Origin of the sequence: Leifsonia sp. 2TAF2 (assembly GCF_052115085.1) — a bacterium.
In the GTDB taxonomy this organism is placed as follows: Bacteria; Actinomycetota; Actinomycetes; order Actinomycetales; family Microbacteriaceae; genus Leifsonia.
In genome coordinates this window covers 791,855-904,728 of sequence record NZ_JBFRFY010000002.1, presented here as the reverse complement: position 1 = coordinate 904,728, position 112,874 = coordinate 791,855, and the positions used below count along the sequence as shown (strand labels likewise).

General features: G+C 69.2%; 103 protein-coding genes, 2 tRNA genes and 1 riboswitch (2 of these 106 running past the window's edge). Of the genes, 37 read left to right on the top strand and 68 right to left on the bottom strand.

Features of this window, described 5'->3' with window-relative positions; genetic code table 11:
• Window positions 1–537: the 3' portion of a glycosyltransferase family 4 protein gene (locus tag AB4Z18_RS16515; RefSeq protein WP_441783824.1), read on the top strand. The gene continues 612 nt to the left of window position 1, outside the view; 537 of the gene's 1,149 nt are visible here — the last part of the coding sequence; the start codon falls outside the window, past its left edge; the stop codon is at window positions 535–537.
• Here the strand turns inward: AB4Z18_RS16515 and AB4Z18_RS16510 are convergent.
• Window positions 522–1,769 (bottom strand): acyltransferase family protein, encoded by a 1,248-nt coding sequence (locus AB4Z18_RS16510; RefSeq protein ID WP_441783823.1) that lies wholly within the window; start codon window positions 1,767–1,769, stop codon window positions 522–524. The two genes, AB4Z18_RS16515 and AB4Z18_RS16510, sit on opposite strands and share 16 nt — an antisense overlap.
• Before the next feature lie 182 nt (window positions 1,770–1,951).
• Between AB4Z18_RS16510 and purE the strand changes: the two genes are divergently transcribed.
• Together purE and AB4Z18_RS16500 are read left to right on the top strand one after the other, a co-directional pair.
• Window positions 1,952–2,455 (top strand): 5-(carboxyamino)imidazole ribonucleotide mutase, encoded by a 504-nt coding sequence (purE, locus tag AB4Z18_RS16505; RefSeq protein WP_441783822.1) that lies wholly within the window; start codon window positions 1,952–1,954, stop codon window positions 2,453–2,455.
• 10 nt (window positions 2,456–2,465) lie between these two features.
• On the top strand, window positions 2,466–3,824 hold the full coding sequence (locus AB4Z18_RS16500; RefSeq protein ID WP_441783821.1) for an LCP family protein: 1,359 nt from the start codon (window positions 2,466–2,468) through the stop codon (window positions 3,822–3,824).
• An 8-nt stretch (window positions 3,825–3,832) separates the two neighbouring features.
• Here the strand turns inward: AB4Z18_RS16500 and AB4Z18_RS16495 are convergent, their stop codons facing one another.
• Entirely contained in the window at window positions 3,833–4,975 is a 1,143-nt protein-coding gene (locus AB4Z18_RS16495; RefSeq protein ID WP_441783820.1) for a 5-(carboxyamino)imidazole ribonucleotide synthase, read from the bottom strand.
• Window positions 4,976–5,094: 119 nt separating this feature from the next.
• On the opposite strand from AB4Z18_RS16495, the gene AB4Z18_RS16490 reads away from it, so the two are divergent.
• Entirely contained in the window at window positions 5,095–5,676 is a 582-nt protein-coding gene (locus tag AB4Z18_RS16490; protein ID WP_441783819.1) for a GtrA family protein, read from the top strand.
• On the opposite strand, the gene AB4Z18_RS16485 is transcribed toward AB4Z18_RS16490, so the two are convergent.
• Window positions 5,638–6,195, bottom strand: a complete 558-nt coding sequence (locus AB4Z18_RS16485) for a PH domain-containing protein (protein ID WP_441783818.1) — start codon at window positions 6,193–6,195, stop codon at window positions 5,638–5,640. The genes AB4Z18_RS16490 and AB4Z18_RS16485 overlap by 39 nt on opposite strands.
• 6 nt (window positions 6,196–6,201) lie before the next feature.
• Window positions 6,202–6,981, bottom strand: coding sequence for a biotin--[acetyl-CoA-carboxylase] ligase (locus AB4Z18_RS16480; RefSeq protein ID WP_441783817.1), 780 nt, complete (start codon window positions 6,979–6,981; stop codon window positions 6,202–6,204).
• A 52-nt stretch (window positions 6,982–7,033) separates the two neighbouring features.
• On the opposite strand from AB4Z18_RS16480, the gene AB4Z18_RS16475 reads away from it, so the two are divergent.
• Both AB4Z18_RS16475 and AB4Z18_RS16470 read left to right on the top strand, forming a co-directional pair.
• Window positions 7,034–8,680 carry an acyl-CoA carboxylase subunit beta gene (locus tag AB4Z18_RS16475; RefSeq protein ID WP_441783816.1) on the top strand — a complete coding sequence of 549 codons (1,647 nt, stop codon included), beginning with the start codon at window positions 7,034–7,036 and terminating at the stop codon, window positions 8,678–8,680.
• A complete protein-coding gene (locus tag AB4Z18_RS16470; protein WP_441783815.1) occupies window positions 8,677–8,925 on the top strand; it encodes an acyl-CoA carboxylase epsilon subunit in 249 nt (82 codons plus the stop codon). The genes AB4Z18_RS16475 and AB4Z18_RS16470 overlap by 4 nt, the downstream gene beginning before the upstream one ends.
• Before the next feature lie 414 nt (window positions 8,926–9,339).
• Here the strand turns inward: AB4Z18_RS16470 and AB4Z18_RS16465 are convergent, their stop codons facing one another.
• The 4 genes from AB4Z18_RS16465 to AB4Z18_RS16450 are packed head-to-tail and all read right to left on the bottom strand — an operon-like array spanning window position 9,340 to window position 13,753.
• A complete protein-coding gene (locus tag AB4Z18_RS16465; protein ID WP_441783814.1) occupies window positions 9,340–10,359 on the bottom strand; it encodes a hypothetical protein in 1,020 nt (339 codons plus the stop codon).
• Complete coding sequence (locus AB4Z18_RS16460) at window positions 10,356–11,666, bottom strand: ATP-binding protein (RefSeq protein ID WP_441783813.1); 1,311 nt, start codon at window positions 11,664–11,666, stop codon at window positions 10,356–10,358. Before AB4Z18_RS16460 ends, AB4Z18_RS16465 begins: the two co-directional genes overlap by 4 nt.
• Window positions 11,653–12,312: a response regulator transcription factor gene (locus AB4Z18_RS16455; RefSeq protein ID WP_441783812.1), complete on the bottom strand. Its 660-nt coding sequence runs from the start codon at window positions 12,310–12,312 to the stop codon at window positions 11,653–11,655. Before AB4Z18_RS16455 ends, AB4Z18_RS16460 begins: the two co-directional genes overlap by 14 nt.
• Before the next feature lie 46 nt (window positions 12,313–12,358).
• Complete coding sequence (locus tag AB4Z18_RS16450; protein ID WP_441783811.1) at window positions 12,359–13,753, bottom strand: class I SAM-dependent RNA methyltransferase; 1,395 nt, start codon at window positions 13,751–13,753, stop codon at window positions 12,359–12,361.
• 24 nt (window positions 13,754–13,777) lie between these two features.
• On the opposite strand from AB4Z18_RS16450, the gene AB4Z18_RS16445 reads away from it, so the two are divergent.
• On the top strand, window positions 13,778–14,416 hold the full coding sequence (locus AB4Z18_RS16445; RefSeq protein WP_441784021.1) for a Maf family protein: 639 nt from the start codon (window positions 13,778–13,780) through the stop codon (window positions 14,414–14,416).
• Between the two features lie 94 nt (window positions 14,417–14,510).
• Window positions 14,511–16,274, top strand: a complete 1,764-nt coding sequence (locus tag AB4Z18_RS16440) for an acetyl/propionyl/methylcrotonyl-CoA carboxylase subunit alpha (protein WP_441783810.1) — start codon at window positions 14,511–14,513, stop codon at window positions 16,272–16,274.
• Here AB4Z18_RS16440 and AB4Z18_RS16435 read toward each other — a convergent pair.
• From AB4Z18_RS16435 to AB4Z18_RS16425, 3 genes are all read right to left on the bottom strand, one after another.
• A complete protein-coding gene (locus tag AB4Z18_RS16435) occupies window positions 16,271–17,116 on the bottom strand; it encodes a DUF559 domain-containing protein (protein ID WP_441783809.1) in 846 nt (281 codons plus the stop codon). The two genes, AB4Z18_RS16440 and AB4Z18_RS16435, sit on opposite strands and share 4 nt — an antisense overlap.
• A gap of 336 nt (window positions 17,117–17,452) precedes the next feature.
• Complete coding sequence (locus tag AB4Z18_RS16430) at window positions 17,453–19,339, bottom strand: cation:proton antiporter (RefSeq protein WP_441783808.1); 1,887 nt, start codon at window positions 19,337–19,339, stop codon at window positions 17,453–17,455.
• 13 nt (window positions 19,340–19,352) lie between these two features.
• A complete protein-coding gene (locus AB4Z18_RS16425) occupies window positions 19,353–20,789 on the bottom strand; it encodes an NAD(P)H-quinone dehydrogenase (RefSeq protein WP_441783807.1) in 1,437 nt (478 codons plus the stop codon).
• Between the two features lie 83 nt (window positions 20,790–20,872).
• On the opposite strand from AB4Z18_RS16425, the gene AB4Z18_RS16420 reads away from it, so the two are divergent.
• From AB4Z18_RS16420 to AB4Z18_RS16410, 3 genes are all read left to right on the top strand, one after another.
• Window positions 20,873–21,706 (top strand): purine-nucleoside phosphorylase, encoded by an 834-nt coding sequence (locus AB4Z18_RS16420; protein ID WP_441783806.1) that lies wholly within the window; start codon window positions 20,873–20,875, stop codon window positions 21,704–21,706.
• Entirely contained in the window at window positions 21,703–23,406 is a 1,704-nt protein-coding gene (locus AB4Z18_RS16415; RefSeq protein ID WP_441783805.1) for a phospho-sugar mutase, read from the top strand. Before AB4Z18_RS16420 ends, AB4Z18_RS16415 begins: the two co-directional genes overlap by 4 nt.
• A 102-nt stretch (window positions 23,407–23,508) precedes the next feature.
• The gene (locus AB4Z18_RS16410) at window positions 23,509–24,687 is read left to right on the top strand and encodes a Fic family protein (protein WP_441783804.1); all 1,179 of its coding nucleotides are present in this window, start codon (window positions 23,509–23,511) and stop codon (window positions 24,685–24,687) included.
• Between the two features lie 4 nt (window positions 24,688–24,691).
• On the opposite strand, the gene AB4Z18_RS16405 is transcribed toward AB4Z18_RS16410, so the two are convergent.
• The 11 genes from AB4Z18_RS16405 to AB4Z18_RS16355 all read right to left on the bottom strand — a co-directional run bounded on the left by AB4Z18_RS16405 (window position 24,692) and on the right by AB4Z18_RS16355 (window position 36,264).
• Window positions 24,692–24,964 (bottom strand): PTS sugar transporter subunit IIB, encoded by a 273-nt coding sequence (locus AB4Z18_RS16405; RefSeq protein WP_441783803.1) that lies wholly within the window; start codon window positions 24,962–24,964, stop codon window positions 24,692–24,694.
• A gap of 13 nt (window positions 24,965–24,977) precedes the next feature.
• Window positions 24,978–25,436: a PTS sugar transporter subunit IIA gene (locus tag AB4Z18_RS16400; protein WP_441783802.1), complete on the bottom strand. Its 459-nt coding sequence runs from the start codon at window positions 25,434–25,436 to the stop codon at window positions 24,978–24,980.
• A 24-nt stretch (window positions 25,437–25,460) separates the two neighbouring features.
• Window positions 25,461–26,579, bottom strand: coding sequence for an adenosine deaminase (locus AB4Z18_RS16395; RefSeq protein WP_441783801.1), 1,119 nt, complete (start codon window positions 26,577–26,579; stop codon window positions 25,461–25,463).
• Between the two features lie 10 nt (window positions 26,580–26,589).
• The gene (locus AB4Z18_RS16390) at window positions 26,590–27,897 is read right to left on the bottom strand and encodes a thymidine phosphorylase (protein WP_441783800.1); all 1,308 of its coding nucleotides are present in this window, start codon (window positions 27,895–27,897) and stop codon (window positions 26,590–26,592) included.
• 13 nt (window positions 27,898–27,910) lie between these two features.
• Complete coding sequence (locus AB4Z18_RS16385) at window positions 27,911–28,330, bottom strand: cytidine deaminase (RefSeq protein WP_441783799.1); 420 nt, start codon at window positions 28,328–28,330, stop codon at window positions 27,911–27,913.
• Entirely contained in the window at window positions 28,327–29,619 is a 1,293-nt protein-coding gene (locus tag AB4Z18_RS16380; protein ID WP_441783798.1) for an ABC transporter permease, read from the bottom strand. The genes AB4Z18_RS16385 and AB4Z18_RS16380 overlap by 4 nt, the downstream gene beginning before the upstream one ends.
• Complete coding sequence (locus AB4Z18_RS16375) at window positions 29,616–30,902, bottom strand: ABC transporter permease (protein ID WP_441783797.1); 1,287 nt, start codon at window positions 30,900–30,902, stop codon at window positions 29,616–29,618. The genes AB4Z18_RS16380 and AB4Z18_RS16375 overlap by 4 nt, the downstream gene beginning before the upstream one ends.
• The gene (locus AB4Z18_RS16370) at window positions 30,899–32,419 is read right to left on the bottom strand and encodes an ABC transporter ATP-binding protein (RefSeq protein ID WP_441783796.1); all 1,521 of its coding nucleotides are present in this window, start codon (window positions 32,417–32,419) and stop codon (window positions 30,899–30,901) included. Before AB4Z18_RS16370 ends, AB4Z18_RS16375 begins: the two co-directional genes overlap by 4 nt.
• Before the next feature lie 213 nt (window positions 32,420–32,632).
• Window positions 32,633–33,715, bottom strand: a complete 1,083-nt coding sequence (locus tag AB4Z18_RS16365; protein WP_441783795.1) for a BMP family lipoprotein — start codon at window positions 33,713–33,715, stop codon at window positions 32,633–32,635.
• Between the two features lie 177 nt (window positions 33,716–33,892).
• Window positions 33,893–35,020, bottom strand: coding sequence for a magnesium and cobalt transport protein CorA (locus tag AB4Z18_RS16360; RefSeq protein ID WP_441783794.1), 1,128 nt, complete (start codon window positions 35,018–35,020; stop codon window positions 33,893–33,895).
• Window positions 35,021–35,085: 65 nt separating this feature from the next.
• The gene (locus AB4Z18_RS16355; RefSeq protein ID WP_441783793.1) at window positions 35,086–36,264 is read right to left on the bottom strand and encodes a glycosyltransferase family 4 protein; all 1,179 of its coding nucleotides are present in this window, start codon (window positions 36,262–36,264) and stop codon (window positions 35,086–35,088) included.
• A 74-nt stretch (window positions 36,265–36,338) separates the two neighbouring features.
• Between AB4Z18_RS16355 and AB4Z18_RS16350 the strand changes: the two genes are divergently transcribed.
• A complete protein-coding gene (locus AB4Z18_RS16350; RefSeq protein ID WP_441783792.1) occupies window positions 36,339–37,478 on the top strand; it encodes a mannose-1-phosphate guanylyltransferase in 1,140 nt (379 codons plus the stop codon).
• Between the two features lie 15 nt (window positions 37,479–37,493).
• Here the strand turns inward: AB4Z18_RS16350 and AB4Z18_RS16345 are convergent, their stop codons facing one another.
• Window positions 37,494–37,718: a hypothetical protein gene (locus tag AB4Z18_RS16345; protein WP_441783791.1), complete on the bottom strand. Its 225-nt coding sequence runs from the start codon at window positions 37,716–37,718 to the stop codon at window positions 37,494–37,496.
• 189 nt (window positions 37,719–37,907) lie between these two features.
• Here AB4Z18_RS16345 and sdhC point away from each other — a divergent pair, with 189 nt between their 5' ends.
• From sdhC to AB4Z18_RS16300, 9 genes are all read left to right on the top strand, one after another.
• Entirely contained in the window at window positions 37,908–38,300 is a 393-nt protein-coding gene (gene sdhC / locus AB4Z18_RS16340; RefSeq protein ID WP_441784020.1) for a succinate dehydrogenase, cytochrome b556 subunit, read from the top strand.
• A 1-nt stretch (window position 38,301) separates the two neighbouring features.
• The gene (locus AB4Z18_RS16335; RefSeq protein ID WP_441783790.1) at window positions 38,302–38,745 is read left to right on the top strand and encodes a succinate dehydrogenase hydrophobic membrane anchor subunit; all 444 of its coding nucleotides are present in this window, start codon (window positions 38,302–38,304) and stop codon (window positions 38,743–38,745) included.
• A 45-nt stretch (window positions 38,746–38,790) separates the two neighbouring features.
• Window positions 38,791–40,593, top strand: coding sequence for a succinate dehydrogenase flavoprotein subunit (gene sdhA, locus AB4Z18_RS16330; protein WP_441783789.1), 1,803 nt, complete (start codon window positions 38,791–38,793; stop codon window positions 40,591–40,593).
• On the top strand, window positions 40,593–41,354 hold the full coding sequence (locus tag AB4Z18_RS16325) for a succinate dehydrogenase iron-sulfur subunit (RefSeq protein ID WP_441783788.1): 762 nt from the start codon (window positions 40,593–40,595) through the stop codon (window positions 41,352–41,354). Before sdhA ends, AB4Z18_RS16325 begins: the two co-directional genes overlap by 1 nt.
• Before the next feature lie 94 nt (window positions 41,355–41,448).
• A complete protein-coding gene (locus tag AB4Z18_RS16320; protein ID WP_441783787.1) occupies window positions 41,449–42,690 on the top strand; it encodes a YihY/virulence factor BrkB family protein in 1,242 nt (413 codons plus the stop codon).
• A gap of 9 nt (window positions 42,691–42,699) precedes the next feature.
• Window positions 42,700–43,536, top strand: coding sequence for an exodeoxyribonuclease III (locus AB4Z18_RS16315; protein ID WP_441783786.1), 837 nt, complete (start codon window positions 42,700–42,702; stop codon window positions 43,534–43,536).
• Between the two features lie 44 nt (window positions 43,537–43,580).
• Window positions 43,581–44,591, top strand: coding sequence for a tryptophan--tRNA ligase (gene trpS, locus AB4Z18_RS16310; protein ID WP_441783785.1), 1,011 nt, complete (start codon window positions 43,581–43,583; stop codon window positions 44,589–44,591).
• The gene (locus tag AB4Z18_RS16305; protein WP_441783784.1) at window positions 44,591–45,184 is read left to right on the top strand and encodes a GNAT family N-acetyltransferase; all 594 of its coding nucleotides are present in this window, start codon (window positions 44,591–44,593) and stop codon (window positions 45,182–45,184) included. The genes trpS and AB4Z18_RS16305 overlap by 1 nt, the downstream gene beginning before the upstream one ends.
• Window positions 45,181–45,918, top strand: a complete 738-nt coding sequence (locus tag AB4Z18_RS16300) for an HAD family hydrolase (protein ID WP_441783783.1) — start codon at window positions 45,181–45,183, stop codon at window positions 45,916–45,918. The genes AB4Z18_RS16305 and AB4Z18_RS16300 overlap by 4 nt, the downstream gene beginning before the upstream one ends.
• Window positions 45,919–46,038: 120 nt before the next feature.
• Here AB4Z18_RS16300 and glpK read toward each other — a convergent pair whose 3' ends face one another.
• The 3 genes from glpK to AB4Z18_RS16285 form a co-directional block, all read right to left on the bottom strand.
• Window positions 46,039–47,559: a glycerol kinase GlpK gene (gene glpK / locus AB4Z18_RS16295; protein ID WP_441783782.1), complete on the bottom strand. Its 1,521-nt coding sequence runs from the start codon at window positions 47,557–47,559 to the stop codon at window positions 46,039–46,041.
• A gap of 68 nt (window positions 47,560–47,627) precedes the next feature.
• Complete coding sequence (locus AB4Z18_RS16290; protein ID WP_441784019.1) at window positions 47,628–48,356, bottom strand: MIP/aquaporin family protein; 729 nt, start codon at window positions 48,354–48,356, stop codon at window positions 47,628–47,630.
• A 180-nt stretch (window positions 48,357–48,536) separates the two neighbouring features.
• Complete coding sequence (locus tag AB4Z18_RS16285; protein ID WP_441783781.1) at window positions 48,537–50,276, bottom strand: FAD-dependent oxidoreductase; 1,740 nt, start codon at window positions 50,274–50,276, stop codon at window positions 48,537–48,539.
• Window positions 50,277–50,431: 155 nt separating this feature from the next.
• Here AB4Z18_RS16285 and AB4Z18_RS16280 point away from each other — a divergent pair, with 155 nt between their 5' ends.
• The 5 genes from AB4Z18_RS16280 to ribH all read left to right on the top strand — a co-directional run bounded on the left by AB4Z18_RS16280 (window position 50,432) and on the right by ribH (window position 55,264).
• Window positions 50,432–51,481 carry a sugar-binding transcriptional regulator gene (locus AB4Z18_RS16280; RefSeq protein ID WP_441783780.1) on the top strand — a complete coding sequence of 350 codons (1,050 nt, stop codon included), beginning with the start codon at window positions 50,432–50,434 and terminating at the stop codon, window positions 51,479–51,481.
• A 67-nt stretch (window positions 51,482–51,548) separates the two neighbouring features.
• Window positions 51,549–51,701: riboswitch (FMN riboswitch) on the top strand.
• 74 nt (window positions 51,702–51,775) lie between these two features.
• Entirely contained in the window at window positions 51,776–52,861 is a 1,086-nt protein-coding gene (ribD, locus tag AB4Z18_RS16275; protein WP_441783779.1) for a bifunctional diaminohydroxyphosphoribosylaminopyrimidine deaminase/5-amino-6-(5-phosphoribosylamino)uracil reductase RibD, read from the top strand.
• A 5-nt stretch (window positions 52,862–52,866) separates the two neighbouring features.
• Window positions 52,867–53,496 (top strand): riboflavin synthase, encoded by a 630-nt coding sequence (locus tag AB4Z18_RS16270; protein WP_441783778.1) that lies wholly within the window; start codon window positions 52,867–52,869, stop codon window positions 53,494–53,496.
• Window positions 53,493–54,791 (top strand): GTP cyclohydrolase II, encoded by a 1,299-nt coding sequence (gene ribA, locus AB4Z18_RS16265; protein WP_441783777.1) that lies wholly within the window; start codon window positions 53,493–53,495, stop codon window positions 54,789–54,791. The genes AB4Z18_RS16270 and ribA overlap by 4 nt, the downstream gene beginning before the upstream one ends.
• On the top strand, window positions 54,788–55,264 hold the full coding sequence (gene ribH / locus AB4Z18_RS16260; protein WP_441783776.1) for a 6,7-dimethyl-8-ribityllumazine synthase: 477 nt from the start codon (window positions 54,788–54,790) through the stop codon (window positions 55,262–55,264). The genes ribA and ribH overlap by 4 nt, the downstream gene beginning before the upstream one ends.
• Here the strand turns inward: ribH and AB4Z18_RS16255 are convergent.
• Both AB4Z18_RS16255 and AB4Z18_RS16250 read right to left on the bottom strand, forming a co-directional pair.
• On the bottom strand, window positions 55,261–55,680 hold the full coding sequence (locus tag AB4Z18_RS16255) for a VOC family protein (protein WP_441783775.1): 420 nt from the start codon (window positions 55,678–55,680) through the stop codon (window positions 55,261–55,263). The two genes, ribH and AB4Z18_RS16255, sit on opposite strands and share 4 nt — an antisense overlap.
• A gap of 36 nt (window positions 55,681–55,716) precedes the next feature.
• Complete coding sequence (locus AB4Z18_RS16250) at window positions 55,717–56,145, bottom strand: DUF2269 family protein (protein ID WP_441783774.1); 429 nt, start codon at window positions 56,143–56,145, stop codon at window positions 55,717–55,719.
• 163 nt (window positions 56,146–56,308) lie between these two features.
• On the opposite strand from AB4Z18_RS16250, the gene AB4Z18_RS16245 reads away from it, so the two are divergent.
• A complete protein-coding gene (locus AB4Z18_RS16245) occupies window positions 56,309–57,703 on the top strand; it encodes an MFS transporter (RefSeq protein WP_441783773.1) in 1,395 nt (464 codons plus the stop codon).
• A gap of 18 nt (window positions 57,704–57,721) precedes the next feature.
• Here AB4Z18_RS16245 and AB4Z18_RS16240 read toward each other — a convergent pair whose 3' ends face one another.
• The 3 genes from AB4Z18_RS16240 to AB4Z18_RS16230 are packed head-to-tail and all read right to left on the bottom strand — an operon-like array spanning window position 57,722 to window position 60,356.
• Entirely contained in the window at window positions 57,722–58,510 is a 789-nt protein-coding gene (locus AB4Z18_RS16240) for an ABC transporter permease (protein WP_441784018.1), read from the bottom strand.
• 38 nt (window positions 58,511–58,548) lie between these two features.
• On the bottom strand, window positions 58,549–59,433 hold the full coding sequence (locus AB4Z18_RS16235; protein ID WP_441783772.1) for an ABC transporter permease: 885 nt from the start codon (window positions 59,431–59,433) through the stop codon (window positions 58,549–58,551).
• The gene (locus AB4Z18_RS16230; protein WP_441783771.1) at window positions 59,430–60,356 is read right to left on the bottom strand and encodes an ABC transporter ATP-binding protein; all 927 of its coding nucleotides are present in this window, start codon (window positions 60,354–60,356) and stop codon (window positions 59,430–59,432) included. Before AB4Z18_RS16230 ends, AB4Z18_RS16235 begins: the two co-directional genes overlap by 4 nt.
• A 93-nt stretch (window positions 60,357–60,449) precedes the next feature.
• On the opposite strand from AB4Z18_RS16230, the gene AB4Z18_RS16225 reads away from it, so the two are divergent.
• Together AB4Z18_RS16225 and AB4Z18_RS16220 are read left to right on the top strand one after the other, a co-directional pair.
• Window positions 60,450–60,665, top strand: coding sequence for a hypothetical protein (locus AB4Z18_RS16225; RefSeq protein WP_441783770.1), 216 nt, complete (start codon window positions 60,450–60,452; stop codon window positions 60,663–60,665).
• Window positions 60,666–60,713: 48 nt separating this feature from the next.
• Window positions 60,714–62,696 (top strand): ABC transporter ATP-binding protein, encoded by a 1,983-nt coding sequence (locus AB4Z18_RS16220; RefSeq protein ID WP_441783769.1) that lies wholly within the window; start codon window positions 60,714–60,716, stop codon window positions 62,694–62,696.
• A 114-nt stretch (window positions 62,697–62,810) separates the two neighbouring features.
• On the opposite strand, the gene AB4Z18_RS16215 is transcribed toward AB4Z18_RS16220, so the two are convergent.
• Window positions 62,811–64,643 carry a phosphoenolpyruvate carboxykinase (GTP) gene (locus AB4Z18_RS16215; protein ID WP_441783768.1) on the bottom strand — a complete coding sequence of 611 codons (1,833 nt, stop codon included), beginning with the start codon at window positions 64,641–64,643 and terminating at the stop codon, window positions 62,811–62,813.
• A gap of 115 nt (window positions 64,644–64,758) precedes the next feature.
• Between AB4Z18_RS16215 and AB4Z18_RS16210 the strand changes: the two genes are divergently transcribed.
• Window positions 64,759–66,213 (top strand): helix-turn-helix domain-containing protein, encoded by a 1,455-nt coding sequence (locus AB4Z18_RS16210; protein WP_441783767.1) that lies wholly within the window; start codon window positions 64,759–64,761, stop codon window positions 66,211–66,213.
• Between the two features lie 61 nt (window positions 66,214–66,274).
• Here the strand turns inward: AB4Z18_RS16210 and AB4Z18_RS16205 are convergent, their stop codons facing one another.
• The 10 genes from AB4Z18_RS16205 to AB4Z18_RS16160 all read right to left on the bottom strand — a co-directional run bounded on the left by AB4Z18_RS16205 (window position 66,275) and on the right by AB4Z18_RS16160 (window position 78,975).
• Window positions 66,275–67,036, bottom strand: a complete 762-nt coding sequence (locus AB4Z18_RS16205) for a 3-hydroxyacyl-CoA dehydrogenase (RefSeq protein WP_441783766.1) — start codon at window positions 67,034–67,036, stop codon at window positions 66,275–66,277.
• 78 nt (window positions 67,037–67,114) lie between these two features.
• Entirely contained in the window at window positions 67,115–68,305 is a 1,191-nt protein-coding gene (locus AB4Z18_RS16200; RefSeq protein WP_441783765.1) for a thiolase family protein, read from the bottom strand.
• A gap of 1 nt (window position 68,306) precedes the next feature.
• Window positions 68,307–69,770, bottom strand: coding sequence for an NAD-dependent succinate-semialdehyde dehydrogenase (locus tag AB4Z18_RS16195; protein WP_441783764.1), 1,464 nt, complete (start codon window positions 69,768–69,770; stop codon window positions 68,307–68,309).
• Window positions 69,770–70,273: an Lrp/AsnC family transcriptional regulator gene (locus tag AB4Z18_RS16190; RefSeq protein WP_441783763.1), complete on the bottom strand. Its 504-nt coding sequence runs from the start codon at window positions 70,271–70,273 to the stop codon at window positions 69,770–69,772. Before AB4Z18_RS16190 ends, AB4Z18_RS16195 begins: the two co-directional genes overlap by 1 nt.
• Before the next feature lie 46 nt (window positions 70,274–70,319).
• Complete coding sequence (locus AB4Z18_RS16185; RefSeq protein ID WP_441783762.1) at window positions 70,320–71,048, bottom strand: alpha/beta fold hydrolase; 729 nt, start codon at window positions 71,046–71,048, stop codon at window positions 70,320–70,322.
• Between the two features lie 5 nt (window positions 71,049–71,053).
• Window positions 71,054–71,815: a thiamine pyrophosphate-dependent enzyme gene (locus AB4Z18_RS16180; protein ID WP_441783761.1), complete on the bottom strand. Its 762-nt coding sequence runs from the start codon at window positions 71,813–71,815 to the stop codon at window positions 71,054–71,056.
• A 67-nt stretch (window positions 71,816–71,882) separates the two neighbouring features.
• On the bottom strand, window positions 71,883–74,084 hold the full coding sequence (locus AB4Z18_RS16175) for an MMPL family transporter (protein WP_441783760.1): 2,202 nt from the start codon (window positions 74,082–74,084) through the stop codon (window positions 71,883–71,885).
• Between the two features lie 92 nt (window positions 74,085–74,176).
• A complete protein-coding gene (locus AB4Z18_RS16170; protein WP_441783759.1) occupies window positions 74,177–74,752 on the bottom strand; it encodes an isochorismatase family protein in 576 nt (191 codons plus the stop codon).
• A 36-nt stretch (window positions 74,753–74,788) separates the two neighbouring features.
• Window positions 74,789–76,369, bottom strand: a complete 1,581-nt coding sequence (locus AB4Z18_RS16165) for a D-alanyl-D-alanine carboxypeptidase/D-alanyl-D-alanine-endopeptidase (RefSeq protein ID WP_441783758.1) — start codon at window positions 76,367–76,369, stop codon at window positions 74,789–74,791.
• Between the two features lie 47 nt (window positions 76,370–76,416).
• On the bottom strand, window positions 76,417–78,975 hold the full coding sequence (locus AB4Z18_RS16160) for a PKD domain-containing protein (protein ID WP_441783757.1): 2,559 nt from the start codon (window positions 78,973–78,975) through the stop codon (window positions 76,417–76,419).
• Window positions 78,976–79,371: 396 nt separating this feature from the next.
• Here AB4Z18_RS16160 and AB4Z18_RS16155 point away from each other — a divergent pair, with 396 nt between their 5' ends.
• Together AB4Z18_RS16155 and AB4Z18_RS16150 are read left to right on the top strand one after the other, a co-directional pair.
• Complete coding sequence (locus AB4Z18_RS16155) at window positions 79,372–79,977, top strand: RNA polymerase sigma factor (protein ID WP_441783756.1); 606 nt, start codon at window positions 79,372–79,374, stop codon at window positions 79,975–79,977.
• Window positions 79,974–81,575: an outer membrane protein assembly factor BamB family protein gene (locus AB4Z18_RS16150; protein WP_441783755.1), complete on the top strand. Its 1,602-nt coding sequence runs from the start codon at window positions 79,974–79,976 to the stop codon at window positions 81,573–81,575. The genes AB4Z18_RS16155 and AB4Z18_RS16150 overlap by 4 nt, the downstream gene beginning before the upstream one ends.
• A gap of 124 nt (window positions 81,576–81,699) precedes the next feature.
• On the opposite strand, the gene AB4Z18_RS16145 is transcribed toward AB4Z18_RS16150, so the two are convergent.
• The 7 genes from AB4Z18_RS16145 to topA all read right to left on the bottom strand — a co-directional run bounded on the left by AB4Z18_RS16145 (window position 81,700) and on the right by topA (window position 88,943).
• The gene (locus tag AB4Z18_RS16145; RefSeq protein ID WP_441784017.1) at window positions 81,700–81,873 is read right to left on the bottom strand and encodes a DUF2945 domain-containing protein; all 174 of its coding nucleotides are present in this window, start codon (window positions 81,871–81,873) and stop codon (window positions 81,700–81,702) included.
• A gap of 4 nt (window positions 81,874–81,877) precedes the next feature.
• Window positions 81,878–81,953 (bottom strand) — tRNA-Thr (locus AB4Z18_RS16140).
• An 81-nt stretch (window positions 81,954–82,034) separates the two neighbouring features.
• On the bottom strand, window positions 82,035–82,727 hold the full coding sequence (locus AB4Z18_RS16135; protein WP_441783754.1) for a TetR family transcriptional regulator: 693 nt from the start codon (window positions 82,725–82,727) through the stop codon (window positions 82,035–82,037).
• A gap of 51 nt (window positions 82,728–82,778) precedes the next feature.
• On the bottom strand, window positions 82,779–84,335 hold the full coding sequence (locus AB4Z18_RS16130; RefSeq protein WP_441783753.1) for an alpha/beta hydrolase: 1,557 nt from the start codon (window positions 84,333–84,335) through the stop codon (window positions 82,779–82,781).
• Window positions 84,332–85,522: a DNA polymerase III subunit delta' gene (locus AB4Z18_RS16125; RefSeq protein ID WP_441783752.1), complete on the bottom strand. Its 1,191-nt coding sequence runs from the start codon at window positions 85,520–85,522 to the stop codon at window positions 84,332–84,334. The genes AB4Z18_RS16130 and AB4Z18_RS16125 overlap by 4 nt, the downstream gene beginning before the upstream one ends.
• A 44-nt stretch (window positions 85,523–85,566) precedes the next feature.
• Window positions 85,567–86,187: a dTMP kinase gene (gene tmk, locus AB4Z18_RS16120; RefSeq protein ID WP_441783751.1), complete on the bottom strand. Its 621-nt coding sequence runs from the start codon at window positions 86,185–86,187 to the stop codon at window positions 85,567–85,569.
• Window positions 86,184–88,943, bottom strand: coding sequence for a type I DNA topoisomerase (gene topA, locus AB4Z18_RS16115; RefSeq protein ID WP_441783750.1), 2,760 nt, complete (start codon window positions 88,941–88,943; stop codon window positions 86,184–86,186). The genes tmk and topA overlap by 4 nt, the downstream gene beginning before the upstream one ends.
• 283 nt (window positions 88,944–89,226) lie before the next feature.
• Between topA and AB4Z18_RS16110 the strand changes: the two genes are divergently transcribed.
• Window positions 89,227–89,472 (top strand): hypothetical protein, encoded by a 246-nt coding sequence (locus AB4Z18_RS16110; RefSeq protein ID WP_441783749.1) that lies wholly within the window; start codon window positions 89,227–89,229, stop codon window positions 89,470–89,472.
• A gap of 18 nt (window positions 89,473–89,490) precedes the next feature.
• Here the strand turns inward: AB4Z18_RS16110 and AB4Z18_RS16105 are convergent, their stop codons facing one another.
• The 5 genes from AB4Z18_RS16105 to AB4Z18_RS16085 all read right to left on the bottom strand — a co-directional run bounded on the left by AB4Z18_RS16105 (window position 89,491) and on the right by AB4Z18_RS16085 (window position 92,482).
• Entirely contained in the window at window positions 89,491–89,883 is a 393-nt protein-coding gene (locus AB4Z18_RS16105; protein WP_441783748.1) for an Rv3654c family TadE-like protein, read from the bottom strand.
• Window positions 89,880–90,233 carry a hypothetical protein gene (locus AB4Z18_RS16100; RefSeq protein WP_441783747.1) on the bottom strand — a complete coding sequence of 118 codons (354 nt, stop codon included), beginning with the start codon at window positions 90,231–90,233 and terminating at the stop codon, window positions 89,880–89,882. The genes AB4Z18_RS16105 and AB4Z18_RS16100 overlap by 4 nt, the downstream gene beginning before the upstream one ends.
• A 7-nt stretch (window positions 90,234–90,240) precedes the next feature.
• Complete coding sequence (locus tag AB4Z18_RS16095; protein ID WP_441783746.1) at window positions 90,241–90,435, bottom strand: DUF4244 domain-containing protein; 195 nt, start codon at window positions 90,433–90,435, stop codon at window positions 90,241–90,243.
• Between the two features lie 87 nt (window positions 90,436–90,522).
• Complete coding sequence (locus tag AB4Z18_RS16090) at window positions 90,523–91,449, bottom strand: type II secretion system F family protein (RefSeq protein ID WP_441783745.1); 927 nt, start codon at window positions 91,447–91,449, stop codon at window positions 90,523–90,525.
• A gap of 43 nt (window positions 91,450–91,492) precedes the next feature.
• On the bottom strand, window positions 91,493–92,482 hold the full coding sequence (locus AB4Z18_RS16085) for a TadA family conjugal transfer-associated ATPase (RefSeq protein WP_441783744.1): 990 nt from the start codon (window positions 92,480–92,482) through the stop codon (window positions 91,493–91,495).
• A gap of 372 nt (window positions 92,483–92,854) precedes the next feature.
• On the opposite strand from AB4Z18_RS16085, the gene acs reads away from it, so the two are divergent.
• Window positions 92,855–94,804: an acetate--CoA ligase gene (acs, locus tag AB4Z18_RS16080; protein WP_441783743.1), complete on the top strand. Its 1,950-nt coding sequence runs from the start codon at window positions 92,855–92,857 to the stop codon at window positions 94,802–94,804.
• A gap of 69 nt (window positions 94,805–94,873) precedes the next feature.
• Here acs and AB4Z18_RS16075 read toward each other — a convergent pair whose 3' ends face one another.
• Entirely contained in the window at window positions 94,874–95,344 is a 471-nt protein-coding gene (locus tag AB4Z18_RS16075) for a RidA family protein (RefSeq protein WP_441783742.1), read from the bottom strand.
• The gene (locus AB4Z18_RS16070) at window positions 95,344–95,511 is read right to left on the bottom strand and encodes a DUF4177 domain-containing protein (RefSeq protein WP_441783741.1); all 168 of its coding nucleotides are present in this window, start codon (window positions 95,509–95,511) and stop codon (window positions 95,344–95,346) included. Before AB4Z18_RS16070 ends, AB4Z18_RS16075 begins: the two co-directional genes overlap by 1 nt.
• Before the next feature lie 81 nt (window positions 95,512–95,592).
• On the opposite strand from AB4Z18_RS16070, the gene AB4Z18_RS16065 reads away from it, so the two are divergent.
• From AB4Z18_RS16065 to AB4Z18_RS16055, 3 genes are all read left to right on the top strand, one after another.
• Window positions 95,593–98,124 carry a transglycosylase domain-containing protein gene (locus AB4Z18_RS16065; RefSeq protein WP_441783740.1) on the top strand — a complete coding sequence of 844 codons (2,532 nt, stop codon included), beginning with the start codon at window positions 95,593–95,595 and terminating at the stop codon, window positions 98,122–98,124.
• Window positions 98,124–99,104, top strand: a complete 981-nt coding sequence (locus tag AB4Z18_RS16060; protein WP_441783739.1) for a metallophosphoesterase — start codon at window positions 98,124–98,126, stop codon at window positions 99,102–99,104. Before AB4Z18_RS16065 ends, AB4Z18_RS16060 begins: the two co-directional genes overlap by 1 nt.
• Window positions 99,105–99,168: 64 nt before the next feature.
• Window positions 99,169–99,242: transfer RNA gene (locus AB4Z18_RS16055), tRNA-Pro, on the top strand.
• 227 nt (window positions 99,243–99,469) lie between these two features.
• Here the strand turns inward: AB4Z18_RS16055 and msuE are convergent.
• The 12 genes from msuE to AB4Z18_RS15995 all read right to left on the bottom strand — a co-directional run.
• Window positions 99,470–100,060 (bottom strand): FMN reductase, encoded by a 591-nt coding sequence (msuE, locus tag AB4Z18_RS16050; protein WP_441783738.1) that lies wholly within the window; start codon window positions 100,058–100,060, stop codon window positions 99,470–99,472.
• Window positions 100,061–100,147: 87 nt separating this feature from the next.
• Window positions 100,148–101,164: an LLM class flavin-dependent oxidoreductase gene (locus AB4Z18_RS16045; RefSeq protein WP_441783737.1), complete on the bottom strand. Its 1,017-nt coding sequence runs from the start codon at window positions 101,162–101,164 to the stop codon at window positions 100,148–100,150.
• A 78-nt stretch (window positions 101,165–101,242) separates the two neighbouring features.
• The gene (locus AB4Z18_RS16040; protein WP_441783736.1) at window positions 101,243–101,800 is read right to left on the bottom strand and encodes a hypothetical protein; all 558 of its coding nucleotides are present in this window, start codon (window positions 101,798–101,800) and stop codon (window positions 101,243–101,245) included.
• Window positions 101,801–101,856: 56 nt separating this feature from the next.
• Entirely contained in the window at window positions 101,857–103,749 is a 1,893-nt protein-coding gene (locus tag AB4Z18_RS16035) for a DUF4012 domain-containing protein (RefSeq protein ID WP_441783735.1), read from the bottom strand.
• A gap of 85 nt (window positions 103,750–103,834) precedes the next feature.
• Window positions 103,835–105,142 (bottom strand): UDP-glucose dehydrogenase family protein, encoded by a 1,308-nt coding sequence (locus AB4Z18_RS16030; protein ID WP_441783734.1) that lies wholly within the window; start codon window positions 105,140–105,142, stop codon window positions 103,835–103,837.
• Between the two features lie 81 nt (window positions 105,143–105,223).
• On the bottom strand, window positions 105,224–105,898 hold the full coding sequence (locus AB4Z18_RS16025) for a thymidine kinase (protein WP_441783733.1): 675 nt from the start codon (window positions 105,896–105,898) through the stop codon (window positions 105,224–105,226).
• 58 nt (window positions 105,899–105,956) lie between these two features.
• The gene (locus tag AB4Z18_RS16020) at window positions 105,957–106,670 is read right to left on the bottom strand and encodes a response regulator transcription factor (RefSeq protein ID WP_441783732.1); all 714 of its coding nucleotides are present in this window, start codon (window positions 106,668–106,670) and stop codon (window positions 105,957–105,959) included.
• Complete coding sequence (locus AB4Z18_RS16015; RefSeq protein ID WP_441783731.1) at window positions 106,667–107,911, bottom strand: hypothetical protein; 1,245 nt, start codon at window positions 107,909–107,911, stop codon at window positions 106,667–106,669. The genes AB4Z18_RS16020 and AB4Z18_RS16015 overlap by 4 nt, the downstream gene beginning before the upstream one ends.
• Window positions 107,908–109,128 carry a sensor histidine kinase gene (locus tag AB4Z18_RS16010; RefSeq protein ID WP_441783730.1) on the bottom strand — a complete coding sequence of 407 codons (1,221 nt, stop codon included), beginning with the start codon at window positions 109,126–109,128 and terminating at the stop codon, window positions 107,908–107,910. The genes AB4Z18_RS16015 and AB4Z18_RS16010 overlap by 4 nt, the downstream gene beginning before the upstream one ends.
• Window positions 109,129–109,232: 104 nt before the next feature.
• On the bottom strand, window positions 109,233–110,423 hold the full coding sequence (locus AB4Z18_RS16005) for an Rv2578c family radical SAM protein (protein ID WP_441783729.1): 1,191 nt from the start codon (window positions 110,421–110,423) through the stop codon (window positions 109,233–109,235).
• Window positions 110,424–110,450: 27 nt separating this feature from the next.
• Window positions 110,451–112,064 carry an ABC-F family ATP-binding cassette domain-containing protein gene (locus tag AB4Z18_RS16000; RefSeq protein ID WP_441783728.1) on the bottom strand — a complete coding sequence of 538 codons (1,614 nt, stop codon included), beginning with the start codon at window positions 112,062–112,064 and terminating at the stop codon, window positions 110,451–110,453.
• Window positions 112,065–112,279: 215 nt separating this feature from the next.
• Window positions 112,280–112,874 carry the 3' end of a malate:quinone oxidoreductase gene (locus AB4Z18_RS15995; RefSeq protein WP_441783727.1) on the bottom strand. The gene runs 881 nt beyond the window's last position, so 595 of the gene's 1,476 nt are visible here — the last part of the coding sequence; its start codon lies beyond the right edge, outside the window; its stop codon occupies window positions 112,280–112,282.

Genomic DNA, 112,874 nt, shown 5'->3' with positions numbered 1-112,874 from the left:
ACCGTTGGCACGATCGAGCCGCGGAAGGGTCTTGCGCCGCTGATCCGCGCGATCGCGCGACCCGAAGCCCAGAGCATCCCGCTGCTGATCGCGGGTGTCGACCGTGTCGGGGAGCGCTCGGCCACCGGGGTCGCGGCCGCCGCGGGCCTGCCGGAGGACCGCGTGCGCGCCCTCGGCCGGCTCGACGACGCCGACCTCGCCGTGGCGCTCGACCGTGCGACGCTCTTCGTCTACCCGAGTTCCGGGGAAGGCTTCGGCCTGCCGATCGTCGAGGCGTTCAAATTCGGGCTTCCCGTGATCCACTCCGACGACCCGGCGCTCGTCGAGGTGGCGGCGGGCGCGAGCCTGGTGGTGGAACGTCCGGGCGCGGCCGAGGGCGACGACGCGTTCGCGGAGCGGCTCGCGGCCGCCATCGGGCGTGTGCTCACGGACCCCGAACTCAGCGCACGGCTGGGCGTGCTGGCCTCAGACCGCGCTCGTGCGTTCAGCTGGCGCGACTCCGCCGAGCGGGTCTGGCAGCTTCACGCCGACCTCTGAGCGGGCTCCTGCGCGCGGTCACCGACGTCGCGGCGCTCCGCCGAGTCCTTTTCCGCCTCGTCCTCGCGCCCGAACCACGTGCGGTAACGGTCGGACGCCCACTGGCCGGCGGCTTTCGACCAACCGTGGCTGCGCTTCTCGATCAGCCAGGTGAAGGCCACGGCGACGACCACAGCGAGCGGGATGCCGAATAGCGGTCCCACGTACCAGGGCTGATCCGCGAACAGGTATGTGCTGAAGATCAGGATCGGCACGTGCACGAGGTACAGGCTGAACGAGATGGTCCCCCAGAACTGGATGGGCCGAGTCTCGAGTACCGCCCGGAGAGGCTTCCAGCCGAGGGCGCTGACGACGAGCCCGGCAGCGGCCAGCGGCACCAGTCCCTTCAGCGCCGGCTCCAGCTCGGGGATCTCGCCGACATTCGGTCCGACGAGCCACGGGGCGATGAGCAGCAGGAGGCTGCCGACGGTGAGGGCCGCCCACAGGGGGTGGCGGTACCAGTGCGTGTTGATGCGTTCGGCGACGTTGCGCACCGCCTCCAGGCGCACCGCGATGACGGCCCCGACGAAGAACGCCGGCAGGTACGTCATGGCGCCGGAGTCGGCGTGGACGCCCAGGTAGGTGAGCGCGCAGGCCGCGGCCAGGCCGCCGATCCACCACTTGCGCACCGCCAGCGCGGCCACGGCGAAGACGGGCAGGGCGAGCGAGAAGATCAGCTCCCAGCGCAGTGACCACAGCGGGTTGTTGATCTGGCCGTCGCCACCGAGTAGGTCCCAGGCCTTGAGGATGTACTCCCACCCGAAGTTCGGCGTGGAGGAGTTGCTCAGCCAAGTGCCGTCGGGCTGCGTCGAGCGCTGCGGGATGGCCATCACCCACACCGCTGCGAGTACCACCGACGCCATCACCGGCACCAGCAGCCGCACCGCACGCCGCGGGAAGTAGGCGACCCAGTCGAAGCCGCGGTGCCGGATGACGGGGAGCGTGACGACGAGACCGGACAGCACGAAGAACACCACGACGGACTCCACGCCGGCCGTGAACAGCTTCAGCGGCGTGTAGCTGATCCACCACATCGCGGACCCCGCTGGCGCCGAGCCGCTGCCGGGCGCACCGGGAAAATCGGGGTTCGTGTACATGGCGTGGTGGAGCAGGACGACCACCGCGGCGATGCCGCGCAGGCCGTCCAGCGCGGCCAGCCGGCCGCCTGTCGCCTGTTTCGTCTTGTCTGCCACACGTCCACCTGTACCCGTCATAAGGGGGCGACGGTACCCAGGGGGCCTGAACAGTTCCTGTGACCTGTTCAGGGGACAGCTGGATGCACTGGCGCGCATCGCGTGTCGACGATGAGGCCGCGCGGCCGCGGCGCGGCGTGGCGGGCCTGGCCTCGCGCAGGCCTCGATCTAGCATGTGCGTTATGCCCGCAATAACGTCGCCGCTCGTCTCCGTCGTCATGGGCTCCGACTCCGACTGGTCGGTCATGGAGGACGCCTCGCGGCTCCTGACCGAGTTCGGAGTCGCGCACGAAGTCGAGGTCGTCTCGGCGCACCGCACTCCCGAGAAGATGATCGCCTTCGGCAAGGAGGCCGCCGATCGCGGCATCCGCGTGATCATCGCCGGCGCGGGAGGCGCCGCGCACCTCCCCGGAATGCTCGCTGCGGTCACCACCCTCCCGGTCGTCGGTGTGCCCGTCCCACTCGCGCGGCTCGACGGGCTCGACTCACTGCTGTCCATCGTCCAGATGCCGGCCGGCGTGCCCGTCGCCACGGTCTCCATCGGGGGCGCCCGCAACGCCGGACTCCTGGCCGTCAAGATCCTGGCGACCTCCGACGAGTCGCTCACCGCGGCGCTCGCCCGTTTCGCCGCGGACCTCGAGGCGAGCGTCGAGCAGAAGAACCAGGCCCTGCAAGCCCGACTGTGAGAGCCGCGCCATGACGATCGCCACGCCGCTGCGTCAGCCCGACGCCACCTCTCGGCACACCATGACCAAGCGCGGCTGGTGGCTGGTAACCATGAACGTGCTGCTGCCCGGCTCGGCGCAGGTCGTCGCGGGCAACCGCATCCTGGGCCGGGTCGGAGTGCTGGCGACCCTACTGCTCTGGCTGCTCGCGCTCGTCACGCTCGTCGTCTATCTGGTGGCGCCCTCCGCTATCTACACGCTCTTCACCCAGACCGGCAGCCTGACCCTCGTCCAGACCCTGCTGATCGCCTACGCGGTGCTCTGGGTCGTCCTCACTCTCGACACCCTGCGGCTGGTGCGGCTCGTGCGCACCGCACCGCGTTCGCGCGGCTGGATCGCCGCGTTCGCGGTCCTGGTGCTGGTCGGCGTCACGGGCACGGCAGGCTACGCGTCGATGGTCGCTGGCTCTGCCCGCGGGGCGCTCGGCGACATCTTCTCAGCCGGCCCCTCCCAGCCTCCCGTCGATGGGCGGTACAACATCATGCTGCTCGGCGGCGACGCCGGACCCGACCGCGACGGCCTGCGCCCGGACAGCATGTCGATCGTCAGCGTGGACGCGAACACCGGCCAGGCCGTCACGATCGGTCTGCCACGCGACCTCGACCCGGTGCCCTTCCCCGCCTCCTCGCCGCTGCACAAGGAGTACCCGGACGGGTACGGCTACGACGACCGCTGCGACGTCGACGTCTGCCAGCTGAACTCGATCTACACCGAGGTGGAGCTGTACAAGCCGGACCTCTACCCGAACGCGAAGAAGGACAGGAGCGAGCCGGGCATCGAGGCGATGCGGGACGCCCTCGAGGGCGCGACGGGGCTGAAGATCCAGTACTACGTGCTCATCGACATGCAGGGCTTCGCCGACCTGGTGGATGCGCTCGGCGGCGTCGAGATCACGGTGAAGGACCGCATCCCGATCGGCGGCGACGAGAACCTCAACGGCGTCGTGGAGTGGATCGAGCCGGGCAAGCAGCACCTCGACGGGTATCACGCCCAGTGGTACGCCCGGGCGCGGCACGGCTCGAGTGACTACGACCGGATGGCACGACAGCGCGAGCTGCAGGACGCCATCCTGAAGCAGGTGAACCCGGTGAACGTCGTGTCGAAGTTCCAGGGAATCGCGTCGGCCGGCGCTCAGGTCATGAAGACGGACATCCCGCAGTCGATGCTCGGCTACTTCGTCGACCTCGGGATGAAGACTCGGAAGCTGCCCGTGCAGCAGCTGGAACTCGTGCCGCCGACCATCGACCCGGAGAACCCCGACTACGCGCAGATCCAGGAGCTCGTCCGCCAGGCCGTGCACCCCGCGACGGCGAAGCCCAAGGGCTCCTAGCCCCGCGCTTACCCCTCGAAGAACGCGGCGGCCGCCCGGGCGCGGTACACCACGTCGTCGAGGTCCTCGCCGCCGACGACCGTCACGTGCCCGACCTTCCGGCCCGGCCGCGGCTGCTTGCCGTAGCCGTGGAACTTGGCCTCGGGATGCGCGGCGAGCGCCGCCGGGTAGCGGTCCTGAAGACTGCCCTCGGAGGGACCGCCCAGGATGTTCACCATCACCGACCAGTCGGCGCGCGGCTCGGTCGACCCGAGCGGCAGGTCGAGCACGGCGCGCAGGTGCTGCTCGAACTGGCTCGTGACGGCGCCCTCGATCGACCAGTGCCCGCTGTTGTGCGGCCGCATGGCCAGCTCGTTCACCAGCACGCGGCCATCCGTCGTCTCGAACAGTTCGACGGCGAGGACGCCCGTGACACCGAGTCCCTCGGCCACGCGTCGCGCGATCTCCTCGGCGACCTCCGCCACACGGCCCGACGAGCCAGGGGCCGGCGCGAGCACCTCGGCGCAGACGCCGTCGCGCTGGACGGTCTCGACGACCGGCCACGCCGCCATCCCGCCGGAGGGCCGGCGCGCGATCAGCTGAGCGAGTTCGCGGCGGAACGGCACCAGCTCCTCCACGAGCAGAGCACCGCCGCGGCCGTCCTCGGCGAGCGCCAGGAACCAGTCGTCCGCGCCGCTCGCGTCCGTCACCACGCGCACGCCCTTGCCGTCGTATCCCCCGCGGGCCGTCTTCACGACAGCGCGGCCGCCGTGGTCGGCGAGGAACACACCAAGTTCGTCGGCCGACTCCACCGCCGCCCAGTCCGGCACCGGCAGCCCCAGCTCGGTGAGCTTGGAGCGCATCTGCAGCTTGTCCTGCGCGTACAGCAGGGCGTCAGGACCCGGGTGCACCGGGATGCCGCGCGAGACGAGCTCGCGCAGGATCGCCTGGGGCACATGCTCGTGGTCGAAGGTGATGACGTCGACCGTCTCGGCGAACGCGAGGACGGTGTCCAGGTCGCGGTAGTCGCCGACTCCTGTCGCGGCGAGGTCGGCGCTCATGGCCGGCGCCTCTTCCAGCACGCGGATCTCGATGCCCAGCTCGAGGGCCGGGGGGATCATCATCCGGGCCAGCTGACCGCCGCCGATCACTCCGATGATTCTGCTCGCCATGGGCAATCCGCTCCTCTGATACTTTTCATGCTTGCCGGGGGGACTCACAGCAACGCGAAACCTGATCCGCGTACTGTAACGAAGGCACTGACCATCTTTCCGCATCTCCAGGCAGGGGCATGACGACCGACACCCGAACGCCGGCGCACAAAGCGCGGCTCCTCCCGCAGCTGATCAAGTTCGGCGCGGTCGGAGCTGTGGGCTTCGTGGTCAATCTGCTGGTCTTCAATGCCCTGATGCTGCTGGTGCTGGTGAACGTGCCGCACAAGACGCTGTTCTCGACGGCGATCGCCACCCTCGTCGCCATCGGCACCAACTGGGTCGGCAACCGCTACTGGGCCTTCTCGGGCAACCGCAACGAGAACGCCACGCGCGAGGGCCTCGAGTTCCTCATCGTCAGCCTCGCCGGGATGGCGATCCCCCTGCTCTGCGTCTGGGTGTCGCACTACCTGCTCGGCTACCAGAGCCTCCTGGCCGACAACATCTCCAACAATGTGGTGGGCCTGGCGCTCGGCACGGTCTTCCGGTTCGCGTTCTACCGCTGGTGGGTCTTCTCCCCCGAGCGGACTGCTGCCCGCGCCGCGCGTCGCGGCGCGATCTCCCCTGGTGCGCACGTCCCAGCGCGAACCACCCGCGAGAAGGCGCCGATCAGCGGTGCGCCCCTAGCGGGTGCCCCAGACCGTGGTCTCGTCGGAGACTGACTCCGACTGCTGCCGGCGCACCGCCACCACCGTCTGGGAGTGGTCCATGAGCTCGGAGAGCGCGCGCTGCACCTGATCGGCCTTCGGCACGTCCTTCAGCACGACGGGATGATCGAGCCCCGAGTTGATCAACACGTCGCCGGAGCGGAAGAGGCTCTGCAGCCAGGTGCGCCGGATCGCCACGTCGTAGCCGCGGCTGTGCAGCAGCTCCTGCCGCACCCGCACGAAGAAGCCGTGGCGGATGATCAGGCGCCTGTTCGTGATCACGTAGCGCCGGCTCAACCACGCGGTCAGCGGCAGCAGGAAGAGCAGCAGGACGACAGCAGCCGCGGAGGACCACAGCAGCACGACCTCCCACACCTGCGAGACGCGGCCGACGAAGAAGCCGACGGCGCCCGAGACCGCGATGAGCACCAGGCTCGGCCAGAACAGCCGGCGAGCGTGGGAGCGCAGTCGAGCGATCACGCGCTCGGGTGGCTGGGCGGGCTGAGCGGAAGTCCCGTCCATGGTGCTGCTCATGCTCAATTAATACCGCAGGTGCGTCACGTCGCCTGCCGCCACCGCGGTGCGGCCGGTTTCCGACTCCACGATCAGCCGGCCGTCCTCGTCGATGCCCACCGCCGTGCCGAGCAGGTCCTCGCCCGACGGCAGCTGGACGCGGACCGAGCGGCCGATCGTGTGGCAGGCCTCCGCGACCTCGTCGCGCAGAGCGCTGCGCAGCGGGTCGCCGCCTGCGGTCAGGAAGTCGCGGTACAGCGTGGTGAGCTGGATGAGGTACGCCGAGAGCACCGCATCCGGGTCGATACCGTGTGCGCCGGCCAGGGCGAGCGACGTGGAGGTGTCGGTCGGAAGCTCCTCGCGAGTCTGCGCGAGGTTCACTCCCGCCCCGATCACCAGCCCCGACATCCCGGGGAGCAGTTCGGCGAGGATGCCGCACACCTTGTCCCCCTCGATCAGGACGTCATTGGGCCACTTCACCTGCACCCCGCCCGGCACGAAGCGCCCGAGCGCCCGGCTCATGGCGAGCCCCGCGAGGAGGGGGAACCAGCCGAACGAGGCAGGCGGGAGTCCGACGGGTTTGAGCAGCACGGAGATCGCCAGTGCCGTGCCAGGAGGGGTGACCCACTGGCGTCCCAGCCGTCCGCGTCCACCCGTCTGGTTGTCGGTCACGAGCACCGCGAGGTCCGGGAGGTCGCCCGCACGGGCGCTCAGGACGTCGTTCGTCGATCCCGCCTCGGGGAGCACCTCGAGGACGGGGACGATGGAGCGGCTGCGTCGGAAGTCCGTGGGGTCAGTCTCGTGCACTGGCCCAGTCTGCCAGCCGGAGGGGTCGGATTTGTAGGGTTTCGTCAACGGCATGGCCGTTCGGCTGGCCGGTAGAGTGAACGGCGTGACCGACACCGAACCCCGTCAGAGCGACCAGCTCCCCGACCTGACCACCACCGCCGGCAAGCTGGCCGACCTGAAGGAACGGTTCCACGAGGCCGTCACAGCGAGCGGTGAGGCGGCGATCGAGAAGCAGCACGCCAAGGGCAAGCTGACCGCCCGTGAGCGCATCGAGCTGCTCCTCGACCACGGCTCCTTCGTCGAGCTCGACGAGTTCGTGCGCCACCGCACGCACGCCTTCGGGATGGAGGCCAAGCGCCCGTACGGTGACGCAGTGGTCACCGGCGTCGGCACCATCCACGGCCGCAACGTCGCGGTGTTCAGCCAGGACTTCACCATCTTCGGCGGATCGCTCGGCGAGGTCGCCGGCGAGAAGATCATCAAGGTCATGGACCACGCCCTGAAGACCGGCGTCCCCATGATCGGCATCCTCGACTCGGGCGGCGCGCGCATCCAGGAGGGCGTGGTCGCCCTGGGCAAGTACGGCGAGATCTTCCGCCGCAACACGGCCGCCTCCGGCGTCATCCCGCAGATCTCGATCGTCATGGGTCCAGCGGCCGGTGGAGCCGTCTACTCCCCCGCGCTCACCGACTTCGTGATCATGGTCGACAAGAAGAGCCACATGTTCGTGACCGGCCCGGACGTCATCAAGACGGTCACCGGAGAGGACGTCGGCTTCGAGGAGCTCGGCGGAGCGCTCACCCACAACAAGGTCTCCGGCGTCGCGCACTACCTCGCCAGCGACGAGGAGGACGCGCTCGACTACGCGCGCACGCTGCTCAGCTACCTCCCGCAGAACAACCTCGCCGAGTTGCCGACCTTCCAGGCGGAGCCGGAGCTGGAGATCACCGACGCAGACCGCCGTCTCAACACCCTCATCCCGGACTCCCCGAACCAGCCGTACGACGTGAAGACGGTCATCGAGGGGATCGTCGACGACGGCGAGTTCCTCGAGATCCAGCCCCTGTTCGCACCGAACATCGTGATCGGCTTCGCCCGCGTCGAGGGACGCTCGGTGGGCATCGTCGCCAATCAGCCGAGCGCGATGGCCGGCACGCTCAACATCGACGCCGGCGAGAAGGCGTCGCGGTTCGTTCGCTTCTGCGACGCGTTCAGCATCCCCATCCTCACCCTCGTGGATGTGCCCGGGTACCTCCCCGGGACCGACCAGGAGTGGACGGGCGTCATCCGGCGCGGCGCCAAGCTGCTGTATGCGTACGCGGAGGCGACCGTCCCTCTCGTGACGATCATCACGCGCAAGGCCTACGGCGGCGCCTACATCGTCATGGGCTCGAAGCAGCTCGGTGCCGACATCAACCTGGCCTGGCCGACCGCGGAGATCGCGGTGATGGGCGGGCAGGGTGCGGTCAACATCCTGTACCGCGGCGAGATCAAGCGTGCCGAGGAGGCCGGCGAGGATGTCGCCGCCGTCCGCACGAAGCTCGCGAACGAGTACACGTACAACGTCGCCAGCCCCTTCCTCGCCGCGGAGCGCGGCGAGCTCGACGGCGTGATCGAGCCCGCGGCGACCCGCGTCTCGGTCATCAAGGCGCTGCGGGCGCTGCGCACCAAGCGTGCGTCCCTGCCGCCGAAGAAGCACGGGAACATCCCCCTGTGAGCGACGGCGCCCAGGGGACGAGCGGGCCGCTCGACCCGTCCCAGCTGCGGTTCGTGACGCGCGGCGTCACCCCGGAGGAGATCGCCGCGGTCACCGCGGTGCTCACGGCCGCTGCAGCCGAGCAGGCCGCCGCGGCCAGGGAGGCGCGGACGGAGCAGGGGCCGGACGGATGGGCGCGGACCCAGCGTTCGCTGCGTGGCGAGCTGCGTCCCGGGCCCGGGGCCTGGCGCTCGTTCTCCGGCTGAACATCGCGTCACGAGGACCACTCAGGGGGCATGTACCCCGATTGGGGAGTCCCCCGACTGCGGGACACGCGTAAACTCGTGAATGCACCTCAAAAGGGGGTCGTTACATGTCCCCCAGGTGTCCTCCAAAATGACGACTATGTATTTACTGGGAGCCCCGCCAATATGGTTATTGCTAGGTGTCTCTCCTCGTGAGTCACACCGCCAATCACTCGCCGACTAGGGTAAGCGGGCGAGTGCTTTGGGGGCGAGTCAGGGCGATATTCGGGTTGTCGCCCTGACTCGGGGTTTGAAAAGGGGCCGACAATTCGGGTGTCGGCCCCTTTCCCCTTTTAACGCGTGTGCAGGCGCGGGATTCGGCACGAATGTGCCGTTTGGGCGGCGTGAAGCCACGATTCGGCACGAATGCGCGACTCAGACGGGTCGCGGGATCTCCAGCCAGAGATCGACCTCGTCGTCCTCCGACTCGGCGCCGAGCGCATTCGCCGCGCCGTCATCCGACATGCGAAGGCCCACCACCGTCACAGCCGTCTTCGACGATCGCGGCACCGTTCGCACGATCAGCTTGTCGGTGGTCGTCCCACGGATCGCCTCCGCCAGCCGGTGCAGCACCGCCTCCAGCCCTCGCTGGTCCAGGTCGTCGATGCCGCCCTCATCGAGGAGGCTGACGACGACGCCACGGCGGCGCGCATCCATCACCTCGCGCCTCACATCGTCGTTGAGCAACCGACGGCCGCGGATCTCGTCGCGGATCGCGCCCTCGAGGTAGCGGCACTCCCGGCGCTCAGCCTCGGTCAGGTCACCCCCGCGGCGCACGATCTCGGCGAGCATCGGCGCCGCCACGCGGTACGTCTGACGGAGGCGCAGCTGCCGCTCCATGACGTGGGCCTCCTGCGCCGCCTGCCACTCTGTCGCCTCCCGCTCGGCCCGCGCGAACTGCAGGGCGTCGCGGCCGGCCTTGGCCAGCGAACCGGAGATCACCACGGCGACGCCCACCCAGACCACAGAACCGATGACGCCGATGCCGGCGAGCGCGCCGAGACCGGCCCACACGACCGTCTGAACGGCAAGGAAGCCGACACCGGCCCAGGCGACCACCTGCTGCCGCCGCACGGCGCAGATCGTCATCAGCGTTCCCACCGCCGCGACATACCAGGTGGCGTAGCCGTTGTCCTTGGCGGGATCGAGCTGGCTGGTCACCAGGATCGGGATCACGACACAGACCGCCAGGTCGAACGCGGCAAGCCACAGCGGCATCTTGGTCGGACTGGTCGGCCAGAGACTCGCAACCGTCGCGATCCCGTACAGGACCATGGCGACGATCACCGGACCGGCTGCACTCGGCGTCGACAGCGACGACAGCGCGAGGAACACGTGGTACGCGGAGAACAGCGCACCGAGGCTGAGGAAGAGGACGCGGTTGAGGGTGATCACTCGACGGCCCCCACATCCCGAGGGAACGCCACGCCGGACTCACCGAGGGCGGACCCGGCGGGGGCACCGACGGGGTGCTGCTCCGCCGACGGCCACAGGATCGTGACGGTGGTGCCGTTGCCCGGCTCCGACTCGATGCGGGCACGGCCGCCGACCTTGGCCAGACGGTCCCGGATGCTGATGCGCAATCCCAGGCGCTCCGCGGGGACCTCGGCCTCGGTGAAGCCGCTGCCGTCATCGCTGACGACGATCTCGACGGTCGCCGCGGGGCCCCCGCCGCGGATGGACACGTTCCGGTGCACCTCCGGGCCGCCGGCGTGCTGCATGCTGTTCACCATCGCCTGGACGGTCGCCGAGTACACCGCCTCCGCCACGTTCACCGGAAGGGTGTGCACCTCCACATCCCGCACATCCACACCGAACGGCGACGAGAAGGCGTTGGCGGAGGTCACCAGGCGCTCAGCCAGCCGGTCGAGCCCCACGAGCGTCTGGTCCTCCGGCGTCGCCGCTTCAGCCGCGTGGAGGTGCCCGATCGCGTCCGAGGCCATCGCGGCGGCCAGTTCCTTCTGCTCCGGGCTGCGGGCGGAGGCGGCCGACAGCAGGGTGGTGAGCACGCTGTCGTGGACGATCGCGTCGACCTGCACACGCTCCACCTCGGTGGCGTGCTGGCGCACGGCGTTGGCATAGCGTGCCAGAGCCTGACTCTGGGCGGTGTCCACAGCGCTCGACGCCTGACGCATCATGGCGATGATCGAGAGGATCACACCGCCCAGGATGATGGCGTAGATCGCGTCGAGGGCTCCCAGCTCGAACCCGACGCCCCCGCCGGCCGGAAGGGCGCGGACGATGCCGTAGGCGATCGGTGCGACGAAGGTGTAGGCGACCGCCAGCCACAACGGGTACGCCACGGCTGCGAAGGCGGTGAACACCGAGCACAGGAACCAGACCCACGGCTTGTCCGAGCTGAAGGCGCTTCCGTCCTCCACCAGCAGTGGCCAGGTGATGATCGCAGCGAGGTAGACGACGGAGAGGACGCCCATGGCGATCTTCACCCCGCGCTGGACGACGGCGAGGATGACGGTGAGGGCGAGGCCGCCGAAGACGGCGATCATCCACGCCGCGCCCCACGGCTCGCGGAGGGCGCCGAGCTGGCCGAGCGCCGTAGGAAGGGTCTGGAGTCCGAAGACCAGGCCGAAGGCGGAGACCGTGCGATCGGAGATCCGCTCGATGCGGGCCCGGCTGAGAGGGTTGCGGGGCTTCGCCGCCTCGAGCGGCAACCCCGGGCGAACCCCGCTAGGAGCGCTCATTGCCTGTCTCCGGGTCGAGCCCCGGAAGGATGCCGTCCTCCACCGCACGGCGGAGCAGGTCCACCTTCGTCGGCGCCGGTCGACCGACCTCCACGTACTTCACGCGGATGCGGTCGAGGTATTCGCGAGCCGTGGAGTTCGCGATCCCCAGCTGCGCGGCGACCGCCTTCAACGGCAGGCCGGAGGCGTAGAGGTGGAGCACATCCCGCTCGCGCCGGCCGAGCTGCGCCTTCGCGAAGTCACTGTCCGCGTCGATGGCCGTCGCCCACTCCAGGTTGTTGAGCACGTCGCCGCGCGCGACCGTGGCGATCGCGCTGATCACGGTCGTGGTCGGCGAGGACTTCGGGATGACACCGGCGGCACCTGCGGCGAGCGCCTCGCGGACGCTGGCCACACGGTCGGCGATGCTGTGGACGAGGACGGCCGCGCCGGTCGCCTGCGCCCGCTTGACGTTGTCCGTGACCTTCGAGCCATCGCCGAGCGACAGGTCCAGCACGACGACATCGCATTCCTGCGCGCCCAGCTGGGCGACGAAGTCGTCCACCGTCGGAGCGGTGACGACGACGTCGTAGCCCGCGTCCTGACAGGCGGCCTTCAGCCCAAGACGCACGGACTCGTGATCGTCAACGATTGCCACCCGCACCATGTTGACCATCGTAGGGGGTGAATGCGTCACGGAGGGCCGCCGGCGGTCAGCGCGTCAACGTGGCGACGGCCTCGACGTGGTGGGTGTTCGGGAACAGGTCGAAGGCGCGCATCCCCGTCATCGCGTACCCGTGGCCGGCGAAGAAGGCCAGGTCGCGGGCGAGGGCGACGGGATCGCACGCGACGTAGACGATCTGCGCCGGGGCGAGGGATGCGATCGAGTCGACGACCTCCCGGCCCGCGCCCGAACGCGGCGGGTCGAGGACCACCGTCGCCGCCCGCAGCCGGGCGCGCTCCGCGGCGGAGGCGTCGGCGGCGAGCCGCGCGACGTACCGCTCGACGCGTTCGGTGAGGGCGGACGCGCCGACCCACTCGGACAGGTTCTCAGCGGCGTCATCGGTCGCCGCTTCGTCGCTCTCCACCGAGGTGATCCGGAGGGTCGACCCGAAGCGATCGCCGAGCGCCGCGGCGAGCAGACCGACCCCGCCGTACAGGTCGAGGTTGGCCGCCCGCGGGTCGAACAGTGCCTCATCGACCGCGGCCTGCACCGCCTGGGTCAGTGTCTGCGCCGCCCCGCGGTGCACCTGCCAGAAGCCTCGCGCATCCAGCCGGAACTCGCGGTCGCCGACCCGCTCCCGGATGGGGACCGGCTGTCGGTGCGGCCGTACTGCGCGCGGGGCGTGCGCGTTGCGGTCTCCTCGCCCCCTGCCCTTGCCGGCCCCGCCGCGTGCGCTCGTTCGAGTGCCGGTGCGCGTGCTGGTTGACGCGCCGTTGCGCGGGCCGCCGCCCGCACGAGCGTCGTTGACGAGGACGTGCGCCGTTCCCAGACCCGTGGCCACGATGTCGACGGACTCGGCCCCCGGGAAGAGCTGACCGAAGGGCGTCGCCTCCTGAACGGCTTCGGTCGCCAGGGGCAGGTCCGTCACCGGGATGACCGTGTGGGACCGCGAGGCATAGGGGCCGACTCGGCCTGAGTCGTCGACCTGCAGCCGGACGCGGGTTCGCCATCCGGTCCCGTCGGCGGTCTCCCCCTCCACGGGTTCGACCAGGATGGGGCGTCCGTCGACGCCTGCTCTCGCGATCGCCTCGGCGGGCAGTTTCGCCGTCCGCTGCAGTGCATCCTCGATCACGCGGCGCTTGAGCTCCCGCTGGTGCTCCAGACGGATGTGGCCGAACTCGGCGCCGCCGGCACGCTCCGCGGGCGGACGCTCGATGGCGGCGGCACCCCAGACGTGCGGACGCCGCTCGGGCGATGTCTCGACCACGTCGAGCACCTCGCCGCGCCAGAACCGCTCGTGGCTCGTGTCCGCGATCCGCGCGCGCACTCGCTCGCCGGGCATCGTGTCCGGCACGAAGACCACGCGCCCCTCGTGCCGTGCGACGAACACGCCGCCATGGGCGACGTTGGTAATGTCGAGCTCGACCTCGTCTTTCTGGGGCATCCTTCGAGCATCCCACAGGTGACCATGCGCCTCTACCTCGCCTCAACCTCTCCCGCCCGCCTCGCGCTGCTGCGCGCTGCGGGCGTCGAACCGGTGATCGTGCCGTCGAACGTCGACGAGCCGGCCGCCGTCGCCGCTGCGGAGGCGGAACACGGCCCGCTGGATGCCGCGACGATGGTCCAGCTGCTCGCCCGAGCCAAGGCCGAAGCCGTGCGGGGCGAACTGGATGGCGAGCCGATCGACGGTCTGATCCTGGGCGGCGACTCGGCTTTCGCCATCGATGGCGCCATCCACGGCAAGCCGCACCGCCCTGACGTCGCCCGCGAACGCTGGCTTCAGCAGCGCGGTCGCACCGGAATGCTGCACTCCGGCCACTGGCTCATCGACCACCGCGGTGGACGCGAGAACGCCGCGGTCGGCGCCGCCGCGGTCGCCGCAGTGACGTTCGCCGAAGTGACGGACGAGGAAGTCGACGCGTATGTCGCCAGCGGCGAGCCTCTCGAGGTGGCCGGCGCCTTCACGGTGGACAGCCTGGGCGGCCCGTTCATCACCCGCGTCGACGGCGATCCGAGCACGGTGGTGGGGCTCTCGCTTTCGACCCTTCGCGAGCTGGTGCGTGCCCTCGGTATCCCGTGGACATCGCTCTGGAACCGCAACACCTGAGCCGGACCGTTGTAGGCTGCCGGAGCTTCCGGTCGTCCATTTTTGTGGGGTTCGGCCAAAACTCCTTCGATATCGAGCAATAGGCTAGGGAACTGTGCCACGTATCACCAAGGTTTTGATCGCCAACCGCGGAGAGATCGCCGTCCGTGTCATCCGTGCAGCCAAGGACAGCGGGATCGCCTCCGTCGCCGTGTACGCGGACCAGGATCGCGACGCCCTCCACGTTCGCCTCGCCGACGAGGCGTACGCGCTCGATGGCACGACGAGCGCAGAGACGTACCTCGTCATCGACAAGCTCCTGTCGGTGGCGCGGCGCTCCGGCGCTGATGCGGTGCACCCCGGCTACGGATTCCTCGCGGAGAACGCGGACTTCGCCCGTGCCGTCATCGCCGCAGGTCTCACCTGGATCGGCCCGTCGCCCGAGGCGATCGAGCGGCTCGGCGACAAGGTCTCGGCGCGCCATGTCGCCGAGAAGGTCGGCGCTCCACTGGCCCCCGGCACCCTGAACCCTGTCGCGGACGCGGCCGAGGTGCTCGACTTCGTCGACGTCTACGGGCTCCCCGTGGCGATCAAGGCGGCCTTCGGCGGCGGCGGACGTGGCCTCAAGGTGGCCCGTGCACGCGAGGAGGTGGCGGAACTCTTCGAGTCGGCCACCCGCGAGGCGATCGCTGCCTTCGGCCGCGGCGAGTGCTTCGTCGAGAAGTACCTGGACCAGCCGCGCCACGTCGAGACGCAGTGCCTCGCGGATGCCTATGGCAACGTCGTCGTCGTCTCCACTCGCGACTGCTCGCTGCAGCGACGTCACCAGAAGCTGGTGGAGGAGGCTCCGGCACCGTTCCTCACGCCGGAGCAGACCGAGAAGCTGTACACGTCGTCGAAGGCGATCCTCAAGGAGGTCGGTTACCAGGGCGCCGGCACCTGCGAATTCCTCATCGGCAAGGACGGCACCGTCTCCTTCCTCGAGGTGAACACACGCCTCCAGGTCGAGCATCCTGTCTCCGAGGAGGTCACCGGCATCGACTTGGTGCGGGAGCAGTTCCGCCTCGCCGAGGGTGGCGAGCTGGACTACGACGACCCCGCGCCGCGTGGTCACTCCTTCGAGTTCCGGATCAACGGCGAAGACGCCGGCCGCGGCTTCATCCCCTCCCCCGGGCCGGTTCATGTGTTCAAGGCCGCTGGCGGCCCCGGCGTTCGCGTCGACAGCGGCATCCAGGCGGGCGACGTCATCAGCGGCGCCTTCGACTCCATGCTCGCCAAGCTGATCGTCACCGGAGCCAGCCGCGAGGAGGCGCTCGAGCGCTCCCGCCGGGCCCTCGACGAGTTCGAAGTCGCGGGACTCCCCACCGTGCTCCCGTTCCACCGGGCCATCGTCCGCGACCCGGCCTTCGCGCCGCAGGACGGCGAGCCGTTCTCGGTGTACACGCGCTGGATCGAGACCGAGTGGGTCAACGAGATCGAGCCCTGGTCGGGTGAGCTGAGCGACCAGCCGGCCGCCGACCGCCGCAGCAGTGTCGTAGTCGAAGTCGAGGGAAAGCGCATCGAGGTCTCCCTGCCCGCGAAACTGCTCAGCGGCGGAGCCGGTGAACCGACCGCTTCTCCTGCGCCGCGGCGCCGCGGAGGATCCCACGCGGTCGACACGGCCACCGGCGACTCCGTCACGGCCCCCATGCAGGCGACCATCGTCAAGGTGGCTGTCGCCGACGGCGATCCCGTGGTGAAGGGCGACCTCGTGCTCGTCCTCGAGGCGATGAAGATGGAGCAGCCCCTCACCGCACACAAGGACGGCACCGTTTCCGGCATCAACGCTGCGGTCGGCGAGACGGTCTCGTCGGGCCACCTGCTGCTGAACATCGTCTAGGCCGCTTCTCGCTCGAGTAGAGCATCAATCGTCTCGACGACGACGGGCCACTGCTCGAGCACTTGGCGTGCGGTGAACCGCACCACGGGTGTGCCTCTCAACCGCGCCCGGGAGTCGCGCACCCGATCCCGCTCGAAAGCGTCTTTCGAGCCGTGGGACGCATAACCGTCGAATTCGACGAGCAGTTTGCCGTCGATGCGCATGTCGACCCGACCTATCCCCGGCACTTGGACCTGCTGTTCGACGAAGCGACCGGTGGCTGCGAATCGCTGTCGAGCGAGCGACTCCACGCCGGATTCGGAGCCGGGCTGGGCGGAGCGCGCCAGCCTTCGTGCACGAGCGCCCTCGCTGGCGAGAAGAAGCGAGAGCCGAGGCTTGGTGAGGTGGCCGCCGCCGAGCGCGGTGTCTAGGACCGCGACCGCGGTCTCGTCCGTCTCCCAATGGACGGAAGCGACGAGGCAGTCCTCCAGCGTGTCGCGCCAGCAGTACGGCGAAAGGGTTCCGTCGACCCAGTGCAGCCGCACGGGATCGGACGTGATCGGCGGACGAATTCGGGAGCCGTTCGACGGAACTCGCACGTGCAGTTGAGGAGCGAGCCCGCCCCACAAGCCGTAGCTCCGTGCTGCCGAACTCGCGGTGAGCCGCCCTCCGATGCGGACCGCGGAGACGGCACGGGGGTCGGCATTCACGGCGGCGTAGTGGGCGCGGCGGACGCGGAGGATGCTGCCCTCACGGACAGCGGCCGCAAGGTGATCCGGGGGAGCGCCGCTACCGACGAGCTGCCCGCGAGTGGCGATGCCGCCAAATCGTTCGAGGATTCTGTGGAGGGGTTCCGACTGCATGGTTCAAGTCTTGGTGCGGGCGGACACTGACGTCGGCGAGGCTCTGAATCTGTGGAGAAGCGGGCGCCTCGGGGTGCTGTGAAGATGTCCGCGTGTCCTGTTTTCAGGAGATCTGACCATCGTGGTGCAGCTATGTCCTGAATAAAGGGCATGGCTGCACGTGCCGACTCCCACGTCCTGAAAACAGGTGCCGCGGGATAGCCCACGACGTCCTGAAAACATGACCGGACTCACGGCGCGCTGGAGTCCTGAAAACAGGACCGGGGCGATGGGGAAGGTCCTGAAAACAGGGGCCGGGACGCCGCGACGTGCGGCGAAACCCAGAAGCGCCCCGCGTCAGCCGGTCGCCTCCGTGGGGTCGCCCTTCAGGTCGATGCTGATCTCGTCCGCGTCGAGGTTGCTGAGGGCTCCGGCGAGCACATCCGCGCTGAATGTTCCCTCGTCGCGAGCGTCGAGCAGGGCGGCGCGCTGAGCACGCAGGCGGGCCAGCCGAGCCGACTTGAGCTGGGCGAAGGCTTCCGGCGTGCGCTCGGTCATCTCGGGCTGAGGAACCGACTTGCCGGCCTCGTAGAGCAGCTCCAGAAGCCGGCGGCGCTCGTCCCGCTCGGACTCCGGGTCGGCACCCGACGGCTTGACCGCCTTCAGGACCAGGCCGAGGGTTCCGCCCTGCAGCAGCAGCGATCCGGCCGCGACCAGGAAGGCGATCAGCACGAGAACCGACCGGCCCGGGGTATCCGACGGCAGAGACTGCGCCGCGGCCACCGTGACCGCACCGCGCATCCCGGCCCAGACGACGATAGTGCCCTCACGCCAGCCGAGCGGCGCCCCAGTGAAGTACTCGATGTCGGCCAGCATCCGGCGGAGCCGGGTGCCGAAGCGGGTCAGATTCGCGACCGTAGGGACGCCTCGTCTCACCAGTTGCCTCCGTCGCCGCTCCGCGCGCTTCGGCGAGACCTTCCGGCCGTCGAGCTCCGGGGCGGAGAAGGCACGGTCCGGGAACGCAGGATCCGGAAACACCACGTCTGCGGCCGCAGAATCCGCCTGCGGCACCTCGACCCCGGCCCCCGCGCCGGATTCGTCCGCCTCGCCGTCTGCCTCGCCTCCGGCAGCCAACGCCCGCTGGTCGCCGGTCCCGCCCAACCGCTGCGCGATCCCCCGCTGCACCGCCTCCGGGTCGGTGAGATGCTCCTGCAGCTGCTGCAGCCTCGGCCGCATGCGCTGAGTGCGTCTGCTGCGCCGGGCGAGCAGCGCGAGCAGGGGTGCGACGAAGGCCGCGCGTACGAGGATCGTCAGCAGCAGCGCACCCGCGGCCACCCCGATCGCCGGCGCGACACCGGAATGGTCGGCCTGCACCTTCTGCACGATGCCGAAGAGCTCCAGCCCCATCGTCAGGAAGATCAGGCCTTCGAGGATGAGTTCGACCGTCCGCCAGTTCTGCGCATCAGAGAGCCGGTGCTCGGGTGAGAGCACGCGGGGTGCGCGACTGCCCGTGACGAGTCCGGCGACGACGGCCGCCACCAGGCCGGAGGCGCCGAGCGCCTCGGCGGGGATGGATGCGAGGAACGGCACGGTGAACGAGATCACCGTATTGACCGTCGCGTCCTTCACCCGTGCTCGCACGAGCAGGTTCAGCCAGCCCACGAGCACGCCGAACACGATGGCGATGACCACGGAGTAGATGAACGACAGCGTGACCGCGCCGACGGTGAACGAGGCGGCGGCCGCCGCTACGGCCGCGCGCAGCAGCACCAGGGCGGTCGCGTCATTGAGCAGGCTTTCGCCTTCAAGGATGGCCACGACGCGCGGCGAGACGCCGGCCCGTTTCACGATCCCGGTCGCCACTGCGTCTGTGGGGCTGACAATGGCGCCCAGCGCGATTCCCCAGGCGAGACCCAGCCCGGGGATGATCCAGGCGAAGAAGAGGCCGAGCAGCACCGAACTGACGATGACGAGCACCACGGAGAGCCCGCCGATCGCCCCGAACTCGCGCCGGAAGTTCATGGCGGGCATGGAGACCGAGGCCGAATACAGCAGCGGTGGGAGCACCCCCGCGAGGATCCATTCCGGCTGCAGCACGACTGCCGGGACGAAGGGCAGCAGGCTCACCAGGATGCCGACCGCCACGAGGATCAGCGGCGACGCGATCCCGAACTTCGGACCGATGGTGGTCGCCGCCGCGATGGTGAGCACGGCGAGCACGCCGATGACGAGCCCGACCTCCATCACCGCACCGCCGTCAGACCACGATGTGCATGGCGCGCGCGGCGTCCGTGATGGACCCGGACAGAGAGGGATAGACGGTGAACGCTCGCGCGACCTGATCGACCGTCAGGCGCTGCTCCACGGCGAGCGCCAGCGGGAAGATGAGCTCGGAGGCGCGCGGGGCGACGATGACGCCGCCGATCACGGTGCCTGAGCCGGTGCGGGCGAACAGCTTCACGAAGCCGTCACGGATGCCGAGCATCTTCGCTCGAGGATTCGACTTCAGCGGCAGCTTGTAGATGTCGCCCTGCGCGATCCCCTCTTCGATCTGCTTCTGGCTCCAGCCCACCGTGGCGATCTCGGGCTGCGTGAAGATGTTGGAGCTGACGTTGCGCAGCTCGATCGGGTTCACCGCGTCGCCCATGGCGTGGAACACCGCGGTGCGCCCCTGCATCGACGCGACCGAGGCGAGCGGCAGCGAGTCGGAGCAGTCGCCCGCCGCATAGATGTTGGGGATGGAGGTGCGGGCCACCCGGTTCGTGCGGATGCTGCCGTCGTGCGTCATCTGCACCCCGGCCTCCTCCAGCCCGATACCGGCCGTGTTCGGCACGGATCCGACGGCCATAAGACAGTGCGAGCCCTCGATCGTGCGGCCGTCGGTGAGCGTCGCGACCACGCCGTTCTCCGTGCGGACCACCGACTCCGCACGTGACTTCGACAGCACCTGCATGCCGTTGCGCTTGAACACGTTCTCGATCACGCGGGCCGCGTCGGCATCCTCGCCCGGCAGCACCTGATCGCGCGACGAGATCAGCGTCACCTTCGACCCCAGCGCCGTGTAGGCGGACGCGAACTCCGCACCGGTCACTCCGGAGCCGACCACGATCAGGTGCGACGGCACCGACTGCAGGTCGTACAGCTGGGTCCAGGTGAGGATGCGCTCCCCGTCGGGCACCGCCGACGGCAGGATGCGCGGGCTCGCGCCGACGGCGACGACGATGGTGTCGGCCTCGACCCGGTCGAAGTCGGTACCCGAGTCGCCCGGCGACGTGGAGACGATCACCGCGCTCGGCCCATCGAGCCTTCCCTCACCGGTCACGATCCGGACACCGGACCGCACGAGTTCGGCCCGCATGTCCTCCGACTGCTGTCGTGCCAGGCCGATCAGCCGCTTGTTCACCGCCGCGAGGTTGACGGCGATCTCCGGCCGGACGGGCTTGCCGGTCTCGCCGCGAGAGAAGAACTGGACGCCGAGATCGGTCGCCTCTCCGAGCGAATTGGTCGCCTCGGCCGTGGCGATGAGGCTCTTGGAGGGCACCACGTCGGTGATGACCGCGGATCCGCCGACGCCGGAGCGCTCCACCAGCGTCACATCCGCACCCAGCTGAGCGCCCGCCAGCGCCGCCTCGTAACCGCCGGGGCCGCCGCCGAGGATCGCGATGCGCTGCTTACGCTCGAATTCATACGCCATGTCTCCCATTCTTCCGTATGGGGGTGCACCGATGCGCATCCCATCGTGACCCTGTGGAAAGCCGCCCTCAGTAGAGTTGCCTCATGCTGGAATCCATCACCAATCCGCTCGACGACCCCGCAGCCGACCCCTTCGAGATCGCACGGGAGGCCGCCGGCCAGCTGGCCGAGAAGACCGGCGTCGAGCGCCACGACATCGCGCTCACGCTCGGCAGCGGCTGGGGCAAGGCCGCCGACCTGATCGGCGAGACCGTCGCCACCGTCCCCGCCACCGAGATCGTCGGCTTCAGCAAGCCTGCGCTCGAAGGGCACGTCGGCACGCTCCGCTCGATCCGCCTCGCCAACGGCAAGCACGCGTTGGTCATCGGCGCCCGAACCCACTACTACGAAGGTCACGGCGTCCGCCGTGTCGTCCACAGCGTCCGCACCGCCGCGGCCGCCGGGGCGACCACGATGGTGCTGACCAACGGCGCAGGCGGTATCAAGGACCACTGGAAGCCGGGCACGCCCGTCCTCATCAGCGACCACATCAACCTCACCGCCGACTCCCCGCTCGAGGGCGCGACTTTCATCGACCTGACCGATCTGTACTCGAAGCGTCTGCGCGACCTGGCCCGCACCGTCGAGCCGTCCCTGGACGAGGGCGTGTACACGCAGTTCCGCGGCCCGCACTACGAGACGCCGGCCGAGGTCCAGATGGCGAAGGCCGTCGGCGGCCACATCGTCGGCATGTCCACCGCTCTCGAGGCGATCGCTGCGCGCCAGGCCGGGATGGAGATCCTCGGGATGTCGCTCATCACGAACCTCGCGGCGGGCATCCAGAAGACCCCGCTCAGCCACCAAGAGGTCATCGAGGCCGGCCGCGCCGCGGAGCCGGTGATCAGTGCCCTCCTCGCCCAGATCGTGGAGGCCCTGTGAGCCAGAAGGACACCCCGCAGCTGCTCGCCGAGGCCCGTGCCTGGCTGGCGCAGGACCCCGACCCGGAGACGCGTGACGAGCTGGGTGCGCTGATCGTCGCCGCCGAGGCGGGCTCGGCCGACGCCGTCGCCGACCTGCACTCGCGTTTCGACGAACGCCTGGCGTTCGGCACCGCAGGCCTCCGCGGCGCGATCGCCGCCGGCCCGAACCGCATGAACCGGGTGCTGGTCGCGCAGGCCGCGGCCGGTTTCGCCCGCTGGCTGCTGGAGCACGCCGAGGGCGGCACGCCGTCGGTCGTCATCGGCTACGACGGCCGCAAGAATTCGGACGTCTTCGCCCGCGACACCGCCGAGCTCATGGCCGGCGCGGGCATCCGCGCGATCCTCCTCCCCCGGCTGCTCCCCACGCCCGTCCTCGCCTTCGCCGTCCGGCACCTGGGGGCGAGCGCGGGCGTCATGGTGACCGCCAGCCACAACCCGCCGAACGACAACGGCTACAAGGTGTACCTCGGCGGCGAGGATCACGGCTCGCAGATCGTCCCGCCGGTCGACGCGGAGATCGCTGCGCACATCCTGAAGGTCGCCGACGGCAGCGTCGCCGACCTTGCGCGCTCCGACCGCTACGAGGTCGCGCCCGACGACGTGGAGCAGGCGTACATCGACGCGACGGTGGCCGTCGCCACCACGCAGACGCCGCGGGATGCGGTGTCGTTCGTCTACACCGCTATGCACGGCGTCGGCTGGCGCACCGCGCGCGAGGTCTTCTCTCGAGCGGGATTCGCCACCCCGACCCCGGTCGCCGCTCAGATCGACCCGGACCCGGCGTTCCCGACGGTAGCGTTCCCCAATCCTGAGGAGCCGGGCGCGATGGACCTCTCCTTCGCCACGGCGAGGGATGCCGGCGCAGACCTGATCATCGCCAACGACCCGGACGCCGACCGGCTGGCCGTGGCCATTCCCGACACTACGAGCCCCGATGGCTATCGCCGCCTCTCCGGCAACGAGGTGGGCGCACTGCTCGGCTGGCGTGCCGCCGAACTGGCCAGCGTGCGGGCCGACGAACGCGGCGCCTTCGGGACGCTGGCCTGCTCGGTGGTCTCCTCCCCCGCTCTCGCCGCCGTCGCCCGGGCGTACGGGCTCGACTTCGCGGACACGCTGACCGGTTTCAAGTGGGTCTCCCGGGCGCACGCACTCGTCTACGGCTACGAGGAGGCGCTCGGGTACCTGGTGAACCCGGAGACCGTCCGCGACAAGGACGGTATTTCGGCGGCGGTCGCGTTCCTCGACCTGGCGAACGGGCTCGCGGACGACGGGGTCACCATCGCTCAGCAGCTGGATGCGTTCGCGGAGCGGTTCGGGTTCTTCGCCAGCGACCAGATCTCTCTCCGGGTCACCGACCTGTCGCGCATCGGCGAGATCATGGGCGCGCTCCGGTCGACGCCGCCGAGCCACCTCGGCGAGGTGCGGGTCTCGCAGATCGACGACCTGCGGGACGGATTCGGTGACCTGCCACCGAGCGACGTGCTCCGCATCCTGCTCGAGGACGGCTCCCGCGTGATGGTCCGCCCGAGCGGCACCGAGCCGAAGCTGAAGATCTACATCGACGCATCGAGCGACGAGGGCACGATCAGCGAGCGCCGCGAGACGGCGACCGCCCGGGTGGCCGCCCTCGCCGACGCGATGCGGGCGCTCACCGCCTAAGGGCCGAATCGCCCCATGCCGATAGGGGCGATCGTTTCGAAGCACCCTCGCTTACGAAAGGTTAGACTGCTAACCTTTCGTAAGAGCGGAGGGGATGAAAGGATGTCGATCGAGGTCAGCTACGAGTCTCGTAGTCTGCCTGCGGCTGCGGCACGTGAGTACGCGTCGCGGCGCATGCAGCTGCTGAGGCGGCAACCGTATGAAGCGGCCATCCCCGCGTCGATCAGAGACGCCGAGCTCGGCCTGCATGCCGACGTACTCTCGGAGGCGGATGATGCGACGCGCGAACTCGTCCGCTTCGATGCCGAGCGATCACGCTTCCTTGCTCCGTTCTCCCCGATCCTTCTCCGCACCGAGTCGGCGTCCAGCTCGCAGATCGAGCACCTCACCGCCGGTCCGCGCGCGATCGCCGAAGCGGTCATCGGTGAGCGCACCGAGGGAAATGCGCAGCTGGTGGTCAACAACGTACGCGCGATGGAGGCGGCCCTGGCCCTGGCGGACAGCATCAGCAACGAATCGATCATCGCGATGCACCACGCCCTGTTGACCGAGTCGAATCCGCACATGACGGGCGAGTACCGCCACGAGCAGGTCTGGATAGGTGGTCAGCTGCCGCACTCCGCCGGCTTCGTGCCCCCGCACCACGATCGTGTGCAAGCAGCAATGGACGACCTCATCGCGTTCGCCCGTCGCGTCGACCTGCCGCCACTCGCCCAGGCAGCGATCGCGCACGCCCAATTCGAGACCATTCACCCGTTCCCCGATGGCAACGGCCGTACCGGCCGGGCTCTCGTCCACTCGATGCTGCGGCACAGCGGAGTGCTCCGGCACCTCGCCGTTCCCGTCTCGGCGGGCCTTCTCACGGACATCGAAGGGTACTTCGGCGCCCTCACCGGCTACCGGGGGGGTGACCCCGAGCCGATCGTCCGGATTTTCGCCCAAGCATCCCTCGTCGGTGTGGGAAATTCGGAACAACTCGCCCGCGACATCGACGACGCGCAACGACGGTGGGAGGACAAGCTCTCCGGCGTCCGCGCGGATGCTGTCGCGCGAAGGTTGGCTGAGCTGTCGATCGAATATCCCGTGCTCAATGTCGCCACAGGGCTCACAGTAAGTGGGGCCAGCCGCCCGGCGGTTGCCAACGGCCTGAGCGTGCTGGTCGAACGCGGAATCCTGGCTGCCGGCAGTTCTGCCAGGCGCAATCGCACCTGGATCAATGCCGATGTGCTGGACGCCCTCGCGGCGTTCGCCGAGCGGACTGGACGTCGTCAGCGACCGTGAGCCCTCAGCCGAGAGCCTCGTCGAGCTTGCGCTCGAGCTCCTCCAGGTCGAAGTAGTTCTGTACGACGATCACGTCGGCGTTGGTCCGGCCGATGCGGTCGACCAGCTCCGGCGAGGTCAGGACGACCTGCGCATCCGCTGCTGCATCGGCAATGTGGGCGGCGTCCGACGCGGTGACGTCGGCGTCGATCCCCAGCCGGTCGAGCACGCGCTCGGCGTTGACCTTCAGGATGCCGGACGTGCCGACGCCCACCCCGCAGATGGCGACGATCTTCACCGGTCGGTCCCTCTCATCGAGACGACTCCTCGCTCAGCGTGAGGATGCGCTGGACGTCGGCCACGTCGGCCGCCGCTGCGAGGGCAGGGATGGCCTCCGGGTCATTGAAGACGTTGGCCAATTCGGCCACGCTCGTCACGTGCGCCTCGGGCGTCGAGACGGCGAGACCGAGGACCACCGAGACGGGGTCGTTATGCGGGTGCCCGAAGACGACCGGCTCGTCGAGCGTGACGACGGACAGGCCGTCCGAGTTCACGTCGGGGCCGGGCCGGGCATGCGCCAGGGCGAGGCCCGGAGCGATCACGATGTAGGCGCCGAACTCCTCGATCACCTGGATCATCCGCTGTGCGTAGCCCTGCTCCGTCGCACCGGAACGGGCCAGTGCCTCACCCGCCAATTCCACGGCCTGACGCCAGTCGACGGCGTGCGCGCCGACGGTGATGGCGGAATCAGGCAGCGGTGGCAGTGACATATCTTCAGCGTAGCGCCAGGCGCCTTACGAACCCTCGAAACCTGCTGTGATGATCTCTGCCAGCTCCTCGCGCTCCTCGAGGGGCAGGAAGGCCCCGGCCGCGGCGTTCAGCTGGAAGATCTCCAGATCGGTCCGGTCGTAGGCGAAGGCGTCTGCGAGGATGCTCAGTTCGCGCGTCAGCGTCGTCCCGCTCATCAGGCGGTTGTCGGTGTTCACCGTGACGCGGAAGCCGAGCTGGTACAGCAGGTCGAACGGGTGGTCCAGGATGTCGTTCCCCCAGGCCGCGATGGCCCCGGTCTGCAGGTTCGACGTCGGGCTCGTCTCGAGGGCGATCTCGCGGTCCTTCACCCACTGCGACAGCGTCCCGAGGGTGACGTAGGTGTTCTCGTCGTCCTGACGTTCCACGGTGATGTCTTCGGCGAGACGCACACCGTGGCCGAGGCGCAGCGCGCGGCCGTCGAGGATGGCGCTCCGGATGCTGTCCAGGCCGTCGGCCTCGCCGGCGTGGACGGTCGCGGGGAAGAACTCGGAGGCCAGGTAGTCGAAAGCTGCACGGTGGTTGGAGGCCGGGAAGCCTGCCTCCGGACCGGCGATGTCGAAGCCGACCACCCCTCGGTCGCGGTGCCGCACGGCGAGTTCCGCGATCTCGAGGCCGCGGTCGTTGTGGCGCATTGCGGTCACGAGCTGCCCGACGCGGATGCGGCTACCGGAACCACGCACGTCGTCGATGCCCTGGTCGATGCCCTCCTGAACTGCCTCGACCGTCTCGTCGAGGGTCAGGCCGCCGCCGAGGTGCTGCTCGGGAGCCCAGCGGACCTCGCCGTAGACGACGCCATCCGAGCCGAGGTCCTGAACGAACTCGCGGGCGACGCGGACGAGGCCCTCACGGGTCTGCATCACAGCCGTCGTCAGGTCGAAGGTCTTGAGGTACTCCACGAGCGAGCCGGAGTTCGACTTCGCTGCGAACCAGCGGCCGAGCTCGGTCGCATCCTGTGCGGGCAGTTCCAGGCCGATGGCCTCGCCCAGTTCCAAGACGGTCGCGGGCCGCAGCCCGCCGTCGAGGTGGTCGTGCAGGGAGACCTTCGGCAGCGGCCGGATCTCGGTGCCGTCGGCCAGCGTGTACTCGTTCCAGGCGTCGCTCATGATTCCAACCCTAGGCGATGCGGTCGGCGATCAGCGGGCCGCGCTCGAAGGGGGTCCCCGGCTCCGCGATGCGGTACGCGCCCTCCAGCGCCTCGAACGCGCGCTCGAAGCGGGCGGGCTCGTCGGCGGAGAGGGTGAACAGCGGCTGACCCTTCCGGACCTCGTCCCCGGGCTTCGCGTGCAGGTCGATTCCGGCGGCGTGCTGCACCGGGTCCTGCTTGCGCGCGCGACCGGCTCCGAGGCGCCAAGCGGCGATGCCGAACGGCAGCGCCTGCTGCTCGACCAGGATGCCGTCCTGCTCGGCGACGACGGTGTGCGTCTCCTTCGCGACCGGCAGCGCCGCATCCGGGTCGCCGCCCTGGGCGCGGATGACCTCGCGCCACTTGTCCATCGCCCGGCCGTCCTTCAGCGCGGCCTCGACGTCCTCGTCCGGGCGGCCGGCGAGGGCCAGCATCTCTCGGGCCAGCGCCACGGTCAGCTCGACGATGTCGGCGGGCCCGCCGCCGGCGAGCACCTCGACGGACTCCCGCACCTCGTTCGCGTTTCCGATCGCGAGGCCGAGCGGGACGTTCATGTCGGTGAGCAGCGCGGAGGTCGCGACCCCCGCATCCCGGCCCAGCTCCACCATGGTGCGGGCGAGCTCGCGCGAGCGCTCGATGTCCTTGAGGAACGCGCCGGAGCCGAACTTCACGTCCAGCACCAAGGCGCTCGTCCCCTCCGCGATCTTCTTCGACATGATCGAGGACGCGATGAGCGGAATGGCCTCGACCGTCCCGGTGATGTCGCGCAGCGCGTACAGCTTGCCATCGGCCGGCGCGAGCCCGGAACCGGCGGCGCAGATGACGCCGCCCTCGTTCTGCAGCTGCGCGAACATCTCCGCGTTGCTGAGGTTGGCGCGCCAGCCGGGGATGCTCTCCAGCTTGTCGAGCGTGCCGCCGGTGTGGCCGAGGCCTCGGCCGGAGAGCTGCGGGACGGCGACGCCGAAGGTGGCGACGAGCGGCATCAGCGGGAGGGTGATCTTGTCGCCGACACCGCCGGTGGAGTGCTTGTCGGCGGTCGGCTTGCCCAGTCCCGAGAAGTCCATCCGCTCGCCCGACGCGATCATCGCGAGCGTCAGGTCCTTGATCTCGCGACGCGTCATCCCATTGAGGAAGATCGCCATGGTCATGGCCGACATCTGCTCGTCGCCCACGTAGCCACGCGTGTACGCGTCGATCAGCCAACCGATCTCCGCGGTGCTCAGCTCGCCGCGGTCGCGCTTGGTCCTGATCAGGTCGACGGCGTCGAACGCCTCGACCTCTCCTGCATGATCGGTCACGAGGTGTTCCTGTTCAGTCGTTGTCGTGCTCGGCCGCGTAGGCGGCGAGCTGGCGCGGCCCGAAGGCATCGGGCAGCACCTGGTCGATCGTGCGGATCCCGGAGACGGTCTGCAGCAGCATCCCCTCGGCCGAGTGCTCGTAGAGCAGCTGGCGGCAGCGGCCGCAGGGCATCAGGATGTCGCCGTCGCCGTTCACACAGGTGAAGGCGACGAGGTGGCCACCGCCGGTCATCGCCAGGGACGACACCAGCCCGCACTCGGCGCACAGCGTGACGCCGTAGCTGGCGTTCTCGACGTTGCAGCCGGTGACGATCCGGCCGTCGTCCACCAGCGCCGCGGCGCCCACGGGGAATCCGGAGTACGGGGCGTAGGCGTGCGTCATGGCCACGGTCGCGGCCTCGCGCAGCGCCTCCCAGTCGATCGCGTCGCTCATGACTTGATGTAGGGCTTGCCGTCGGCGGCGGGCGCGCGGGACAGGCCCACGAGTCCGGCCACCGCGAAGATGGTCACGATGTACGGCAGCATCAGCATGAACTCGCTCGGCACGGGCGAGCCGATGATGCTGAGCACGTTCTGCAGGTTCGTCGCGAACCCGAACAGGAGTGCAGCGAGCGTGGCGCGGATCGGGTCCCAGCGGCCGAAGATCACGGCCGCCAGGGCGATGAAGCCCTGACCCGCGGTCATCTCCTTGGAGAACGCGCCGACCGAGCCGAGCGTGTAGTACGCGCCACCGAGGCCGGCTATCGCGCCGGCGAGCGACACGTTCCAGAACCGCGTGCGGTTGACGTTGATGCCGACGGTGTCCGCGGCCTCCGGGTGCTCGCCGACTGACCGGAGGCGCAGGCCCCAGCGGGTCTTGAACAGGCCGAACCAGACCAGGAACACCGCGATGTACATCAGGTACTCGATGATCGACTGGTCGAACAGCACCTTGCCGATGACGGGAATCTCACTGAGCACCGGGATGGGCCAGTTCGGCAGTCGCGGCGGGTGGTTCAGCAGCTGCGGGTTGCCGGCGAGCACCTTCGAGTAGAGGAAGCTCGTGAGTCCGATCACCAGCACGTTGAGCACGACGCCGACGATCACCTGGTCGACCAGGTACTTGATCCCGAACGCGGCCAGCAGGAACGAGACGAGCACGCCCGCGATCATCGCGGCGACCAGTCCGACCACCCAGCTGCCGGTGAGCGTCGCGGTCATCGCCGAGACGAACGCGCCGGCGAGGAGCTGGCCCTCGATCGCCACGTTGACGACACCGCCACGCTCCGAGACGACGCCTCCGAGCGCGCCGAAGACGAGGGGCACCGCGAGGGAGATCGTGCCGAGCAGCAGGCCCGTCACCGGCACCGGGTACGGGCTGCCGGAGTCGGCCCAGGCGAGGAAGGCGATCATGAACAGGAGCGAGAAGACGATGACCAGCCAGATCGGCGTCTTCCGTGCGCGGTACGACAGGTACGCGCTCCACGCCGTGATGGCCAGCAGCAGGATGGTGACGACGGTCGTGGTCACGAAGGTGTCCACGGTGACCGTGGGCAGCTTGATCGCATCCGAGTTCTCCGAGAACCGGAAGGTGCTCTCACCGTGACGGCCGAAACCGAAGAACAGGATCAGGCTGATCAGGACGAAGACGCCGAAGGCGATCGGGGCCTTCCAGGAGCGGATCTCCGCCTTCTCGAGGACGATCGGCGAGGAGTCGGGAACGACGGGGGCGGTGGTGCTCACTTGGCCTCCACCTCCTTCGTGACGATGGGACGCGGTCTCCGGGGCGAACTCCCGGGCGCCGGCAGCCGGAAGATCGCCCGCACGAGCGGCGGGGCCGCTACGAACAGGACGATGAGCGACTGCAGGATGAGGACGATGTCGATCGGGATGTCGTTGGCGGCCTGGATGGTGTAGCCACCGGCCTTGAGGGCTCCGAAGAGCAGGCCGGCGACGAACACGCCTCCGGGCCGCGAACGGCCGAGCAGGGCGACGGTGATCGCGTCGAAGCCGAGGCCCGCATCCACCCCCGAGCTGATGCCCTGCGGGAAGACGCCCAGCGCCTGGCTCGCGCCGGTGATGCCGATCAGGCCACCCGCGATCAGCATGGCGTAGACGTAGATGTTCTTGACGTTGATGCCGGCGACGCGGGCGGCGTTCGGGTTCTCACCGACCGCTCGGAAGCGGAAGCCGAGGCTCGACCGGTTGATCAGCCACCAGACGAAGACGGTCGCGACGATGACGAGGACGAACGCCCACGTCAGGTTGTACTGCTCGCCGAACAGCGGCGGGAAGACGGCGTTGGGGTGGATCGCGGGCGCCTTCGGGTTGTTCGAGCCCGGCGCCTGCAGCAGCCCCTTCGTGCGGAGCATGTACGAGATCAGGTAGAACGCGATGTAGTTGAGCATGATCGTCACGATCACCTCGTGCGCACCGGTCCGTGCCTTCAGCAGCCCGACGATGCCGGCCCAGACCGCTCCGCCGACGATGCCCGCGATCACCGCGAGCACCAGGTGGAGGACGGGGGGCAGGTCGAACGAGAATCCGACCCAGGCCGCAGCTGCGGCGGCGATGAGGATCTGTCCCTGACCACCGATGTTGAACAGGCCGACGCGGAATGCCAGTGCCACACCGAGACCGCTGACGATGAGCGGCGTGGCGAAGGCCAGCGTCTCGGTCAGGGGGCGGATGCCGGCGGAGAACGTCGGCCGGCGGAAGTTGTAGATCGCGCCCTGGAACATGGAGACGTAGGCATTGGACACCGACGACCAGATTGCCGAGAACGTGTCACCCGGGCGGGCGAAGAAGTACCCGGCCGTGCGCTGGACCTCGGGGTCCGTCACCGCGATGAGGACGGCTCCGACGATCAGCGCCAGCACGACGGCGAGGATGGAGATGACCACCGGTCCGCTCATGATCTCGCGGACCGCCTGGTTCCAGCGCGAGGGCTCCTCGTCGTGGCCCGGTGCGGGCGCCGGCTTCCCCGGCTCGACGGGCTGGGCCGGCGCCGTGTCGGTCCCGGTCATGCTGCTGCTCCTGCCTGCTCCGGCGACTCGCCGGCCATCATGAGGCCGAGGACGTCACGCGACGTGTTCCCCGGCACGATTCCTACGATTCCGCCGCGGTACATCACGGCGATGCGGTCGGCGAGCGCGGCCACCTCATCCAGCTCGGTCGAGACGACGATGACGGGCACGCCCGAATCGCGCGTCTCGACGATGCGCTTGTGGACGAACTCGATCGAGCCGACGTCGAGGCCGCGGGTCGGCTGCGCCGCCACGAACAGGCGGAGGTCCCGGCTCAGCTCGCGCGCGAGCACGACCTTCTGAGCGTTGCCGCCCGAGAGACGACCGACCTTGGTGTCGATGGATTGGGTGCGCACGTCGAACTCGTGCACCTTCTCGGTGGCGAAGTCCTTCAAATAGGAGAACTGGATGTTGCCGTTCTTCACGAACGGGTCGCCCGTCGAGCGGTCGAGCATCAGGTTCTCCTGGATGCTGAACTCGCCGACCAGGCCGTCCTCGTTGCGGTCCTCAGGGATGAACCCGACGCCCTCGTCGAGCACCTTGCGGACGCTGTGACCCTGGATGGGCTTGCCCTCGAGCAGGATCTCGCCCTGGACCCGCAGCTGGAGGCCGATGATGGCCTCCGTCAGCTCGGTCTGGCCGTTGCCCTGCACGCCGGCGATGGCGAGGATTTCCCCCGCGCGCACCTCGAAGCTGACGTTGTTGACGACGATCTGCCCGATCGCGTCGATGACCGACAGGTCCTTCACGACCAGCGCGGGCGCACCCGGCGTTGCCGCCTGCTTCTCGACCGTCAGCGACACCGCACGGCCGACCATCATCGAAGCGAGTTCGACGTTGGTCGCGGTGGGTTCGGCCTCGCCGATGACCTTGCCGAGGCGGATGACCGTAATGCGGTCCGCCACCTCGCGCACCTCGCGCAGCTTGTGGGTGATGAAGATGATCGCGGTGCCCTGCTCCTTGAGCTGGCGCATGATCGCCATCAGCTCGTCGGTCTCCTGCGGGGTCAGCACCGCGGTGGGCTCGTCGAAGACGAGCACCTTGGCGTTCTGGGACAGCGCCTTGATGATCTCCACGCGCTGCTGCACGCCGACCGGCAGGTCTTCGACCAGCGCATCCGGGTCGACGTCGAAGCCGAAGCGTGCGGAGATCTCGCGAACCTGCGCGCGGGCCGCGTTCAGGTCGAGGCGGCCGCCGAACTTGGTTTGCTCGTGGCCGAGCATGACGTTCTCGGCGACAGTGAAGACGGGGATCAGCATGAAGTGCTGGTGCACCATCCCGATGCCGGCCTTCATGGCATCACCGGGGCCGGAGAAGCGCTGGACGACGTCGTCCAGCAGGATCTCGCCCTCGTCGGCCTGGTAGAAGCCGTAGAGCACGTTCATCAGGGTGGACTTGCCTGCGCCGTTCTCGCCGAGCAGACAGTGGATCTCGCCGGGTTCGACCGTGAGATCGATGTGGTCGTTGGCGACCAGGGCACCGAACCGCTTGGTGATGCCGCGGAGTTCGAGCTTCATTCGGGTGGGCTTCCTTCTCTACTCGCCCGTGGTGAGCACTGAGTCTGCTTCACGGAGAGGGCGCGCGGGTCGGCTCGTGGCCACGATGCGCATCATCACATTACCTTTTTGCGCATTTGTCAGTGTGTGCACAAACGAGCACGAGGCGCTGGGCGAACGGAACAGGGAGGCCAGCCGTGGCTGACCTCCCCGTCGGATCGTTCTCGTCGCTGGTTACTGCTTGGGCGACGAGGGCGAGGTGACCTTGATCGAGCCGTCGATGATGCCGGCCTTGATCTTGTCCAGCTCGCCCTTCAGGCCCGCGTCGACCTTCGACTCGAAGTCGTGGAACGGTGCGAGGCCCACGCCGTCGTTCTTCAGCGTGCCCACGTACGGGGTGCTGTCGAACTTGCCCTTGGCCGCCTGCGTGACGACATCGTTCGTCGCCGGCTTCATGCCCTTCATGACCGAGGTGAGGAGCAGGTCCTTCACGGTCGGGTCGGACTGGAAGACGTCGGCGTCGACACCGATCATCGCGATCGGCTTGCCCGAGTCCTTGATCGCCTGAGCGGCCGACTGGTAGATCGGACCGCCGACCGGCATGATCACGTCGGCGTTCTGGTCGATGATGCCCTGAGCGGTGTTCTTCGCCGTCTCGTTGGCGTCGAACCCACCGGTGAAGGAGCCGTTCTGCTTGTCGACGTCCCAGCCGACGACCTTGACCGACTTGCCCTTCTGGTCGTTGAAGTACTTCACGCCATCGGCGAAGCCGTCCATGAAGATGGTGACCGTCGGGATCTGCATGCCGCCGAAGGTGCCGACGATGCCGGTCTTCGAGTAGCTCGCGGCGCTGTAGCCGGCGAGGAACGCGGCCTGGGCCGTGTCGAAGATGATCGGCTTGACGTTCTTCGCCTGGATCTCGTTGTCATCGATGATGGCGAAGTTGACGTCCGGGTTCGCCTTCGCGGCCTTCTCCGTCGCGTCCTTGAGAAGGAAGCCGACCGTCACGATGAGGTTGCAGTTCGCGTTGACCATGCTGTCGATGTTCGGAGCGAAGTCGTTCTCGCTCTTCGACTCGGCCTGCTTGTACTTCACGTCGAGCGACTTGGCGGCCTGCTGCAGCCCCTCGTAGCCGAGCTGGTTGAACGAGTGATCGTCGAATCCACCGGAGTCGGAGACCATGCAGGGGGTGAAGTCGCTCTTCGCGGCTCCTCCGGACGAGCTGTCCGACGGGGCAGCCGAGCACGCAGCGAGCAGCGACATGACGCCGATCGCCGCCAGGCCGACGAGGCCGGCCTTACGGGCTGTGATTGTCAAGGTTGTTCCTCCAAGATGCGTTGCCTCCGCGGGTAATCGGGGCAATCTGCGGTTCACGTTACCGAATGTGACGAACCACGCCGTTCGAAAATCCGGCTTCTTCATGCAAGCGTTACAAACGCTCACCCGAATGGCACGTGCTCATTCGAGCAGCGCGTACCCCGTTCGGGAGGGGCGTCAGAGCCAGCCGCGCCGCTTGAAGATCGAGTAGAGCAGGCCGCTCAACCCGACCATCGCGAGGACCGCGAGCGGGTAGCCCAGCGGCCAGCTGAGTTCCGGCATGTGCGTGAAGTTCATCCCGTAAATGCTTGCGATGAGCGTGGGCGCGAACAGGATGGCCGCCCAGGAGGAGATCTTCTTGACCTCCTCGCCCTGACGGTTGCTGGAGTGCGCCAGCCGCGTCATCTCCTCGTTCTGGCGCTCGGACACCAGCGTGGAGTTCACGGTCAGGATGTCGCGCAGCAGGTAGCGGAACCCGTCCACGCGCTCGTTGACCTGTGTGAGGTGGTCCGCCACGTCGCGCAGGCGGCGTTCGAGCTCCTGCGTCACCCCGTACTTCGCCGACCCGCGCTCCAGCGCCAGCATCACCGCCGAGAGGGGATGCGTTGCGCGCTGGAAGTCGATGACCTCGCGCGACAGCTCGTAGATGCGGCGGGAGACCAGGGCGTCGCCGCCGAAGACCTGCGTCTCGATCTCGTCGATGTCGTTCGCAAGGCCCGCGACGACCGGGCTGTACGCATCCACCACCGCGTCGATGATCGCGTAGAGGATGGCCTGCGGGCCGAGGGCGAGCAGCTCGGGCTCCCCTTCCATCCGCTGGCGCACGTGCGACAGGTCGGGCGACTCGCTGTGGCGGACCGTGATGACGAAGTTGCGGCCGACGAAGAGGTGCAGTTCGCCGAAGTCGACCTCTTCCGGCACGTCGAGGTAGTTGGCGGCCTTCAGCACGACGAAGAGGACGGTGTCGTAGCGCTCGAGCTTCGGCCGCTGGTGGGCGACGATGGCGTCCTCGATCGCGAGCGGGTGGAGGTTGAACTCCTCCGACAGCGACAGCAGCTCCTGCTCGGTCGGCCGGTAGAGGCCGATCCAGGCGACCCCGCCCGGCGTGCGGTCGAGCGCCGCGTAGGTCTCCGCCAGGTTCGTCGGGGACGCGACCCGCACTCCGTCCGCGTAGATCGCGCTGTCGACCATGCTGGCCCGCCTGCCCGCAGCAGGGGCCGGCGTTGCGACGGTGGAGGGAGGCTCGACCCGGCGAGTGCGCGTCACGAAGGGCATCGGGATGCCGCGTCGGTTCATGTTGGCCATCGGTCACCTCCAGGGTTCAGAGGACGGGTGCGAGGAGCAGGACTCCGGTGGCCCGCTGGGGCCACCTAACTGTACGCTCGCGAACCCGCGACCGGCTGGACACCGGGCGCGCCGGGCGACGCGGCGTCTGCGACAGCGTTCAGGATGACGCGCTCGTAGTGACGCAGGAGCTCGCCGCAGACGACGTCCCAGCTGCGGCCGAGCACCGCGCGCCGACCCGCCTCCCCCATCCTGCGCCGGAGTGCCCCGTCGCTGACCAGCATCGAAACCGCCGCGCGCAGCGATCGGTCGTCCGATGGGCGGATCAGCAGCCCGTCGACGCCGTGCTCGACCAGGTCGATCGGGCCGCCGGCGCGCGGCGCGACGACCGGGAGGCCGGAGGCGTGCGCCTCCTGCACGGTCTGCCCGAAGGTCTCCTCCGCACCGGTGTGGGCGAACACGTCGAAGGCGGCGTACGCGGCAGCGAGCTCCTCGCCCCCGAGCCGCCCGAGCCAGGTCACCGGGATGCCGCGCAGTTCGCGGGCGACCGCGTCGCGTGACGGACCGTCTCCGACGATCGCCAGCGACACTCCCCCGATCCCTCGCAGCGCGCGAAGTCGCTCCACCTGCTTCTCGGGCGCGATGCGTCCGACGTAACCGACGACCGTCTCGCCGTCGGGCGAGAGCCGTTCTCGGAGCGCCGCCGCAGCCGGCGTCCTCCTCTTATTGGGGTGGTACCGCTCCAGGTCCACACCGCGTCCCCAGCGGGCCACCCTCGTGACGCCGGCGATCCGTAGGTCGTACTCGCTCGCGGCGGAGGGCGCCAGCGTCAGGTCGGCGCCCTGGTGCACCCAGCGGACGTACTTCCAGGCGATGGCGGAGGTCATCCCGAGGCCGTTGCGGCGGGCGAAGCCGGCCACGTCGGTCTGGTAGATCGCGACGGACGGCACACCGAGACGGTTGGCCGCCGCGATCGCCTGCGCTCCGAGCAGGAAGGGGGATGCGGCGTGCAGCACGTCCGGGCGGAAGCCGGCGAGGATGCGCTGCACCTGCGGGCTCGGCAGCCCCACGGGGAACTGCCGGTAGGCGACCGACGGCACCTGGTGGATGCGGAATCCGGCGTACTCGGCCGGCGCCCCCGCATCCGGGCAGACCACGATCGCCTCGTGCCCTTCGGCCGCCAGCTGGTCGAGCACCCGCAGCACGCTCGTCGTGACCCCGTTGACTGTGGGGAGGAAGCTCTCGCTGACCACCGCGACCCGCATGACCTCACGCTAGGAGTCCCCGGTGTCGTGACCGTGAACAACCGGTGTCCGGGACGGCTCGGTATCCTTTCGGCATGACTCAGAAGCGCAGGATCAGCCAGGGCACGCCCATCGAGCGCTTCTACAGCGTGATCCCGGCCGGCGGGATCGGCTCGCGGCTGTGGCCCCTGTCGCGGGCGGACGCGCCCAAGTTCCTGCACGATCTGACGGGATCTGGCCAGACGCTGCTGCGCGACACCTGGGACCGGCTGGCCCCGCTCTCGGGCGAACAGCGCATCATGGTCGTCACCGGGCGCGCCCACCGTCTCGCGGTCGAGCAGCAGCTGCCGGATCTGACCGACCCGAACGTGGTGCTCGAGTCGGAGCCGCGCGACTCCACCGCGGCCATCGGTCTGGCCGCCGCCATCCTGGAGCGCCGGGAGCCCGGGGTCATCATCGGGTCGTTCGCGGCCGACCACGTCATCAACAACCTCCCGCTGTTCCAGTCGGCGGTGCGCGAGGCGGCTGCCGCAGCCGAGGCCGGCTACATCACGACGATCGGCATCCAGCCGACCGAACCCGCGGTCGGCTTCGGCTACATCCACTTCGGCGATCGCCTGGATGTCGCCGGCGCGCCCAGCGCGCTCACGGTCGACTCCTTCAAGGAGAAGCCGGACCTGGCGACGGCCGAGCGGTACGTCGCCGACGGCTCGTACCTCTGGAACGCGAGCATGTTCATCTCCCGCGCCGACCGGCTGCTGGAGGAGATCGGGCGCAACAAGCCGGAGCTGCTGGCGGGCCTCCTGGAGCTCGCCGAGGCCTGGGACGACCCGGCCACCCGCGGGCCCGCCGTCGACCGGATCTGGCCGGGCCTGGAGAAGATCGCGATCGACTACACGGTCGCCGAGCCCGCGGCCGCGGCCGGCCGGCTCGCCGTCATCCCCGGCTACTTCGACTGGGACGACATCGGCGACTTCGCATCGCTCGCCAAGCTGAACTCCGGCGGCCGCAAGTCGGATCTCGCGATCCTCGGCGAGAACGCCCGGGTGCTCTCCGACGCGTCCACCGGGATCGTGGTCAGCCACAGCAACCGGGTGATCAGCCTCATCGGCGTGAAGGACATCGTCGTCGTCGACACGCCTGACGCGCTCCTCGTGACGACGAGCGAGAACGCCCAGCGGGTGAAAGCGGTGGTGGATGCGCTCAAGCTCACCGGCTCCACCGACGTTCTCTGAGCTCGTCCACCTGGCTCAGTCGACGGCCGACGGACCGTTCCGGATCTCGGCGACGAGCTCCGCGACCCTCTCGTCGGAGAGCGCGATGCCGACCTGGTCGAGCCGCTCCCGCAGCAGCGGCTCGGGCTCCTCGGAGTCCCGCAGCTGGACGTCCGCCCGCACCTGCTCGACGATGCCGGCGACCTTCGATTCGTCGCTCGCCTCGGTGCTGCCGTGCATGATCGGTTCGTCCTGTGTCATGCGCTGGACGGTACGCCGCGGGGTCGCTGGCGTACAGGGCGGGTTATCTCGACGTCGAGATAACTGAGGCCACCCTAAGAGGCGTTCGACCCCTCCCCGGCATAGACTTGCGCTGCGCTCACCGCGCCCCGATGAAGCGATTTTGCAACCAGGGAGGGTTGTCCCGTGTCAGACCAAGCGACAGGGACGCTGCAGCCGGCCAAGTCCCGGCCCGGCGGCACTCTGTACCGTGGCCGTGAGGGGATGTGGTCGTGGGTTCTCCACCGCATCACCGGTGTGGCCATCTTCTTCTTCCTTCTCGTCCACATCCTGGACACCTCGCTCATCCGCGTGAGCCCCGAGGCCTACAACGCGGTGATCGGCACCTACAAGAACCCGATCATGGGGCTGGGTGAGATCGCCCTGGTGGCGGCCATCGTCTTCCACGCGTTCAACGGTCTCCGGATCATCGCGATCGACTTCTGGAGCAAGGGCGTCAAGTACCAGAAGGTCATGTTCTGGATCGTCATCGCGCTCTGGGTCATCCTCATGGCCGGCTTCGTTCCGGTGCAGCTGATCCACATCTTCTCGGAGGTGAACTGACGTGACGACCATCGAAGCGCCGCGCACCCCCGCCGCCCGCTCCTCCCGCGGCAAGAACTGGGAGAAGTGGGGCTGGATCTACATGCGGGCCTCGGGCCTCGTGCTCGTGATCCTGATCTTCGGCCACCTGCTCATCAACTTGGTGCTGGGCGAGGGCGTCAAGCAGATCGACTTCGCCTTCGTGGCGGGCAAGTACGCGACGCCGTTCTGGCAGGTCTGGGACCTCCTGATGCTGTGGCTCGCGCTCATCCACGGCGGCAACGGCATGCGCACGCTGATCAACGACTACGCGTACAACCGCACGATCAACCGCATCCTGAAGTGGGCGGTGCTCGCCGCGGTCGTCGTGCTGGTCGTGCTCGGCACGCTCGTGATCTTCACCTTCGACCCGTGCCCCGCGGGTGCTGCGGCGTCCGACCTGCCGTCGTTCTGCCCCGCACGCTGACCAGACCGCATCCTGAACCCTGCGACGAATCGACACGGAAACCCTGTGACAACAGAAGCTACTGAATCCACCGTCATCGACGGCGTCCACTATCACGAGTTCGACATCGTCATCGTCGGCGCCGGCGGCGCCGGGATGCGTGCGGCGATCGAAGCGGGGCCGCACGCCCGCACCGCCGTGATCTCGAAGCTCTACCCCACGCGTTCCCACACCGGAGCGGCGCAGGGCGGCATGGCCGCGGCGCTCGCCAACGTGGAGGAGGACAGCTGGGAGTGGCACACCTTCGACACGGTCAAGGGCGGCGATTACCTGGTCGACCAGGACGCGGCGGAGATCCTCGCCAAGGAGGCCATCGACGCGGTCATCGACCTCGAGAACATGGGCCTGCCGTTCAACCGCACGCCCGAGGGCAAGATCGACCAGCGCCGCTTCGGCGGCCACACCCGCGACCACGGCAAGGCGCCGGTCCGCCGCGCCTGTTACGCCGCGGACCGCACCGGCCACATGATCCTGCAGACGCTGTTCCAGAACTGCGTCCGGCTCGGCATCAACTTCTTCAACGAGTTCTACGTGCTCGACGTCATCATGACCGACGTGGACGGTGTCCCCCAGCCCGCGGGTGTGGTCGCCTACGAGCTCTCCACCGGCGAGCTGCACGTCTTCCACTCGAAGGCGATCATCTTCGCCACCGGCGGCTTCGGCAAGATCTTCAAGACCACCTCCAACGCCCACACCCTTACCGGTGACGGCGTCGGCATCATCTGGCGCAAGGGTCTGCCGCTGGAGGACATGGAGTTCTTCCAGTTCCACCCGACCGGTCTGGCCGGGCTCGGCATCCTGCTCACCGAAGGCGCCCGCGGTGAGGGCGCCATCCTCCGCAACGCCTCGGGCGAGCGGTTCATGGAGCGGTACGCGCCCACCATCAAGGACCTCGCTCCGCGTGACATCGTCGCCCGCTGCATGGTGCAGGAGGTCGCGGAGGGACGCGGCGCCGGCCCGCACAAGGACTACGTGCTGCTCGACTGCACGCACCTGGGCGCCGAGGTGCTGGAGACCAAGCTCCCCGACATCACGGAGTTCGCGCGCACCTACCTCGGCGTCGACCCGGTGGTGGAGCCGGTCCCGGTGATGCCGACCGCGCACTACGCGATGGGCGGCATCCCCACCAACACCGCAGCCGAGGTGCTGCGCGACAACACCACGGTCGTTCCCGGCCTCTACGCCGCCGGCGAGTGCGCCTGCGTCTCGGTGCACGGCTCCAACCGTCTCGGCACCAATTCCCTGCTCGACATCAACGTCTTCGGCAAGCGCGCGGGCAACAACGCGGTGGAGTACGTCAAGACCGCCGAGTTCGTGCCGCTGCCGGAAGACCCCGCGGGCGCTGTGCGCGGCCTGATCGGCGAGCTGCGCTCCTCGACCGGCACCGAGCGCATCGCAGCGATCCGCAAGGAGCTGCAGGACGAGATGGACCGCAACGCCCAGGTGTTCCGCACGGACGAGTCCCTCGCCCAGGTGACCGAGACCATCCACCAGCTGCGCGACCGCTACCGCAACGTGCAGGTGCAGGACAAGGGCAAGCGCTACAACACCGACCTGCTGGAGGCCGTCGAGCTCGGCTTCCTGCTCGACCTCGCCGAGGTCGTCGTCTACTCCGCGCGCAACCGCAAGGAGTCCCGCGGCGGCCACATGCGCGACGACTTCCCGAAGCGCGACGACGAGAACTACATGAAGCACACCATGGCCTACCTCACCGGCGACCCGCACTCGTCGGACGCGGCAGACCACATCACGCTGGATTGGAAGCCCGTCGTCGTGACCCGCTACCAGCCGATGGAGAGGAAGTACTGATGTCGAACGCCGTGCTCGAGACTCCCCCCGCGCCCGAGGCCCCGGTCGAGTCGTTCACCGTCACGCTGATCATCCGCCGGTTCGACCCGGATGTGGACAGCGAGCCGCGCTGGCAGGACTTCGACGTCGAGCTGTACCCGACCGACCGCATCCTCGACGCCCTGCACAAGATCAAGTGGGAGCAGGACGGCTCGCTGACCTTCCGGCGCTCCTGCGCCCACGGCATCTGCGGCTCCGACGCCATGCGCATCAACGGCCGCAACCGGCTCGCCTGCAAGACGCTGATCAAGGACCTCGACATCTCGAAGCCCATCTACGTCGAGGCGATCAAGGGCCTGCCGCTCGAGAAGGACCTCATCGTCGACATGGAGCCCTTCTTCGAGAGCTACCGCGAGGTGCAGCCGTTCCTCGTCGCGAACTCGAAGCCGGAGAAGGGCAAGGAGCGCGTCCAGTCTGTGGCCGACCGCGCCCGGTTCGACGACACCACCAAGTGCATCCTGTGCGCCGCGTGCACGTCGTCCTGCCCCGTGTTCTGGACCGACGGCCAGTACTTCGGCCCGGCCGCCATCGTCAACGCGCACCGGTTCATCTTCGACTCGCGCGACGACAACTCGCAGGTGCGCCTCGACATCCTGAACGACAAGGAGGGCGTGTGGCGCTGCCGCACGACCTTCAACTGCACCGACGCGTGCCCCCGCGGCATCCAGGTGACGCAGGCGATCGCCGAAGTGAAGCAGGCGATCATGCGCGGCAAGCGCTGATCGGTCGCTGACTCGCCGGTACGGCCCGCCCCGCATTGCAGGGCGGGCCGTTCCTGCATCTCCGACCGCCGGGCCCGCTCGCTATCCTGACGGCGTGGCCAAGAAGACCAAGGGCGCCTCGCTCCAGCCGGATCCTGCGCTGCAACGCGCCGAGGGCTCGGTCGAGCCCGAGCCGGAGGAGTCGCTGAAGGAGCGGCTGCTCGAGCGCGCCGATCCGCTGCGTCGGCGGTTGCGCAAGCCGGTCGCACGGGTCTCCCGGTGGGCGAAGTGGGTGCAGTCGTTGCGCCCCTACCGCGTCTACATCAACTTCTCGCATTCCGACGGCAACCTCCGCGCCGCCGGGATGGGGTACCAGTCGCTCTTCGCGGTGTTCGCCGCGATCTGGGTCGGGTTCTCTATCTCGAGCTACTGGCTCGCCGGCAACGACCAGCTGTTCGACGCGCTGGTGACCCTGCTGAACCGCGCCATTCCCGGCCTGATCGCGACCTCGACGTCGCCGGGCATCATCCCCGAGTCGCAGCTGCAGGGTGCGACGTCGTTCGGCTGGACGGGCGTCATCGCGGCGATCGGCCTGATCTGGACCGCGATCGGCTGGCTCTACTACACCCGCCAGGCGGTGCGCGCCGTGTTCGGGCTGAACCGCGACACGACCAACTACGTCCTCCAGAAGATCCGCGACTTCGGTCTGGCGGTCATCTTCGGCGTGCTGTTCGTCGTGTCGGCGGTCATCAGCATCCTCAGTACCCAGACGCTCACCCTACTGCTGGAGCTTGCGGGGCTGAGCTCCGAGTCTGTCTGGACGAACGCCGCCGCCCGGTTCTCCGGCCTGGTCGTCTCGGTCGTCCTCAACATCGTCACCCTGGGCGCGATGTTCCGCATCATGTCGCGGGTCGCCATCCCCTGGCGCAACCTGTTCTTCGGCGTGCTGCTGGGCGCGCTCGTCCTCGCCGGGCTCAGCGCACTCGGCGGACTGCTGTTCGGTGCCGCGTCCACCAGGAATCCGCTGCTGGCGACCTTCACCGTCTTCATCGGGCTGCTGCTCTGGTTCAACCTGATCTCGCGGGTGATCCTGCTCTCCGCATCCTGGATCGCGGTGGGGATGTTCGACCGCGGCATCTCTCCGCGTGCGGTGACCCGGGAGCAGGCGGCGGCGGAGCAGGCCGCAGCGGAGTACGAGGCGCGGGTGCTGGTCTCCCGTTCCGAGCTGCTGCACGCGCAGCAGGAGCTCGACGAGGCGCGGTGGTTCGCCCGCATCCCGGCGCAGCGCCGTGCGGCCCGGGCGGAGCAGCGGCTCAACGACTTGCTCGACGAGGGCGCTGTCGGAAGCCCCCGGTAGGCTGGAGGCATGCCCTCGAGTCGCTTGCGCATCGCCACGATCAATGCCAACGGCATCCGCGCCGCCTTCCGCAAGGGCATGGGCTCCTGGCTCGAGGGGCGCGACGTAGACATCCTCGCGATCCAGGAAGTGCGGGCCTCCTCCGAAGACCTGCAGGCGCTGCTGGGCGACGAGTGGGACATCGTGCACGACCCCGCGACGGCCAAGGGCCGGGCAGGTGTCGCGATCGCCAGTCGCCACCGGGCATCCATCCACCGGGTGGAGCTGGGGCCGTCCGAGTTCGACAGCGCCGGCCGCTGGCTCGAAGCCGACTACGAGGTCGGCGGAACGGTGGTCACCGTCGTCAGCGCATACGTCCACTCGGGCGAGGCCGGTACCGAGAAGCAGACCGAGAAGTACCGCTTCCTCGACGCCATGGAGGCGCGGCTTCCACAGCTCCAGAAGCACAACGAGCTCGCCGTGGTGATGGGCGACCTCAATGTCGGGCACCGCACGCTCGACATCCGCAACTGGAAGGGCAACGTCAAGCGCGCGGGCTTCCTGCCGGAGGAGCGCGCGTACTTCGACCGCATCCTCGGTGCGGAGGACGACCCGGCGTACAACAGCGGAGCGGGGCTCGGCTGGGTGGATGTCGTGCGCAAGCACGCGGGCGAGGTCGACGGCCCGTACACCTGGTGGTCGTGGCGCGGTCAGGCGTTCGACAACGACACCGGCTGGCGCATCGACTACCAGCTCGCCAGCCCCGCACTCGCGGAGCGCGTCACCGGCTACGCGGTCGACCGCGCGGCGGCCTACGACGAGCGATGGTCGGACCACACGCCTGTGGTCGTCGACTACGCACTCTGACGGCCCTCCGCTCCCGCATTCCTATAGATTTCGAAAGCAGAACCATGACCACACTCCCTCGCCTCTACTCCGGCATGCAGCCGTCGGCCGACTCGCTGCACCTCGGCAACTACATCGGCGCGCTTCTGCAATGGAAAGAACTGCAGAGCACCCACGACGCCTTCTTCTCGGTCGTCGACCTGCACGCCATCACGGTCGCGCAGGATCCCGCCGAGCTGCGCGAGAAGACGCGCCGCACCGCGGCCCAGTACATCGCGGCGGGCATCGACCCGTCGGCGTCGACGCTGTACGTGCAGTCGCACGTGCCCGCTCACGCCCAACTGGCCTGGGTGCTGAACACCATCACCGGCTTCGGCGAGGCATCGCGCATGACGCAGTTCAAGGACAAGTCGCAGAAGCAGGGCGCCGACGCGACCTCGGTCGGGCTGTTCGCGTATCCGGTGCTGATGGCCGCGGACATCCTGCTCTACGACACTGAGATCGTGCCCGTCGGCGACGACCAGCGCCAGCACGTCGAGCTGACGCGCGACCTCGCCGAGCGATTCAACAGCCGCTTCGGCCAGACCTTCGTCGTCCCGCAGGCGATGATCCTCAAGGACAGCGCGCGCATCTACGACCTGCAGAATCCCGAGTCGAAGATGTCGAAGTCGGCCGAGTCCGGAGCGGGCATCGTGTGGCTCCTCGACGAGCCCGACGTCACGCGCAAGAAGATCATGCGCGCGGTGACCGACACCGACGGCGTGGTGTCGTTCGACCGCGCGGGCAAGCCCGGCATCTCCAACCTGCTGAGCATCTTCTCGGCGCTGACCGGCCGCTCCATCGAGTCGCTCGAGCTGGAGTTCGAGGGCGAGGGCTACGGCGACTTCAAGAAGGGTCTCGTGGAGGTGGTGGTCGAGGAGTTCGCCCCCATCCGGCAGCGTGCGCTCGACCTGCTCGCCGACCCGGCGGAGCTCGACCGCATCCTCGCGGTCAACGCCGACAGGGCGAGCGAGGTCGCGGAGGCCACTCTGGCGAAGGCGTACGAGCGGGTCGGCCTGCTCCGACGGGCCCGCTGATGCCCGCCCCGGTCGTGCTCGCCGGCGAACGGGTCACGCTGAGCATGCCGACGCAGCGCGACGTGGACCGGATCGCCGAGTTGTGCGCGGACCCCGCGGTCGCGCGGTGGACGACCGTGCCCTCGCCCTACCGCCGTGAGAACGCGGTCGGCTTCGTCACGACCATGGTTCCGGACGGGTGGGCCAGCGGGCGCGAGTGCACGTGGGCGATCCGGACGGACGATGTGCTGGTCGGCATGATCAGCATCGGGGACATCCACGACCACCAGGGCGAGATCGGGTTCTGGCTGGGGGCCGAGGCGCGCGGCCAGGGCGTGATGTCGGAGGCGGCCCGGCTCGTGATCGATTACGGGTTCGCGCCGGCTCCCGACGGGCTGGCGCTGCAGCGGATGGTGTGGCGGGCGCTGGTGGGGAATGCGGCCAGCGCAGCGGTCGCCCGCCGGGCCGGATTCCAGTGGGAGGGCGTCGTGCCGCTCGGCGCTGAGCAGCGCGGCGAGCGATTCGACGAGTGGCGGGGGTTCCTGCACCGCAGCGATCCGCGGGAGCCCGCGAGCGGCTGGCCCGACGTCTCGTTCGTGCAGGCCGCGGTATGACGGCACCGGGCGTCGTGCTGTTCGACCTCGACGACACGCTGTTCGCCCACCGGGCTGCCGTCGAGTCCGGCATCCTGCACTATGCCGAGACCCTCGGCGCGCCGTACGGCGCCTCAGAAGCCGACGAGCTGGTCACGGTGTGGCACGACCTCGAGGAGGAGCACTATCACTCCTATCTCGCCGGCCGACTCGACTTCGAGGGTCAGCGTCGGGCGCGTGCCCGCGACTTCGCCGCGCGGCACGGCGTCGCGTTGAGCGAGGACGAGGCGAGCGCCTGGTTCGCCGACTACTTCGAGCACTACGTCGCCGCGTGGTCGCTGCACGACGACGCCGTCCCCGCGCTCGACGCGCTCAAGGCCGCGATCCCGGGCGTCCGCTTCGGCCTCATCACCAACGGCGACCTGGCCTTCCAGCGCCGCAAGGTGGAGGCGGTCGGCCTGGATGCGCGCATGGAGCACCTGATCGCCTCCGGCGAGGTCGGCGTGGCCAAGCCCGACGCCGCGATCTTCCGCGTCGCGTGCGACACCTTCGGAGTGCGCCCGGACCAGGCCGCCTACGTCGGAGACCGCCTGCGGACGGACGCGATCGGTGCCGCCCGCGCGGGCCTCACGGGCGTCTGGCTGAACCGGCGGAACGCCGTCCCCTCCCCCGAAGACGAACTCGACGCCCTGACCTCTCACGTCCACACCATCCCGTCCCTCGCCGACCTCCCGCCGCTACTGACGTCGAGTTGACGCAACACGCCGTCGGCGGCCTTGCCCGGACGGCGTGTCGTGTCAACTCGGCGGGGGCGGAACGCCGGGAACGGCGAAGCGCCGCCCGGCGGTGCCGGGCGGCGCTTCGTGGAGGTGGCGTCAGGCGTTGCGCACGTCGTCGTCCACCCAGTCGAACGTCTTCGTGACGGCCTTCTTCCAGAGGCGCAGCTGACGCTCGCGCTCCTCGGGGTCCATGTTCGGCGTCCAGCGGCTGTCCTCCTGCCAGTTCTTGCGCAGGTCGTCGAGGTCCGACCAGAAGCCGACCGCGAGGCCCGCTGCGTACGCGGCGCCGAGCGCGGTGGTCTCCGCGACGACGGGGCGAACGACGGGCACACCGAGGATGTCGGCCTGGAACTGCATGAGCAGGTTGTTGGCGATCATTCCGCCGTCGACCTTCAGCTCCTGCAAGTCGACGCCGGAGTCGGCGTTGACCGCGTCCAGCACCTCGCGCGTCTGGAAGGCCGTGGCCTCCAGGACCGCGCGGGCGATGTGACCCTTGTTGACGTAGCGGGTGAGGCCCACGAGGGCGCCACGCGCATCCGCCCGCCAGTACGGCGCGAACAGACCCGAGAACGCCGGCACGAAGTACGCACCGCCGTTGTCGTCGACGGACTTGGCGAGGTCCTCGATCTCCGGCGCGCTGGAAATGATCCCCAGGTTGTCGCGCAGCCACTGCACCAGCGAACCGGTGACGGCGATCGAGCCCTCCAGCGCGTAGTGCGGCGCCTCATCGCCCAGCTTGTAGCCGAGCGTGGTCAGAAGACCGTTCTTGGAGTGGACGATCTCCTCACCCGTGTTGAAGATGAGGAAGTTGCCGGTGCCGTAGGTGTTCTTGGACTCGCCCGGATCGAAGGCCGCCTGCCCGAACGTCGCGGCCTGCTGGTCGCCGAGGATGCCCGCGACGGGAACCTCTCGCAGCAGGCTGGACGACTCGACCTGGCCGTAGACCTCGGAGGAGCTCTTGATCTCCGGGAGCATCGACTTCGGAACACCGAACGCTTCGAGGATGTCGTCGCGCCACGTGAGCGTCTCGAGGTCCATGAACATGGTGCGGGATGCGTTGGTCACGTCCGTGACGTGCACGCCGCCGTCCGGGCCACCGGTCAGGTTCCAGAGCACCCAGGCGTCCGTGTTGCCGAACAGCAGGTCGCCCGCCTCGGCACGCTCGCGCGCCCCCTCGACGTTCTCCAGGATCCAGGTGATCTTGGTGCCCGAGAAGTAGGTCGCCAGCGGGAGGCCGACGATCGACTTGAACCGCTCGACACCGCCGTCGGCCGCCAGGCGGTCCACGATCGGCTGCGTGCGGGTGTCCTGCCAGACGATGGCGTTGTAGACGGGCTCACCGGTGTTCTTGTCCCAGACCACCGCGGTCTCGCGCTGGTTGGTGATGCCGACGGCCGCGATGTCGTGGCGGGTCAGGTCGGCCTTTGAGAGCGCCTGCCCGATCACCTCGCGGGTGTTGTTCCAGATCTCGACCGGATTGTGTTCGACCCATCCGGCCTTCGGGAAGATCTGCTCGTGCTCCAGCTGCCCGGACGAGACGATCGACCCGGACTTGTCGAAGATGATCGCACGGGTGCTGGTCGTGCCCTGATCGATGGCGACGACGTAGTCAGCCATAGGTAACTCCTTTGTTCTTTGGGGGCGGAACGGGGAGGGCCGGCCGGGAGTCCCGGCCGGCCCTCATGTCACTTGATGAGCGGCAGGAGCACCAGCGCGAGCCAGCCGGCGATCAGACCACCGATGATCGGGCCGACGATCGGAACCCACGAGTAGGACCAGTCGCTGGTCCCCTTCCCCTTGATGGGGAGGATCGCGTGGGCGATGCGCGGGCCGAGGTCACGGGCCGGGTTGATGGCGTACCCCGTCGGACCACCGAGGCTGGCGCCGATGCCGATCACGAGGAGGGCGACAGGCAGAGCACCAAGGGCGGCGAGACCGGGGGCCTGGCCGGGCTGGTGACCGAAGGCGATCACGACGAACACCAGCACGAAGGTGCCGATGATCTCGGTGACCAGGTTCCATCCATAGCTGCGGATGGCAGGTCCCGTCGAGAAGACGCCGAGCTTGTTGGCGGGGTCCGGCTCCTCATCGAAGTGCTTCTTGTACGCCAGGAAGGTCAGCACGGCGCCGATGATGGCACCGATGAGCTGAGCCAGGATGTACAGCAGCACCGTGATGAAGTTGACCGGCACCAGCGTGTGAGCTGCCGCCGAGCCGAACGCCTTCGCGCCGTTGGCAACGAGGCCGAGGGTCACAGCCGGGTTGAGGTGGGCGCCCGAGTTGTAGGCGACGACCACACCCGAGAACACTGCGATGCCCCAACCGAAGTTGACCATCAGGAACCCGCCGTTGAAGCCCTTGTTCTTGATGAGGGCGACGTTCGCCACGACACCGGTACCGAGCAGGACCAGCATCGCCGTTCCCACCAGCTCGGACAGGAAATCTACACCGATATTGTCCACGTTGACCTTCCAGTTGTTCAGTTGACCCGCACCCTGTTGTGCGTTCTGGTGAGACTCGCGTCAGGGTGGGCCCTTGAACGCTATTGCCGTCGCGCTCACCTTGACAAGAACCGTCTCATGCACGTTCGTGCATTATCGAACCGCGGCGGCTTCGCTCCCGTCCCCCGACTTCAGGTGCACCCGATGGGCGTCGGCGAGGTCCGCTAAGAACGCATCTTCCTCCTCCGTGCGCTGATTTGGCGACCATCCGAGCGCGTTTGCCGCGATTTCGGCGATCTCGTGGACCAGCGGCACGGTGACGGCACCGGTGAAGGCGAGGCTGGTGCGGCGCAGGAAGATGTCGGCCAGGTGCACCACGTGCTCGCTGCGCACGAGGTGGTCGAGCTCGGCGCGGGAGTACGTGGGGGCGGCGGCGAGTGCGACATCCTCGCCGTCCCAGCCGGAGATGGCGTCGATGACGAAAGCCGCCTTCGTTCCGTAACGGTGCAGGAGGGTCGCTGCGCGCTCCGGGCCGACGTCGGCCCCGTAGCGCGCGATCCAGTCGCGCTCCGCCTGCGGCGTGGTCGGGAAGCCGGCGCCTCCACCGATGGGGAGCCCGAGGGTCTGGACCGTCCGCTCGACTCCGAGCACCTTCAGCGTCTCGTTCGCGAGGTGCTCGCTGAGCGCGCGGAACGTCGTCCACTTGCCACCCACCAGGCTCAACACCGTCGTGTCGCCGAGGCCCGCCACGGTGCCAGGCACGATGCGGTAGTCACGCGACACGAATCCCGGGGCGGTGTCGTCGTGGTGCGGCAGCGGGCGCACGCCCGAGAAGGTGTAAACGATCTGCTCGCGAGTAACCGGGATGGATGGGAAAACGTGCGAGACGAGTTCGATGAAGTAGTCGATCTCGTCCTCGGTGATCACTGGGCGCTCCGACATGTCGGCGTCGATGTCGGTGGTGCCGATCATCACGCGGCCCTTGAGCGGGTAAATGAGGACGATGCGTCCGTCGTTGTTCTCGAAGAACATCTCGCGCCCCTGGCAGGCTTCCAGCAGCTCCGGGTTGTCGACGACGATGTGCGAGCCCTTGGTTCCGCCCATGTAGCGGGTCTCCTCGCCGAGGGCCTCGTTGGTGAGGTCGGTCCACGGACCGGAGGCGTTCACGACGACGTCGGCGGTGATGGTGAACTCGTCACCGGTCTCGCGGTCGCGCACCAGCACGCCGCCGTCGCGGGCGCCGATCGCCTCGACGTAGTTCACGGCACGCGCGTGCGGGCCGGCCGCCAGGCCGTCCGCGAGAACGTCGAGCGCGAGGCGCTCCGGGTCGTGCACGGAGGCGTCGAAGTAGGTGGCCGTGTACTTCAGGCCAGGGTTCAGCGCCGGGAGGGTCTGCAGCGACTTCTTGCGGCCCTGGAAGGTGTGCCGGGGCACGCTTCCGCCGTCGCGGGAGAACGCGTCGTAGATGGTGAGGCCGGTCTTGATGAGGAACGCGCCGCGCTCCTTCGGCTTGCCCTGCTTGTGGGTGAGGAAGCGCAAGGGTGCGGCCAGGATGCCCGAGAACGTCGAGTAGATCGGGATCGTGGTCTGCAGCGGCTTCACGTAGTGCGGGGCGATCTTGAGCAGACCGTTCCGCTCGGTCACCGACTCCTTCACGAGGCGGAACTCGCCGTTCTCGAGGTAGCGGATGCCGCCGTGGATCATATGACTGGAGGCGGCCGAGGCGCCGGACACGAAGTCGTTGCGCTCGACGAGCACGACGTCGACGCCCTGCAGGGCGAGGTCGCGGAAAGTGCCGAGACCGTTGATGCCGCCGCCGACGACGAGCACCTGTGCTCGCGGGCGTTCGCGGAGTCGCTGGACCTCGGTGCGTGTGGTCGACGTGGTGCTCACGATGTTCTCCTGATGCTGCTGGTTCCGGGTGGTGCTGCAGCTATAGTTTTCGTGGCGGCACAACTTCGATCAAGCTCGATGCACATACGTGCACCACCCCCGCTTCGCTTGAAGAGAACGCGCTCGAAGAACGCACTGAGGAGAAGAGGCCCCGAATGCCCCAACCCGAGACGGAGCACCTGCCCGACAAGGTTCGCGACGCCCTCAAGGCCGGTCATCTGTACTACATGCAGGACCTGACGATGGAGGCGATCGCGCACGAGATGCACACCTCGCGCTCCAGCGTGTCGCGGCTGCTCAGCTACGCCCGCTCGTCGGGCCTGGTCACCATCCAGATCGCCGAGCCGCACGAAGGCGCGACGCGCATCCAGCAGGTGATCCACGAGCGCTTCGGCATCGCTGCGCACATCGTCCCGATGCCGAGCGCGATCAGCGACGTGGACCGCCTCGAGCGCGTCGCCATCTCCGCTGCACGGATTCTCGACCGCTTCATCGACTCCAACCAGACCGTCGGCGTCGCCTGGGGGTCCACGATGAGCGCGCTGAGCCGCCATCTCATCCCGAAGGAGCTGCACAACGTCGAGTTCGTGCAGCTCAACGGCGCCGGCAACACGTACACGACCGGCGTGCTGTACGCCTCCGAGATCCTGCGCCGCTTCGGCGACACGTACTCGGGCACGATCCAGGAGTTCCCCGTCCCCGCCCTGTTCGACGACCCGCAGACGAAGGTCGCGATGTGGCGCGAGCGCAGCACCCGGCGCATCCTCGACATCCAGGAGCGGATGGATGTGGCGCTCTTCGGTCTCGGCTCCCCCTTCTCCGAGGTGCGCTCGCACGTCTACGCGGGCGGCTACCTCGAACCGGCCGACTACACGTCGCTCGACGAGTCTGGCGTCGTCGGCGACGTCGCCACCGTGTTCTTCCGCGAGGACGGCAGCCACCACGGCATCCCCCTTAACGAACGGGCCAGCGGACCGGACATCGACCTGATCAAGCGCGTTCCGCGCCGCGTCTGCATCGTCTCCGGCCCATCCAAGGTGCACAGCCTGCGTGGGGCGCTGGCGGCGGGCCTGATCACAGACCTGATCGTCGACGAGGGCACCGCTCGCGCGCTCGTGCAGCTGACGCAGCCGGTCGCGCCGGTCGAGCCGGAGTCCGCCGAGACCGCACCGATCGGCTCCGTGACCGGGACGGTCGCCGCGTAACCAGGCGTCGCATCCACTCAGGGAATAGACGGCGCAGCGACGCGTTGATCTAAACTCGACAACGAAACACGTGCTCCGGGGTCGGTGAAAGTCCGAACCGGCGGTGATAGTCCGCGAGCGGGACGCCTAGGCGCCCTGCTGAGCCGGTGGAATTCCGGCACCGACGGTAATGCGTCCAGGCGAAAGCCTGCCGCTCAGTCCGGATGGGAGGAAGCACGGTGGGCAGCCCGCATGGGCTGGCGCCCACGCGACCCCGGCGACACGTCTCGACGACAGAGACAGGATGGCAACGGGATGACGTGGGAAGCTCCCATGCGCACGGCGCTCGAACTCGCGGCGAACGGTCCTGCGACCGGCATCAACCCGCGGGTCGGCTGCGTGCTCCTCGACGCCGACGGGCGCATCCTGGCCGAGGGCTGGCACCGCGGTGTCGGCACCCCGCACGCCGAAGTGGATGCGCTCAGCAAGCTCCCCGACGGCGGCGCCCGCGGCGCGACCGCCGTCGTCACCCTCGAGCCGTGCAACCACTGGGGCCACACGGGCCCGTGCTCCGAGGCACTGCTCGCGGCCGGCGTCTCACGTGTCGTCTACGGCACCGACGACCCCGGGCACCACTCGGGCGGCGGCGCGGAGCGACTCCGCGAGGGCGGCGTCGAGGTGATCGGCGGCGTGCTGCGCGACGAGATCGACGTCTTCCTGGGCGACTGGCTCACGGCTGCACGACTCGGCCGGCCGTACATCGTCGTCAAGTGGGCGAGCAGCCTGGACGGCCGTGCAGCTGCCGCCGACGGCACCAGCCGCTGGATCACCGGCGCCGCGGCGCGTCAGCGGGTGCACGAGCAGCGGGAGGCGTCCGACGCGATCATCGTCGGCACCGGCACCGTGCTCGCCGACGACCCGAGCCTCACCGCCCGCGGCGACGCCGGGGAGCTGATGGGCACCCAGCCGACGCCCGTGGTGATCGGCACCCGTGCCATCCCGAAGGATGCGGCCGTCTTCCGTCACCCCAACCCGGTCGTCTTCGAGGGGACCCACGACCTCCACGAAGCGGTCGCCGACCTCCACCAGCGCGGCTTCCGCCGCGCCTACGTCGAGGGCGGCCCCACGCTGGCCAGCGCCTTCGTCGCCGCCGGTCTGGTCGACGAGTACGCGATCTACCTGGCGCCGACGCTGATCGGAGGCCCGCGCGTCGCGCTCGGCGACCTCGGCGTCGAGACGATCGGCGAGCAGCGGAGGCTCCGCATCCTCGACGTCGAACGTCTTGGCGGCGACCTCCTCATCCGCGCCGTCCCCGTCCCGGACGGCGCGCCCCGCACCGGCGATCGCACACCCGTCGACGTCGCCGGCGCCGACATCTTCCCCGACAGCCAGGAGGGCTGACCACCATGTTCACCGGAATCATCGAAGAGCTGGGCGAAGTCACCGCCGTCGAGCGCACCGCCGATGCCGCCCGCGTCACCGTGCGCGGTCCGCTCGCGGTCAGCGACGCCCGGCACGGCGACTCCATCTCGGTCAGCGGCGTCTGCCTGACCGTGATCGACAAGGACACCGAGAGCTTCACGGCGGATGTCATGGCCGAGACGCTCGCCATCAGCACACTCGACGGCGTCGAGCCCGGCCGCCGGGTCAACCTGGAGCGCGCCGCGCAGGTCGGCGACCGCCTCGGCGGGCACATCGTCCAGGGCCACATCGACGGCACGGCCACCGTGCTCTCGATCACCGACGGGAGCGCCTGGCGGGTGGTGCGGCTGAGCCTCGACCCGGAGCACGCTCCGCTCGTGGCGCGCAAGGGCTCCATCGCCATCGACGGAGTCTCCCTCACGGTCAGCGAGGTCGGCGGCGGACGTGAGGACGGCTGGTTCGAGGTCTCGCTCATCCCGGAGACCCTCGCAGCCACGACGCTCGGCGACCGCGTCGCCGGCGACCGCGTCAACATCGAGACGGACATCCTCGCCCGTCATGTCGAGCGCCTGCTGGCGCTCGAACCGGCACTGAGTGAACGGAGTGCGTCATGAGCCTGGCCACCATCCCCGAGGCCCTCGCCGAGCTGCGCGCCGGCCGCCCCGTCATCGTCGTCGACAACGAGAGCCGCGAGAACGAGGGCGACGTCGTCCTCGCCGCCGAGCTCGCCAGCCAGGAGTGGATCGCCTGGACGGTGAAGAACTCGTCCGGCTTCATCTGCGCGCCCATGACGAACGAGATCGCCGACCGGCTCGAGCTGCCGGTCATGGTCGCCAACAACGAGGACTCGCGGGGCACCAACTACACCGTCAGCGTGGATGCGGCCGACCGGCTCTCCACCGGCATCAGCGCCGCAGACCGCGCACACACGCTCCGCGTGCTGGCCAACCTCGACTCCAGCCCCTCCAGCCTCCACCGGCCGGGCCACATCCTGCCGCTCCGTGCGGTCGAGGGCGGCGTCCGTGAGCGTGACGGCCACACGGAGGCGGCGGTCGACCTGCTCAAGCTGGCCGGCATGACGCCCGTCGGGGCCATCGCCGAGATCGTCGCCGACGACGGCGAGATGATGCGCCTCCCTGGCCTGATCGAGCTGGGCCAGCGGGAAGGCGTGCTCGTCATCACCATCGAGACGCTCATCGCCTACCTGCAGGAATTCCACTGCGACCAGCCGCTGGAGACGGTCACGCCCATCCCGGAGACCTCGCGGGTCATCTTCGAGGTCGAGACCACCGTGCCGACGACGCACGGCCCGTTCCGGATGCGCGCCTACCGCGACCGCATGACCGGGGCCGACCACGTGGCGATCGTCGCCGGGACCCCGCGCGCGGAAGGCACGTTGGTGCGTGTGCACTCCGAGTGCCTGACGGGTGAAGCCTTCGGGTCGCTCAAGTGTGAGTGCGGGCCGCAGCTCGACGCGGCACTCGACACCATCCAGCGCGACGGCGGCGTGGTCGTCTACCTGCGCGGGCACGAAGGTCGCGGAATCGGCCTCATCAACAAGCTCCGCGCCTACAAGCTGCAGGAGGAGGGGCTCGACACGCTCGACGCGAACCTCGCCCTGGGGCTCCCTATCGACGCCCGCGACTACGGCGCGGCCACGTCCATCCTGCAAGACCTCGGGATCGAGTCGGTGCGCCTGCTAACCAACAACCCGGAGAAGGTGCGCCAGCTCGAAGAGCACGGCATCGAGGTCGAGGAGCGCGTGCCGCTCGTCGTCGGCGTCGGCGCCTTCAACGAGGGCTACCTGGAGACCAAGCGCGACCGGATGGGCCACGCGATCGGGGACATCGATGCGGTGTCCGCAACGGAGACGACCGCGGCACTCGCGGCGGAGAGGACCACACGATGAGCGGAGCGGGAGCCCCCAACGCACAGGAGCGAGTCGACGGGAGCGGCCTGAACGTCGTCATCGTCGCGGGCACCTGGCACGAGACCATCAGCGACGGCCTCATCGCTGGAGCTCAGCGCACCTTGGACGACGCGGGCGCGACCCACACGCTCGTGCGGGTGGCCGGCAGCTTCGAACTTCCCGTGGTCAGCAAGGCGGCGCTTGAGGCCGGGGCGGATGCCGTGGTCGCCCTCGGCGTCATCATCCGCGGCGGCACGCCGCACTTCGAGTACGTCTCGGCGGCCGCGACCGACGGCCTCACCCGCGTGGCGCTCGACACCGGCAAGCCGGTCGGCTTCGGCGTGCTGACCCTGGACGACGAGGCGCAGGGCATCGATCGCGCAGGGCTCCCCGGCTCGAAGGAGGACAAGGGCGCCGAGGCGGCGCACGCGGCGATGGCCACGGCGCTGACCCTGCGGGGCCTGCGCGGCTAAAGGCCGGTCGGCCGCCACGGCATGTGCTGCAGCGTCCAGGTGTTCCCGTCCGGGTCGGCGAACCAGGCGTAGAAGACTCCGCCCATGTCCTGCACAGGGGCGACGTCGACGCCGCGCGCGACGAGGTCCGCTCGGGCGCCCTCGATGTCGGCCACCACGAGGTGGAGCCCGCGCAGCGAGCCCGGTGGCATCTGTGCGTCCGCCAGGCCCGTCGACATGGTGACGGAGCAGTACGAGCCGGGCGGCGTGAGCTGGACGATGCGCACCCCTTCGGCAGGGGTCACATCCACATCGACCGTGAATCCGACCTTGTCGCGGTAGAACTCCTTCGAGCGGTCGATGTCGCTCACCGGGAGCATCACCAGCTCGAGCATCATCGTGCCCGGGGTGACGGGCGGTGTCGGGTTCTCAGCCATGGTGGTGCCTCTCGTTCGGTGGAGCATTGCGCCGGCTTACGGCTTCCAGACCATGAGCACGACGACGGCGAGCAGCAGGAGGCTGGCCACACCCGACCCGGCGGCGATCGCCGGGTAGCGGGAGGCCGTGCCGTCGCGCAGCGCCTCGGCGGCCCGCCGCATGGTCGGCACCACCAGGAACAGGGTGAGCCCCAGCGCGATGACGTACAGGATGATCGACCACAGGATCCACGGCGTCGTGATGCTCAGGTCGTACTTCTTGTCGGCCAGACCCATGACCCCGAAGCCGAAGAGGACCACCAGCAGCGACAGGAGCGCGAGCAGGTTGGTCGACTTCGCGAGGGTGCCCACCTGCCCGGCGTCACCCGCGCGGACGGCTCGCATCGCCGTCATCGGGAGGATGGCCATCGGGCCGACGATGAAGACGGCGGTCACCACGTGCAGGACGGCGAAAAGTGTTTCCATGAGAACACCCTAGCGAGGCCCGATTCGGCGCGCCCACGGACGGCGCATAGGCTAGAAGGTGCGCCACAAGCGCTCTCCGACTCCCCGCCACGCGCGCCTTCCGCCCGACCGACGCCGCGCACGCCCCGCGGTCTCGCCTCTCTTCCGGAAGCTCTGCACACGCATGTCTACGACGGCCCCCGTCATCACCCCCGCGCCCGCGAACACCCGCGGCCGCGTCATCCTCGCCAGCCTCATCGGCACGTCGATCGAGTTCTACGACTTCTACGTCTACGCGACCGCCGCTGTGCTGGTGTTCCCCTCTCTCTTCTTCACGAGCCAGGACCCGACCACGGCGCTGCTGTCGTCGTTCGCCGTGTTCGGCGTCGCGTTCATCGCCCGACCCGTCGGCTCCATCCTGTTCGGCCACTTCGGCGACAGGATCGGCCGGAAGGGAACGCTCGTCGGCTCGCTCCTCACCATGGGCATCGCAACCGTGCTGATCGGCTGCCTGCCGACGGCGCAGGTGCCGGGGTGGGAGTTCTGGGCGCCGTTCCTGCTCGTCGTGCTGCGGTTCTGCCAGGGCCTCGGGCTCGGCGGTGAGTGGAGCGGCGCTGCGCTGCTCGCCACCGAGAACGCCCCCGCGGGCAAGCGTGCGATCTACGGCACGTTCCCGCAGCTGGGCGCGCCGATCGGCTTCATCGTCGCAAACGTGCTGTTCCTCATCCTGAGCCTCACCATCTCGCCGGACGCGTTCGCCGCCTGGGGATGGCGCATTCCGTTCCTGCTGAGCGCGGTGCTCGTCATCGTCGGACTGTACGTCCGGCTGAAGCTCGTGGAGACCCCCGCCTTCCAGAAGGTCGTCGACACCGGCGAGGTCGCCAAGCTCCCGCTCGCGCGCGTGTTCCGCACCAGCTGGCGCCAGATCGTTCTCGGAACGTTCATCATGCTCGCGACCTACGTGCTCTTCTACCTGATGACCGCGTTCACGCTCACCTACGGCACCACCGCCGCGACCACGGAGCAGGCACGTGCGGCCGCCGAGAAGGCCGGCAAGGAGTTCGCAGCCGGCAGCTTCGTGCCCGGCCTCGGCTACAGCCGCAACGACTTCCTGATCATACTGATCATCGGCGTGGTGTTCTTCGGAATCTTCACGCTCGTCGCCGGTCCCCTGGCCGAGCGCTTCGGCCGGCGCAAGACGCTGATCTGGGTGACGATCGGGATCATCGTCTTCGGTCTCCTCTTCGTGCCGCTCTTCGCGGGCGGAACGGTCGGCGTGATGGCGCTCCTCATCATCGGCTTCACGCTGATGGGGCTGACGTTCGGACCGATGGGCGCGGAGCTGCCAGAGCTGTTCGCCACGAACGTGCGATACACCGGCTCGGCCATCGCGTACAACCTCTCCAGCGTGCTCGGCGCGGCCGTCGCCCCGACGATCGCGGTCTGGCTGTGGACGATGGCGCACGGCAGCACTGTCTGGGTGGGCGTCTACCTCTCGGCGGCCGCGGTGCTGACCCTCATCGCGCTGCTGCTGTCGAAGGAGACGCGCGACGTCGACTTCACCGACAACGTGAGCTGACCCTCACAGGCTGCGCGCTCAGTCGAGGAACAGGGCGCGCAGCCTTCGGGTGGTCAGGATGAGGCCGAGCACGATCATGACGACGAAGTACAGCACGTGCCACAGCATCCCCGGGTACACGTCTCCCGTCGTGAGTCCGCGGACCAGTTCGACGCCGTGCCACAGCGGCATCGCCTTGATGACCACCTGGATCGCCTCGGGATACACGGTGATCGGGTAGAAGGTCGCCGACAGCAGGAACATGGGCAGCAAGATGAAGTTGATCCAGTCCATCTGCTGGAACGTCTTCATGTAGCTCGTGATACCCATCCCGAAGCTGGCGAAGCCGAACGCGATCAGCAGCACCGCGGGCAGGGCGAGCAGCGCCCACCACGACAGGTTCAGCCCGAGCGCCTGCATCACGAGCATGAAGCCCACGGCGTAGAGCGCTCCCCGGAGCAGCGCGAGCAGGATCTCGCCGAGCGCCACATCGAGGGGACCGAGCGAGGTCGCCAGCATCCCCTCGTACAGCTTGGCGAAGTGCATCTTGAAGAAGACGTTCCACGTCGAGTCGTACACGGCCCCGTTCATCGCCGCCGTCGCCAGAAGCGCGGGGGCGATGAAGGCCGCGTATGGCACGGTCTCGCCCGACGTCGTCTGGATGTCGCCGACCAGCCTCCCGAAACCGATCCCGAGCGAGAGCAGGTAGAAGATCGGCTCGAAGAAGCCCGAGACGATCACGAGCCAGTTGGTGCTGCGCGTCGCCGACCAGCCGCGCTGCATCACCGAACGCGCGTTGCCTGCGTAGAGAGCGCGCATCGGCCGCATCCGCGGGGCGGAGTCGGCGGTGCGCTGATCGGTGGCGGTCACTTGTTCAACCTCTTCGCGGCGATGCGTCGGCTCCACATCCAGAAGACGATGAAGAGCGCGAGCAGGTACACGACGTGGACGACCGACAGCCAGAGCGGCTCGCTCATCCCGTACGAGAAGACCCGCGACAGCTCGGTCGAATGCCAGAGCGGCGAGATCCAGCCGATCCACTGCAGGTACGGCGGCATACTCGCGAGCGGGAAGAACGTGCCGGAGAACAGGGTCATCGGCAGCAGCACGAAGCGCATCAGCATGGCGATCTGGCCGGTGTCCTGTTCGAGGGTCGCGACGTACGCCATGATCGGCACGCCGAACGCGAGGCCGCCGAGAGTCGCGACGAGGATGCCGACCCAGCCCCACGGGCTCGGAACGGCGCCGAACAGCACCATGAACGCGAAGTAGACGATGCTCGTGCCGACCAGCCGCGCGATCACCGAGATGAGGATGCCGTCGATGATCTGACCCGGCGCGATCGGGGAGGCGTTGATGCCGAAGAAGGTCGGGTTCCACTTGAATCCGAGCATCACGGGATACGTGAACTCCTCGCTCGCGACGGTCACCGCCGCCGTGCAGAGGAGAGCCGGGGCGACGAACTCGAGATAGCTCACGCCGTCGACCGCGTTCGGTCCCATGTTGGCGCTCACGAGGCTGCCGAGGCCCAGACCCATCGCGAGCAGGTACAGCAGCGGGTTGCCGAACCCGGTGACAAGCAGCGTCTGCAGGTAGGACCGCATCACCCGGAAGCGGTGCTCCGCGACGTACCAGGCGCCGAAGCGACGGGGACGGACCGCTGCCGCGAGCGCCGCGCGCGCATCCTCTCGCGCTTCGGGCCCACCGCCCGGCGCGCCCGGAGCTCCCGAAGGCCCGACTGCCACGCTCATTCGATCAGGCTCCGTCCGGTGAGCCGGAGGAACACGTCTTCGAGGCTGGAGCGCCGCACGAGGCTGGTCAGCGGGTGGAGCCCGCGCTCGACGATCCGCACGAGCTCCGCTTCTCCGTCGTCGCTGTAGACCAGGACGCGGTCGGGAAGCACCTCGATCCGTTCGCCGATCCCGTCGAGGCCCTGGGCGACCTCGGCATTGCGCTCCGAGCCGAACCGCACCTCGAGCACCTCGCGCGTCGAGTACTCGCGGATGAGCGCGGCCGGCGACCCCTCCGCCATGATCGTGCCCTTGTCGACGACGACCAGGCGGTCGCAAAGCTGCTCGGCCTCATCCATGTAGTGCGTGGTGAGAACGAGCGTCGTCCCCTGCTCCTTGAGGCGGAAGAGCCGATCCCAGAGGATGTGCCGCGCCTGCGGGTCGAGACCCGTCGTTGGCTCGTCGAGAAGCAGGATGCGCGGGTCGTTGATCAGCGCCCGCGCGATCGTGAGCCGGCGCTTCATACCGCCGGAGAGGTCGTCGACCTTGGCCTTCGCCTTGTCCTCGAGCTGCGCGAAGGCGAGCAGTTCGTCGGCCCGCTTGCGGACCCGGCCGGACGGGAGACCGAAGTAGCGCCCGTACACGATCAGGTTGTCGCGCACGCGCAGCTCGGTGTCGAGGTTGTCCGCCTGCGGCACGACGCCGAGCTGCGACCGGATCTCGGGACCGTACCGGTCGGGATCGAGCCCGAGGATGCTGAGGTCGCCGCCGGTGCGCGTCGAGACGGCGCCGATCATCCGCATCGTCGTCGATTTGCCCGCACCGTTCGGCCCGAGCAGTCCGAAGGACTCCCCCGGCTCGACCTCGAAGCTGATGCCGTCGACGGCCGGGAAGTCTTTGTACTTCTTCACGAGCTCACGGGCGGCGATGACGGGCGTCGGCATAGTTCAGCACTGTAGCCGCGACCGGCGACATTCGAAGAGGTGAGCTGTCAATTCAAGTTGACGGCTCCGGCGACGTCAACTATGGTTGACGGCATGGACAGCGGAACCCTGCACACGCTCGCCGGCGACGCCGACTCGGACGACCCCATCGTGGCCCTCCGCGCCATCCACAAGATGCACCGCGAGCTCGACCAGCTCGAAGCCGTGGCCGTCCGGCGGGCACGGAACGCCAACGCGACCTGGCAGCTCATCGCCCTTGCCCTCGGTGTCAGCAAACAGGCAGTTCACAAGAAGTACGGTCGGAGTTAGCGGCATCCGCCGCCCGACGCCCCTCCTCCCCCGATCGGAGACATCGTCATGTCCACCACCACCGCCCCCGCCCCCGCGCGCCGTCGCCGCGGCTTCGGGCGCGCCGCCGACGACGCCGGGCCGCGCGCCCGCTTCTCGCAGCTCCTCCCCTACCTCCTCGAGCACAAGCGCGTGCTGTCGGTGGTCGTCGTCCTCAGCATCCTGGGTGCGGCGGCGAGCCTCGCGCAGCCGCTGCTGGTCAGCCAGGTCATCGCGATGGTCAGCAAGGGCGAGCCGCTGAACGGCCTGGTCTGGGGGCTCGTCGCGCTGGTAGTGGTGTCGGGCCTGATCTCGGGCTACCAGCACTACCTGCTGCAGCGCACCGGCGAGGGCGTCGTGCTGTCGTCGCGGCGCAAGCTGGTCGGGCGGATGCTGCGCCTCCCGATCAGCGAGTTCGACACCCGGCGCACCGGCGACCTGGTGTCGCGCGTCGGCTCCGACACGACCCTGCTCCGGGCCGTCCTGACCCAGGGGCTCGTCGAGGCGATCGGCGGCGCGCTCACGTTCATCGGTGCTCTGATCGCGATGCTCATCATCGACCCGGTGCTGCTCGGGCTCACGGTGCTGGTCGTCGCGATCTCGGTCGTGACCGTCGTGCTGCTCTCGGGTCGCATCCGCGTCGCCAGCCAGAAGGCGCAGAACAAGGTCGGCGATCTGGCGGCAGCCGTCGAGCGCGCGATCAGTTCGGTGCGGACGATCCGCGCGTCGAACGCGACCGAACGCGAGATCGCCGCGGTGGATGCGGACGCCACGGGAGCCTGGAAGATGGGCATCCAGGTCGCGAAGATCTCGGCGCTCGTCGTTCCGGTCGCGGGCATCGCGATGCAGGTGTCGTTCCTCGTCGTGCTCGGCGTCGGCGGTTTCCGGGTGGCCAGCGGAGCGCTCACCATCGCGAACCTGGTCGCGTTCATCCTGTTCCTGTTCATGATGATCCTGCCGCTCGGTCAGGGGTTCGGCGCGATCGCCGCGGTCAACTCGGCCCTCGGGGCGCTCGGGCGCATCCAGGAGATCCTCGATCTCCCGACGGAGGACCAGCGTGACCGAGAGATCGCGCCGCTCGCCCTCACCGTCGGAGCGGCGAACGAAGGCCTCGCGCCGGAAGCACCCGCGATCGAGTTCGTGGATGTGCGATTCGGCTACCCCGATCAGGCAGTCCCCGAGGCGGAGGATGCCCAGGGTCGCCGGAGCGAAGCGCCGACTCCCGAGCCGACACGCGAGCGTCTCGCGTTCGAGGCGTTCACCGGAGCGGATGTCGTGGCGGAGGCGGAAGCCGCGGCAGGGGCCGGTCACGACGAGGGTCCCCTCCGGCACGGCGGAGTGCTGCACGGGGTGAGCTTCCGCGTCCCGCGGGGCAAGCGGACCGCCCTGGTCGGGCCGTCCGGCGCCGGCAAGTCGACCATCCTCGCCCTGGTCGAGCGGTTCTACGACCCGCAGGCCGGCGAGGTGCGCTTCGGCGGGATGGACGTGCGATCGCTCGACCGCGTCGCGCTCCGTTCGCAGATCGGGTATGTCGAGCAGGATGCGCCGGTGCTGGCCGGCTCGCTCCGCGACAATCTGACCCTGGCGTCGCCGGACGCGACCGACGAGCAGTGCGTGGACGTGCTGCACGCGGTCAACCTGACCGAGGTGCTGGAGCGCAACGAGCTCAGGCTTTCGGCGCCGGTCGGCGAGGACGGCATCATGCTCTCCGGCGGCGAGCGCCAGCGTCTCGCGATCGCCCGCGCCCTGCTCGCCGCACCTCCCGTGCTGCTGCTGGACGAATCCACCTCGAGTCTGGACGGCCGCAACGAGCAGCTGATGCGGGAGGCCATCGACGCCGTCGCGGAGGACCGCACCCTTCTCGTGATCGCGCACCGCCTGTCGACGGTGGTCGACTCCGACCAGATCGTGGTGCTCGACCACGGCCGCGTCGTCGGTACCGGCACCCACTCGGAGCTCGTCGAGACGACTCCGCTCTACCGCGACCTGGCCAAGCACCAGCTCCTCGTCTGACCCCCGCTCCCAAGCCAACAGCTCCTGAGTTATTCCGCTCGAATCGCCGGATTCGTGCGAAAAACTCAGGAGCTGTTGGCTTGGGGACGGGGACGGGGACGGGGAGGGGGCGCCTCAGGCGCGCAGGTGGTAGCGCAGGGAGGCGAGCTCGGCGCGGAGGGCTGCGGGGACGCGGGAGCCGAAGCGGTCGAAGAACTCCTCGGTGAGATCGCACTCGGCGAGCCAACTCTCCGCCTCCACCTCGAAGAGCGCCTCCACGTCCGCGGCGGGAAGATCGAGCCCCTGCAGGTCGAGTTGCTCGACGACGGGCAGGTTCCCGATCGGGGTCTTGACGCTTCCGGCCGTCCCTTCGACGCGGCGGGCGATCCACTCGATCACCCGCGCGTTCTCACGGAAGCCGGGCCAGAGGAACCGGCCGTCGTCGCCGGTCCGGAACCAGTTGACCTGGAACACCTCGGGCGCGTTCTCGCCCAGCTTCTCGCCCATCTCCAGCCAGTGCGCCCAGTGGTCGGCCATGTTGTAGCCGCAGAACGGCAGCATCGCGAACGGGTCGCGCCGGAGTTCGCCGACTTTCCCCTCGGCCGCCGCCGTGCGCTCCGACGAGATGGTCGCGCCGATGAACACGCCGTGCCGCCAGTCCCGCGCCTGGGCGACCAGCGGCACGTTGGTCGCGCGTCGACCACCGAACAGGATGGCGTCGATCGGCACGCCATCGAAGGCGTCCCAGTCGTCGGCGATGGACGGGCACTGCGCGGCGCTCACGGTGAAACGGGAGTTCGGATGCGCGGCCGGGCGACCGCTTCCGGGCGTCCAGTCGTTCCCCTCCCAGTCGATCAGGTGCGCCGGCGGCTCGTCGGTCAGCCCCTCCCACCAGATGTCGCCGTCGTCGCGCAGTGCCACGTTCGTGAAGATGGTGTTGCCCCAGAGCGTGTTCACCGCCGTGCGGTTCGTGCTCTCCCCGGTGCCGGGCGCGACGCCGAAGAACCCGGCCTCCGGGTTGATCGCACGGAGGCGGCCGTCCGGACCTTGACGCAGCCAGGCGATGTCGTCGCCGATCGTCTCGACGCTCCAGCCCGGGATGTTCGGCTCGAGCATCGCCAGGTTGGTCTTCCCGCACGCCGACGGGAACGCGGCCGCGAAGTGGAAGACCCGGCCCTCCGGCGAGGTCACCTTGATGATCAGCATGTGCTCGGCGAGCCAACCCTCGTCGCGGGCCATCACGGACGCGATGCGCAGCGCGAAGCACTTCTTCGCGAGGATGGCGTTGCCGCCGTAGCCGGAGCCGTAGGACCAGATCTCCCGCGTCTCCGGGAACTGGACGATGTACTTGGTCGTGTCGCACGGCCACGGCACGTCGTCGCGCTCCTGCCCGTGCGCATCCACGAGCGGGTAGCCGACGCTGTGCACCGTCGGCACCCACGGCTGCCCGGCCGCGATGAGGTCGAGAACGGTCTCGGTGACGCGGGTCATCATCCCGAGGCTGACGGCGACGTAGGCGGAGTCGGTGAGCTGGATGCCGACCTGCGACAGCGGGCCGCCGACCGGTCCCATCGAGAACGGCACGACGTACATCGTGCGCCCTCGCATGCTGCCGGCGAAGACGTCGCGCAGTTCGGCGCGCATCGCGTCCGGCTGGCGCCAGTTGTTGGTGGGGCCTGCGTCGACCTCGTCCTCCGAGCAGATGAAGGTGCGGTCCTCGACGCGGGCGACATCGCCCGGGTCGGTGCGGGCGAGGAAGCTGTTGGGGCGCCACTCGGGGTTGAGCCGGATGAGCTTGCCCTCGGCAACGAGCTGCTTGGTGAGGCGGTCCGCCTCCGCCAGCGACCCGTCGCACCAGACGATGTCGTCGGGCCGGGTGAGGGCGGCGATGCCGTCGACCCAGGCGCGCACGGCGGCCATTCCGTCGGACGGCGTGGCGTCGGTGAGGGGTAGCTCGGCGATGCTCATGGGGAGTCCTTCTGATCGGTAAGAAGTGGCGTTGCATCCAGCATCCGGGATGTTCAAGCCTTCTCGACCGGAAAAATCACTGTAAGAATCGGCATTCTTTCGCTAACGTGAAGCCATGAGCACTCCAGTGGACTCGGGCGACATCGACGTCGCGACCCTCGGACACCGCATCCGCCACTTCAGGACCCGCCGCGGGATGACGCTCGACGCTCTCGGCGCGGCCGCCGGTGTCGCGGCCAGCCAGCTCTCGCTGATCGAGAACGGCAAGCGCGAGCCGCGGATCTCGCTGCTGAGCGCCCTGGCCTCGGCGCTGGGCGTGCAGCCGGCCGATCTGCTCTCGACCGAACCGCCGGACGAGCGCGCGGCGCTCGAGATCGAGCTCGCCCGGGCGCAGCGCGGATCCCTCTACGCGTCGCTGGGCCTCCCCGCCGTGAAGCCGACGAAGGGGACCCCGACCGAGACCCTCAGCGCACTCGTCGGGCTGCATCGCGAGCTGAGCCGGCGGGCCAGTGAGGCGATCGCAACGCCGGAGGAGGCACGGCGCGCGAACACCGAACTGCGCGAGCGGATGCGCGCGCAGGACAACTACATCCCGGACATCGAAGAACTCGCCGAGCAGCAGGTCCGCGCCTCCGGTCACGTGCGCGGCGCCCTCACCCACCGCGAGGTGAGCGTCATGGCCGAACGGCTCGGCTTCGAGCTCATCTACGTGAACGACCTTCCCCGCTCCGCCCGGTCGATCACGGACCTCGAGAACGGGCGCATCTACCTGCCGCCCGCGTCGATCCCCGGTGGCCACGGCCTCCGCTCGATGGCGTTGCAGGCGATGGCGCACCGGCTGCTCGGTCACACCCGGCCGCAGTCGTACGCCGACTTCTTACGCCAGCGGCTGGAGATCAACTACTTCGCCGCGTGCTGCCTGATGCCCCGGGATGCCGCCGTCGCGTTCCTCCAGCAGGCGAAGAAGGACAAGGACCTCGCCGTCGAGGACTTCCGGGATGCGTTCGGCGTGACGCACGAGGCCGCCGCCCTGCGACTCACCAACCTGGCGACCAGTCACCTCGACATGACGATGCACTTCCTCCGCGTCGGCGACGACGGCGCCCTGTACAAGGGGTACGAGAACGACGGCCTCCCGCTGCCGACGGATGTGACGGGATCCATCGAGGGCCAGGTCGTCTGCCGCAAGTGGGGCGCCCGCACGGCCTTCACGCACACCAACCGGACGACCGAGCTCTACCAGTACACGGACACCCCGGCCGGCACGTACTGGTGCGCCACGCAGACCGGGACGACCGCCGAGGGCGGCTTCTCGATCAGCATCGGGGTGCCGTTCGATGAGGCCAAGTGGTTCCGCGGCCGCGAGGCGACGGACCGCGCCGAGTCCCGCTGCCCCGACGAATCGTGTTGCAAGCGGGCCCCCGCCGCGCTGTCCGGCCGCTGGGCGGGCAAAGCGTGGCCGAGTGCGCGGCTGCACGCGCACATCCTGTCGCCGCTCCCCTCCGGCTCGTTCCCGGGCGTCGACGACTCGGACGTGTACGCGTTCCTGGAGGCCCACTCCGGCGCGTGATTCGTGCCGAATGTCGCCTTTCGCGGCGCGAAAAGCGACATTCGTGCCGAATCTGCGGGGGCTACTTGGGCTGCATGCGGATCGCGCCGTCGAGGCGGATGGTCTCCCCGTTGAGCATCGGGTTCTCGACGATGGCGCGCACCAGCGCCGCGTACTCCGCCGGCCGGCCGAGACGGGAGGGATGCGGCACCTGCGCGGCCAGCGAGTCCTGAGCCGCCTGCGGCAGCCCCGCCATCATGGGCGTCTCGAAGATGCCCGGAGCGACCGTCATCACCCGGATCAGGCTGCGGGCGAACTCGCGTGCCAACGGAAGCGTCATCGCCGCGACGCCGCCCTTGGACGCCGAGTAGGCGGGCTGCCCGATCTGCCCGTCGAACGCCGCGACAGATGCCGTGTTGACGATCACGCCGCGCTCCTCGCCCACCGGTTCGGTCTGCGCGATGGCCGCCGCCGCCAGGCGCACGACGTTGAACGTGCCGATCAGGTTCACGCGGATGACCCGCTCGAAGTGGTCCAGCGGGATGATCCCGTCGCGTCCGATGACCTTCTCGGCCGTCGCGATGCCCGCGCAGTTCACGACGACCCGCAGCGGGGCCAAGCCGGATGCCGTGTCCACCGCCGCCTGCACCTGCGCCTCGTCGGTCACGTCGGCCGCGACGAAGCGCGCGGTCGGCCCGAGGGCGATCGCAGCCTTCTCCCCTTCGGAGCTCGGAAGGTCGAGGATCACGACGTGCGCACCGGCGTCGGTGAGGGCGCGCGCGGTGGCGTTGCCGAGTCCGCTGGCTCCGCCGGTGACGAGGGCTGAGCATCCGTCGAGCTGCATGGTTCTCCTTCTGTCGGGGGTGAATGTCGGGGGGGTGAATGTCGGGGGTGACTGTCGGTCGTCGTCTTCGCTGGGTCTTCAGCGCAGCACTTCGATGAGGGTCGCGTTTGCGGTGCCGCCGCCTTCGCACATCGTCTGGAGACCGTAGCGGCCTCCACGCGCCTCAACCTCGTTGAGCAGCGTCGCGAGCAGCCGCGTGCCCGACGATCCGAGCGCGTGCCCGAGGGCGATCGCCCCGCCGCGGGGATTGAGCCGGGACGGATCCGCGCCGAACTCCTTCCGCCAGAGCAGCGGGATGGGCGCGAACGCCTCGTTGACCTCGTACGCGTCGATCTCGTCCAGCCGCACGCCGCTGCGGTCGAGGAGCTTGCGGGTCGCCGGCAGGATGCCGGTGAGCATCAGCAGCGGGTCGTCCCCCGCGACGGCGAACGAGTGGAAGCGGGCACGCGGGCGCAGTCCCAGCCGTTTGGCCGCGTCGGCGCTCATGATCATGGCGGCCGATGCACCGTCCGTCAGCGGAGACGAGTTGCCCGCGGTGATCCGCCACTCGAGCTGCGGGAAGCGCTCGGCGAGCCGGTCGGTGCGGAACACCGGCCGCAGCTGCGAGAGAGCCTCGGCGGTCGTCCCCGGGCGGATGGTCTCGTCCGCGACGACGCTGCCCGAGTCGGGCGTCGGTACGCCGACCAGCTCCCCGTCGTACGCGCCGTTCGCCGCCGACCACGCGGCGCGGCCGTGCGACTCGGCGGCGTAGTCGTCCAGCTGGGCTCGGCTGAAGCCCCAGCGGTCGGCGATGAGCTCCGCCGAGACGCCCTGGTTCACCAGACCCTCCGGGTAGCGCGACTTCAGCAGTTCACCGCCGACGGAGGCGCCCTGCAGGTTCGAGCCCATCGGCACGCGACTCATCGACTCGACTCCGCACGCAATCACGACGTCGTACGCGCCGGCGATGACGCCCTGCGCGGCGAAGGCGGCCGCCTGCTGGCTCGACCCGCACTGCCGGTCGACCGTCACGGCAGGAACGCTCTCCGGAAAGCCCGCGCTGAGCACCGCCGTTCGCGTGATGTTGCCGGCCTGCTCGCCCGACTGGGTGACGCATCCACCGATCACATCGTCGACGATCGCCGGATCGATTCCGGTGCGTCCCACGAGCTCCAGCAGCACCCCGGCGAGCAGGTCGGCCGGGTGGATGTCGGACAGCTCACCGTCCGGCTTGCCGCGCCCCGACGGGGTGCGGACGACGTCGACGATGACCGCTTCGGCGCGCGTCACGTCACACCCCGAACGGGTTCGGCGTGAGCGTGTACTTGGTGTTCAGGTACTCGTGGATGCCCTCCGGGCCGCCCTCGCGCCCGAGCCCCGACTGCTTCACGCCGCCGAACGGTGCCGCCGCGTTCGACACGACGCCGACGTTCAGCCCCATCATCCCCGTCTCCAGCCGTTCGATCATGCGCTGGCCGCGGGCGAGATCCTGGGTGAAGACGTACGAGACCAGCCCGTACTCGGTATCGTTCGCCAGCCGCACGGCCTCGTCCTCGTCCGAGAACCGGATGATGGAGAGCACCGGCCCGAAGATCTCCTCGCGCAGGATCTCGCTGCCTGCTCGGACGTCGGTGACGACAGTGGGCTCGAAGAACGTTCCCGTCCCCTCCACGCGCGAGCCGCCGGTCAGGACGGACGCGCCGCGGCTGACCGCATCCTGCAGCAGCGAGGCCGCCTTCTCGATCGCGCCCTCGTTGATGAGCGGTCCGATGGTGACCCCGTCCTCCGTTCCGCGGCCCACCCGGAGTCCGTTCACCCGCTCGGTGACGCGGCGGGCGAACTCGTCGGCCACGGCCTCGTGCACGAGGAACCGGTTCGCGGCCGTGCAGGCCTCTCCGATGTTCCGGAACTTGGCGAGCATCGCGCCGTCGACGGCCTTGTCGAGATCAGCGTCGTCGAACACGACGAAGGGCGCGTTGCCACCCAGCTCCATGGAGGTGCGCAGCACGTTCTCGGACGACTGCTGCAGCAGCTTCTTGCCGACCGCGGTCGACCCGGTGAACGACAGCTTGCGCAGGCGCGGGTCGGCGATGATCGGCGCGGACACCTTCCCAGACGTCGTCGTGGTGACGACATTGAGCACGCCCGCGGGGAGGCCCGCATCGGCGAGCAGTTGCGCGAAGTAGAGCGTGGTAAGCGGCGTCAGCTCAGCCGGCTTGATGACGACCGTGCACCCCGCGGCGAGCGCCGGCGCGATCTTCCGGGTCGCCATCGCCAGCGGGAAGTTCCAGGGGGTGATGAAGAAGCACGGGCCGACGGGATGCTGCGACACGATCATCCGCCCTGTGCCCTCCGGGTTGCTCCCGTAGCGGCCCGAGATGCGCACGGCCTCCTCCGAGAACCAGCGCAGGAACTCGCCACCGTAGGTGACCTCGCCGTTCGCCTCGGCGAGCGGCTTGCCCATCTCGAGGGTCATCAGAAGCGCGAACTCATCCCGACGCTCCTGCAGCAGGTCGAACGCGCGGCGGAGGATCTCGCCGCGCACGCGGGCGGGCGTCGCGGCCCAGTCGTCCGCAGCGGCGACGGCGGCATCGAGGGCGCGGATGCCGTCCTCCGGGGAGGCGTCGGCGATCTCCTTGATGCGGTCACCGGTCGCCGGATCGAACACCGGGAACGTCCCGGCCGAACCGGGAGTCCACTCCCCTCCGATGTACAGTCCGTCGGGCACACGCTCCAGCAGAGCCTTCTCATCCATCAGCCGCGTTCCTCCTCATTCATCTCTTCGTCATCGTCCGGCGTCACCGCCGCCTGAACCAGCGGCACCGCACGCAAGTCGATCTTCGTCGCGAGCGCGATCACCGTCGACGTCCGCATGATCCCGGGGTCGCTGACGATGCGGTCGATGACCCGCTGCAGGTCGGCGTTCGACCGCGCCACCGCGCGGATCATCAGGTCGCCGGCTCCGGTGATCGTGTGCACCTCGAGCACCTCGGGGATGGCCTGCAGATGCTCGACCACGCTCACATCCCAGTCGCCCTGCGAGATCTCGGCGGTCACGAAAGCCGTCACCGGATACCCCAGGCGGACGGTGTCGACGGTCGGCGCGAAGTCACGAACCACACCCGAGCGCTGCAACCGGTCGAGCCGAGCCTGCACCGTCCCGCGTGCCACCCCCAGCCGCCGGGAGGCCTCGAACACGCCCAGCCGCGGCTCCGCGGTCAGCAGCGCGATCAGATCGGCGTCGAGCTTGTCGACCATGCGGCCTCCTTCGGTCCTCGCACATCGTACGTCGCACGGTACCCGCCTACGGCACGCTGACCGAAGCTCCCAGGAACGGCAGGGCAGCCTGCTTGAAGCCGCGGGCGCTGAGGGTCGTGACATGGTTGCGCCGGGGCAGCACGACGAGTTCGGCGCCGAGGAGGCGGGCGGCCTCGTCCGCACCGTCGGCGACCGGGTCGGCATCCCCGACGACGAGCATCGTGGGGACGGTGCTCGACAGCGGCAGGGGATGCGCGGCCATGCCGGCGGCGCAGGCGGCCAGAGCTTCGCGGTCGACGCCCGGCGCCTGGCGCAGGGAGGCGAGCAGCGGCGCAAGCGGGCTGCTCGCATCGAGGGCGGACGGATCGTCGCGGAGTGCCGCCTGCACGGCGGAGACGCCCCAGTGTCCGAACTGCTCGACCGTTCCCACTCCCCCGACGACAAGCCTGCGCACCCGGGAGGGCGCCAGGCCGACGAGAGCGAGCGACACCCAGCTGCCCATGGAGTAGCCCATCACATCCACTCGCTCGACGTCCTGTTCGTCGAGCACGCCGAGCAGATCCTGGGCGAGGAGTTCGGGCGAGTAGGAGTCGGCGTCATGCGGGGCGTCGCTTCCACCGTGCCCGCGGAGGTCGGGGACGATCGCGCCGCGGCCGGCCTCGGCGAGCGCACCGACCCATCCCGTGGCCTCCCAGGTCATGGCACCGTTCGACGCGAAGCCGTGCACCAGGAGCACGGCGTCGGCGCCGGGATGCCGTTCGACGTGGATGCGCATGCCGGTCAGTCCGTGAGGCCCGAGCGGACGCGGCGGGGTTCCGCCCACACGCGGCGCTGCCCGTGCAGCAGGGGAAGCGGATCGGAGAAGGGGAAGTCGAACAGCGCTTCGGCCGCTCGTCCGCCGAGCACCGCGGCGTCCTGGCGCACCCGGTCGGCGAGGTCGCCCGCGGCGTCCGCGACCTCGGCGAAGAAGTCGTCGTCGACGTTCCCGCTCTGCCGCAACTGCTCCTCCGCGAGGGCCAGCGGGTCGCGCGCGAGCCCGGTGATCGCCTCGACGACGGTCGGGCCGCCGCCCCGCCGGGCGCGCTCGATCGCCTCGGTCGTGGCGTCGTAGACCGCGAGGACGTCGTTTCCGTCGACACGAACGTCGGGCATGGCCCTGCCGTGGCTTTGGCAGAAGAAGACGATCGGCAGCTGCGAACTGAAGGCGGTGTCGATGGCCTCGCGCAGGTCGCCCCGCGAGCCGGCGCCTTCGTCGACGTACGCGATCGCGACGCCGCCCGTGCGATCGAGCTTCGCTCCGAGCGCCCAGCCGACCGCGTGCGTGACCGCGCCGTCCACCTCTCGGTTCGTCGCGAACACGACGTCGCGGCTCGGGTCGAGGGCCGCGGCGCTGCCGACCTGGGCCGCCTCCAGCCCGCGCACGATCTCCTCGAGATCGAGCCGCCGGACGATCGCCATGGTCCGGTACAGGCGCCGAAGCAACACGCCACGATCAGACCACGGCGCAGTGGCACGCTCGGTGGCGGTCACGGCCAAGGTCATGACGCCACTTTCGCGCACAGCCCGCAAGTGAGCAAGTCGCACAGCGTCCGCTGGTCATTCTGATCGCTCAGGAGGACGATTCGGCTCTCTCACTGTGCGTTTTGTCACGTCCGAGCTTGGAGGGCCACCAGATGCTCCGGCCGATGTCGTACGACGCCGCCGGCACCAGCAGCGACCGCACGACAACGGTGTCCAGCAGCACGCCGAACGCCACGATGAACGCGATCTGGACCAGGAACAGGATGGGGATCACGGCGAGCGCCGCAAAGGTCGCCGCCAGGACGACACCCGCTGACGTGATCACGCTGCCGGTGAGACCGAGACCGCGCAGGATGCCGGGCCGCGTCCCGATGCGCAGAGACTCCTCCCGCACCCGCGTCATCAGGAAGATGTTGTAGTCCACTCCGAGTGCGACCAGGAAGACGAACCCGAACAACGGCACCGCCGCATCCGCCCCGGGGAAGCCGAACACGTTGTTGAACACCAGCGCCGAGACGCCCAGCGCCGCCGCGTAGGAGAGCACCACGCTGCCGATCAGCAGAACCGGTGCGACGATCGAGCGCAGCAGCAGCATGAGGATGACGAGAATCACCGCCAGCACGATCGGGATGATCTTCATCAGGTCGCTCTGCGCCGTCTCGTTGGTGTCCAGCGCGATGGCCGTCACACCACCGACGAGCACGGAGCCGTCGTCGGACAGCGACCCGCGCAGGTCCTTCACGACCGCCTCGGCCTGCGCCGAGTCCGGCTCTGAGGCGAGCGTTGCCTGGATGAGCACGTGCCCGTCCTTCACTACCGGGTCCGCGGGGACCCCGGCCTGCGGGCGTCCCCCACCCGTGTAGAAGGCGGCCGATGCCACCCCATCCGTCTTCTCCGTCGCGGCGAGCACCGCGTCCGCTTCGGACTCCGGCGCGACGATCAGCACAGGTGAACCGGAACCGGCGTCGAAGTGCTTCGCCACGACCGCCTGCCCGTCGACAGCGTCGGACTGCGACAGGATGACGTCGGTCTGCTGCACGCCGTTGGCCTTGAGCTGGGTGAGGCCCAGAGCGCAGGCCGCGAGCAGCACGAACGACACGATCCACGTGACGCGCGGACGGCGCGCGATCAGTCCGCCGACCCTGCGCCAGAGCCCACTGACGCCCTCGAGCCCGGTGAGCGTGGCAGCTTCGGCGTGCTTGTGCTGGTGCCCGCCGACGACCGGCCGGAACGGCCAGAACGACGCCCGGCCGAAGATCGCCAGGAGCGCGGGCAAGAACGTGAGCGCCGAGAACAACGAGAAGACGATCCCGATCGCCGCGATGGGGCCGAGGCTCTTGTTCGAGTTGAGGTCGGAGAACAGCAGGCAGAGGAGCGCAAGGATGACGGTCGCTCCGGATGCGAGGATCGGCGCGAACGACGCCTTCCACGCCCGGAGGATGGCGACCCAGCGCGACGGGTCCGTCTCGAGCGCTTCCCGGTACCTGGCGACCAGCAGCAGCGAGTAGTCGGTCGCCGCGCCGATGACGAGGATCGACAGGATGCCCTGACTCTGGCCGGACAGCTTGATCCAGCCCCAGAGGGCGAACAGGTAGACGAAGAGGATGGCCGCGCACAGGGCGAAGATCGACGTGAGCAGCACCAGGAACGGCAGGAGCAGCGCGCGATAGACCAGCAGCAGGATGACGAACACAGCCGCGACTGCGACGAGCAGCAGGATGCCGTCGATCCCTCCGAACGCATTGACCAGGTCGGCCGTCAGCCCGGCCGGGCCGGTGACCCAGGCCTGGGCGCCCGCGGGCACGCCCCCGTCGGCGACCGTTCGGAGGTCGGCGATGACGGTCTTGACCTCGTCGGAGTCGGCGACGGGAACGATGTACTGGACCGCGCGGCCGTCCTCCGACGGGATGGGTCCGGCGACGCTGGAGGTCTCGCCCTCGGGAGCCGCCTGCACCCCGGGTACCTCGCCGAGCTTCGTGCCCAGGTCGGCGTAGGTGGTGCCGAGCTCGATCTTCGGGATGCTGTCGTCGGCTTCCACGACGACGATGGCGGGGATGGAGCCGGAGTCGGTGAACCGCTTCTGCCAGTCCTGCACCTCCGTCGACTCGGCGCTGGCCGGGAGGAACGCGGCCTGGTCGTTGCTCGAGACGCCCGAGAGCTTGCCGAAGGTGGGGCCGCCGATGCCGGCGACCGCGAGCCAGATCAGCACGAGGACTGTGGGAACGACGATGCGCAGCCAACGCGCGGGCTGCCGCGGGTCTTTCGGCCGGTCCACGACATCCTTAGACACTTCGCCTCCTGATTACTAGATGAGCTAGCAATCAGACTAACGCGGATGCGCGATGGCGTCCACGCGTCGGGCGACGACCTCGGCCGGGGACCTCACGCGACGAGTTCCGCGCCCGCCTCGGCCAGCTCCGCCAGCGCCGCCTCCGACGTCTCCGGGGCGACGCCCGCTACGAGCGACGTCAGGACACGGACACGCTGACCGTGCGCCAGCCCATCCAGCGCCGATGCCCGGACGCAGTAGTCCGTGGCGATCCCGGCGACATCGATCGTGTGGATGCCGTGCTCCTCCAGGATCTCGTGCACGCTCGCACCTGACTCGGTGCGCCCCTCGAACAGCGAGTACGCCGGCTCGCCCTGGCCTTTGTGGACGTGATAGCCGACCGGGGCGGTGTCGAGCGCGGGGTGGTAGTCCGCACCAGGAGTGCCCGCGACGCAGTGCACCGGCCAGGTCTCCACGAAGTCCGGCTCGGCCTGGGTGGCGAAGTGGCCTCCGTTGTCGTTGTCCGGGTCGTGCCAGTCACGGCTCGCGACGATGACCGCATAGTCGTCCGCGTGCTCCCGCAGGTAGTCCGTGAGGCCCTCGGCGACCGCAGCGCCACCCTCTACTCCCAGCGCGCCTCCCTCGGTGAAGTCGTTCTGCACGTCGACGATGAAGAGCGCCTTGCCCATGCCGTCCTCCCGAGGGTCGTGGTCTACTGCGGCCGATCAGCCGTTGGAGAGGTTGTCTCCGCACTTGTAGAAGCCGGCCACCAGGCTGTCGATCGCCTGCTTGGCGTTGTCGCCGACATCCCCCAGTGCGAACACGGCGAAGGTCAGCGGTGTTCCGTCGGCCGCGTTCACGATGCCGGACAGGGTGTAGCCGTGGTCGATCCAGCCGGTCTTGGCGAAGACCGCGCCGCGCGCGACCGAGCTGGAACCGGTGAACCGGTTGTAGCCCGGGCCGAGCGTTCCGGACTTACCGGCGACCGGGAGCCCGTCGTAGACCACTCCGAGCCCGTTCTGCCGGTTGAGCACCTTGATGAAGAGCTGCGTGAGATACGACGGAGGTACGGCGTTGTCGGCGCTCAGCCCTGAGCCGTCGGCGATGTGGATGCCGGCGGTGTCGATCCCGTAGCCCTTCAGCCCCGCGAGCACACCCGCATTGAGGGCGTCGAACGTGTTGCCCGACCCGTTCTTGATCGCCACCAGGCGAGCCAGCTCCTCCATGATCGTGTTGTCGGAGACGCGCATGGCCTGGTCGATCAGAGTCGTTACCGGCTGCGACTGCACCGCGCCCAGCTGTCGGGCGCCCGCGGGCGCGACGCCCTGGCTGACACCGACGTTCGTGCCGAGGTACTGCTGGAAGTACTGCACCGCGCGGCCGACCGGATCGGTGCTGCGGGGCGACTCCACTGCGGTCGGGTCGTCGCGGTCGCCGTCGACCATGAGTGCGGTCATGTACGGGGTGGAACCCTCCACCACCCGCTCTTCTCGCTCGTCCCAGCTGGGTTGCCAGAACGGCGCACCGAAGAGGGAGGCGTCGACGACGATCGACGTGATCGGCTGCCCGCCCATGGCCTGCTTCACCTGGTTGGCGAGGTCCTGGATCTTCGGGGCGCCGGTGTAGAACGACGCCTGGCCGTCGGGCAGACGGGACAGGGTGACGTCGCCGCCTCCGACGATCACGACCTGGCCGGGAGTGCTGCCGGCGACGACGGTGGTCGCTACGCGGTAGTCCGGTCCGAGGGTCGCGAGGGCGGCGGCGGAGGTCAGGGTCTTCAGCACGGATGCCGTCGGGCCGGGCTTCCCGCCGTTGCGGTCGAAGAGGGTCGCGCCGGTCTTGGCGTTGACGACCTGCGCCTCCAGGCTGCCGAGCCTGCCGTCGGCGGCGAGGCCCCCGACCGAGCAGGTGCGGATGCGCGTGCCCGCCGGCTGGTTGGCGGGCACCGGCCGGGCCGGGTCCACCGTCGGAGTGGGCGTCGGTGTTGGCTTTGCGCTCTTGGTGACCGTAGCGGTGGGCGACGGGATGCCGGCCGCGGATGCGGGCGAGCCGATGGTCGCACCCAGCGCGACGCTGCCCGAGGCGAGCAGCAGGAAGACCGCGGCGGCCGCCGCCGCCAGCCAGGCCTTCGGATGCCTACGAATCGTCGCGAGGATCCCCGCGGGGATGCCCGCCGCCGACCGCTTCGCCGAGCCGCTCTCGGCCGCCCGACGTGCCGCCCGCGTGGACGCGGTGTCAGGAGAGGCGGTGTCAGGAGACGCAGAGTCGCTGGGCAGACCGGTGTCCGGCTCGTCCGAATCGTGCATCCGGGTATGTTACCTGGCGTTTCTGAATGCCTCTACGTCGCCAGGGCTCAGGGGACGGCGACGACCAGATAGTTGTCGAACCGCACGGTCACCGGGGTGTTCGTGGCGGAAGCCGACAGGTAGGCACGCAACCCGACGCTCCCGGTCGACTGGAGTCCGGCCGTCGAGTCCGTCACGGTCGCCTGCCACGCGGCCGGTTCGGCGCCGGTCGCCGGCCACAGCTTCGCTTGGATCGTCGTCGGGGAGGTGCCCACGACCTGGACGCGGAGGTTCAACTGCTGCCCCGCGGTGTAGGTCAGCCCGCCGACCGGGACGGCCTGCAGCGTGTTCCCGTTGACGAGCAACTGCACCTGGACCGCGCCGCTGGCGCTCAGCCACGCACGTCCCTCATACGCCGCGGAGCCGACCTGGCGGCCGATGGCCGAGACGAAGACCCCACCGCCCGACGGCGCCAGGTCGGTCGTGAACGTGACCGTCGAGTCCGTCCGGCTGTTGGAGACACCACCCAGGGTTTCGGTCCGGGTCGTGCCGGCCGGATCGTTCATCCGCCCGGTGCCCGACGCGACGGAGTAGAAGGATGCCGTGCCGGCGCCCGTCCAGGCGCCGCCCGTGTCGGCCGATCCCCATCCGCTTGCGACGGTCCGTTCGAACGCATCCTTGGCGAGGGTGTTACCGGTCGTGGCCGCGACGGTGACCTGCCGGGTCGTCGTCGCGGTCCCACCGACGTTGTCGGTGACCTTCAGCGTGATCGTGTACGTGCCGGCTGCAGCGTACGTGTGGCCCGCCGAGACACCCGACGCGGTCCCGCCGTCACCGAAGGTCCAGGCGTACGAGGCGATCGTGCCATCCGGGTCGCTCGACGCGCTGGCGTCCACAGCGACCGCCAAGCCGTTGACCCCCGCGGTGAAGGATGCCGTCGGCGGCTGGTTCGCACCGCCCCCGGCCACAACGACCCGGTTGCCCACGCGCGAGATCCGGTTGCCGTCCGGGTCCGTCACGGTCAGCGTGTACGTGTGGGCGCTGCCGCCGGCGAGGCCCGTGTCGGTGAAGTTCATCGCCGGGCGGTTGTAGAACACCGAGGAGCGCGTCACCTGGTACACCGGGTGCGCCGTGTCGCCGTCACGGGCCAGCGCGTAGGTCAGCGAGACGTTGTCCTGGTCGTACGTCGCCGTCCAGCTCACGGTCGCCTGCCCGGCGATGCTGGAGGTGGCGTTGGGGGTGAGCGCCGTGTTGTTGTTGGGCCCGGTCGTGCTGCGCACGACCGAGTCGTTCGCGAAGCGGGTGAGCCCGTACTGAGCCGTGCCGTTGACCGCGGGGAACTCGCCGCCGACGACCAGGTACCGGGTGTCGCCGGCGAGACTCCAGGCCGCCTGCCCCTGGCCGGTGTACGACCCGGTCACGTAGTCCGGGAACCAGTTCAGCTGCGTGGGCGAGGGCTGGCCGCGGAAGTTCGCGTAGCTCGGGTTGCCGTCGTTGGTCAGCGTCCCCGTGCGGGCCTTCGAGAAGGCGATGGTGTGGTGGAACGTGCGTGGGTTCGTCTCGGGGTATCCGCCGACGTTGCGGCAATCGTGAGGATGCCCGGCCGCGTAGAGCGCGTCGCCGAGGGGCATCACGGAGTACGTGTCGCCGTGGCAGTCCTCCATCCAGATGAGGGAGCCGGTCACGCCGTCGGCTGCGAAACTCCCCTCGAAGTTACCGCCGGAGCCGAAGACGTAGCCCGAGCCGTACACGCGGTCGGAGGTCGCGACCAGGGCGGTGATGCCGGCCTGGGTGCCGGCGTCGCGGATGACGCTGTTCGCCGGGAAGGCCAGATTCGTTCCGGTGGACCCGGTCAGCATCGCGAGGCCGTAGTGAGCGGTGCCGCTCATGTTCTTGAACCGGCCGCCTGCGTACACGCGGTTCCCGTCCGGGCTGACGGCCAGCGCATCCACCACGTAGTCGGCGGAGGCGGTCCACGACGTCATCAGTGAGCCGTTGGATGCGTCGATCTTGGCGATGTACCCGCGGCCGGTGCCGTTGACGCTCGAGAAGGTACCGCCGGCGTACACGGCCGTGTTGGTGGCCGCGAGCGCTCGCACCTGACTCTCCATGACCGGCCGGAAGGAGGCGATCGGCTGACCGGTGGCCGTACTGATGGCGACGATCCGGTAGTAGCTGGCTCCGCCGGCCGACGTGAAGTCGCCGCCGAGGTACACCCGCGAGCCGTCCGGGGAGGCCGCGATGGCGAGGGCCTGACCATTCAGTGGGACGTTGATGCTCGTGATGAGCGCGCCGGTGGTGATGTTATAGGCGAGGAAGTTGCTGCGCGGGGTCGTGTTCGACCCAGCCGGCGACCCCGCCGGACGAGCCGTGCCGAACTTGCCGGCGACGTACACCGTGTTGCCGACGACCACCTGCGCCCAGGCCACCCCGTCGATCTGCACGGTCGGCAGCGCCGTCGCGCCGACCGTCGGAGGAGTCGCGGGGTTCGTCGGATCCGGTGGCATCGTGTCTGCGGATGCGGGCCCGGCCAGACTGAGCCCACCTCCGACGAGAAGCAGTGCGCTCAGCACCGCGGTGAGCAACCCGAGCGCGCGCGCCCGGCGGGTTCCCGTCGTTGAATTCATGACAGCCTCGATAGACCTGATTAATTCTCATTTTCCCGCGTGTGCTCAGGCTACTCTCCGAACGGGATGCGCGCACGGTAGAAGCGCGGGTCCAGGTATTGCGACGACACCCGGATGGAACCGTTCGTGCGGTGAGTGGAGCCGCCCAAGGGGAATCGAACCCTTGACCTTCTCGTTACGAGTGTGTCTGGTTGCGGTCTTCGGCGCGTTTCTTGGGCTCGCCTGCGCAGCGATGCGTCGGCAGTGGCGGGTCGCGCGTCGGCGCGGCATCCCGAACTCGTAAGTGGTGGGGGCTCCGATTCGTGCATCGGGGTAGGCTACCCGGGCTTCTGAATGCTGCAATTTTCCCGGTGCCCGAAAATGGAACCATCCGGGCCGGTCCGGACAGTAGAGGGTATGAGCAGGGATGATTTCGACGAGGCCGCGGCCTGGTCGGCGGCACGCGGTGGGGACGGTCCCGCGTTCGCGTCGCTGTTCGACCGCCACCGCGACCGCGTCTTCGGCCACGCGCTGCGGCTGGTGCGAGAACGGCACGACGCCGAGGATGTAACCGCTGTCGTCTTCCTCGAAGCGTGGCGCAAGCGCGAGTCCGTGCGCCTGGTCGACGGGTCGATCATCGGCTGGCTGCTGGTGACGACGAACTACGCCGCCCGCAACCACACCCGCGGCCAGCGCCGGTACCGCACCGCGCTCGCCAAGATCCCGGCCCCGGCCCCGCAGGAGGACCATGCTCCCGCGGTGGACGAGTCGCTCGACGGCGCCGGCCGCGATCGCGCGGTGCGGGACGCGTTCGCGAATCTCAGCAAGCGCGACCAGGACGTCATAACGCTCTGCGTGCTCGAGGAGCTCACCACCGCACAGGCGGCCGACGCCCTCGGAGTGCCGGAGGGCACCGTCAAGTCGCGCCTCTCCCGTGCCCGCAAGCGGCTCACCGAGCTGGCCTCGCCGCTCGCCACCGCAACCGATACCGACTCCACGATCCTCGAAGGAGGTGCACGATGAGCACCACGGACTTCACTCCCGAGCGCAGCGCCGCCATCCGGCAACTGCTGATCGACACCGTCGCCGATGAGCCGCGCCGCCGCAAGCATTTCCAGATCCTGCTCACCAGCCTGCTCTCCGGCGTCGCGATCGTGCTCGCCGGTGGAACGGCCGCGCTCGCCCTCACCGGCATCATCCACCTCGGCGGCGACACCCCACCCGCGCCCGTCCCGACGCCCACCCGGACCGTCACGCCGACTCCGACGCCGACTCCGACGCCGGCTCCGACGCCGACGGCCCCGCCGCTCGTCGATTCGGGCGTCACCGAGCCCCATGACGTCAACAACCTGCGGGCGACGACCCGCTGGTCACTCGACTTGCCCGGCGTCACGGACTGCACCGGAATCAGCACCTTCACCCTGAGCGACGCGCGCGCGGTGCTGGTCTCGGGCATGCGGCCGAAGGAGTACGAGGGCGGCGGCGACTGCGGAAGCCAAACGAACGAAGACTACGGCGTCACCCTGGTCGACACCTCGAACGGCACAGTGCTGTGGCAGCGCGAGTGGCGCTTCTCCATGGAGACACTCGACTACCGGGCCGGCTTCACCGTCCTCGGCACCTCCGGCCGGGCCGCGTTCGTCAGCCCGTATCCCACGGCGGGGCCGCACGACGTGCTCGATCTCGCGACAGGAGCGACCGTCGCGTCGTTCCACCCCGGTGGCGACAACTTCGATCCCAGCCGGGACATGCAGGCGGTGCCTGGCGACTCCGGCGACGTGCTCGTTCTGACCCACAAGCGAGACGCCGACGGCCGGGAGATCGAGGACACGATCATGCGCGTTCGGCCGACCGCCCCGGCCGAACCGGTGTGGTCGACCTCTCTCGGGAAGGTCGAATCGTGGCTGGACGAACCGGTGCCCGGCTCGTCCGTGGTAACCACCCAAGGCTGGAACCTGGCGAACGGAACGTACCAGACCTCCTTCATCGACCTGGAGACGGGTGAGCCGACCACCGTCTCGGGCCAGCAGGTCAGCACGATGAGTCAAATTCTGGTGGGACAGCCGTATGGGTCTCAAGGGACGTCCTTCGATCTCACGGGGTTCGGACTGGATGGTCGTCCGGTGTGGACGAAGAGTCTGGCGCCCGGTGGCTCCTTCTTCACTGCCTCCGCCCCAGGCGACCAGGTGCTGGGCTCACCCGATACCGGCCAGTTCTTCGTCGCGGACGGGGCCACCATCACCCTGTTCGACCAACAGACGGGCGATCAGCTGTGGAGCGTGCCGACACCGACCTGCATCACGAACGGCTACGGTCCGGAGCGGGCGATGCTGGACGCCGCCAACGACGCCTTCGTGCTCTGGTCCGGAGCCGATCACTGCGAGCTGAGTCGAGCCACAGGCGCCGCGGTCGGGAACTTCCCCTCAGCGTCCACGGGCATCGAACTGTTCGGACTGACCAACGTGTACGCGTACGCCGGTTATTCGGAGCCAGGCGCCGCCTACGACCTGGCGACGGGCACGAAGCTCTGGTCGATCGAGCGAACGGGCTGGCCGAGTTGGAAGTTCATGGGCGGATACCTCGTCAGCGTCAGCGGCAACCACGTCGAGTCGATCGGCTGACACAGACCAGGGGGAGAGAAGAAGGGGGAAACAAAGGGGGACGGCGAACGGCCCGCGGATCGGGGGACCCGCGGGCCGTTCGTCATTTCCTCTTCTTGTGCAGTGCGCCCGGCTTGTGCACCGCCTATTTGCCGCTCTTGCCGCTCTTCACGAGGTACTGCGGGTTGTCCTTCGACGCCTTCACGCTGCGGCCGGCCGACTCGGTGTCCCCGGTGATGTTCTTCTCGACCTCGCCCGACATATCCACCCCGCGGGAGGACCACTCGACGTGGTCGCCGCGCGGGGAAGCGAAAGTGATGATATGGAGCCGCCCAAGGGAATCGAACCCTTGACCTTCTCATTACGAGTGAGATGCTCTGCCGACTGAGCTAGGGCGGCGTGGGCAGGGCTTCCGCCCGGCGCACAGTCAGATAGCTTACCCGATCCTGCGCGGCCGTGATGACACGGACGAACCGCGGCTCAGCGGACCTGGTTGCCGAGAGCGGCGAGCTGTTCGAAGGAGCTGCGCAGACGGTCGGCGAGGGGCTCGACACCCCCGTGATCGGCCCAGCACGACCAGGCGTGCCGCATCCCCGCGAAGGCGACGTAGGTGACCAATCTGGCCCGCTGGTGGAGTGCCTCGGGATCGTCGGCCAAGGCCGGATCGTCGTGCGCCAGGCGCCGCTGCACGACGCCGCTCAGCGCATCCTCGAACGAGTGCATGCTGGCCATCCGCAACGCGAACAGTTCCGGGTTGTCCTTCAGGAGCGCCCGGCGCAGCGTGTGCAGCTGCTGCATGCTGACGGGACCGGCATCCGTCTCCCCCGGGCCACTGCCTCCGGTGTCGCCGACGTCGATCGACGCGGTGAGGAGAATGCTGATGCCTGCGAGGATGGGCTCGGCCGGGCCGGCCGCGATGAACCTCTCGATGCTCTCCTCGTCGGGCAGCTCGGGCAGCTCGCCGATGATGGCGCTCTCCTTCGACGGGAAATAGTTGAAGAAGGTGCGCGGTGACACGTTGGCGACGTGGCTGATCTCATCGATCGTGACGCGGTCGAAGCCGCGCTCGCTTGCGAGCTCGACGGCGGCGAGCTGGATGGAACGGCGGGTGGCGATGCGCTTGCGCTCGCGGAGTCCCAGCTCGCTCAGTGTGGAATCGGGGGCCACTGACACGCCTCGATTATTTCATTCTCTGCAAAATTGCACCACTCTACTGGGGTGCGGTCAGCAGGTCTTTCCCTGCGAGGGAAGAGTTCCCTCGACTAGGTAGGCGTCGACCGTGTCATTGACGCACGAGTTGGACTTGTTGTACGCCGTGTGCCCCTCCCCCTTGTATGTCAGGAGGTGGCCGTTCTGGAGCTCGGAGGCCAGGTTCTTCGCCCAGACGTACGGCGTGGCGGGGTCGTTCGTGGTGCCGACGACGAGGATGGGCGCGGAGCCGTCCGCCGAGATGGGGCCGCGCTGGCCGGTGGCCTTGTAGGGCCAGTTCGCGCAGCCGATGTCGCCGTACGCCATGTACGGGCCGATCACCGGGGCCGCCTTCGCGAGCTCTGCGGCCTGCTGACGCATGAGGGCCGGGTCGGCGTCGTAGGTGTAGTCGAGGCAGTTGATCGCGACGAACGCTTCGGTGGAGTTGTCGGAGTACGTGCCATCGGATGATCGGTTGTTGTACGTGTCGGCGAGTGTGAAGGCCACCGCGGCGCTCCCCTTCATGACCGTTTCGAACAGCTTGTCGAGGTACGACCATGCTGTCGCGTCGTACAGCGGGGTGATGATCGCGGTGACCAGGGTGTTCGCGCCGAGCTCGCGCCCGTCCGAGTTGCGGATGGGGCTCTTCTCCACGGCGGACAGCAGCTGCCCGACGGTGCCCATGGCGTCGTCGACCGTCCCGCTGAACGGGCAGTCCTTCCGGGTCAGGCAGTCGGTGAGGTACGCCCGCAGCGCGCTCTCGAATCCCTTCGCCTGCACTTCGGTCACCTCGAAGTTGGAGGCGGCCGGGTCCAGGGCCCCGTCGAGCACGAGCCGTCCGGTCTTCCCCGGGTAGAGGCCGGCGTACACGGTGCCCAGGTAGGTGCCGTACGAGTAGCCGAGGTAGTTCAGCTTCTTGTCGCCGAGAGTCGCTCGCAGCAGGTCCAGATCGCGGGCAGCGCTCACGGTGTCGAGCTTCGGCAGGGGCGCACCCGTGTTCTTCTGGCAGGCCTGCCCGAAGTCCTTGGCGATCGTCGTGTTCTCGGCGATCCACTGGTCGGACCCGCGCTGGCCGGGCGTGATGCCGTAGAGGTACTGGTCCATCTTCTCGGCGTCGTAGCACTTCACGGCGGTCGAGCGCCCGACACCGCGGGGGTCGAACCCGACGATGTCGAAGTGCTTCTGCAGCGTCTTGTCGGCGACGAAGTCGACCGAATCCTTCACGAAGTCGAAGCCGGAAGCTCCCGGGCCGCCGGGGTTGGTCAGCAGGGACCCTTGCTTGGTGCCCGTGGCGGGCTGGCGGATGAGGGCCAGCTTGATCTCGCCGGCACCCGGGTCGTTCCAGTCCAGCGGCGCCCGTGCGGTGGCGCACTGCTTGCCGTCGGAGCAGTCCGTCCAGGTGAGCACCTGGCCGTAGTACGGCTGCAGGGCGGCCGGAACATCGTCACGCGTGGGGGTGGAGGTAGTGACCGTCTTCTGCGGAAGGAACCAGGTCACACAACCGGTCAGCGTCAGTGCGACGACTGCCGCGAGCGCGACGACGACCGTGCGTGCGGCGTGCCGGTGAACCGGGCGGCCGGGTCGGGTGATCACAGGTCGGTCCCCTTTCGCGCGTTGGTTCCGCGCAGGATCGTGGTCAGCATGGCCTCGAGGGCGAGGGCCGGAGCGACGTTGCCGTCGATGCGTTCGCGCGCGGTCGCCACAGCATCCATCGCGGCGAGCGTAGCGGCCGGAGTCGTGCGGGCGCTGAGAGCGTCGAGTTCACGTCGCAGCTCGCGGTTGACCAGCTCGCTCTCGCTGCCCAGCTGGATCATCATGACGTCGCGGTAGAGGGAGAGCAGGTCGACCAGGATGCGGTCGATCCCGTCGCGGAGGCTGCGGGTGGCCCTGCGCTTCTGGTCCTCCTCCAGCTGCCTGAGCTGGCCGCGAAGCGCCGGCGGGATGGTTCCCCCGGGCTCGATGCCCAGGGAGCGCAGCGCGTGCTCGCGCTCCTCCGCGTCGCGCTCCTCCGTGATCGCCTTGGCGTCGGCGCCCGCGATCTCCAGCAGCGTCGCGGCTGCGAGGACCGCGTCGGACACCGAGCGGATGCCGAGGGCCAGTTCCAGCGTCCGGTCGCGGCGGCTCCTGGCCTCCTCGTGGGTGGCGAGCCGGTGCGCCATGCCGATGTGGCTCTGCGCGTGCCGCGCGGCACGTTCCGCCGTCTCGGCGTCGACCCCGTCACGTCGTTCGATGAGCCGAGCGACGTCGCCGACGGTCGGGACGCGGAGGCGCACCGTGCGGACCCGGGACCGGATCGTCGGCAGCAGGTCGGCGTCGCTCGGCGCGCAGAGGATCCAGACCGTCCGCTCGGGCGGCTCCTCGAGGGCCTTGAGGAGGACGTTGGAGGTGCGCTCCGTCATCCGGTCGGCGTCTTCGATCACCATCACCCGGTAGCGCCCGACCGACGGGGCGAACTGGGAGCTGGCGACCAGCGAACGCACCTCGTCGATGGAGATGATCACGCGCTCTGTGCTGAGCACGGCGAGGTCGGGGTGGGTGCGTGCCTGCACCTGGCGCGCCGCCGCGAGGTCGCCCTCCGGCGTCCCGGGGCTGAGGAGGGCCGTCGCGAACGCGTAGGCCAGGTTCGAGCGGCCGGAGCCGGGCGGTCCCGTGATGAGCCAGGAGTGGGTCATCCCGCGGCCCGGCGCACCACCGGCATCGCCGGCGCCCGAGCCTTCTGCGGCAGCGCGGACGACGTCGATCGCCTCGTCCTGACCCGTCAGGTCGTCCCACACCGTCATGGTCTCCAGGCTAGCTGGCACCGCGGACACCATCCCTCCGCGGGTCAGACGCGGGCGGCGAGCCGGTCGCGGATCTCGGCCGCGATCTCCTCGACCGGCCGTGCGGCGTCGACGACCAGGAAACGGTCCGGCTCCTGCTCGGCCAGCCCGAGGTAGCCGGCCCTGACGCGCGCGTGGAAGTCGGATCGCTCCGCCTCCAACCGGTCGTAACGGGTGCGGGCGGTGTCGAGGCGGGCGCGTGCGGCATCCTCGTCGAGGTCGAGCAGGATGGTCAGGTCAGGCAGGAGGCCTTCGGCCGCCCAGAGCGACAGGTCGCGGATCTGCTGCGCGTCGAGCACCCGCCCGGCACCCTGGTAGGCGACCGAGGAGTCGATGTAGCGGTCCTGGACGACGACCTCGCCGCGCGCCAGCGCCGGCCGGACGACGGTCGCGATGTGGTGCGCCCGGTCGGCCGCGTAGAGCAGAGCTTCCGCCCGCGGAGCGATGTCGCCGCGGTGGTGCAGAACGATCTCCCGGATCTCGACCCCGGCGTCGGTCCCGCCCGGTTCACGGGTGCGGACGACGGTGCGGCCGAGCCCTCTCAGCCACTCCTCGAGCAGGGCGGCCTGGGTGGACTTCCCCACGCCGTCGCCGCCCTCGAGTGTGATGAAGAGGCCCCCGCTCACTCGGCGGTCTTCTTCGCGGCCGGCTTCTTCGCGGCGGGCTTCTTGGCGGCCGGCTTCTTGGCCGCCGGCTTCTTGGCGGGGGCGGCCTTCCGGGCGGGCTTCTTGGCCGGGGCCTTGGCGCGCTTGTCGGCGAGCAGCTGGACGGCGCGGGGGAAGTCGACCTCGTCGACGGTCTCGCCGCGCGGAATCGTCGCGTTCGTCTCGCCGTCGGTCACGTACGGGCCGAAACGGCCGTCCTTGACGCGGATCGGCTTGCCGCTGACCGGGTCGGCCTCGAACTCCTTGAGCGCACTGGAGGCACGACGGTTGCCGTACTTCGGCTGAGCGAAGAGTTCCAGGGCGCCCGCGAGATCCACCTCGAAGATGTCGTCCTCGCTCGGCAGGGAACGGGTGTCCGTTCCCTTCTTCAGGTACGGACCGTAGCGACCGTTCTGCGCCTGGATCTCGTCGCCGCTCTCGGGATCGGCGCCGACGACGCGGGGCAGGTCGAGCAGCTTGAGTGCGGTGTCGAGATCGATCGAACCGAGGTCCATGGACTTGAAGAGGGATGCGGTGCGCGGCTTCGCTGCTGCCGCCTTCTTGGTGCGCTTCGCCGGTTCCGTCACCTCGCCGGTCTTGGCGTCGGCGGTGGGCTCCTCCTCCGGGTCGGCCTCCGTGACGTAGGGGCCGAAGCGCCCGTCCTTGGCGAGGACGAGCTTGCCGTTCTCCGGGTTCGCACCGAGCACGCGGTCGGTCTGCACCGGGGCCTCGATGAGTTCGCGCGCCTTGGCGGGCGTGAGCTCGTCGGGCGCGAGCTCCGGCGGGATGTTGACCCGTCGCGGCGGGGCATCGGGACCCGCTTCGGGGTCGGTGACCTCGAGATACGGGCCGTACTTGCCGATGCGGAGCGTCACGCCCTCGTCGATGGCGATGGAGTTGATGCTCCGCGCGTCGATCTCGCCGAGGTTGTCGATGACCCGGCGGAGGCCTTTGTGCTTGTCGCTTCCGAAGTAGAAGCTGTTCAGCCAGTCGACCCGTTCCGCGGCGCCGTCGGCGATGCGGTCGAGATCGTCCTCCATCTCGGCGGTGAAGTCGTACTGGACGAGGTCGCCGAAGTAGTCCTCCAGCAGTCGCACGACCGAGAAGGCGACCCAGCTGGGTACGAGAGCCTGGCCCCGCTGCGTGACGTAGCCGCGGTCGATGATGGTGGAGATGATGCTGGCGAACGTCGAGGGCCGCCCGATCCCCAGCTCTTCCAGGCTCTTGACCAGGCTCGCCTCGGTGTAGCGGGGCGGAGGCGTGGTCTCGTGGCCGTCGGCCGCGACATCCTGAACGCTGAGCGGCTGCTTCTCGGTGAGCGGCGGCAGCTTGGCCTCCGCCGCGTCGGACGCGTTGCGCTCTTCGTCCTTGCTCTCTTCGTAGGCGTTGAGGAAGCCGCGGAACGTGATCACCGTGCCGCTCGCCGTGAACTCGGCGACCGCTCCGTCGAGGGGACCGTCCGTGACGCGCGCCTGCACGGTCACCGAGGCGGTCTGCCCCTTCGCGTCGGCCATCTGGGAGGCGACCGTGCGCTTCCAGATCAGGTCGTAGAGGCGGAACTCCGGTCCGCGCAGCGAGCGCTCGAGCTCGGCTGGCGTGCGGAACGTCTCGCCGGACGGACGGATCGCCTCGTGTGCCTCCTGGGCATTCTTGCTCTTGGAGGCGTAGGTGCGCGGCTTGTCCGGAACGGTCTCCGGACCGTACAGCTTCGCTGCCTGCGTCCGCGCCGCGTTCGTCGCCTGCTGCGACAGCGACGCGGAATCGGTGCGCATATAGGTGATGTAGCCGTTCTCGTACAGCGTTTGCGCCACGCTCATCGTCTGCCGGGCGGAGAAGCGGAGCTTGCGCGCCGCCTCCTGCTGGAGGGTGGAGGTGGTGAACGGCGCCGCCGGCCGGCGCGAGTACGGCTTGGAGTCGACCTTCGAGACGGCGACTTCGGTGCTGGGCTGGCGGATCGCCGCCGCGAGCGCGGTCGCGGATGCCTCGTCGAGGGTGCGCGCCCCCGAGGTGAGACGGCCGTGGTCGTCGAAGTCGCGGCCTGTTGCGACGCGGTCGCCGTCGAGCCGGGCGAGCCTGGCCTCGAACGGGTTGGCGCCCTCGGGTGCGAGCTGGGCGGTCAGGCCCCAATACGATGCGGGCACGAACGCGAGGCGCTCACGCTCCCGGTCGACGACGAGCCGGGTCGCAGCGGACTGCACGCGACCCGCGGACAGGCCAGGGCCCACCTTGCGCCAGAGCACCGGTGAGACCTCGTAGCCGTAGAGCCGGTCGAGGATGCGACGGGTCTCCTGCGCGTCGACCAGCGCGGTGTCGATCTCGCGGGTGTTGTCGCGGGCCTGCTCGATCGCTTCGCGGGTGATCTCGTGGAACACCATCCGCTTGACGGGAACCTTTGGCTTCAGCACCTCGACGAGGTGCCACGCGATGGCTTCGCCCTCGCGGTCCTCATCCGTCGCGAGGAGGAGTTCGTCGGCGTTCTTGAGCGCGCGCTTCAGGTCGGCGACCGTCTTCTTCTTCTGGTCGGACACCACGTAGTAGGGCTCGAACTCGTTCTCGACGTCGACCGAGAACTTTCCCAGCGACCCCTTCTTGAGCTCCGGGGGCAGGTTCTTCGGCTCGATGAGGTCGCGGATGTGCCCGACCGAGGCCATGACCTCGTAGCCGTCGCCCAGGTACTGGGCGATCGACTTCACCTTGTTCGGTGACTCGACGATGACGAGCTTCTTCGTGTCAGACACCTGACTCCTCTTAATATGCACACACTGTGTCGCCACAGCTGACTGTGTCGGGTTCCGACCGGACGGCGTGGCGCGCTCCCCCTGCAGACGCCGATCCACTCGAGACGTGGTCCGTGCGGCCGACAGGCAAACCATACACACCTTCGCCGCTTGTCCGCCTAATCGAGTCATCTGCGTTCGCCGTGGGCGCAGTGCCGGCGATTGCGCTGCGTCCGCGCCTCAGAGCCGCGGGAGCACGACCCGAGGTCTATGCCGGGTCGACGCTCGGGAGGACAATGAGGGCATGGCAACGACGACGACGTACACCGCCAAATTGATCGACGGCCCTCTCGAGGGCAAGACGATCTCGACCGGTTTCCTCGATTCCGGAGACGCCCGTCCTCGCTTGGAGATCTCCGCTCCGCAGGGCTCGAAGCACTACCTCTATATCCGCGCCGCGGGCGCCGAGCTCGAGTTCGCGTCCGACGACGGCCACGGCCGGGGACCGACGGCCGTCTCGTACCGCTACCTCGAGACCGTCTTCGACTGACTCCAGCCTCCACGCACGTCACCCGGGACTCGCTTCGACTCCGCGGGGCGGTCCTGCTCGCCCGGATACGGATGCGCTGAGACCGGCATACGGCACGGCGGCGGTGACGGTGACGGCCACGCCCGCCTGGTCGCAGGCGACGAGGCCGGCGCCGTTCGCCTCCACGACGGATTCAGCCACGTCGCACGGCACGCCCGGAGCGCGTCCGCTCACGACGTCGGCGGCTGCGAGCGCCGCGAGGTCGGCGGCGGCAGCCGCCCGAGCGTGGGCCGCCCCTGCGCCCACCACGAGGAAGGCCCCGGCTGCGAGCGCAAGCACGGCGGATAGGATCCCGAGCGCCAGGACAGATCCGCTCCCCCGGTCGTCGAAGATCGCCGCGCGTGCGAAATGCCGGGGGCGGCTCGCGGTCACCGTTCAGCTCCCTCATCCAGCGCGCACGCCCGGGCACTCAGCCGAACGCCGATCCGGCTGAGGGTCGCGTCTTCTGCTGCCGTCAGTCGCACGCACACGGTGCTCCCGGCCCGCTCCAGGCCCATCCCGGCTCCGCCTGGGATGGGCGCCGCCGCTGGGTCGTCGCCCCGGCCCGCCAGCCGGGCCGCCGCTGCGGCACCGGCCGTCAGCGCACCCAGCTGAGCGGAACCGGACACCGCGCCAACGCACAGTGCGAGACAGGCGAGCACCGCCGGCAGTGCGACGGCGAACTCCGCGGTCACACTGCCGCGGTCGGAGCGCCACCTCCGCCGACGCGTTCTGTGACTCATCTGCGGCTCACCCACCGGACAGTGCACGATGCACCAGCTCGGACAGGATGGCTTTCACCTCGTCGCCCTTCAGCAAGGCGACCAGGAGGCCGGCGAAGCCGACTGCGGCGAGGATCGTAATCGCGTACTCCGCCGTGGCCGCACCCCGATCCTCGCGCAGCCGTTGCCGCATACTGCGTACCTTCTCGATCACCTGGACCATGGGAGCCCCTCTCATCGTTCTGCTTCCGTTTCCATCCTTCGTCCGGGGCCGCCGGCAGGGAGGGCATCCCCTTCATCTGTGCAGAAGTCACCAGAGGCCCGTCGTTGTGGACGAGAGCAGCGACAACACCAGCGGCGCTACGGCGAGGAGCAGAAAGCTGGGCAGCACGCAGAGGCCGAGCGGGAGCAGCAGCCTCACGCCCAGCGTCGCCGCAGACCGTCGAGCGTCGGCGCGGGCGGAGCGTCGCTGCTGGCGCGCCGCCGCTGTCAACAACTCCGCGGCCGGTGCGCCCGCAGAGGCTGCGAGGTCGATCACCGACCGTACGGGACCGTCGTCGTTCGCGGGGAGCCCCGCCGCGGCCGTCGCCGCCCGTGCGGTCTCGATCGCCGCCTCGGCCGACGCGCCGCCGGCGAGTGCAACGGCGACGAGCTCCTCCAACTGACCGGCCGTGTGCTTGCGGGCGAGCGCGCCGACCACGAGTGCGCGCATCCACCACCGCCCGCCGAACAGGAGCAGCAGCCCCGCCCCGACCGCCAGCGCACCGGCAGTCGACGTCAGGGTACCGATGAGGTCGGCACCCAGCGCCACCGTCATCGCGACGCCGACGGCGGGCAGCCACGAGATCAGCCGCGCGGTCGCACGTGGTCCGCTGAGTGCCACGTCGGCCTCCCGCTCGGCTTCCGCGACGTCGCGCAGCGTCTCGCCGACCGTCCGCAGGGCGTGCCCGAGAGGCGCGCCGGACTGCTCTGCGACCCTCCAGGCCGCTGCGATCATGCGCACGTCGTCAGTACTCGCCGCGTCGATCAGCGCACGCGCGCACGACGGCTGACTCGCAAGCGCGCTCACCACGCGGGCGGCGACGGGATGCACGCGATGCGCTGCCGTCGCCCTCCACGCGGATCGCGGGCTCAAACCGGCATCGAGTAGCACGGCGAGAGACTCGGCCAGCGCCGCCGTCGCGTCTGCCGCCTCGCCGGGCCGTTGCCGTAGCCGTAGCCGCTTCACGGTCCGCACCAGCGACGAGACCGACCTCCCCAACAAGCACGCGCAGCCCCACTCACTGCGACGCCCCGCCCGCGGTGTCCAGCGTGGTGACGGCCAGCCGCCCCTCCCGGTCGAGGCGCAGCCGGCCGAATCCCGAGAGGCGCCGGACACCATCCACTCGCTCCAGGTGGACCACGAGCCCGATCGCGCTGACCGCCTGGCGCGCGAGCGCGTGTTCGCCGAGCCCGGCGAGGGCGCCCAGCGCCTCGAGCCTCGCCGGCACATCCTCGAGCGAATTCGCGTGCATCGTGCCTGCGCCGCCGTCGTGACCGGTGTTCAGCGCTCCGAGGAGGTCGCGCACTTCTTCTCCCCGGCATTCGCCGAGTACCAGGCGGTCGGGCCGCATCCGCAGCGCCTCACGGACCAGGCGGCGCAGGTCGACCCCTCCCGCGCCTTCGAGGTTCGGCTGGCGCGTCTCGAGCCCGACCACGTGCGGGTGCTGGATGCGGAGCTCGGCGACATCTTCTATCACGACGATCCTCTCGCCCGGCGGCGCGTTCCCCAGCATCGCCGCAAGCAGGGTCGTCTTGCCCGCTCCGCCGGCGCCGGTGATGAGCAGGTTCGTCCGGCCGCGCACGGCTGCCAGGAGCCGGTCGCGGTCGGCCGACGGCATCCCGCCGCCCGCGACGAGGTCGTCGAGGGACGGCTGACTGCGCCGGGGCACCCGGATCGACAGGAGCGCTCCTCCCGTAGACACGGGTGGGAGCACGGCGTGCACGCGGACTCCCCCGCGCAGCCGCACGTCGACGAACGGCGTCGCCTCGTCGATGTGCCGCCCGCCCGCCGCGATCAGGCGGACCGCCAACTCCCGGGCATCCTGCGGGCCGGCACGCCACCCGTTCTCGCGCCGCAGGCCGTCAGGCGGCCCGTCGCTCCACAGTTCGCCCCCACCGGTCAGGAACAGGTCCGTGATGCCCGGGCGCAACAGGTACGGGGCCAGCGGACCGAAGGTGCGCCAGAGCCCCGGCTCGCGCGACTCGTCGCCGCTCTCGTCAGTACTCATGCGGTCAGTAGTCATGCCGTCAGTAATCATGCGGCGAGGCTACGAAGAGAGCCGGCCGGCCGGACGTCATCATCGAGAACGGTGGACAACCGGGCCGATCGCTGGCCTGTGGACGAGTCACAACGCGGAAATCCGCGTTAAAAAGAGGGGGGCCGCACCTATTGGGGGGAACAGGTGCGGCCACTGCGGCGCAGGATTGGGGGGAATCGATTGCGCCGCACGCACGAATTTACATTCGGCCGGGGTCCAGTTTACGCAGAATCGATGCAAACGCAAGTCTTCTGGGGCGGCCCTCACGGCAGGTTGTAGAGTCAGGCATTGTCGCGCCACGACTCGAAACGACAGCATCGCAAAGGAGCGAAAAGACTCCCCATGAGCAACACAATCGACAACCTGCTCCATGAAGCCCGCCGGTTCCCGCCGAGCGACGAATTCGCCGCCGACGCGATCGCCGACGCCGGCCTCTACGAGCGCGCGGCCGCGGACCGCTTGGGCTTCTGGGCGGACCAGGCACGTGAACTGATCCACTGGCACACCCCCTTCACCCGCACCCTCGACTGGAGCGAGCCTCCCTTCGCCAAGTGGTTCGACGACGGTGAGCTCAACGTCGCGTTCAACTGCCTCGACCGCCATGTCCTCGCCGGCAACGGCGACCGCGTGGCGATCCACTGGGAGGGCGAGCCAGGCGACTCGCGCTCGATCACCTACGCCGAGCTGACGGCCGAAGTGAAGAAGGCGGCCAATCTGCTCACGAGCCTCGGCATCCGTGCCGGGGATCGCGTCGCCATCTACCTCCCGATGATCCCCGAGGCCGTCATCGCGATGCTGGCCGTCGCCCGGATCGGCGCCGTCCACTCGGTGGTCTTCGGCGGGTTCAGCGCGGAGAGCCTGCGGTCGCGGATCGACGACGCGGAGGCGAAGCTCGTCATCACCGCGGACGGCGGCTGGCGCAAGGGCCGCGTCTTCCCGCTCAAGGACGCCGTGGATGCTGCCCTCACCGGCGAGGCGACCACCGTCGAGCACGTCCTCGTCGTCAAGCGCGGCGAGAACGAGGTCGCGTGGACCGAGGGCCGCGACCTGTGGTGGCACGACGAGATCGCCCTGGTGGATGCCGACCACGTCGCGAAGGCGTTCCCGGCCGAGCAGCCGCTGTTCATCCTGTACACCTCCGGCACGACGGGGAAGCCGAAGGGCATCCTGCACACCTCGGGCGGCTACCTGACGCAGTCGTCCTTCACGCACAAATTCGTCTTCGACCTGCACCCGGAGTCGGACGTCTACTGGTGCAGCGCCGATGTCGGCTGGATCACGGGGCACACGTACGTCGTCTACGGCCCGCTCGCGAACGGCGCGACGCAGGTCATGTACGAGGGCACACCCGAGACCCCGCATCCCGGCCGCTGGTGGGAGATCATCGAGAAGTACAAGGTCTCGATCTTCTACACCGCTCCGACCGCGATCCGCTCGTTCATGAAGATCGGCCGGCAGCACCCGCAGAAGTTCGACCTGTCGAGCCTGCGCGTGCTGGGTTCGGTCGGTGAGCCGATCAATCCTGAGGCGTGGATGTGGTACCGCGAGGTCATCGGCGGCGATCAGACCCCTATCGTCGACACCTGGTGGCAGACGGAGACCGGCGCGATCATGGTCTCGGCCCTGCCCGGGGTGACCACGCTGAAGCCGGGCAGCGCACAGGTGCCCCTGCCCGGAATCTCCATCGACATCCTCGATGAGACCGGGACACCCGTCGGCAAGGACCAGGGCGGCCTGCTCGTCGTCACCGAACCGTGGCCGAGCATGCTCCGCGGCATCTGGGGCGACCCGGAGCGCTTCAAGGAGACCTATTGGTCGAAGTTCGGCGACAAGTACTTCGCCGGCGACGGCGCCCGGTACGACATGGACGGCGACATCTGGCTGCTGGGCCGTGTGGACGACGTCATGAACGTCTCCGGGCACCGCCTCTCGACGGCGGAGATCGAGTCGGCGCTGGTCGCGCATCCCTTCACGGCCGAGGCCGCGGTGGTGGGCGCCAACGACGAGACGACCGGTCAGGCCGTGGTGGCGTTCGTCATCATCAAGCAGAACCAGCTGGAGCAGGCGGGCGCGATGGATGTGGCGGCCGAGCTGCGCAAGCACGTCGCCGAGCAGATCGGTGCGATCGCCCGCCCGCGCGACATCTTCATCGTCACGGAGCTGCCGAAGACCCGTTCCGGCAAGATCATGCGGCGCCTGCTGCGCGATGTGGCGGAGGGACGCGAGGTCGGCGACACGACGACCCTCGCCGACACGGCCGTGATGAGCTCGATCCAGGCCAAGCTCTCGTAGCGAGCGACGAACACGACGAAGGGGCGGTGCCAGCGGCGCCGCCCCTTCGTCGTACGTTCGTGCAGCGCGTCAGTCGACCGCGAGCACAAACTCCACCTCGACCGGGGAGTCGAGCGGCAGCACCGCGACGCCCACCGCCGATCGGGCGTGCACTCCGGCGTCTCCGAAGATGTCGCCGAGCACCTCCGAGGCGCCGTTGATCACGCCGGGCTGACCGGTGAACGCGGGGTCGGACGCCACGAACCCGACGACCTTCACCACACGGCGGACGCGGTCGAGCGACCCGAGCACGCTCTTCGCCGCAGCGAGGGCGTTCAGGGCCGAGATCCGTGCGTACTCCTTGGCATCGGCGGCCGAGACGAGGCCGTTGCCTTCGCCGACCTTGCCGGTGGCGGGCAGCGCGCCCGCGACCATCGGGAGCTGCCCAGAGGTGTATAAGTACGAGCCGTCCAGGACCGCGGGCGTATAGGCCGCAACGGGCGGGACGACGTCGGGCAGTTCGATCCCGAGCTGCGCGAGACGCGCCTCCACGTCGGCCATTAGGCCTGCTCCTCATCCTGCAGCGGGCGCTTGAGGTAGGCGACGAGGCCGCCCTCCGGGCCGGTGACGATCTGCACCAGCTCCCATCCCTCCGAACCCCAGTTGTTCAGGATCGCTGCTGTGTTGTGGATGATCAGCGGGGTGGTCAGGTATTCCCAGCGCGGCATCGTGCTCCTCGAATCGGGGGATTTTGCAGGTTCATCACCTACTCTGATCCTATGTCTGCGCAAAAACCACAGGCTAGAGGTGTGCTCGGCGCCGCCGGTGCTTTCATCGGCATGAGTGTCGTGGCCGGTCTTCTGGTCACCGCCGCCGTCACCCCCGCGATCGCGGTCACGGGTATGGCCGCCAATAACAGCATCGGTGTGTTCGAAGGTCTCCCGGAGTACCTGAACATCGATCAGCTCGCCCAGCCGACCACCATCTATGCGAAGAACGGCGACCAGGATGTGCCCCTGGCGACCTTCTACTCCCAGAACCGTCTCCCGGTCGCGTTCAACCAGATCTCCCAGGCGGCGAAGGATGCCGCCATCGCCGGTGAGGACCCTCGGTTCTACAGCCATGGCGGCGTCGACATCCAGGGCACCGTCCGCGGTGTCCTCTCGACCGTCGGGGGCGGCAGCGTCCAGGGCGGATCCTCCATCACCCAGCAGTACGTGAAGAACGTGCTCCTGCAGAAGTGCGAGGCGCTCCCGGTCAAGACCAAGGAGCAGAAGACCAAGTACCAGGACTGCGTCACCGAGTCGACCGGTGTCTCCCCCGACCGCAAGGTCAAGGAGATGAAGTACGCGATCGGCATCGAGAAGAAGTTCACCAAGGACCAGATCCTGGTCGGCTACCTGAACATCGCCGGATTCGGCGGCTCGGTGTACGGCATCGAAGCGGCTGCGCGCTACTACTACAACACCAGCGCCGCGGCGCTGACCCCCGCTCAGGCGGCGAGCTTGGTCGCGATCGTGAACGAGCCCACGAGCCTGAAGATCGACAGTCCGGACTCCAAGGACAACGGTGCGGCCAACGGCTACGCGAAGAACAAAGAGCGTCGCGATTACATCCTTCAGAAGATGTACCAGTACAAGAAGCTGACCAAGACGCAGTACGACGAGGCGGTCAAGACCCCGATCCAGCCGGTCATCACCCCGTCGGTGCGCGGCTGCCAGACCGCGGGCGGGTCTGCGTACTTCTGCGACTACGTGCAGAAGACCATCCTCAACGACCCGACCTTCGGCGCCGACGAGGACACCCGCGCGTCCAACTTCAACCGCGGCGGCTTCAAGATCTACACCTCCCTCGACCTCCAGCTGCAGCAGACCGCCGAGGAGACCATCGCCTCCTACGTGCCGCCGTCGTACGACAGGGCCAACCTTGGTGGCGTGCTGACCGGCGTGCAGCCGGGCACCGGCCGTGTGCTCTACATGGCGCAGAACAAGAAGTACAGCCAGGACCCGGACGTGCTGAACACCAGCACCGACTACACCTCGGTGAACTACGCCACCGATCAGGCCTACGGCGGATCCAACGGCTTCCAGGTCGGCTCGACCTACAAAGTCTTCACCCTCGCCGAGTGGCTCAAGCAGGGCCACTCGCTGAACGAGAGCGTGAACGCGAACGTCCGCACCTACGACCAGTCGAGGTTCAAGGACAGCTGCCCGGGAGCCGCCTGGGGCGGCCCCTGGAAGCCGACCAACGACTCGGGCGGCGAGGAAGGCATCCGGAGCGCCCAGAACGCGACCACGAACTCGATCAACACCGCGTTCGTCGCCATGGCGTACCAGCTCGACCTCTGCGAGATCAAGAAGGATGCAGAATCCTTCGGTGTCCACACCGCGACCGGCGCCCCCCTGGACAGCAACCCGGCCTCGGTGCTCGGTACGAACAACATCGCACCGCTGACGATGGCCACGGCCTTCGCGGGCATCGCCAACAACGGCCTGACCTGCACGCCGATCGTGATCGACAAGATCATCGACGGCACGGGCAAGGAGGTCCCACCGCCGGCCACGAAGTGCTCCCAGGCTGTCGACCCCGCCGTCGCGAACACCATGGCGAAGGCGCTCCAGGGCCCGCTCCAGGGCGGAACCGCCGCAGGGATGAACCGCACCGGCAAGGACATGCTCGGCAAGACCGGCACCACGGACGGCAACGAGCAGCTCTGGCTGGTCGCCGCCACCACGAAGGTCGCCGGTGCGTACTGGGTCGGCAACATCACCGGCCACGTGGACATGCGCCGGATCTTCCCGACGCACGGCACCACTCCCGCCATCGCTCGTACCGCGGTCATGCGAAACATGATGACCGCTGCGGTCGCCAAGTACGGCGGCGACGACTTCCCCGCGGCGCCCGACAAGCTCACGCGCGGCGTACAGGTCGCCATTCCGGATCTGACCGGCAAGACGCCCGACGAGGCGAAGTCCATCCTCACGGGCCTCGGTCTCGACTCGGCCGACGGCGGACCACAGGACTCGGTGGCGCCGGCGGGAACGATTTCCGGAACTGATCCGGGGCCCGGCACCCAGGTGAGCAAGGGCACCCCGGTCACGCTCTTCACGAGCAACGGGTCCCTTGTCGCAGTGCCGAACGTCGTCGGTCAGAAGTACGGGGATGCGCTGGCCGCTCTGACGGCAGCCGGATTCAAGGTCAAGACCGCGGGCGGCAACAGTCCAACGGCGACCGTGCAATCGCAGGACCCTGCAGGCGGCGCGGCCGCGAAGCCGGGTAGCCAGGTGACGTTGGCGCTCTCGGCGGCAAGCGGTGCGCCGACCCCGGGCGCGGGCGGCTAGTGGCTCGCGGAGGTCTTCATCCCGCGGCGTCCGCCCTGGCCCTTGTGGCCGGGGCGGGCGCTGCGGCGTTCGCGTACGGTTCGCTGGTCGAGCGCCGCTCGTACACGCTGCGAGAGGTGAGCGCCCCTGTGCTCCCCGCCGGCGCCGAGCCCATCCGCGTGCTGCACCTCTCCGACCTGCACATGGCTCCGTGGCAGCGCGACAAGCAGGAGTGGATCCGCTCCCTCGCCCGTCTGAAGCCGGATCTGATCGTCGAGACGGGCGACGTGCTCGGCCACGAGCAGGGGCTGGAAGGCGTCCGAGCCGCTTACGAAGGCTTCCAGGGCATCCCGGGCGTCTTCGTCCACGGCTCCAACGACTACTTCGGACCGCAGTTCAAGAACCCGCTCAAGTACTTCCTCGGGCCGTCGAAGAAGCGTCCGCCGATCGCGCCGCGACTCGACACCGCATCGCTGACCGCGTTCTTCCGCGATCTCGGCTGGCTGGATCTGGACAACCGGGCCGCGGCGCTCGAGGTCCGAGGCACCTACCTGGAGTTCTTCGGCGTCGACGACCCGCACATCCGCTTCGACCGGGTGGAGGCCATCCCGGGCGCGCTCGATGAGCTGCGCGAGGACGACCCGTTCTCCGACGACAACACCTGGCCGGATGAGGGGCCTCGCGCCGAGCGGCAGGCCGTCACGATCGGCGTTGTCCATGCGCCGTACCGCCGCGTTCTGGACGCGTTTGTGACGTACGGTGCCGCGATGATCTTCGCGGGGCACACGCACGGCGGACAGGTGTGCGTGCCCGGGTTCGGCGCACTCGTCACGAACTGCGACATCCCGCGCGCTCAGGTCAAAGGGCTGAGTGTCTGGCGTCATGCGTTCCGCTCGGCCTACCTCAACGTGTCCGCGGGCCTGGGCACCTCGATCTTCGCCCCGGTGCGTTTCGCCTGCCGACCGGAAGCCACTCTCGTCACCCTGACCGCCGCCTCCTGAGCCCGGTTCCGCGGTCGCAGTGGTCATGAGCGGCGCTGCGCTCGTGTATCCTGGATGAGGCCTTCGGGGTGTGGCGCAGCTTGGTAGCGCGCTTCGTTCGGGACGAAGAGGCCGCAGGTTCAAATCCTGTCACCCCGACGTAGTGAAAAAGCCGGTGGGCACGAGGATCGCGAAGCGATCACGTGCCCACCGGCTTTTTTCACTACTCGCTGCTGTCTATTGGGGTCCCCGCAGCGAGGGGCCCCTGGCGACGCCCCGCGCGGAGCGCGGAGCGGCGTTTGGGGGAGCGCGCGGGGCGCACCCCGACCGTGCAGAAGGGCCGGAGCTTCACGCTCCGGCCCTTCGTCGTTTTCGGCGGTGATGCCTCAGAACGCGTCGGGTCGTGCGAACTCAGGCTCCGGGAACCGCGACGCATCGCTGTCCGACCGGATGAGCGGCAGGGTGCGCGACACGGCCGTGTCGATGCGGTCGCGGAGGTCCTGCGAGCTGATCTCGTAGTCGGCGAAGTCGCTTTCGGCCGCGTAGATCCCGAGGGGCAGGGTCAGCGACTGGAAGAAGCCGAACAGGGGCCGCATCTGGTGCTCCACCAGGAGGGCGTGGCGATCGCTGCCGCCCGTGGCCGTAAGGACGATCGGCTTGTCGACCAGAGCGTACTGGCCGACGTGGTCGAAGAACAGCTTGAAGAGGCCGGTGTAGGTGGCGCGGTACGCGGGTGAGCCGACGACGAGGATGTCGGCGTTCTCGACCGCCTCCAGCGCCTCGATGACGACAGGGCTGAGGCTGCTGCGGAACGGGCCCGCGCCGAGTTCCGGCAGCAGGGGCGCGAGCCGGATCGTGCGAGAGACCCCGCCGACGGCGTCCGCGTACGAGCGCGCGACCTCATCGACCAGCACGGTGGTGCGCGACGGGTGGGTGGGGCTTCCGCTCACTCCGACCACGTTGAGTGGATGCGACATGTGGGAACCGCCTTTTGCTCGGGACGGGGATGTGGCCCAACGGTACCCGGCGAGGCGCACCGCCGCGCGGTCCGCCGTCACGGTCCGTCATGCTGCGGGGTACAGCTCCCGGACGACCTCGAGCGAACGGATGCGGCCCTCCACAGTCGCTGCCCCCGACGAGACCATCAGCTCATCCACCTGGGTCGACGCCAGCAGGGAGTCGAGCCGGGCCTTCACCTCGTCGGGCGTCCCGACGGCTTGGCGCGCGTTCCGGTTGGCGATGAACTCCTCCTCCAGGGGGCTGAACTCGTAGGCGAGGGCCTCCTCGACGCTGACCGGCTCGGGCTTCAGCCCGCGGCGCATCCGCAGGAACGACAGCTGGCCCGGGAGGGACAGGGCGCGCACCGTCTCTGGGTCATCGTCGGAGACGACGTTGACCGCGATCATCGTGTGCGGTTCGGCGAGCAGGTCGCTCGGCTCGAACCGGGAACGGTAGAGGTCCAGCGCCGCCTCGGTGTTCTCCCCGGCGAAGTGGTGGGCGAAGGCGAATCGGATGCCGAGCGCCGCAGCGACCTGAGCGCTGTATCCGCTCGAGCCGAGGAGCCAGATCTGTGGGGCGTCGCCGAGGCCCGGGATGGCGGTCACACCGTGCAACGGGTTCGCGTCGCTCACCCCGCCGTAGAAGAAGCCGAACAGGTCGAGCAGCTGCTGCGGGAAATCTTCGACGCCGAGCCCCTCGGCGCTGCGCCGAAGCGCCATCGCGGTCGCCCCGTCGGTCCCGGGCGCGCGCCCGATCCCGAGGTCGATGCGGTCGCCGTACAGGGCACGGAGCGTTCCGAACTGCTCTGCGACGACGAGCGGGGCGTGGTTGGGCAGCATGACGCCGCCGCTGCCGACCCGGATGCGCTCGGTGGCCGCTGCGACTCCGGCGATCAGCACCGCCGGCGCACTGGAGGCGATGGCCGGCATTCCGTGGTGCTCGGCGACCCAGAACCGGTCGTAGCCGAGGCGCTCAGCGGCCTGCGCAAGCTGCACGGTGCCGGCGACGGCGTCGGAGTTGGTCCCTCCGGCGGGGCGGCTGGCGAGATCGAGGACGTTGAGGGGGATGCTGGTGGCGCTCACTCCAGGTGTAACGCACCCCTCACGCAGTGATTCCCGGCCCGGCCAGGAAGGCCGGACCGGGAATCATCGATGGTGGTGTCAGGACGCCTTGACCTTGCGCACCCAGCCCACCACCGCGAGGGCGATGAGGCCCAGGATGACGAGCGAGCCGCCCATCCAGGCCGCCCAGGTGGCGACGACCGAGCCCGTGTGGGCGAGTCCGTCTCCGGGGTCGAGGACGGTGCTGGCCTGGTCGGCCGGTAGGACGGTCAGCGAGGCGGGGCACTCGTGCCCGCTGGACTGGCCGACTCCGACGACGCTGTAGGTTCCGGACGCATCCGCGGGGAGCGTCACGGTCAGCACGTCGCTGCCGTCGGCGTTGGAGTGCTTGGTGAATGCGAGGCTACTGGTCGCGGTCTTCAGCGATGCCAGCTTGAACTGGGCACCGTTCTGTCCGGTCACGGTCCAGTTGATGGCCTCGCCGGGCGACCAGGTGCCCGGGATGCAGACGAGCGTTGCGGTTCCGCCTGCCTCCACGACGCTGACGTCGAACTTGCACTGGGCGCCGTCGGTGTAGTTGACAGCATTCGCCGCCGCGGGAGCCGCAAGCAGCAGCCCCGCGGTCACGGCGACTGCCGCCAGGATCTTCTTGAACATCGGCCCGCCTTTCTGTAGGGGCCCGGCTCACGGTCGGGTTAGTAGTTGAGTAATCTTCACTTTACGACCGTTGAGCACTGAACGACAATGGGCGCGACGGCATTCTGTGCCCCCACATCGGGGGTCGTACCGTCCCCGGGCAACGTCGGCGTGGTCACGACGCTGAGATCGGACGACGTCTGCCGGTCGTTCAGGAACTGCACGGTGACCGTCCTCGACTCCCCCGGCGCGAGTTCGACGGTGTAAAGGCTCACGGGGCGCGAGCGGTCCACGCCGGCGACGGTCGTGTAGTTTTCGCCGTCGCTCTGGGTCGCAGCGAGCAATCCGCCCGCCGGCCCGTAGACCGCCACCCTCGTGCGGATGTTTCCCGGACGGACGCCGTAGGTCCCGCCGCCGGTCACGTAGCGCGGGAGCGTCGTCCCCGCGTCGGCCGGAGCCTTGTTCGTCAGCGTCACGCGGACGACCGTCGACGGCTTGCCGTCGGCACGGCACACTGCGGACCCGGCCGCGACGGAGGTGCCGAGGTAGTAGTCCATCTTCGCGCCGGTAGCGTCGTTGAAGTAGACGCCGATGCCTGCCGTCGACAGGTCGGAGAGGGGAAGACTGCCCGCGAGGGTCGTCTGCCCGAGGATCTTCTGATCGTCGTCGTGCGTGCTCCAGATCAGCACCCGCCGGGATTCGCCGGCGTCGCTCAGCGCGGTCACCAGCTTCTTCGCATCCACATCGCCAGACGACATCCGGTCGAATACCGCACTCGCGGCGGAGGCGAAGAACGCATCCTGCTGGGCCGGGTCGGTGTATCGCTGGTAGACGTCGCTCAGGAGCAGCTTGACCGCGTTCGACGAGGTCAGCCGGTCACCCGACGGAAGCGTCACAGGACCGGTCGACTTCAGCAGCCCGCTGAGGACCACCGGATCGACCGCGACGACGCCATCGATGGTCCCGCCGTACATGGTGGTCCACATCCGGGAGGCCGTTGCGGCCGCGAGCGGGAAGTCGGGCGTGAGGTTCGCATCCTGCAGGTAGCGGCCGACCAGCGGACCGTAGAGACCGACCGTGTTCAGGGGCACGTCGGCGACCGGCGTCGACCAGGGGCCGATCGACGTCCCCGCGGACTGCCGCTGCAGCGTGAGGGCCCCGTTGTCGGCGTGCACGAGGGCGACCGCTCCGATCAGCCCGCCGGTCGCGCGGAGCTCGGCAGGGTTCTGCGCGGCGAGCAGGTAGTCGCGGGGACCGTCTGCCCCGAGCATCGACGGCAGGAGGCGCACGGCATTGCCGATCGCGTCCATCTCCGGAGCTGCACGGTCGAGCACGTCGTGCAGACGGTCGACGCCGCCCGCGATCGGGCTGATCAATGCGCCGGTCTCGATCGTGGCCACGCTCGCCCGCGCGGCCGTGAATGCCTTACCGGCCTTGGCGACCGCCGGTTGCGCGGCCGTGAGAGGAGCGAGGTCGATCCGGCCGTTGCGGATCGCCAGCGCGCGCAGGTCGACCGCCGCCCCGGCGGCGACCAACGGCTCGACGACATGGGAGGCCACCTCGTCGGAGGCGGCAGCGGCCGTCCGAACGGCGGTGAGGTTGGGTCCGATCCACGGGACCGCCTCGGCGGTCAGCCAGACGGGATCCGAGGTGAGCGTAGCCGCCTGGTGGGTCTTCCGGCTCAGGGCGTCGGCCGCTCGGCCTGCCGCTTTCAGGTCACCGGATCCGATCGCGGTCTTGACCTGCTCCGCAGCCGGGATCGCATCGGTGAGCGCTCGTTGAGCCAGGTAGCCCCGGGCGCCGATCCACACGATGGCGAAGAGGAGGAAGATGCCGATGCCGACGAGGATGCCGATGGTGACGGGATGGCGCAGGTGCAGCCGGAGCCACCACCGACCGCGCCTGGGCGCGTTCGACGGCGCATCCGCGGGACGCGGCGGCGCGTCCGGCTCCGTGAGACCTGTCGCCATACGACAAATCTAACAAATCCTCACTTTTTTGGCGGCCCCCAAATGGGGCGAGTTTGCGAGGCGATGAAAGCGCTGAAGCGCCGGGTCAGCGACCGAGCCCGCGATACGCCCAACCCGCGGCGCGCCACGCAGCAGGATCCAGTGAGTTGCGCCCGTCGATCACCGTGCGGTGCGCCACCAGTTCGCCCAGAGCCTCGGGGTCGAGGCCCGTGAACTCCGGCCACTCGGTGATCAGCAGGACGACATCCGCATCGCGCACCGCTTCTTCCGCGGTCCGCACGAACGACAGCGCCGGCGCACGGCGGCGGGCGTTCTCGACGGCCTGCGGGTCGGTGGCGATCACCACTGCACCCGCCTCGGCCAGCCGCATCGCGATCTCGAGGGCCGGCGAATCACGGACGTCGTCCGAATGCGGCTTGAACGCGAGGCCGAGCACACCGACGCGAACGCCCTCGAGACCACCCGCTTCCTCGCGGACCATCTCGACCACGCGCGCGCGGCGGCGCAGATTGATCTTGTCGACCTCGTCGAGGAATTGCAGCGACTCCCCCACCCCGAGCTCCCGTGCCCTGGCGCTGAACGCGCGGATGTCCTTCGGCAGGCAACCGCCGCCGAAACCCACCCCTGCATTCAGGAAGCGGCGGCCGATGCGGGCGTCATGACCGATCGCATCGGCGAGCTTCGTCACATCCGCCCCTGTCACCTCAGCGATCTCGGCCATGGCGTTGATGAAGGAGATCTTGGTCGCGAGGAACGCGTTGGCGGACACTTTGACGAGCTCCGCCGTCGCGTAGTCGGTGACGATGATCGGAGTGCCCGCCGCCACCGCGGAGGCGTACACCTCGTCCAGCAGCCGGGCGGCGCGCTCCCCTGCCTCGCCCTGCGGCACGCCGTACACCAGCCGGTCAGGGCTGACGGTGTCCTTCACAGCGAAGCCCTCGCGCAGGAACTCGGGGTTCCAGGCCAGCGTCGCACCCGGCTGGCGCTCGGCCACGAGAGCGGCCAGCCGTGCGGCCGTGCCCACCGGGACGGTGCTCTTGCCGACGATGAGATCGCCGGGCTTTGCATACTCGAGGAGGGTGGCGAAGGCCGCGTCGACGAAACGCATGTCCGCCGCATCCCCGTCCGCCGCCTGTGGGGTGCCGACGGCCACGAAGTGCACGTCCGCGTCGGCGGCGGCGGCGAAGTCCGTCGTGAAGCGCAGCCGGCCGGAAGCGGATGCGCTCTGCAGCACCTCGGGGAGTCCGGGCTCGAAGAACGGAGCTCGCCCGGCCGAGAGGGAGGCGATCTTCGCCTCGTCGACGTCGATGCCGACGACGTCATGACCCAGGTGAGCCATGGACGCGGCATGCACGGCCCCGAGATAGCCGCAGCCGATCACGGAAATTCTCATGTGTCCAAGTCCTTCGCGAGGGGTCGGGCCGTCCAGTGGTCGGGCCAGCGGGTGAAGCGGTGCCTCAGGTGAAGCCGCGCCTCAGGTGAAATCGGGGTCCGGCTCGTCGACGTAGGCGGGTGCCGCATCCACAGGCCAGTGCCGACGGCCATTGTTGAGGACACCTCGGCTTTCATGAAGGTAGCAGTTTCCGCATAGCGACTCGTACGAGACGGACGCTCCGTCGATGGCCACCTGGTCGCCGTCGAAGACGAAGACGCCGTCGATCTTCCGCGCGTTGAAGATCGCCTTGCGGCCGCAACGGCAGATCGTCTTCAGCTCTTCCAGGCTGTGCGCGACCTCCAGCAGGCGACGGCTGCCCGGGAAGGCGACCGTCTGGAAGTCGGTGCGGATGCCGTAGGCGAGCACTGGGACGCCGTCGAGCAGGGCGATGCGCAGCAGGTCGTCCACCTGCGCCTCGGTGAGGAACTGCGCCTCATCCACCAACAGGGCACTCACGTCGGTGTCGAAGCGCTTGATGGTGCGCTCGCGATGCCGCTGGAAGGCGCCGTACGCGTCGGTCTCCGGGGTGATGAGGAAGTCGACCTCCCGTGTCACGCCCAGACGGGAGAGGATGCCGAGGTCGCCCTTGGTGTCGATCGACGGCTTCGTGAGCAGGACGCGGTGGCCGCGTTCCTCGTAGTTGTACGCGGCCTGAAGCATGGCCGTGCTCTTGCCGCTGTTCATCGCGCCGTAGCGGAAATACAGTTTTGCCACGCACCGATCCTATGTGGACGGGACGCTCGGACGTCGCGGGCGCGTCAGGTGAGGCGCGTCAGGTGAGGTAGCCGTCTTCCGCGGCGCGGCGGATCAGGTCCGCGCGCGAACTCGTCGGGCGTCCCGCCTTGCCGTATTTCTCCCGCACCCGCCGCAGGTACGTCTTCGCTGTCTCGTACTGGACGTTCATCGCGCGCGCCACCTCCGAGGTGGTGCGGCCGTCGGCGTACAGCACGAGCGCCTGCCGCTCACCGTCGCTGAGGCGGGGTCTGGCCGACTGCGGGATGAGCGGCTTGGGGCGCCAGGCGGTCGGGGCAGGAGCGGTGCGGCCCGCGCCGCGCCCCGCCGCCGAGAGGGCGGCCGACAGCAGCTCCGAGATCGGCTGCGACTTGGTGACGTACGCCAGGGCGCCGGCGGCGAGCGCGGCATCCCGGTCTTCCGGCGTGTCGACGGCGCTCAGGACGACGACCTTCGCACCCGCCGCCCGGCACGTGCGCACGCGCGCGCCGATGGAGACCGACTCCTTGAGCTGTAGGTCCATGATGACGAGGTCCGTGGGGAAGGCATCGCTGTGGACGAGTTCGAGCCAGCTGCTCGCGCGGAGGACGAGGTCGAAATCCGGCGCGTTCTTCTCGATCCAGGAGGCGAGGCTGTCGAGCAGCAGCTCATGGTCGTCGAGGATCGCCAGCCGGATCGGCGGCTCGGCGCGCGGGCCTGCGGCCCCGCCGGGCGGAACCGTCGCCTGCGGACGGTCCGAGTGGACACTGCTCATCGTCGCCTCCCTCCGCGATCGTTCGAACCCCCTCCAGGGTAGGTGAACCTGACGGCCAGGTCGCCGGCGCGCAGGCGCATGGTCGCCTGCATGGCCACGGAATTGAGCGAGCTGACCAGCGGAAGCAGCTCACGGCGGAGGTCCGCACGGGGCTCGACGACGTGCGCCTCCAGCAGGAACCTCGGTCGTTCGGGGTTGCTCGCCGTCACGCGCAGGCTTTCGGGGTCGAGCCCTGGACGTGCGGCGACGGTCGCGATGAGTGCACCCACGATGGCACGCTGGTCGGCGGTGAGCACGCGCTCCAGGCGGTCGGGGTCGTCCACGTGTGCCTGAGCTGGGCCGGGGGCGTCCACGGACGTCGACTGCACGAGGCGTGGCGCGAGCGCGAGGTCGACGGTGTCCTCCAGCCAGGTGCGCGCCACAGCGCGGACCGCAGTCCCGCGCAGGCGGTCGGCGATCGCACGCGCCTGCGTGACGTCTTCGCCGGTGACCGTTCCGCTTCGCAGCAGAGCCGTCAGGAACGGCACCGCCTCAACGTTCAGCGCGGTCATGCGCTCCTGCGCGATCATCCGCTCGGCCGCCTGACGCAACTCGCCATCCAGCCGCTGCTGGCCCTCGCGGGCCACCTCCCGCCACCGCAACGTCTCACCCGTGATGGTCCACGCGTAGCCGGCGCCACCTGCGGCCAGCGCGAGGATGGGGGTCGCGGAGACCGTGGCGTACACCAGCGGGCTGTTCGCGATGACGAGGGAGTGCTGCGCCGCGGCGAGACACCCGAGCACCACGGCCGCGACGATCGCCGAGCCGGCGACCTCTCCGATGGGGCGGTACAGGGGCATCGCGACCAGGAGCAGCGCGACGGCGATCTGACCCCAGTCGTCCTGGATGCGCTCGTTGCTTCCCCACACCGACGCGGTGAACAGACAGGCCGCAGTGAGCGTGACGCCGATGATCGAGAAGTGCGACCATCGCCCGAACGGGGCGAGACCCGGATGCGTGCGGATCGCCGCCACCAGGACGGCGAGGAACAGCACGACGATGGCAACGATGCCCATCGAGAGGTCGCGGATCTGTCCGGCATGCCGGATCGTGGAGAAGAGGGCATAGGCGAGGGCAAGCGCCCCGAGGAGCGGGACGAGCAGCCAGGCCGACTGGGCACCGAGCGGATCCAGCCGTTGCGGGGTGCGCTCGATGGCGACGGATCGCGCACCGACGATCGTGCGCTGGTTCAGGGCGGTCATCCGGCGCGGCCCCAGGTCTCGGCAGCACCGGGGGCGATCGGCACGGTCATGATGACGGTCGTGCCCACATCGGCGCTCGAGTAGATGTCGACAGTGCCTCCGACACGGGCGATGCGGTCACCCACGGACTGCCGCAGGCCCAGCCGGTCGGCGGCCGGCGCGGACACCGGGAAGCCGCTGCCTCCGTCCACCACCATGACCGACACGGATCCGCCGCCGGCCGAAAGGGCGACCTCGGCGCTGGGGCTGCCGGAGTGGCGGACCACGTTGACCAGGCACTGCCGCACGGCGAGGCCGAGCGCGCGGCGTGCATCCTCACTCAGCCGAGCGTAGGGGGCGCGATCGCCGGAGATGTCGACGGTGAGTCCCTCGTCGCGGGCGGCCTCGATGGCGCGGTGGAGTTCGCTGTCGTACCAGGGGTCCGCCTCGGCGTGCGCGGGCTCGCTCTCCACCGCAGCCCCCTCGTGGGCGCCCGTTCCGAGACCTCGGAGGTCGGCCTCGATCCGGCGCGCGAGTCGCTCGTCGAGCTGTCCGGGCTCCGACGCGGCGACGGCGACGAGCTCGCTGAGGACCGTGTCGTGCAGATCGGCGGTGGAAGCGGCCACGAGTTCGCGACGCAGGTCGACCAGCCGCGCGTCGCGCACCGCGCGGTGCAGGGCGGCCTGCGCCCGCGACCGGGTTCCGCGTGTCAGCCCGTCGAAGGCGAGCACGCCGACGAGGAGCAGGTAGGCACCCAGTGAGATGGCGTCTGGGATGTAGACGCGGTCTGTCGTCGCCGCTCCCAGGATGACCGCCGCCTCCGCCAGCGCGAAGCCGGCCGTCGCCCAGAGGATGCCGACGAGCGCCCCCGTGCCGGTTCCGCCGACCAGCGTCATGGCGACGACGGGGAGCGCGATCACGAAGAGATTCGTGTCGTGGTAGGCCGGCGTGCCCGTGAGCAAGGCGACGACGTAGAAGTAGGTGCAGACGGTGCCGACGAGCAGGTACGCCATGGTGAGCCCGACCGTGCGTCCGTGCGACAGAGCGAGAAGCAGCGCGACCATCGGGACCAGCACGAGCAGCGTCACCCAGGAGGTGACGTTGCCGTTGCTCAGGCTCGACGTACCGACGTTGACGACGGCTGCTCCCAGGCAGACCAGGCCGGCCCAGCGGGCTGCCGTGGCGAGGGCGCGGGAGTTCGCGGGCCGCGCCAAGTGGCTGGGCAGACCGAGCGACACGTCCTGTCCCTTCCGGATCCGAGCATGTCTCGGTCCCTTCGGGATTATGGCATTCGCCGGCGCCCCTGTGTACCCCGGTCGTGTGGGCCCCCGTGTACCCCGCGTCAGAACAGTGTCGGCTGCACCCCCAGCCCCGTCAGGGATGCGCTCACGATCGACGCCGCGTCCGGCGCCTCTGCCCCCGTGGTCGCCCGCTCTGCCGCTGTCGCCCGCTCCGCCGCTGTGGCCCGCGCCCCCGCTGTCGCCCGCACCGCCGAGCCCACGCTCTGCCGTTCCCCCTCGTCATTGCGCAGCATCCCGAGCGCACTCGACCGGACGCCTCCCGTTGCCGGATCCTCCTCGCCGCGCTCCAGCCCGTATGCGCGGATGAGCGGCTTGATCCGCCCGGCCAGCCAACCGCGATACTCCTTCGGCGCGTACGTACCGCGCCCGTACATCTGCCGGTACTGCGGCAGGAGTTCGGGATGCTCGCGTCCGAGCCACAGATAGAACCACTCCTTCACGCCGGGCTTCAGGTGGAGCGCCGAGTACAGCACCGAGGTCGCCCCGGCCTCCTTCGCCTGGCGCAGCGCCTCATCGAGGTGGGCCTTCGTGTCGGTGAGGTACGGGATGATCGGCATGAGGAACACCCCGCAGTCGAGCCCGTGCTCGCGGACCGCCGTCACCGTGGCGAGTCGCGCCTTGGTGGTCGGGGTGCCGGGCTCGACGGACTGCTGCAGCTCGTCGTCGTACACCGCGATCGACATCGCGAGGTCGACGGGCACCCGTTTGTTCGCCTCGACCAACCGGTCGAGATCGCGTCGCAGCAGCGAGCCCTTGGTCAGGATGCTGAACGGCGTGCCCGAGTCGGCGAGCGCGTCGATGATCCCGGGCATGAGCGAGTAGCGGCCCTCCGCCCGCTGGTACGGGTCGGTGTTGGTGCCGAGAGCGACGGGATGATGCCCCCAGCTGGGCTTCGAAAGCTCTTTCCGCAGAACCTCGGCGACATCCACCTTCACGATGATCTCGTTATCGAAGTCTTTCCCTGAATCGAGGTCGAGGTAGGTGTGCGTCGGTCGCGCGAAGCAGTACACGCAGGCGTGCGAGCACCCGCGATACGGGTTGATCGTCCACCCGAACGGCATCGGCCCTCCCCCACCGGGGATCTTGTTGAGGGCCGACTTCGCCAGCACCTCGTGGAACGTGATGCCGGCGAAGTCGGGGGTCCGCACGGAGCGGACGAGGTTGTTCAGGCGGGCCAGCCCAGGCAGGGCGGACGGCTCATCGACCGACAACTCCTGACCACTCCAACGCATGAAACTATTCGAACATACGTTCGAACGTTAAGCAAGGTGCACCGTCTCCCCCTTCCAGCCGGAGCGCAGCCAGCGGTCGTGACTCGCGACGACGACGGCCCCCGGATACGCGCCGAGCGCCTCCTCCAACTCTGTGGCAAGCCCGAGAGAGAGGTGGTTCGTCGGCTCGTCGAGCAAGAACAGATGCGGTGGGCGAGCGAGGATCAGCGCAAGTGCCAGGCGCCGCTGCTGACCGACCGAGAGGGTGCCGACCGACCGGTCTGCGTCGCGTGGCGCGATCAGACCGAGCGAGGTCAGAGGCACCGACTCTGCCCGGCGTTCGCCGACCACGCTCTCGTAGATCCGTCGCGGTGACGCAGCGGGGTCGCCGAACCGCACATCCTGCTCCAGCAGTCCCACGCGCAGGCCCCGTCGGCGCTGCACCGACCCCGCCTCGGGCTCCAGCCGGCCGGCCAGCACCGCGAGCAGTGTCGACTTGCCGGCACCGTTCGCCCCCGTCACCAGGATGCGCGCATCCCGGGCGACCGAGAACTCTCCGACGTCCAGGCGACCGGGGATGCGGACCTCTCGTGCCTGCACCAGCAGTCCCGCGTCGTCGCCGAGCGCCTGGAACCCCGCTGGGATGCCGGCGAAGCCGAGCCGGGCGGGAGGCTTGCGCACCTGGGTGCTGCGCAGTTCCTCCAGCCGTCCCTCCGCGTTGCGGATCCGTCGGGAGATCTGTTTGTCGAGCGCGTTTCCTTTCACCGACTTGACGAACTTGTCGTTGTCGCGGATCTTCCCCGACCAGGCGATCGAGCGGGCGGTCACCTCGGCGGCGTGCTTCAGCGCCTTCAGTTCCTCCTGTTCGTCGGCGTACTGCTTCTCCCAGCGCGCGCGCTCAGCGGACTTCTCCGCCAGGTAGGCGCTGTACCCGCCACCGAACACGGTGGTCCCAGAACGCGCAGGATCGAGATCCAGCAGCCCGGTCGCCACCGCGTCCAGGAACGCGCGATCGTGGCTCGCGAACACGACCGGACCCGCCCATCCCCGCAGCTGCCGCTCCAGGAAGGCCGCCGCTTCGTCGTCCAGGTGATTGGTCGGCTCGTCGAGGAGCAGGGCATCGGGTCGCCCGAGCAGCAGGGCGGCGAGGGCGAACCGGCTGCGCTGGCCGCCGGATACCTCGCTGAGCCGCCGGGCCAGCGGGATGCCGGCCACACCGAGCCCGTCGAGCAGCTCGTCGCGACGCGCGTCCACCGTCCAGATCTCGGCGCGCTCCGCGGCGGCGAGAGCGGCGTCGTAACGCGTCTCGGCATCCGGGTCACCGGCGCCCAGTGCGGTCGCCGCGTGCCCGAGCTCGCGCTCGATCGCGCGGACGTCGGCCAGAGCGTGCTCGATGAGGGCGCCGAGGGTGTCACCCGGCTCGAACCGGACCTCCTGCCAGAGGAAGCCGGTGCGCGCCGGCCGGGTGAAGACGCCGATATCCGGCGTCTCCGCGCCGGCCAGCAAGCGCAGGAGCGTCGACTTCCCTGCGCCGTTCTCGCCGATGAGGCCCAGCCGGGAGCCGGGGGCGACGGTCAGCGACACATCGCTGAGCACCCGCCGGTCGCCGTAGGTGACCGAGACGCCGTCGGCGCGGAGAGGTGTGAGAGTGATCGTTGGCATGGGAACCGCCTTTCCGGGCGCTCCACAAGGAGCAGGTTCCCGCCGGGCGGTCTCCGTCGTGAGCGGCGCTGGAGCGCCCAGGTGCCTGACCGGGCAGCGCAGTGACCGAAGGGTCCTCACTCACATCGACGGCGCCTCAGGCGCGGGACGTCAGGAGGTTCTCACTTCATAGCGTGGACGACCATAACAGGTCGCCCACGCATCTGTCCAGCGCTCTACTGCTGAAGCTGCAACGTTCCCGCCGTCGTCTCGAGCACGCGCTCGGCCTCATCCGGCTTGTCGTTGAGCGTCGTCCCGACGGTGGGGATCAGTTCCTTGAGCGTCGGAAGCCAGGCAGAGAAGCGGTCGGGGAAGCAGCGCTTGAGCAGGTCGACCATGATCGGTACGGCGGTGGATGCGCCGGGCGAGGCCCCGAGAAGTCCCGCGATCGAGCCATCCTCTGCGGCGACCACCTCGGTGCCGAACTGCAGCACCCCGCCCTTCTTCGCATCCTTCTTCATCACCTGGACGCGCTGGCCTGCGGTGATGAGCTCCCAGTCCTCGCTCTTCGCGGTCGGCATGAACTCCTGCAGGGCCTTGAGCTTCTTGGCCCGGCTGGCGAGCAGCTCGCCGACCAGGTACTTGATGAGAGCGAAGTTGTCGCGCGCGACCGCCAGCATCGGACCGAGGTTGTGCGCACGGATGGATCCGGGCAGGTCGAACCACGATCCTGTTTTCAGGAACTTGGGGCTGAATCCGGCGTACGGGCCGAACAGCAGGGACGCCTGGCCGTCAACGACCCGGGTGTCGAGGTGCGGCACCGACATCGGC

What these genes read in the sequence shown, in the direction of transcription:
- AB4Z18_RS16030 (WP_441783734.1), bottom strand. Translation starts at nt 105,142, where the DNA reads ATGAGAATTTCCGTGATCGGCTGCGGCTATCTCGGGGCCGTGCATGCC.
- AB4Z18_RS16230 (WP_441783771.1), bottom strand. Translation starts at nt 60,356, where the DNA reads ATGCCGACGCCCGTCATCGCCGCCCGTGAGCTCGTGAAGAAGTACAAA.
- AB4Z18_RS16475 (WP_441783816.1), top strand. Translation starts at nt 7,034, where the DNA reads ATGGCCGTTCGGCTGGCCGGTAGAGTGAACGGCGTGACCGACACCGAA.
- AB4Z18_RS16190 (WP_441783763.1), bottom strand. Translation starts at nt 70,273, where the DNA reads ATGGTCGACAAGCTCGACGCCGATCTGATCGCGCTGCTGACCGCGGAG.
- AB4Z18_RS16205 (WP_441783766.1), bottom strand. Translation starts at nt 67,036, where the DNA reads ATGCAGCTCGACGGATGCTCAGCCCTCGTCACCGGCGGAGCCAGCGGA.
- AB4Z18_RS16375 (WP_441783797.1), bottom strand. Translation starts at nt 30,902, where the DNA reads ATGACCGGGACCGACACGGCGCCGGCCCAGCCCGTCGAGCCGGGGAAG.
- AB4Z18_RS16425 (WP_441783807.1), bottom strand. Translation starts at nt 20,789, where the DNA reads ATGGCGTATGAATTCGAGCGTAAGCAGCGCATCGCGATCCTCGGCGGC.
- AB4Z18_RS16225 (WP_441783770.1), top strand. Translation starts at nt 60,450, where the DNA reads ATGGACAGCGGAACCCTGCACACGCTCGCCGGCGACGCCGACTCGGAC.
- AB4Z18_RS16100 (WP_441783747.1), bottom strand. Translation starts at nt 90,233, where the DNA reads ATGAGTCACAGAACGCGTCGGCGGAGGTGGCGCTCCGACCGCGGCAGT.
- AB4Z18_RS16210 (WP_441783767.1), top strand. Translation starts at nt 64,759, where the DNA reads ATGAGCACTCCAGTGGACTCGGGCGACATCGACGTCGCGACCCTCGGA.
- AB4Z18_RS16095 (WP_441783746.1), bottom strand. Translation starts at nt 90,435, where the DNA reads ATGGTCCAGGTGATCGAGAAGGTACGCAGTATGCGGCAACGGCTGCGC.
- AB4Z18_RS16245 (WP_441783773.1), top strand. Translation starts at nt 56,309, where the DNA reads ATGTCTACGACGGCCCCCGTCATCACCCCCGCGCCCGCGAACACCCGC.
- ribA (WP_441783777.1), top strand. Translation starts at nt 53,493, where the DNA reads ATGAGCCTGGCCACCATCCCCGAGGCCCTCGCCGAGCTGCGCGCCGGC.
- AB4Z18_RS16070 (WP_441783741.1), bottom strand. Translation starts at nt 95,511, where the DNA reads ATGCCGCGCTGGGAATACCTGACCACCCCGCTGATCATCCACAACACA.
- AB4Z18_RS16235 (WP_441783772.1), bottom strand. Translation starts at nt 59,433, where the DNA reads ATGAGCGTGGCAGTCGGGCCTTCGGGAGCTCCGGGCGCGCCGGGCGGT.
- AB4Z18_RS16150 (WP_441783755.1), top strand. Translation starts at nt 79,974, where the DNA reads ATGAGCACCACGGACTTCACTCCCGAGCGCAGCGCCGCCATCCGGCAA.
- AB4Z18_RS16450 (WP_441783811.1), bottom strand. Translation starts at nt 13,753, where the DNA reads ATGCCCCAGAAAGACGAGGTCGAGCTCGACATTACCAACGTCGCCCAT.
- AB4Z18_RS16500 (WP_441783821.1), top strand. Translation starts at nt 2,466, where the DNA reads ATGACGATCGCCACGCCGCTGCGTCAGCCCGACGCCACCTCTCGGCAC.
- AB4Z18_RS16155 (WP_441783756.1), top strand. Translation starts at nt 79,372, where the DNA reads ATGAGCAGGGATGATTTCGACGAGGCCGCGGCCTGGTCGGCGGCACGC.
- AB4Z18_RS16005 (WP_441783729.1), bottom strand. Translation starts at nt 110,423, where the DNA reads ATGCGTTGGAGTGGTCAGGAGTTGTCGGTCGATGAGCCGTCCGCCCTG.
- AB4Z18_RS16325 (WP_441783788.1), top strand. Translation starts at nt 40,593, where the DNA reads ATGTCGAACGCCGTGCTCGAGACTCCCCCCGCGCCCGAGGCCCCGGTC.
- AB4Z18_RS16195 (WP_441783764.1), bottom strand. Translation starts at nt 69,770, where the DNA reads ATGGATGAGAAGGCTCTGCTGGAGCGTGTGCCCGACGGACTGTACATC.
- AB4Z18_RS16290 (WP_441784019.1), bottom strand. Translation starts at nt 48,356, where the DNA reads ATGCTGGTCCTGCTCGGTACCGGTGTCGTGGCGAACGTCGCCCTCATC.
- AB4Z18_RS16350 (WP_441783792.1), top strand. Translation starts at nt 36,339, where the DNA reads ATGACTCAGAAGCGCAGGATCAGCCAGGGCACGCCCATCGAGCGCTTC.
- AB4Z18_RS16220 (WP_441783769.1), top strand. Translation starts at nt 60,714, where the DNA reads ATGTCCACCACCACCGCCCCCGCCCCCGCGCGCCGTCGCCGCGGCTTC.
- AB4Z18_RS16490 (WP_441783819.1), top strand. Translation starts at nt 5,095, where the DNA reads ATGACGACCGACACCCGAACGCCGGCGCACAAAGCGCGGCTCCTCCCG.
- AB4Z18_RS16455 (WP_441783812.1), bottom strand. Translation starts at nt 12,312, where the DNA reads ATGGTGCGGGTGGCAATCGTTGACGATCACGAGTCCGTGCGTCTTGGG.
- AB4Z18_RS16445 (WP_441784021.1), top strand. Translation starts at nt 13,778, where the DNA reads ATGCGCCTCTACCTCGCCTCAACCTCTCCCGCCCGCCTCGCGCTGCTG.
- AB4Z18_RS16360 (WP_441783794.1), bottom strand. Translation starts at nt 35,020, where the DNA reads ATGGCCAACATGAACCGACGCGGCATCCCGATGCCCTTCGTGACGCGC.
- glpK (WP_441783782.1), bottom strand. Translation starts at nt 47,559, where the DNA reads ATGGCTGACTACGTCGTCGCCATCGATCAGGGCACGACCAGCACCCGT.
- AB4Z18_RS16125 (WP_441783752.1), bottom strand. Translation starts at nt 85,522, where the DNA reads ATGACGGTGTGGGACGACCTGACGGGTCAGGACGAGGCGATCGACGTC.
- AB4Z18_RS16430 (WP_441783808.1), bottom strand. Translation starts at nt 19,339, where the DNA reads ATGGAGGTCGGGCTCGTCATCGGCGTGCTCGCCGTGCTCACCATCGCG.
- AB4Z18_RS16240 (WP_441784018.1), bottom strand. Translation starts at nt 58,510, where the DNA reads ATGCGGCCGATGCGCGCTCTCTACGCAGGCAACGCGCGTTCGGTGATG.
- AB4Z18_RS16270 (WP_441783778.1), top strand. Translation starts at nt 52,867, where the DNA reads ATGTTCACCGGAATCATCGAAGAGCTGGGCGAAGTCACCGCCGTCGAG.
- AB4Z18_RS16355 (WP_441783793.1), bottom strand. Translation starts at nt 36,264, where the DNA reads ATGCGGGTCGCGGTGGTCAGCGAGAGCTTCCTCCCCACAGTCAACGGG.
- AB4Z18_RS16170 (WP_441783759.1), bottom strand. Translation starts at nt 74,752, where the DNA reads ATGGGCAAGGCGCTCTTCATCGTCGACGTGCAGAACGACTTCACCGAG.
- AB4Z18_RS16370 (WP_441783796.1), bottom strand. Translation starts at nt 32,419, where the DNA reads ATGAAGCTCGAACTCCGCGGCATCACCAAGCGGTTCGGTGCCCTGGTC.
- AB4Z18_RS16280 (WP_441783780.1), top strand. Translation starts at nt 50,432, where the DNA reads ATGCCCCAACCCGAGACGGAGCACCTGCCCGACAAGGTTCGCGACGCC.
- AB4Z18_RS16185 (WP_441783762.1), bottom strand. Translation starts at nt 71,048, where the DNA reads ATGCGCATCCACGTCGAACGGCATCCCGGCGCCGACGCCGTGCTCCTG.
- AB4Z18_RS16020 (WP_441783732.1), bottom strand. Translation starts at nt 106,670, where the DNA reads ATGAGCAGTGTCCACTCGGACCGTCCGCAGGCGACGGTTCCGCCCGGC.
- AB4Z18_RS16160 (WP_441783757.1), bottom strand. Translation starts at nt 78,975, where the DNA reads ATGAATTCAACGACGGGAACCCGCCGGGCGCGCGCGCTCGGGTTGCTC.
- AB4Z18_RS16345 (WP_441783791.1), bottom strand. Translation starts at nt 37,718, where the DNA reads ATGACACAGGACGAACCGATCATGCACGGCAGCACCGAGGCGAGCGAC.
- AB4Z18_RS16395 (WP_441783801.1), bottom strand. Translation starts at nt 26,579, where the DNA reads ATGAGCGACGCCTGGAACGAGTACACGCTGGCCGACGGCACCGAGATC.
- AB4Z18_RS16300 (WP_441783783.1), top strand. Translation starts at nt 45,181, where the DNA reads ATGACGGCACCGGGCGTCGTGCTGTTCGACCTCGACGACACGCTGTTC.
- ribD (WP_441783779.1), top strand. Translation starts at nt 51,776, where the DNA reads ATGACGTGGGAAGCTCCCATGCGCACGGCGCTCGAACTCGCGGCGAAC.
- ribH (WP_441783776.1), top strand. Translation starts at nt 54,788, where the DNA reads ATGAGCGGAGCGGGAGCCCCCAACGCACAGGAGCGAGTCGACGGGAGC.
- trpS (WP_441783785.1), top strand. Translation starts at nt 43,581, where the DNA reads ATGACCACACTCCCTCGCCTCTACTCCGGCATGCAGCCGTCGGCCGAC.
- AB4Z18_RS16250 (WP_441783774.1), bottom strand. Translation starts at nt 56,145, where the DNA reads ATGGAAACACTTTTCGCCGTCCTGCACGTGGTGACCGCCGTCTTCATC.
- AB4Z18_RS16015 (WP_441783731.1), bottom strand. Translation starts at nt 107,911, where the DNA reads ATGACCGCCCTGAACCAGCGCACGATCGTCGGTGCGCGATCCGTCGCC.
- AB4Z18_RS16305 (WP_441783784.1), top strand. Translation starts at nt 44,591, where the DNA reads ATGCCCGCCCCGGTCGTGCTCGCCGGCGAACGGGTCACGCTGAGCATG.
- AB4Z18_RS16460 (WP_441783813.1), bottom strand. Translation starts at nt 11,666, where the DNA reads ATGAGCGCTCCTAGCGGGGTTCGCCCGGGGTTGCCGCTCGAGGCGGCG.
- AB4Z18_RS16495 (WP_441783820.1), bottom strand. Translation starts at nt 4,975, where the DNA reads ATGGCGAGCAGAATCATCGGAGTGATCGGCGGCGGTCAGCTGGCCCGG.
- AB4Z18_RS16485 (WP_441783818.1), bottom strand. Translation starts at nt 6,195, where the DNA reads ATGAGCAGCACCATGGACGGGACTTCCGCTCAGCCCGCCCAGCCACCC.
- acs (WP_441783743.1), top strand. Translation starts at nt 92,855, where the DNA reads ATGAGCAACACAATCGACAACCTGCTCCATGAAGCCCGCCGGTTCCCG.
- AB4Z18_RS16180 (WP_441783761.1), bottom strand. Translation starts at nt 71,815, where the DNA reads ATGACCTTGGCCGTGACCGCCACCGAGCGTGCCACTGCGCCGTGGTCT.
- AB4Z18_RS16035 (WP_441783735.1), bottom strand. Translation starts at nt 103,749, where the DNA reads ATGGCGACAGGTCTCACGGAGCCGGACGCGCCGCCGCGTCCCGCGGAT.
- purE (WP_441783822.1), top strand. Translation starts at nt 1,952, where the DNA reads ATGCCCGCAATAACGTCGCCGCTCGTCTCCGTCGTCATGGGCTCCGAC.
- AB4Z18_RS16085 (WP_441783744.1), bottom strand. Translation starts at nt 92,482, where the DNA reads ATGAGTACTGACGAGAGCGGCGACGAGTCGCGCGAGCCGGGGCTCTGG.
- AB4Z18_RS16110 (WP_441783749.1), top strand. Translation starts at nt 89,227, where the DNA reads ATGGCAACGACGACGACGTACACCGCCAAATTGATCGACGGCCCTCTC.
- AB4Z18_RS16255 (WP_441783775.1), bottom strand. Translation starts at nt 55,680, where the DNA reads ATGGCTGAGAACCCGACACCGCCCGTCACCCCGGGCACGATGATGCTC.
- AB4Z18_RS16165 (WP_441783758.1), bottom strand. Translation starts at nt 76,369, where the DNA reads ATGCACGATTCGGACGAGCCGGACACCGGTCTGCCCAGCGACTCTGCG.
- AB4Z18_RS16385 (WP_441783799.1), bottom strand. Translation starts at nt 28,330, where the DNA reads ATGAGCGACGCGATCGACTGGGAGGCGCTGCGCGAGGCCGCGACCGTG.
- msuE (WP_441783738.1), bottom strand. Translation starts at nt 100,060, where the DNA reads ATGTCGCATCCACTCAACGTGGTCGGAGTGAGCGGAAGCCCCACCCAC.
- AB4Z18_RS16040 (WP_441783736.1), bottom strand. Translation starts at nt 101,800, where the DNA reads ATGTTCAAGAAGATCCTGGCGGCAGTCGCCGTGACCGCGGGGCTGCTG.
- AB4Z18_RS16315 (WP_441783786.1), top strand. Translation starts at nt 42,700, where the DNA reads ATGCCCTCGAGTCGCTTGCGCATCGCCACGATCAATGCCAACGGCATC.
- AB4Z18_RS16410 (WP_441783804.1), top strand. Translation starts at nt 23,509, where the DNA reads ATGTCGATCGAGGTCAGCTACGAGTCTCGTAGTCTGCCTGCGGCTGCG.
- AB4Z18_RS16435 (WP_441783809.1), bottom strand. Translation starts at nt 17,116, where the DNA reads ATGCAGTCGGAACCCCTCCACAGAATCCTCGAACGATTTGGCGGCATC.
- AB4Z18_RS16000 (WP_441783728.1), bottom strand. Translation starts at nt 112,064, where the DNA reads ATGCCAACGATCACTCTCACACCTCTCCGCGCCGACGGCGTCTCGGTC.
- AB4Z18_RS16420 (WP_441783806.1), top strand. Translation starts at nt 20,873, where the DNA reads ATGCTGGAATCCATCACCAATCCGCTCGACGACCCCGCAGCCGACCCC.
- AB4Z18_RS16215 (WP_441783768.1), bottom strand. Translation starts at nt 64,643, where the DNA reads ATGAGCATCGCCGAGCTACCCCTCACCGACGCCACGCCGTCCGACGGA.
- AB4Z18_RS16075 (WP_441783742.1), bottom strand. Translation starts at nt 95,344, where the DNA reads ATGGCCGACGTGGAGGCGCGTCTCGCGCAGCTCGGGATCGAACTGCCC.
- AB4Z18_RS16400 (WP_441783802.1), bottom strand. Translation starts at nt 25,436, where the DNA reads ATGTCACTGCCACCGCTGCCTGATTCCGCCATCACCGTCGGCGCGCAC.